Annotated in this window: 98 protein-coding genes and 2 tRNA genes (1 of these 100 cut by a window edge); 51 read left to right on the forward strand and 49 right to left on the reverse strand. The window is 66.8% G+C overall.

Annotation, left to right across the window (positions count from 1 at the left end; all coding sequences use genetic code 11):
* Positions 1-118 precede the first annotated feature (118 nt).
* From AC1RJ5_RS08495 to AC1RJ5_RS08515, 5 genes are all read left to right on the forward strand, one after another.
* Positions 119-3,160 (forward strand): TonB-dependent receptor domain-containing protein, encoded by a 3,042-nt coding sequence (locus AC1RJ5_RS08495; protein ID WP_493112736.1) that lies wholly within the window; start codon positions 119-121, stop codon positions 3,158-3,160.
* A gap of 145 nt (positions 3,161-3,305) precedes the next feature.
* Positions 3,306-5,432, forward strand: coding sequence for a TonB-dependent siderophore receptor (locus AC1RJ5_RS08500; protein WP_342250788.1), 2,127 nt, complete (start codon positions 3,306-3,308; stop codon positions 5,430-5,432).
* A 10-nt stretch (positions 5,433-5,442) separates the two neighbouring features.
* Complete coding sequence (locus AC1RJ5_RS08505; protein WP_342250789.1) at positions 5,443-5,745, forward strand: DUF3649 domain-containing protein; 303 nt, start codon at positions 5,443-5,445, stop codon at positions 5,743-5,745.
* 32 nt (positions 5,746-5,777) lie between these two features.
* Positions 5,778-7,214 carry a PepSY-associated TM helix domain-containing protein gene (locus tag AC1RJ5_RS08510; RefSeq protein WP_493114662.1) on the forward strand — a complete coding sequence of 479 codons (1,437 nt, stop codon included), beginning with the start codon at positions 5,778-5,780 and terminating at the stop codon, positions 7,212-7,214.
* Positions 7,211-7,534, forward strand: coding sequence for a DUF3325 family protein (locus AC1RJ5_RS08515; RefSeq protein ID WP_493112739.1), 324 nt, complete (start codon positions 7,211-7,213; stop codon positions 7,532-7,534). Before AC1RJ5_RS08510 ends, AC1RJ5_RS08515 begins: the two co-directional genes overlap by 4 nt.
* Before the next feature lie 71 nt (positions 7,535-7,605).
* Here the strand turns inward: AC1RJ5_RS08515 and AC1RJ5_RS08520 are convergent.
* Positions 7,606-7,681, reverse strand: a tRNA-Ala gene (locus tag AC1RJ5_RS08520).
* A gap of 202 nt (positions 7,682-7,883) precedes the next feature.
* Between AC1RJ5_RS08520 and AC1RJ5_RS08525 the strand changes: the two genes are divergently transcribed.
* Positions 7,884-8,750 carry a DUF2171 domain-containing protein gene (locus tag AC1RJ5_RS08525; RefSeq protein WP_493112741.1) on the forward strand — a complete coding sequence of 289 codons (867 nt, stop codon included), beginning with the start codon at positions 7,884-7,886 and terminating at the stop codon, positions 8,748-8,750.
* Positions 8,751-8,815: 65 nt separating this feature from the next.
* Here the strand turns inward: AC1RJ5_RS08525 and AC1RJ5_RS08530 are convergent, their stop codons facing one another.
* The 4 genes from AC1RJ5_RS08530 to AC1RJ5_RS08545 all read right to left on the reverse strand — a co-directional run bounded on the left by AC1RJ5_RS08530 (position 8,816) and on the right by AC1RJ5_RS08545 (position 12,111).
* A complete protein-coding gene (locus AC1RJ5_RS08530; protein WP_342250793.1) occupies positions 8,816-9,721 on the reverse strand; it encodes an alpha/beta fold hydrolase in 906 nt (301 codons plus the stop codon).
* 2 nt (positions 9,722-9,723) lie between these two features.
* The gene (locus AC1RJ5_RS08535; protein WP_269574272.1) at positions 9,724-9,927 is read right to left on the reverse strand and encodes a helix-turn-helix transcriptional regulator; all 204 of its coding nucleotides are present in this window, start codon (positions 9,925-9,927) and stop codon (positions 9,724-9,726) included.
* Entirely contained in the window at positions 9,924-10,346 is a 423-nt protein-coding gene (locus AC1RJ5_RS08540; RefSeq protein ID WP_269574271.1) for a hypothetical protein, read from the reverse strand. The genes AC1RJ5_RS08535 and AC1RJ5_RS08540 overlap by 4 nt, the downstream gene beginning before the upstream one ends.
* 367 nt (positions 10,347-10,713) lie before the next feature.
* Positions 10,714-12,111 (reverse strand): glutamate ligase domain-containing protein, encoded by a 1,398-nt coding sequence (locus tag AC1RJ5_RS08545; protein ID WP_342250794.1) that lies wholly within the window; start codon positions 12,109-12,111, stop codon positions 10,714-10,716.
* A gap of 40 nt (positions 12,112-12,151) precedes the next feature.
* Here AC1RJ5_RS08545 and AC1RJ5_RS08550 point away from each other — a divergent pair, with 40 nt between their 5' ends.
* Together AC1RJ5_RS08550 and AC1RJ5_RS08555 are read left to right on the forward strand one after the other, a co-directional pair.
* Positions 12,152-12,985, forward strand: a complete 834-nt coding sequence (locus AC1RJ5_RS08550; RefSeq protein WP_184170348.1) for an LD-carboxypeptidase — start codon at positions 12,152-12,154, stop codon at positions 12,983-12,985.
* Between the two features lie 83 nt (positions 12,986-13,068).
* Positions 13,069-14,082 (forward strand): aldo/keto reductase, encoded by a 1,014-nt coding sequence (locus tag AC1RJ5_RS08555; RefSeq protein ID WP_493112744.1) that lies wholly within the window; start codon positions 13,069-13,071, stop codon positions 14,080-14,082.
* Positions 14,083-14,300: 218 nt separating this feature from the next.
* Here AC1RJ5_RS08555 and AC1RJ5_RS08560 read toward each other — a convergent pair whose 3' ends face one another.
* Together AC1RJ5_RS08560 and AC1RJ5_RS08565 are read right to left on the reverse strand one after the other, a co-directional pair.
* Entirely contained in the window at positions 14,301-15,698 is a 1,398-nt protein-coding gene (locus AC1RJ5_RS08560) for a class I SAM-dependent methyltransferase (protein ID WP_342250796.1), read from the reverse strand.
* Entirely contained in the window at positions 15,688-16,041 is a 354-nt protein-coding gene (locus AC1RJ5_RS08565; protein ID WP_342250797.1) for a VOC family protein, read from the reverse strand. Before AC1RJ5_RS08565 ends, AC1RJ5_RS08560 begins: the two co-directional genes overlap by 11 nt.
* A 283-nt stretch (positions 16,042-16,324) precedes the next feature.
* On the opposite strand from AC1RJ5_RS08565, the gene thrS reads away from it, so the two are divergent.
* The 6 genes from thrS to AC1RJ5_RS08595 all read left to right on the forward strand — a co-directional run bounded on the left by thrS (position 16,325) and on the right by AC1RJ5_RS08595 (position 22,786).
* Complete coding sequence (thrS, locus tag AC1RJ5_RS08570; protein WP_269574266.1) at positions 16,325-18,316, forward strand: threonine--tRNA ligase; 1,992 nt, start codon at positions 16,325-16,327, stop codon at positions 18,314-18,316.
* Positions 18,313-18,639 carry a YnfA family protein gene (locus AC1RJ5_RS08575; RefSeq protein WP_342250799.1) on the forward strand — a complete coding sequence of 109 codons (327 nt, stop codon included), beginning with the start codon at positions 18,313-18,315 and terminating at the stop codon, positions 18,637-18,639. The genes thrS and AC1RJ5_RS08575 overlap by 4 nt, the downstream gene beginning before the upstream one ends.
* Entirely contained in the window at positions 18,639-19,079 is a 441-nt protein-coding gene (locus tag AC1RJ5_RS08580; RefSeq protein ID WP_493112747.1) for an acetyltransferase, read from the forward strand. Before AC1RJ5_RS08575 ends, AC1RJ5_RS08580 begins: the two co-directional genes overlap by 1 nt.
* Positions 19,080-19,228: 149 nt before the next feature.
* A complete protein-coding gene (gene infC / locus AC1RJ5_RS08585; protein ID WP_184170369.1) occupies positions 19,229-19,762 on the forward strand; it encodes a translation initiation factor IF-3 in 534 nt (177 codons plus the stop codon).
* A complete protein-coding gene (locus tag AC1RJ5_RS08590) occupies positions 19,762-20,634 on the forward strand; it encodes a glycoside hydrolase family 16 protein (protein ID WP_493112750.1) in 873 nt (290 codons plus the stop codon). The genes infC and AC1RJ5_RS08590 overlap by 1 nt, the downstream gene beginning before the upstream one ends.
* A 70-nt stretch (positions 20,635-20,704) precedes the next feature.
* On the forward strand, positions 20,705-22,786 hold the full coding sequence (locus tag AC1RJ5_RS08595; protein ID WP_493112752.1) for a sulfatase-like hydrolase/transferase: 2,082 nt from the start codon (positions 20,705-20,707) through the stop codon (positions 22,784-22,786).
* A gap of 219 nt (positions 22,787-23,005) precedes the next feature.
* Here AC1RJ5_RS08595 and AC1RJ5_RS08600 read toward each other — a convergent pair whose 3' ends face one another.
* The 7 genes from AC1RJ5_RS08600 to AC1RJ5_RS08630 all read right to left on the reverse strand — a co-directional run bounded on the left by AC1RJ5_RS08600 (position 23,006) and on the right by AC1RJ5_RS08630 (position 29,862).
* On the reverse strand, positions 23,006-23,389 hold the full coding sequence (locus tag AC1RJ5_RS08600; RefSeq protein WP_184170375.1) for a VOC family protein: 384 nt from the start codon (positions 23,387-23,389) through the stop codon (positions 23,006-23,008).
* 16 nt (positions 23,390-23,405) lie between these two features.
* A complete protein-coding gene (locus AC1RJ5_RS08605; RefSeq protein WP_493112755.1) occupies positions 23,406-26,156 on the reverse strand; it encodes a [protein-PII] uridylyltransferase in 2,751 nt (916 codons plus the stop codon).
* A gap of 49 nt (positions 26,157-26,205) precedes the next feature.
* A complete protein-coding gene (locus AC1RJ5_RS08610; RefSeq protein WP_493112757.1) occupies positions 26,206-26,805 on the reverse strand; it encodes a hypothetical protein in 600 nt (199 codons plus the stop codon).
* Positions 26,806-26,870: 65 nt separating this feature from the next.
* Positions 26,871-27,680, reverse strand: coding sequence for a ferredoxin--NADP reductase (locus AC1RJ5_RS08615; RefSeq protein ID WP_269576577.1), 810 nt, complete (start codon positions 27,678-27,680; stop codon positions 26,871-26,873).
* Between the two features lie 126 nt (positions 27,681-27,806).
* A complete protein-coding gene (locus AC1RJ5_RS08620; RefSeq protein ID WP_493112759.1) occupies positions 27,807-28,133 on the reverse strand; it encodes a hypothetical protein in 327 nt (108 codons plus the stop codon).
* An 83-nt stretch (positions 28,134-28,216) separates the two neighbouring features.
* Positions 28,217-28,654 (reverse strand): DUF1003 domain-containing protein, encoded by a 438-nt coding sequence (locus AC1RJ5_RS08625; RefSeq protein ID WP_184170386.1) that lies wholly within the window; start codon positions 28,652-28,654, stop codon positions 28,217-28,219.
* A 239-nt stretch (positions 28,655-28,893) separates the two neighbouring features.
* Complete coding sequence (locus AC1RJ5_RS08630; RefSeq protein WP_493112761.1) at positions 28,894-29,862, reverse strand: SDR family NAD(P)-dependent oxidoreductase; 969 nt, start codon at positions 29,860-29,862, stop codon at positions 28,894-28,896.
* 140 nt (positions 29,863-30,002) lie between these two features.
* Between AC1RJ5_RS08630 and AC1RJ5_RS08635 the strand changes: the two genes are divergently transcribed.
* Positions 30,003-30,572 (forward strand): TetR/AcrR family transcriptional regulator, encoded by a 570-nt coding sequence (locus AC1RJ5_RS08635; protein WP_269574258.1) that lies wholly within the window; start codon positions 30,003-30,005, stop codon positions 30,570-30,572.
* Positions 30,573-30,745: 173 nt separating this feature from the next.
* Here AC1RJ5_RS08635 and grpE read toward each other — a convergent pair whose 3' ends face one another.
* The 3 genes from grpE to AC1RJ5_RS08650 form a co-directional block, all read right to left on the reverse strand.
* Positions 30,746-31,300, reverse strand: a complete 555-nt coding sequence (gene grpE, locus AC1RJ5_RS08640) for a nucleotide exchange factor GrpE (RefSeq protein ID WP_184170390.1) — start codon at positions 31,298-31,300, stop codon at positions 30,746-30,748.
* A gap of 10 nt (positions 31,301-31,310) precedes the next feature.
* On the reverse strand, positions 31,311-32,354 hold the full coding sequence (gene hrcA / locus AC1RJ5_RS08645) for a heat-inducible transcriptional repressor HrcA (RefSeq protein WP_184170393.1): 1,044 nt from the start codon (positions 32,352-32,354) through the stop codon (positions 31,311-31,313).
* A 148-nt stretch (positions 32,355-32,502) separates the two neighbouring features.
* Positions 32,503-33,012, reverse strand: a complete 510-nt coding sequence (locus AC1RJ5_RS08650; RefSeq protein WP_269574256.1) for a DUF6438 domain-containing protein — start codon at positions 33,010-33,012, stop codon at positions 32,503-32,505.
* Positions 33,013-33,118: 106 nt separating this feature from the next.
* Between AC1RJ5_RS08650 and rph the strand changes: the two genes are divergently transcribed.
* The 3 genes from rph (at position 33,119) to AC1RJ5_RS08665 (ending at position 34,739) form a co-directional block, all read left to right on the forward strand.
* Complete coding sequence (gene rph / locus AC1RJ5_RS08655; protein ID WP_184170397.1) at positions 33,119-33,832, forward strand: ribonuclease PH; 714 nt, start codon at positions 33,119-33,121, stop codon at positions 33,830-33,832.
* Complete coding sequence (rdgB, locus tag AC1RJ5_RS08660) at positions 33,829-34,461, forward strand: RdgB/HAM1 family non-canonical purine NTP pyrophosphatase (RefSeq protein ID WP_269574255.1); 633 nt, start codon at positions 33,829-33,831, stop codon at positions 34,459-34,461. Before rph ends, rdgB begins: the two co-directional genes overlap by 4 nt.
* A 101-nt stretch (positions 34,462-34,562) precedes the next feature.
* Entirely contained in the window at positions 34,563-34,739 is a 177-nt protein-coding gene (locus AC1RJ5_RS08665) for a hypothetical protein (RefSeq protein WP_269574254.1), read from the forward strand.
* Positions 34,740-34,810: 71 nt separating this feature from the next.
* Here AC1RJ5_RS08665 and AC1RJ5_RS08670 read toward each other — a convergent pair.
* A tRNA-Tyr gene (locus AC1RJ5_RS08670) sits at positions 34,811-34,896 on the reverse strand.
* A gap of 113 nt (positions 34,897-35,009) precedes the next feature.
* Between AC1RJ5_RS08670 and AC1RJ5_RS08675 the strand changes: the two genes are divergently transcribed.
* Genes AC1RJ5_RS08675 through AC1RJ5_RS08685 form a run of 3 tightly spaced genes read left to right on the forward strand, consistent with a single transcriptional unit; the run spans position 35,010 to position 38,162 of the window.
* Complete coding sequence (locus AC1RJ5_RS08675; RefSeq protein ID WP_493112766.1) at positions 35,010-36,635, forward strand: M20/M25/M40 family metallo-hydrolase; 1,626 nt, start codon at positions 35,010-35,012, stop codon at positions 36,633-36,635.
* The gene (gene rlmB / locus AC1RJ5_RS08680; RefSeq protein ID WP_493112768.1) at positions 36,635-37,384 is read left to right on the forward strand and encodes a 23S rRNA (guanosine(2251)-2'-O)-methyltransferase RlmB; all 750 of its coding nucleotides are present in this window, start codon (positions 36,635-36,637) and stop codon (positions 37,382-37,384) included. Before AC1RJ5_RS08675 ends, rlmB begins: the two co-directional genes overlap by 1 nt.
* Positions 37,385-37,400: 16 nt before the next feature.
* A complete protein-coding gene (locus AC1RJ5_RS08685; protein WP_493112770.1) occupies positions 37,401-38,162 on the forward strand; it encodes a hypothetical protein in 762 nt (253 codons plus the stop codon).
* A gap of 45 nt (positions 38,163-38,207) precedes the next feature.
* On the opposite strand, the gene AC1RJ5_RS08690 is transcribed toward AC1RJ5_RS08685, so the two are convergent.
* On the reverse strand, positions 38,208-38,525 hold the full coding sequence (locus AC1RJ5_RS08690; RefSeq protein ID WP_184170438.1) for a 2Fe-2S iron-sulfur cluster-binding protein: 318 nt from the start codon (positions 38,523-38,525) through the stop codon (positions 38,208-38,210).
* Positions 38,526-38,588: 63 nt separating this feature from the next.
* On the opposite strand from AC1RJ5_RS08690, the gene AC1RJ5_RS08695 reads away from it, so the two are divergent.
* A complete protein-coding gene (locus tag AC1RJ5_RS08695) occupies positions 38,589-39,212 on the forward strand; it encodes a DNA-3-methyladenine glycosylase family protein (protein ID WP_493112772.1) in 624 nt (207 codons plus the stop codon).
* 118 nt (positions 39,213-39,330) lie between these two features.
* Here AC1RJ5_RS08695 and AC1RJ5_RS08700 read toward each other — a convergent pair whose 3' ends face one another.
* Both AC1RJ5_RS08700 and AC1RJ5_RS08705 read right to left on the reverse strand, forming a co-directional pair.
* The gene (locus AC1RJ5_RS08700; RefSeq protein ID WP_493112774.1) at positions 39,331-40,212 is read right to left on the reverse strand and encodes an ROK family protein; all 882 of its coding nucleotides are present in this window, start codon (positions 40,210-40,212) and stop codon (positions 39,331-39,333) included.
* 124 nt (positions 40,213-40,336) lie between these two features.
* Positions 40,337-43,501 (reverse strand): TonB-dependent receptor, encoded by a 3,165-nt coding sequence (locus tag AC1RJ5_RS08705; protein WP_493112776.1) that lies wholly within the window; start codon positions 43,499-43,501, stop codon positions 40,337-40,339.
* Between the two features lie 312 nt (positions 43,502-43,813).
* On the opposite strand from AC1RJ5_RS08705, the gene AC1RJ5_RS08710 reads away from it, so the two are divergent.
* Positions 43,814-44,845 carry an aldo/keto reductase gene (locus tag AC1RJ5_RS08710; protein WP_493112778.1) on the forward strand — a complete coding sequence of 344 codons (1,032 nt, stop codon included), beginning with the start codon at positions 43,814-43,816 and terminating at the stop codon, positions 44,843-44,845.
* A 3-nt stretch (positions 44,846-44,848) separates the two neighbouring features.
* On the opposite strand, the gene AC1RJ5_RS08715 is transcribed toward AC1RJ5_RS08710, so the two are convergent.
* From AC1RJ5_RS08715 to AC1RJ5_RS08725, 3 genes are read right to left on the reverse strand one after another with little or no spacing between them, the layout of a single operon-like run.
* Entirely contained in the window at positions 44,849-46,084 is a 1,236-nt protein-coding gene (locus AC1RJ5_RS08715; protein ID WP_493112780.1) for a cytochrome P450, read from the reverse strand.
* On the reverse strand, positions 46,081-47,664 hold the full coding sequence (locus tag AC1RJ5_RS08720; RefSeq protein WP_269574233.1) for a Dyp-type peroxidase: 1,584 nt from the start codon (positions 47,662-47,664) through the stop codon (positions 46,081-46,083). Before AC1RJ5_RS08720 ends, AC1RJ5_RS08715 begins: the two co-directional genes overlap by 4 nt.
* The gene (locus AC1RJ5_RS08725; RefSeq protein WP_269574232.1) at positions 47,646-49,259 is read right to left on the reverse strand and encodes a hypothetical protein; all 1,614 of its coding nucleotides are present in this window, start codon (positions 49,257-49,259) and stop codon (positions 47,646-47,648) included. The genes AC1RJ5_RS08720 and AC1RJ5_RS08725 overlap by 19 nt, the downstream gene beginning before the upstream one ends.
* Positions 49,260-49,460: 201 nt before the next feature.
* Between AC1RJ5_RS08725 and AC1RJ5_RS08730 the strand changes: the two genes are divergently transcribed.
* On the forward strand, positions 49,461-51,077 hold the full coding sequence (locus AC1RJ5_RS08730; RefSeq protein WP_269574231.1) for a family 43 glycosylhydrolase: 1,617 nt from the start codon (positions 49,461-49,463) through the stop codon (positions 51,075-51,077).
* A gap of 88 nt (positions 51,078-51,165) precedes the next feature.
* The gene (locus AC1RJ5_RS08735; protein WP_493112783.1) at positions 51,166-51,705 is read left to right on the forward strand and encodes a pseudouridine synthase; all 540 of its coding nucleotides are present in this window, start codon (positions 51,166-51,168) and stop codon (positions 51,703-51,705) included.
* A gap of 16 nt (positions 51,706-51,721) precedes the next feature.
* On the opposite strand, the gene AC1RJ5_RS08740 is transcribed toward AC1RJ5_RS08735, so the two are convergent.
* Positions 51,722-52,378, reverse strand: a complete 657-nt coding sequence (locus AC1RJ5_RS08740) for a trimeric intracellular cation channel family protein (RefSeq protein WP_493112785.1) — start codon at positions 52,376-52,378, stop codon at positions 51,722-51,724.
* A 95-nt stretch (positions 52,379-52,473) separates the two neighbouring features.
* Between AC1RJ5_RS08740 and AC1RJ5_RS08745 the strand changes: the two genes are divergently transcribed.
* The gene (locus AC1RJ5_RS08745; protein ID WP_493112787.1) at positions 52,474-54,000 is read left to right on the forward strand and encodes a tryptophan halogenase family protein; all 1,527 of its coding nucleotides are present in this window, start codon (positions 52,474-52,476) and stop codon (positions 53,998-54,000) included.
* A gap of 215 nt (positions 54,001-54,215) precedes the next feature.
* Here the strand turns inward: AC1RJ5_RS08745 and AC1RJ5_RS08750 are convergent, their stop codons facing one another.
* Both AC1RJ5_RS08750 and AC1RJ5_RS08755 read right to left on the reverse strand, forming a co-directional pair.
* Complete coding sequence (locus tag AC1RJ5_RS08750) at positions 54,216-55,424, reverse strand: alginate export family protein (RefSeq protein WP_493112789.1); 1,209 nt, start codon at positions 55,422-55,424, stop codon at positions 54,216-54,218.
* Between the two features lie 64 nt (positions 55,425-55,488).
* Positions 55,489-56,862 (reverse strand): cation:proton antiporter, encoded by a 1,374-nt coding sequence (locus AC1RJ5_RS08755; RefSeq protein ID WP_493112791.1) that lies wholly within the window; start codon positions 56,860-56,862, stop codon positions 55,489-55,491.
* 206 nt (positions 56,863-57,068) lie between these two features.
* Here AC1RJ5_RS08755 and AC1RJ5_RS08760 point away from each other — a divergent pair, with 206 nt between their 5' ends.
* From AC1RJ5_RS08760 to AC1RJ5_RS08770, 3 genes are all read left to right on the forward strand, one after another.
* The gene (locus AC1RJ5_RS08760) at positions 57,069-57,293 is read left to right on the forward strand and encodes a type II toxin-antitoxin system Phd/YefM family antitoxin (RefSeq protein ID WP_493112793.1); all 225 of its coding nucleotides are present in this window, start codon (positions 57,069-57,071) and stop codon (positions 57,291-57,293) included.
* Positions 57,293-57,790 carry a type II toxin-antitoxin system VapC family toxin gene (locus tag AC1RJ5_RS08765; protein WP_184170481.1) on the forward strand — a complete coding sequence of 166 codons (498 nt, stop codon included), beginning with the start codon at positions 57,293-57,295 and terminating at the stop codon, positions 57,788-57,790. Before AC1RJ5_RS08760 ends, AC1RJ5_RS08765 begins: the two co-directional genes overlap by 1 nt.
* A gap of 70 nt (positions 57,791-57,860) precedes the next feature.
* Positions 57,861-58,379: a GAF domain-containing protein gene (locus AC1RJ5_RS08770; protein ID WP_184170484.1), complete on the forward strand. Its 519-nt coding sequence runs from the start codon at positions 57,861-57,863 to the stop codon at positions 58,377-58,379.
* Positions 58,380-58,389: 10 nt separating this feature from the next.
* Here the strand turns inward: AC1RJ5_RS08770 and AC1RJ5_RS08775 are convergent, their stop codons facing one another.
* Together AC1RJ5_RS08775 and AC1RJ5_RS08780 are read right to left on the reverse strand one after the other, a co-directional pair.
* Positions 58,390-58,779 (reverse strand): response regulator transcription factor, encoded by a 390-nt coding sequence (locus AC1RJ5_RS08775; protein ID WP_184170487.1) that lies wholly within the window; start codon positions 58,777-58,779, stop codon positions 58,390-58,392.
* A 3-nt stretch (positions 58,780-58,782) separates the two neighbouring features.
* A complete protein-coding gene (locus AC1RJ5_RS08780; RefSeq protein ID WP_184170490.1) occupies positions 58,783-59,151 on the reverse strand; it encodes a response regulator in 369 nt (122 codons plus the stop codon).
* Between the two features lie 153 nt (positions 59,152-59,304).
* Here AC1RJ5_RS08780 and AC1RJ5_RS08785 point away from each other — a divergent pair, with 153 nt between their 5' ends.
* Positions 59,305-61,878, forward strand: coding sequence for an ATP-binding protein (locus tag AC1RJ5_RS08785; protein ID WP_493112797.1), 2,574 nt, complete (start codon positions 59,305-59,307; stop codon positions 61,876-61,878).
* Positions 61,879-61,925: 47 nt separating this feature from the next.
* Here the strand turns inward: AC1RJ5_RS08785 and AC1RJ5_RS08790 are convergent, their stop codons facing one another.
* The 3 genes from AC1RJ5_RS08790 to AC1RJ5_RS08800 all read right to left on the reverse strand — a co-directional run bounded on the left by AC1RJ5_RS08790 (position 61,926) and on the right by AC1RJ5_RS08800 (position 65,560).
* Positions 61,926-63,071, reverse strand: a complete 1,146-nt coding sequence (locus AC1RJ5_RS08790) for an acyl-CoA dehydrogenase family protein (protein ID WP_493112799.1) — start codon at positions 63,069-63,071, stop codon at positions 61,926-61,928.
* Positions 63,072-63,254: 183 nt separating this feature from the next.
* Positions 63,255-64,142, reverse strand: coding sequence for a crotonase/enoyl-CoA hydratase family protein (locus AC1RJ5_RS08795; RefSeq protein ID WP_493112800.1), 888 nt, complete (start codon positions 64,140-64,142; stop codon positions 63,255-63,257).
* A complete protein-coding gene (locus tag AC1RJ5_RS08800) occupies positions 64,142-65,560 on the reverse strand; it encodes an aldehyde dehydrogenase family protein (protein ID WP_493112802.1) in 1,419 nt (472 codons plus the stop codon). Before AC1RJ5_RS08800 ends, AC1RJ5_RS08795 begins: the two co-directional genes overlap by 1 nt.
* 145 nt (positions 65,561-65,705) lie before the next feature.
* Here AC1RJ5_RS08800 and AC1RJ5_RS08805 point away from each other — a divergent pair, with 145 nt between their 5' ends.
* The 3 genes from AC1RJ5_RS08805 (at position 65,706) to AC1RJ5_RS08815 (ending at position 68,873) form a co-directional block, all read left to right on the forward strand.
* On the forward strand, positions 65,706-66,881 hold the full coding sequence (locus tag AC1RJ5_RS08805) for an acetyl-CoA C-acetyltransferase (protein ID WP_493112804.1): 1,176 nt from the start codon (positions 65,706-65,708) through the stop codon (positions 66,879-66,881).
* Positions 66,882-66,899: 18 nt separating this feature from the next.
* A complete protein-coding gene (locus tag AC1RJ5_RS08810) occupies positions 66,900-67,682 on the forward strand; it encodes an SDR family NAD(P)-dependent oxidoreductase (RefSeq protein WP_493112806.1) in 783 nt (260 codons plus the stop codon).
* 147 nt (positions 67,683-67,829) lie between these two features.
* Positions 67,830-68,873, forward strand: a complete 1,044-nt coding sequence (locus AC1RJ5_RS08815; protein WP_493112808.1) for a CaiB/BaiF CoA transferase family protein — start codon at positions 67,830-67,832, stop codon at positions 68,871-68,873.
* Here AC1RJ5_RS08815 and AC1RJ5_RS08820 read toward each other — a convergent pair.
* The gene (locus tag AC1RJ5_RS08820; RefSeq protein ID WP_342250660.1) at positions 68,837-69,091 is read right to left on the reverse strand and encodes a hypothetical protein; all 255 of its coding nucleotides are present in this window, start codon (positions 69,089-69,091) and stop codon (positions 68,837-68,839) included. The genes AC1RJ5_RS08815 and AC1RJ5_RS08820 overlap by 37 nt on opposite strands.
* Before the next feature lie 37 nt (positions 69,092-69,128).
* Between AC1RJ5_RS08820 and msrB the strand changes: the two genes are divergently transcribed.
* The 3 genes from msrB to AC1RJ5_RS08835 all read left to right on the forward strand — a co-directional run bounded on the left by msrB (position 69,129) and on the right by AC1RJ5_RS08835 (position 71,239).
* Positions 69,129-69,572, forward strand: coding sequence for a peptide-methionine (R)-S-oxide reductase MsrB (gene msrB / locus AC1RJ5_RS08825; protein WP_269574219.1), 444 nt, complete (start codon positions 69,129-69,131; stop codon positions 69,570-69,572).
* Positions 69,573-69,741: 169 nt separating this feature from the next.
* Positions 69,742-70,635, forward strand: a complete 894-nt coding sequence (locus tag AC1RJ5_RS08830) for a CPBP family intramembrane glutamic endopeptidase (RefSeq protein ID WP_493112810.1) — start codon at positions 69,742-69,744, stop codon at positions 70,633-70,635.
* A gap of 67 nt (positions 70,636-70,702) precedes the next feature.
* Positions 70,703-71,239: a hypothetical protein gene (locus AC1RJ5_RS08835; protein ID WP_342250649.1), complete on the forward strand. Its 537-nt coding sequence runs from the start codon at positions 70,703-70,705 to the stop codon at positions 71,237-71,239.
* A gap of 65 nt (positions 71,240-71,304) precedes the next feature.
* Here AC1RJ5_RS08835 and AC1RJ5_RS08840 read toward each other — a convergent pair whose 3' ends face one another.
* The 4 genes from AC1RJ5_RS08840 to AC1RJ5_RS08855 form a co-directional block, all read right to left on the reverse strand.
* On the reverse strand, positions 71,305-72,447 hold the full coding sequence (locus AC1RJ5_RS08840; RefSeq protein ID WP_342250650.1) for an acyl-CoA dehydrogenase family protein: 1,143 nt from the start codon (positions 72,445-72,447) through the stop codon (positions 71,305-71,307).
* Positions 72,447-74,063 (reverse strand): long-chain-fatty-acid--CoA ligase, encoded by a 1,617-nt coding sequence (locus AC1RJ5_RS08845; RefSeq protein WP_493112813.1) that lies wholly within the window; start codon positions 74,061-74,063, stop codon positions 72,447-72,449. The genes AC1RJ5_RS08840 and AC1RJ5_RS08845 overlap by 1 nt, the downstream gene beginning before the upstream one ends.
* A gap of 86 nt (positions 74,064-74,149) precedes the next feature.
* The gene (locus tag AC1RJ5_RS08850) at positions 74,150-74,800 is read right to left on the reverse strand and encodes a TetR family transcriptional regulator (protein ID WP_184170525.1); all 651 of its coding nucleotides are present in this window, start codon (positions 74,798-74,800) and stop codon (positions 74,150-74,152) included.
* A gap of 49 nt (positions 74,801-74,849) precedes the next feature.
* Entirely contained in the window at positions 74,850-75,581 is a 732-nt protein-coding gene (locus tag AC1RJ5_RS08855; protein ID WP_269574214.1) for a helix-turn-helix transcriptional regulator, read from the reverse strand.
* A gap of 124 nt (positions 75,582-75,705) precedes the next feature.
* On the opposite strand from AC1RJ5_RS08855, the gene AC1RJ5_RS08860 reads away from it, so the two are divergent.
* Genes AC1RJ5_RS08860 through AC1RJ5_RS08870 form a run of 3 tightly spaced genes read left to right on the forward strand, consistent with a single transcriptional unit; the run spans position 75,706 to position 80,764 of the window.
* Positions 75,706-78,180 (forward strand): TonB-dependent receptor, encoded by a 2,475-nt coding sequence (locus AC1RJ5_RS08860; RefSeq protein ID WP_493112816.1) that lies wholly within the window; start codon positions 75,706-75,708, stop codon positions 78,178-78,180.
* Positions 78,181-78,185: 5 nt separating this feature from the next.
* The gene (locus tag AC1RJ5_RS08865) at positions 78,186-79,100 is read left to right on the forward strand and encodes an oxygenase MpaB family protein (protein ID WP_342250653.1); all 915 of its coding nucleotides are present in this window, start codon (positions 78,186-78,188) and stop codon (positions 79,098-79,100) included.
* Positions 79,100-80,764 (forward strand): GMC family oxidoreductase, encoded by a 1,665-nt coding sequence (locus AC1RJ5_RS08870; RefSeq protein ID WP_493112818.1) that lies wholly within the window; start codon positions 79,100-79,102, stop codon positions 80,762-80,764. The genes AC1RJ5_RS08865 and AC1RJ5_RS08870 overlap by 1 nt, the downstream gene beginning before the upstream one ends.
* 55 nt (positions 80,765-80,819) lie before the next feature.
* Here AC1RJ5_RS08870 and AC1RJ5_RS08875 read toward each other — a convergent pair whose 3' ends face one another.
* Genes AC1RJ5_RS08875 through AC1RJ5_RS08885 form a run of 3 tightly spaced genes read right to left on the reverse strand, consistent with a single transcriptional unit; the run spans position 80,820 to position 84,069 of the window.
* Positions 80,820-81,971 (reverse strand): CaiB/BaiF CoA transferase family protein, encoded by a 1,152-nt coding sequence (locus AC1RJ5_RS08875; protein WP_493112820.1) that lies wholly within the window; start codon positions 81,969-81,971, stop codon positions 80,820-80,822.
* Positions 81,968-82,600 (reverse strand): glutathione S-transferase family protein, encoded by a 633-nt coding sequence (locus tag AC1RJ5_RS08880; RefSeq protein WP_493112822.1) that lies wholly within the window; start codon positions 82,598-82,600, stop codon positions 81,968-81,970. The genes AC1RJ5_RS08875 and AC1RJ5_RS08880 overlap by 4 nt, the downstream gene beginning before the upstream one ends.
* Entirely contained in the window at positions 82,600-84,069 is a 1,470-nt protein-coding gene (locus AC1RJ5_RS08885) for an acetyl-CoA acetyltransferase (RefSeq protein WP_493112824.1), read from the reverse strand. Before AC1RJ5_RS08885 ends, AC1RJ5_RS08880 begins: the two co-directional genes overlap by 1 nt.
* 146 nt (positions 84,070-84,215) lie before the next feature.
* Here AC1RJ5_RS08885 and AC1RJ5_RS08890 point away from each other — a divergent pair, with 146 nt between their 5' ends.
* Positions 84,216-85,748: an acyl-CoA synthetase gene (locus tag AC1RJ5_RS08890; RefSeq protein WP_493112826.1), complete on the forward strand. Its 1,533-nt coding sequence runs from the start codon at positions 84,216-84,218 to the stop codon at positions 85,746-85,748.
* A 73-nt stretch (positions 85,749-85,821) separates the two neighbouring features.
* Here AC1RJ5_RS08890 and roxA read toward each other — a convergent pair whose 3' ends face one another.
* Positions 85,822-87,837, reverse strand: coding sequence for a rubber dioxygenase RoxA (roxA, locus tag AC1RJ5_RS08895; RefSeq protein WP_493112827.1), 2,016 nt, complete (start codon positions 87,835-87,837; stop codon positions 85,822-85,824).
* 336 nt (positions 87,838-88,173) lie between these two features.
* Positions 88,174-88,752, reverse strand: a complete 579-nt coding sequence (locus tag AC1RJ5_RS08900; RefSeq protein WP_342249937.1) for a DUF3617 domain-containing protein — start codon at positions 88,750-88,752, stop codon at positions 88,174-88,176.
* Between the two features lie 118 nt (positions 88,753-88,870).
* Between AC1RJ5_RS08900 and AC1RJ5_RS08905 the strand changes: the two genes are divergently transcribed.
* Both AC1RJ5_RS08905 and AC1RJ5_RS08910 read left to right on the forward strand, forming a co-directional pair.
* Positions 88,871-89,614 carry a helix-turn-helix transcriptional regulator gene (locus tag AC1RJ5_RS08905; protein ID WP_342249938.1) on the forward strand — a complete coding sequence of 248 codons (744 nt, stop codon included), beginning with the start codon at positions 88,871-88,873 and terminating at the stop codon, positions 89,612-89,614.
* A 255-nt stretch (positions 89,615-89,869) separates the two neighbouring features.
* Positions 89,870-90,961 carry an acyl-CoA dehydrogenase family protein gene (locus tag AC1RJ5_RS08910; RefSeq protein WP_493112830.1) on the forward strand — a complete coding sequence of 364 codons (1,092 nt, stop codon included), beginning with the start codon at positions 89,870-89,872 and terminating at the stop codon, positions 90,959-90,961.
* A gap of 68 nt (positions 90,962-91,029) precedes the next feature.
* Here AC1RJ5_RS08910 and AC1RJ5_RS08915 read toward each other — a convergent pair whose 3' ends face one another.
* Genes AC1RJ5_RS08915 through AC1RJ5_RS08925 form a run of 3 tightly spaced genes read right to left on the reverse strand, consistent with a single transcriptional unit; the run spans position 91,030 to position 94,009 of the window.
* On the reverse strand, positions 91,030-92,232 hold the full coding sequence (locus AC1RJ5_RS08915; protein ID WP_342249940.1) for an acyl-CoA dehydrogenase family protein: 1,203 nt from the start codon (positions 92,230-92,232) through the stop codon (positions 91,030-91,032).
* A 12-nt stretch (positions 92,233-92,244) separates the two neighbouring features.
* Positions 92,245-93,234, reverse strand: coding sequence for an NAD(P)H-dependent flavin oxidoreductase (locus AC1RJ5_RS08920; protein ID WP_493112833.1), 990 nt, complete (start codon positions 93,232-93,234; stop codon positions 92,245-92,247).
* Positions 93,235-93,247: 13 nt separating this feature from the next.
* Positions 93,248-94,009 (reverse strand): SDR family NAD(P)-dependent oxidoreductase, encoded by a 762-nt coding sequence (locus AC1RJ5_RS08925; protein WP_493112835.1) that lies wholly within the window; start codon positions 94,007-94,009, stop codon positions 93,248-93,250.
* Between the two features lie 82 nt (positions 94,010-94,091).
* Between AC1RJ5_RS08925 and AC1RJ5_RS08930 the strand changes: the two genes are divergently transcribed.
* The 9 genes from AC1RJ5_RS08930 (at position 94,092) to AC1RJ5_RS08970 (ending at position 108,769) form a co-directional block, all read left to right on the forward strand.
* Positions 94,092-96,179: a 3-hydroxyacyl-CoA dehydrogenase NAD-binding domain-containing protein gene (locus tag AC1RJ5_RS08930; protein WP_493112837.1), complete on the forward strand. Its 2,088-nt coding sequence runs from the start codon at positions 94,092-94,094 to the stop codon at positions 96,177-96,179.
* Between the two features lie 150 nt (positions 96,180-96,329).
* Positions 96,330-97,472 carry an acyl-CoA dehydrogenase family protein gene (locus AC1RJ5_RS08935; protein ID WP_269574198.1) on the forward strand — a complete coding sequence of 381 codons (1,143 nt, stop codon included), beginning with the start codon at positions 96,330-96,332 and terminating at the stop codon, positions 97,470-97,472.
* Between the two features lie 106 nt (positions 97,473-97,578).
* Positions 97,579-98,247 carry a nitroreductase gene (locus tag AC1RJ5_RS08940; RefSeq protein WP_493112839.1) on the forward strand — a complete coding sequence of 223 codons (669 nt, stop codon included), beginning with the start codon at positions 97,579-97,581 and terminating at the stop codon, positions 98,245-98,247.
* Positions 98,248-98,626: 379 nt separating this feature from the next.
* On the forward strand, positions 98,627-101,737 hold the full coding sequence (locus AC1RJ5_RS08945) for a TonB-dependent receptor (RefSeq protein WP_493112841.1): 3,111 nt from the start codon (positions 98,627-98,629) through the stop codon (positions 101,735-101,737).
* A gap of 119 nt (positions 101,738-101,856) precedes the next feature.
* Entirely contained in the window at positions 101,857-102,564 is a 708-nt protein-coding gene (locus tag AC1RJ5_RS08950; protein WP_493112843.1) for a SapC family protein, read from the forward strand.
* On the forward strand, positions 102,561-103,598 hold the full coding sequence (locus tag AC1RJ5_RS08955) for a cupin-like domain-containing protein (protein ID WP_493112845.1): 1,038 nt from the start codon (positions 102,561-102,563) through the stop codon (positions 103,596-103,598). The genes AC1RJ5_RS08950 and AC1RJ5_RS08955 overlap by 4 nt, the downstream gene beginning before the upstream one ends.
* Before the next feature lie 9 nt (positions 103,599-103,607).
* The gene (locus AC1RJ5_RS08960) at positions 103,608-105,089 is read left to right on the forward strand and encodes a tryptophan halogenase family protein (RefSeq protein ID WP_493112847.1); all 1,482 of its coding nucleotides are present in this window, start codon (positions 103,608-103,610) and stop codon (positions 105,087-105,089) included.
* Positions 105,090-105,200: 111 nt separating this feature from the next.
* Complete coding sequence (locus tag AC1RJ5_RS08965) at positions 105,201-107,687, forward strand: TonB-dependent receptor plug domain-containing protein (protein WP_493112849.1); 2,487 nt, start codon at positions 105,201-105,203, stop codon at positions 107,685-107,687.
* Positions 107,688-107,692: 5 nt separating this feature from the next.
* Positions 107,693-108,769: a cytochrome-c peroxidase gene (locus AC1RJ5_RS08970; RefSeq protein ID WP_493112851.1), complete on the forward strand. Its 1,077-nt coding sequence runs from the start codon at positions 107,693-107,695 to the stop codon at positions 108,767-108,769.
* A gap of 3 nt (positions 108,770-108,772) precedes the next feature.
* On the opposite strand, the gene AC1RJ5_RS08975 is transcribed toward AC1RJ5_RS08970, so the two are convergent.
* The 4 genes from AC1RJ5_RS08975 to AC1RJ5_RS08990 form a co-directional block, all read right to left on the reverse strand.
* The gene (locus tag AC1RJ5_RS08975; protein WP_493112853.1) at positions 108,773-109,444 is read right to left on the reverse strand and encodes a TonB family protein; all 672 of its coding nucleotides are present in this window, start codon (positions 109,442-109,444) and stop codon (positions 108,773-108,775) included.
* 61 nt (positions 109,445-109,505) lie between these two features.
* Positions 109,506-110,738, reverse strand: coding sequence for a molybdopterin molybdotransferase MoeA (locus tag AC1RJ5_RS08980; protein ID WP_493112855.1), 1,233 nt, complete (start codon positions 110,736-110,738; stop codon positions 109,506-109,508).
* Positions 110,735-111,505: a uroporphyrinogen-III C-methyltransferase gene (cobA, locus tag AC1RJ5_RS08985; RefSeq protein ID WP_493112857.1), complete on the reverse strand. Its 771-nt coding sequence runs from the start codon at positions 111,503-111,505 to the stop codon at positions 110,735-110,737. Before cobA ends, AC1RJ5_RS08980 begins: the two co-directional genes overlap by 4 nt.
* Positions 111,498-113,692: the 3' portion of a molybdopterin-dependent oxidoreductase gene (locus AC1RJ5_RS08990; protein WP_493112859.1), read on the reverse strand. Its footprint extends 394 nt past the window's final position; only the last 2,195 of its 2,589 coding nucleotides appear in the window; its start codon lies beyond the right edge, outside the window; the stop codon is at positions 111,498-111,500. Before AC1RJ5_RS08990 ends, cobA begins: the two co-directional genes overlap by 8 nt.

A 113,692-nucleotide genomic window follows, 5' to 3' on the forward strand; every position in this document is an offset into this window, starting at 1 on the left:
GCGATGCAGCCCGCCGCGCGAGCGAAAGAGGGAGTGGCCCGCCACCGAGTGACCCGAGCACGGGCACCGCCGCGGCCCACCAACAAAAGGGCAAGCAATGATAAACCGAACCAAGACCATGACCCGCTTCCTGCGGGGCTCGACGGCGCTTTGCGGCGCGATGCTGATCGCCATGCCGGCCCATGCGCAGGAAGCCGCCGCGCCGGCAGCGCAGGACAGCACCACGGTACCCGCGGCGCCCGTCGCACAGGAAGAAACCGGCGAAGCGATCGTCGTCACCGGCTCGCTCTTCCGCCGCCCCAATGCCGAAACGCCGTCGCCGGTCACCGTGCTTTCGGCCCAGACGCTGGAGGAGCGCGGTCTGAACACCGTTTCGGAGGCCCTGCAGCGTGTCTCGGCCGGCAACGCCGGCACGATCACCGCGGGCTGGAACAATGGCAACAACTTCGCCTCCGGCGCCACGGCGATCTCGCTGCGCGGCCTGACCGTGCAGGCCACGCTCACCATCTTCGACGGCCTGCGCATGGCTCCCTATCCGCTCGCCGATGACGGCCAGCGCAACTTCGTCGACCTGAACACCATCCCCAACGCGATCGTCGAGCGCATCGAAGTCCTGCGCGACGGTGCATCCTCCACTTATGGTGCCGACGCGGTCGCCGGCGTGATCAACGTGATCACCAAGAAGCAGGTTACCGGCCTTCATCTCAACGCATCCGCCGGCATTTCCCAGCGCGGCGATGCCGGGGAGCGCCGCTTCGATGCGACCTGGGGCTTCGGCGACCTGAACGAACAGGGCTTCAACTTCTACGTCAGTGGAGAATACCAGAAGCAGGATCCGCTCTGGGCGCGCGACCTTGGCTATCCGTTCAACACCGCCGACTGGAGCAAGATCTGCAAGGCGGACGGCATCTGCCTGCAGAACCGAAACCTCAACGGCGTCAGCGCCAATGGCAGGGCGCGGACATTCTTCGAGGCTCCCGGCATCACCTATACCCGCCCGGTCACCACGGCCGGCTCGGATGCCGGCACCGGACGCGTAACCCAGCTCAACCCCGCGCTGGGCTGCGGACGCTTCTCGCCGATCCAGCTGACCGCGGCGCAGATTGCCGCATCGACGCTTGCACCTGCCGATGGCCGTGTCTGTGAAGTCAACAACGTCGCGGCCTACCGGATGCTGCAGCCGGAAATCGAGCGCATCGGCGCATCGGCCCGCTTCACCGCCAATATCGGTGAGCATCATCGGCTCTATGCCCAGGCCAATTTCTACCAGACGAGTAGCTTCGCTTCGGCCGCGCCCTACGCCTTCGTCGGCCAGCCGACCCCGCCGACCGGTGATGCGGGCGTGTATGAGCTTATCGCGCCGGTCTATGTCTGCCCGACGGGCGTGGGCACCCTGAACGGCGTCGGCACGGGCTGCAACGCCACCAACGGGACGCTCAACCCCTACAACCCCTATGCGGCCGCGGGGCAGACCGCCCAGCTGTTCTTCACGCCGGACAGCCCGGTAACCGACGAGCCGAAATCGCGTGCATTGCGCGGCACCATCGGCCTTTCGGGAGACATCGCCGAGGGCTGGAACTATTCGGCCGACTTCACCGCGTCGAACGTCCGGCTGCGCCGCGTGCAGGGCAACTACATGATCCCGCAGCGGCTCATGGATGTCGTCGCACGGGGCACGTTCAACTTCAGCAACCCGAAGGCAACGCCCCAGGACGTCTGGGACTATATCATGCCGAGCCAGACCACGATCTCGGAGTCCAACCTGTGGCAGGCAACCGCCAACGTCACGCACAAGCTCTTCACCCTGCCGGGCGGCGATCTCCAGGTGGCAGGTGGCGTCGCCTATCGCCACGAGTCGATCGACGCGCCCAGCGCCAATCCGCAGAACGATGCCCATCCCTATGATCGCTACTATGGCATCAACGCAGTAGGCACCGCGGGCAATCGCAACGTCTTCTCGGCATTCGGCGAAATCGATGCGCCGATCATCAAGCAGTTCGAGATGAACCTGTCGGGCCGCTACGACTCCTACTCGACCGGCCAGAAGAACTTCTCGCCCAAGGTTGGCGCCAAGTTCACGCCGATCCCGCAGGTGGCGGTGCGCGGCACCTGGTCAAAGGGTTTCCGCATCCCGAGCTTCAACGAAGCGTTCGGCCTGCCGACCACCGGCTATGTAACCATCGGCGGCGAAGGCTTCTGCGACAGTCAGCCCGCGTTCTGCGCGGCGCATGGCAACAACAACTATGCGAATACGTCCTTCTCGATCGGCCTGGTCAACAAGGGCAATCCGAACCTGAAGCCGGAACGGTCCGAAAGCATCACTGCCGGCTTTATCTTCGAGCCGATCCGCAACGTCAGCTTCACCGTCGATTTCTGGCGAATCAAGGTGCGCGACCTGATCGTCGGCGTGACGGACTCCGGGCCGGCCGTGGAGCAATATTATGCGAACAACGGCGTCGTGAACATTCCGGGCTTCGTCGTCCGCCCAGCGCTGCGCGACCAGCAATTCCCGAACGCGCTGCCGCATATCGGCTTCATCGAGACCTCCTACGCCAACGCCAACCAGCAGCTGGTCGAGGGCATCGACCTGGGCGTAAACGCGAACTTCAAGGTCACGGACGGCGTCAAGCTGATCAGTTCGTTCGAAGCCTCGTATCTCAACAAGAACCATCTGACCCCGGTCGATCCGATCACGGGCAAGCCGGGCAAGGCGCAGGAATATGAGGGCACGCTGAGCCCGTGTAACACCACCTCCTGCTCGGGTTCGCCGCGCTGGCGCGCCAGTTGGCAGAACACGCTGGACCTGGGCAGCACCCTCGTGTCGGTGACCGCCTATTACACGTCCGGCTACGACGTCGCCCGCGTCGACTTCGGCGGCAAGCCGGGCGATTGCGCCAGCGCGATCGCCACCGGTTCCAAAGCCTATACCGACGGCTCGCCCTATGCCTGCCGTTCCAAGGCGGTCTGGAACGTCGATATGACGGCATCGCAGAAGATCAGCGACCAGTTCTCGATCTATCTGAACGTGCTCAACCTGCTCAACACGAAGCCGCCGTTCGATCCGACCGCGGCCTATGGCCTCTACGGCTACAATCCGGCCTGGGCCGGGCCGAATGCCCTTGGTCGCTATTTCCGGATCGGCGCCAAGGTCGACTTCTGATTGCCCTCTCGAGGGGTAATCGCTGGGGGAGCGGCATGCCGCTCCCCCTTTTTGCGCGCACCACCCGCGCTTTCGCTAATGCGATTGACTCGCAATATAGCCTTCCCTAACGAGCCCCCGAACGATCCGCTTCTGGGGAACCGGGATGAACAGCCTTTTCCGTGGCGCATTGCTCGCCAGCGCCATGCTCCTGCCTTCGGCCGCCTGGGCCCATGGTCCCGACGGGGAGGACGACCAGGACAAGGCGCGCGACGAGATCGTCGTCACTGGCACGGTCGAGCAGAAGACCCCCTCCGCCACCGGCCTGTCGCTCACGCCGAAGGAAACCCCGCAGTCGATCACGATCATCGATCGCACCCGCATCGACGATTTCGCTCTCAACAACGTCAACGACCTGCTCACCCAGACCGTCGGCATCAATGTCGAGCGGGTCGAGACCGACCGCACCTATTTCAACGCGCGCGGCTTCGACATCACCAATTTCCAGTTCGACGGCATCGGCATGCCTCTGGTCGCCGGCATCCAGTTCGGCGACCTCGACACCGCGCTGTTCGACAGGGTCGAAGCGATCCGCGGCGCCAATGCGATCATGACCGGCATCGGCAATCCGTCGGCCACGATCAACTATGTCCGCAAGCGCCCGCTCGACGAACTCAAGGCCAGTGCCAGCATCCGCTATGGCAGCTGGAACAGCCGGCGCGCCGAGGGCGATGTCTCCGTACCGCTCAACGACGCGATCGGCGTCCGCCTGGTCTATGCGCACCAGGAAGGCGACAGCTACCTGGCCTATAACCGGGTCAACCGCGACGTGTTCGGCGCGACGATCGAAGCGAAGCTCCTCGACGGCCTGACCTTCACCGCCGGTTACAGCCGCCAGGACAATGATGCCTCGGGCGTGATGTGGGGCTCGCTCCCGCTCAGCTATACCGACGGCACCCGCATTCCCTATGCGCGCTCGGCCTCGACCGCAGCCGACTGGACCTATTGGAACACGCTCGACCAGACGGCCTTCGCCGAGCTGGCCTATGACATTGGCGGCGGCTGGTCGGCCAAGACGATCGCCACCTATCGTCGGCTCAGCTACGAAGCGAAGCTGCTCTACGCCTATGGCAATCCAGACAAGGCTACCGGGCTTGGCCTGGGCGGCATGGCCGGCATCTACCCGTCGGTCTACGACCAGTATCTCGGCGATTTCTACGTCTCGGGCCCGGTCAAGCTGTTCGGCCGCGAGCATCAGCTGGCGTTCGGCGTGTCGAGCGGCCGCACCGATGTGCACGAATGGGAGAATTTCTCGCTCGACGCGATCGACTATCCGCCGGTGCTCAGCCTCGGCCGTGTCGACATCGCCGAACCGAGTTATCCCGGCGAATATCTCGCCGCCGATTATTCGGACCGGCTGAAGCGCGCCTATGGCGCCGCGCATCTCAACCTTTCCGACCGGCTCAAGGCCGTGGTCGGCGTCAGCGCGATGTGGCTGGAATCGCTCGGCGATTCCTACGGCACCGATCAGTCGCGCAAGAACAGCAAGGTCAGCCCCTATGTCGGCGCGCTGTTCGATCTGACCCCGAACGTCTCGCTCTATGCGAGCTATACCGACATCTTCAATCCGCAGAGCGAGATCCTGATCAGCGGTCAGCGGCTCGATCCGGCGGCAGGCAGCAGCCTTGAAGGCGGCATCAAGAGCGAATGGTTCGGCGGCAAGCTCTACGCCACCGCCTCGCTGTTCCGCGCGAAGCAGAAGGGACTGGCAGCCTTTGCCGGCACCTGCGCCGCCACCGATCCCTGCCGGGCGGGCGACAGCTATTATACCGGTGTCGACACCACCTCGAAGGGCTTCGAGATCGAGTTCGCCGGCAAGGTGACCGACAACTGGTCGATCAGCGGCGGCTATACCGGCCTCAAGATCGAGGACGAGGCGGGCAACCCGGCGCGGACCTTCCTGCCGCGCAGGACGCTCAAGCTCGCCACCACCTATACGGTGCCCCAGCTCAACGACCTCAAGCTCGGCGCGCAGTTCCGCTGGCAGGGCGACATCACCTATGCCGATAGCGGCGTGCAGGCTTACGGCATCGTCACCGGCGACGTGATCCTGCGCCAGCCCAGCTATGCGGTGGTCGACCTGATGGCCAGCGTTCGCCTGGTCGACACGGTCCGCGCCAGCGTGAACGTGCGCAATGTCGGCAACGAGAAATATCTCGGCAGCCTGATGTGGGGCCAAGCCTATTATGCGGCACCGCGCAACGTCAGCGTCGCGCTCAGCTTCAACTATTGAGACCGGGCGCGTGGCAGGGGCAGCACAACAAAGACAGGGCTGGCGCTATCGCGCCAATGTCGCCGCGCGCGTGGTGGCAGGGACGATCGGCGCCTATGCCGTCGCCGCGCTCGCTGCCGCTGCGCTCGCACGCGTGCTGCCGATGCCCAGGGTCGAGGCGATCATCCCCGCCACCCTGCTCGCCCTGCTGATCGGGCCGGCTGTGACTATCTGGGCGTTTCTGGCTCGCGGTCCCTGGCGCGCCTGGGCCGGCATCGTGCTGGTCGGCGTGATCCTTGCCGCGATCGCCTGGGCAACGGGAGCCCCGGCGTGAGCGCGGCGGTTCGCGAGGGCGTTCGTCAGGTCATGGCCTGGCTGCACGGCTGGGTCGGGCTCCTGCTCGGCTGGGTGTTGTTCGTCATGTGCCTCGCCGGCACGCTCAGCCTGTTCAAGCCCGAGATCGGCCAGTGGATGCGCCCCGAGACCAACGCCAAGGCCGACCCGGCCGATGCGATCCAGGCCGCCGCGACCTGGCTCACCGCGAACGCGAAGGATTCCAACGCCTGGTTCTTCACCGTGCCCAGCGACCGGATGAACACGGTGGAGGCGACCTATGATACCGGCGGCAAATATCTCTATCGCGCGCTCGATCCGGTGACCGGCGCGCCCGCTCCGCGCGAGACGCTGGGCGGCGAATTCTTCTACCGCCTGCATTTCGAGCTGGAGCTGCCCTATCCCTGGGGACGGTTGCTCGCATCGATCGCGGCCTTGGTGATGCTGGTCGCGCTGATCACCGGGATCATCGCGCACCGGCGCATCTTCAAGGACTATTTCACCTTCCGCCCGGCCAAGGGCCAGCGCTCCTGGCTCGACGGGCACAACGCGCTGGGCGTGCTCGCCACGCCCTTCCACCTGATGATCACCTTCACCGGGATCGTGACCCTGGCCTCGCTCAACATGCCCTGGGCGATCACCGCCACCTATGGCAACGACCTGGAGGCCGTGTACCACGACCTCTCGCCGGGCATCGCCGAGCGCGCGCGCGCCAATGTGCCCGCGCCGCTCGCCCCGATCGCACCGATGCTGCGCGAGGCCCAGCGCCAGCTCGGCGGCACGATCGGCCGTGTCTATGTACTCAATCCGGGCGACAAGAGCGCAGTGGTCAGTGTGTTCCGCTCGGATGCCGACCAGCTCGGCTTCAACATGGCCGAGATGAGCTTCGACGGCGTAACCGGCCAGCCGCTCCGCAAGTGGCGCGAGAACCGGGCAGCGGTCCAAACTTACAATGTCGTCTACGGCCTGCACATGGCCCGCTTCGCGCCGATCTTCACCCGCTGGCTCTATTTCCTCGGCGGCGCGATGCTCACCCTCGCAATCGCCACCGGCATGGTGCTGTGGATCGTCAAGCGCCGCGAGCGTGCGCCGCTCTCGATCGGCAATCGCATCGTCGAGCGCCTCAACGCCGGGGTTCTGGCCGGCGTACCACTGGGCTGCGCCGCCTATCTCCTCGCCAACCGCCTGTTGCCGCTCGACATCGAAGGCCGGGCGGAGCTCGAGGTCTCGATCGCGCTCTACACCGCCGCCGCCGCGCTGGTGGTCGGCGCCGCACTCAAGCCGCGCTGGTCCTGGCCGCTGCTCACCGGCGTCACCGCACTGGCCTGCATGCTCGCCGCAGTCCTCGGCCTTTCGGTCAGCGTCGTATCGGCCGTACTGCTGGCAACGGCAGTCGCACTCGCCTGGCTGGCCGTGCAGCAAGGCCGCGGTCCCAAGCAACGCCCGCAACGGCGGAGGCGCGCCGCATGATCCTCGCCATCACCGGCCTGCTCTATCTCGGCATGTTCGCGCTCGCCGCCGGCATGTCGCGCCACGCCGATCCGCTGCTCGGCCTGCAGGCGAAGCTGACCGCGCTGCGGCACCCGGCTCGCTATGGCTGGGGGCTGGTCGCATTGTCGCTGCTGCTTGCGATCTTCGCACATGATGGCGGCCAGGCGCTGGTGCTCTGGTTCGGGGTGATCCCGCTGGCCAGCGCGGTCATCCTGCTCGGCCTCACCTATCGCCCGGCGGCTGCGCGCGCCGTGGTGCCGGTGGCGGCCGTGATGGTGCTGCTCGCGCCCTTCTTCTGATTCGGAGAAATCCGCGACACGATAGTGCTCGGCGGTTGGCTCTGGCTATGCTGTTGGGAAATATGGGCGGCTGGTGGAGCTGAGGGGAATCGAACCCCTGACCTCTGCAGTGCGATTGCAGCGCTCTCCCATCTGAGCTACAGCCCCGCCGCCTGTCTCCGGGGAACCCGGAGAGGCGCTGCATTAGCGGCGCTTTTTCCCCAATGCAACCGGCTTGCAACGCGCGCGGCAAAACGCTTCGCCAGTGCGGCGAACAGCACTGAATAAGCTGGCTTTTTCCGGAACCATCATACCCGCTCGTCCGCTGAATCCGCATCAACTCAGCCCAACCTGCAGTGGAGAGGTTTCAATGAACGACCGTTACGGCGATCCCCGGTATTTCGGCCCCGAGGACCAGTATCAGGTGAGCGGCGCCCGACGCGCCGGAGGTGAGCATTATTCGAGCGCCCGCGAATATGCGGCGGCTGGCGCGTTCGGCAAGGGACGCGGCTATCGCGGCAACCACGGCTATGGCGGCGGCTATGGCAACGACTGGGATCGCGGCGGCCGTGACTATCGCACCGATCGTGGCAACTGGGATACGCCGCGCGGCTACGGCGAAGATCGCGAGTACCGCGCGGGCTATGATCCAGATCGCGGCTTTTTCGACCGCGCCGGTGACGAGGTCCGTTCCTGGTTCGGCGATCGCGAGGCGGAGCGTCGCCGCGAAGCCGATATGCGCTACGACGCTCGCCAGGGGCGCGCCGAGCGCTGGGCGCAGGGGCCTGACGACCATTATTCGGGCTGGCGCCGCCAGCGCATCGCCGAGCTCGACAATGACTATGACGAATATCGCCGCGAGAATGCCCAGCGCTTCGAAAACGAATTCAACAGCTGGCGGACCGACCGCCAGGGTCAGCGCGATGGCCTGCGCCGGGTAAGCGAGCATATGGAAATCGTCGGGTCGGATGGCGCGCATGTCGGCACGGTCGACAAGATCCGCGGCGACCGCATCGTCCTGACCAGGAACGACAGCGATGCCGGCGGCCATCACCACTCGATCCCGTCGCGCTGGATCCAGTCGGTCGATGACAAGGTAACGCTGCGCAAGACCGCAGACGAGGCGCATGCGGCGTGGAAGGACGAGGAACGCTCCGGCGCGCTGTTCGGCGGGCGCGACGATCAGGACTGGAATCGCGACCGGAACCTGAACCGGAGCTTCCCCGGGACCTATTGATCCCCAGATAACAGATGTGAGCAGAACTGGGCCCGGGCATGCTTCCCGGGCCCTTCTTTATCGGCTCAGCCCGCCAGCCACGCAGTCAGCGCCGCGCGGAACGCATCGGGCTGGTCGAGCATGACGAAGTGCCCGCTGTCGCCAACCCCGGTGAGCGCGAGCTTCGCCGTGCCGGCATATTCGCGCTTGTAGAAATCGAGCGTCACCGTCTCGCCGCCACGTTCCGGCGACCAGGGAACGATCACCGTGACCGGCGTGACGATGTCCTTGAGCTGCGGGCGCAGGTCGACCTGCATATCCTCGAACAGCGCCTGGCCCGAGACGCGCATGTCCGCCTTTGCCATCCAGGCGGCGACCTGCGCCTGCGAGGCCGGCTTGAGCGCGTTCTGGCGCGCGATCGCCTGCCCCACCGCCTCGGGCAGCGGCTTGCCGTAGAGCCCCGCCATCTGGGCGCGCATCGCCTCGGCCTGGGGCTTCACTGTCGCCACCGTCGAGCCCGGCACAAAGGCCGAACCGACAAAGGGCAGCGCATCGACGATCAGCGCTCTGCCGACATCGCCAGGATGCGCCTGGGCGAGCATCAGCGCGAGCAGCCCGCCCATCGAATGGCCGACCACCGCGGCACCGGCGATCCTCTGCTCCGTGACCAGCCTGTGCAGATCGGCGACCATCCCCGGCAGGATGGCCTGCCCCAGATTGGCCCCCGGCGCATCGCCGCCAAAGCCGTTGACCTGGACGAGATAGACGGTGTGGGTCTTCGCCAGCTCGGGCGCCACGCCGTCCCATACCGCACGCGGGCTGGAGAGGCCGGGGATCAGGATCACCGGGCTACCCTTGCCGATCACCTGCACCGAAATGTGATCCATCTGGATCAGGCTGGCCGGGGCGGCCACGGCATGCGCAGCGGGGGCGTGCAGGATCATCGGGATGCTGGCGGTTGCGAGCAGGGCGAAGGCAATGCGACGGATCATGGTCAGTCCTTGCGGTTGGGATTGGTGAAGATCTCTTCGATGGTCAGGCCGAACAGGTCGGCGATCTTGAAGGCGAGCGGGAGCGAGGGGTCGTAGCGGCCGGTCTCGATCGCATTGACACTCTGGCGGGAGACCTCGAGCCGCTCGGCCAGGTCCTGTTGGCTCCACGCCCGCTCGGCGCGCAGCACGCGGAGGCGATTGATCATTCGCCGCCTCCCGCCAACCGGTCGCGCCAGGTCATCACGCACTGCGCGATCCCCCAGGAACCGCACCAGAGCGGGAAGCCCCAGATCGCGATATCCGGATCGGGCTGAACCGCGCCGCCATTGGTGAGGAAGCCATATATGGTGACCGCGGCCAGCAGCACGCCGGTGCCGAACAACATGCAGGCGGCGATGCGCTGGCGCTGGAACTCGTCGGTTTCCTCGAGAAGATAGAGCCCCATCACGACGATCACGCCGATGACGGGGAGCGCCGGCAGAACCGAGAGGGTGACCAGCGCCACGCCGGTCGGATGCAATTCCTTGAGCGCCCAGACGCAGGCGAACAGCACGACGACATAGGCGATCATCGTCGGAACGAACCGCTTCAGATAGCGGCGGCCGGCAACCGTACTTGTCTTCATGTCAAGCGTCCTTTCGAATCAGTCAAGGACGCTTTACTCAACAAATGACAGATATGTCAATGGGACTCTCCATATCGGAAAGCATCGACGACTAACTGCTAATGCTGCTTTCCAACGGGAGGGTCGGGATCAACGCTCCAGCCCCGCATGTCGCGGATCATCGGCTTGCCGCAGCCCTCGCACCAGGATCGAAAGGTCGAGCCGTCATTCCATGCGCGCCCACGGCTGCGATGGTGTTTGCCGAACACGCAAAAGACTGGCTGCAGCAACCGCATATGCCGCCTCCCCGGAATCTGAGGGGAAGGTGACATTGCAGCGCACACAAAGTCTACAACTTTCTGAATATACGAAGAATTATTGCCTATTTTTAATGTGTGAGCCGCCCGAGCATTTCGGCTGCCAGCTGGCTGAGCGTGTCGTCGCGCGCGCCCATCACCACGATCCGGTCCCCCGGTCGTGCGATCGCCACCAGATGCGCCGCTGCCGCCGCCCGGTCAGGAATGTGCACCGCGTTGCGCCCCGTAGCCGCGACATCGGCGATGATGTCCGCGCTGGTCACTTCGCGATTGGTCGTGCCGCCCTGATAGACCGGGTCGGGCATTACCAGCACGTCCTCGGCGCCCAGCTTCTCGGCGAACATCGCCACCAACTCGCGCCGCATTACCCGGAGCGGGCCATAGCCATGCGGCTGGAACAGCAGCAGCAACCGCCCTTCAAAGGTGTGGAGCGTGTCCAGCGTCGCGGCGATCTTGTCCGGATTGTGCCCGAAATCGTCGATCACCGCGATCTCGTTCGCCTCGCCGACCAGTTCGAAGCGGCGCTTGAGCCCCTGGAATCCCTGGATCGCCTGCGCCGCATCCTCAAGCGCGATCCCCGCCGCCAGCGCCGCGCTGATCGCCGCCAGCGCATTCGAGACATTGTGCTTGCCCGGCACTTGCAGCGTCACCGGGATCGAGGGCTCGCCCTCGCGCGCCAGCTCGAACGCGATGCCATAGCGCTGCTCGCGCAGGTTGATCGCCGTCAGGTCCGCAGCCGAGCCGATCGCGAAGGTCACCAGCCGGTCACGCGGCATCGTCGCCGCCAGCAGCGCGCCCTCGCCATTGTCGAGATTGATCACTGCCTTGCCCGATCGGGCGATGAACGCCCCGAACAGCTCGATCAGCTTCTCCATCGGGAGGTGATCGAGGCTGACATTGTTGAGTACCGCGACATGCGGGCGATAGAGCGCGATCGATCCGTCGCTCTCGTCGACTTCGCTAACATAGGCGGCGCCGCTGCCGACCAGCGCGCTGGCAAAGGGCGCATCGGGAGTGACGAAATTCTTCATCACCGCACCGTTCATCACCGTGGGATCGCGGCCCAGCGCATGGAGGATCCAGCCGATCATGCCGGTGACGGTCGACTTGCCGCTGGTGCCTGCCACGCCGATCGACGCCGGCGAGCCGTTGAACAGCGCGGCGTTGAGCTCGGCCCGCGTCATCCGCGGATTGCCCAGCTCGGCGGCGCGGCGGGCATCGGGCACGGTCTCCTCGATCGCGGCGGAGGCGACGACGATCTGCTCGCTTGAGCTGATCCCGCTCCCGTCCTGCGGGAACAGGCCGATTCCGCTGGCCTTCAGGAAATCGAACTTGGCCGGCAGCCGCCCCGAATCGAGGCTGCGGTCCGATCCTGCCACGCTGGCGCCCTGCCCGGCCAGGATCATCGCCAGCGGCATCATCCCCGATCCACCGATGCCGACGAAGAAGTAAGGTTTGCGATGCTCCATGGCCTCGCGCTATCGGCAATTCGAAGCAAAGGGGCAAGGCATGCGCATCGGAGTCGTCGCACCAGCAAGGACAGTCAGCCGGGAATCCTCGGCCAGGCTATCCGCGTTCATGGCGCTGACCTACCCCGAGCACGAGATCGTGTTCCATCCGCAATGCTATCTCGAATGGGGCCATTTCGCCGGCACCGACGAACAGCGCGCCGCCGCCTTCCTCGAATATGCCAATGATCCGGCGTTCGACGCGATCTGGTTCGCGCGCGGCGGCTATGGCTCCAATCGCATCCTCGACATGGTGATGCCAAAGCTCGGTTCGGCCGCGCGGCACAAGACCTATATCGGCTTCTCGGACATGGGCTTCATGCTCGGCGCGCTCTATGCCGCGCGGGTCGGCCGCGTCGCGCACGGATCGATGTCCTCGGGCCTCGGCCAGCATGATGAGGGCGTTTCCGAAGGCTGGGTGCTCGGCTGGCTGATCGACGGCGACAAGCGCGGCCTGGAGCCGGCGCTGGCCGATGGCCGCCCCGCCGCCGCGTTCAACCTGTCGATCCTCAATGCGCTGATCGGCACCAAATACCTGCCCGACCTGACCGACCATGTCCTCTACATCGAGGAAGTGGACGAGCCGCTCTACCGGATCGACCGGATGATGTTCCAGATGGCGCACGCTACCCAGCTCAAGGGCATTGCCGGCGTGCGGCTGGGCGCGGTCTCAGCCGTCAAGGACAATGGCGAGGCCGCAGGCAACTACAGCTTCGGCGAGACGATCGACCAGATGATCCTGCGCTGGTGCCATGACATGGGCGTGCCCTATCTCGGCCGCGCCGAGATCGGCCATGTCCGCCTGAACCGGGTGGTGCCCTTCGGGCTGCTCTAACCCTACCCGTACGGGTCTTTCGCGCGCAGGCGCTGCTACCTATCTGCCGGGCTCGACAAGGCTTCGGAAAAGGGCAGCGTGACATGGCGATCAAGGACATCCTACCCGGCAAGCTCGGCTTCGGCGCCGCGCCGCTCGGCAACATGTTCCGCGACATCCCCGAGGAGGAAGCGCTCGCCACCGTCGATGCCGCCTGGAACCAGGGCATCCGCTATTACGATACCGCCCCGCTCTACGGCGCCGGCCTGGCCGAGATCCGCATGGGCGAAGTGCTGGGCAGCCGCCCGCGCGACGAATATGTGATCAGCACCAAGGTCGGCCGCGTCATCCTCGACGAGCTAGAGGATGTCAGCGCACGCGACCAGGGCGAGAAGGCCGGCGTCTTCGCCCATGGCCACGCCAACAAGGTAGTGAACGACTATTCGGCCGACGCGACGATGCGCTCGATCGAGGACAGCCTGAAGCGGCTCAAGACCGATCGCATCGAGATCGTCTTCGTCCATGACCTCGCCCAGGATTTCTACCGCGACGAATGGGTCGACCGCTTCGCCGAGGCGCGCAAGGGCGCTTTCCGCACGCTCGACCGCTTGCGCGACGAAGGTGTGATCAAGGCCTGGGGCCTGGGCGTGAACAAGGTCGAGGCCTGCGAGCTGCTGCTCGACCTGGAGGAACCGCGCCCGGACGGTTTCCTGCTCGCCGGCCGCTATACGCTGCTCGACCACGAGCGCGCCCTGCAGCGGCTGATGCCCAAGGTCGCCGAACGCGGCCTCGGCATCGTCGTCGGCGGGCCTTACAGCTCGGGCGTGCTCGTCGGCGGTGCGCATTTCGAATATGCCCCGGCGCCCCAGGCGATGCTAGACAAGGTCGCCCGGATCAGGGCGATCGCCGACCGCCATGGCGTGAGCATGAAGGCGGCGGGCCTGCAATTCTCGTTGGCCAATCCAGCAGTCGCTGCAGTGATCCCCGGCGCGAGCAAGCCGAGCCGCCTCGCCGAGGACCATGCCGCGCTCAACGAAGCGATTCCCGCCGATTTCTGGCGCGAACTGCGCGAGGCAGGGCTGGTTTCGCCGGATGCCCCGTTGCCGATCGACGGGTGAGGTGGGAGGCCGGGCAATCCATACCTGCCATCCCGGACTCCAACTCGTCATCCCCGCGAAGGCGGGGATCCAGGGTAGTTTGCGATGCCGAAGCAATCGAGGCCATCCACTGCCGGAAACCTCTGGCAGGGCCGCGAACCTTTCACCCTTGGCTCTGGATCCCCGCCTTCGCGGGGATGGCGGAGAATAGAGTTTTGCGGAAAACCTTTGGCGGTTCGCTATCCGGCCACCCGCTTCGCCCACAAATGAAACATCCCCGCGAACAGATGCGGCGCAGTTGCCTCCACCTGGTCCCATAGGGCGAGGCTGCGCCGGTCGCCGCCGGTCCCGAAGAGCCGCGTGAACAGGCCCTGCGCATCGGGCGGGGCATCGAGCATCAGCAGCTCCAGCCCGGCGGCGGTGAGCATCTCGCCAATCGCGGGCAGCCGGTACCAATGCTCGCGGACATGGAAGCACAGGTCGCGGCACCCGCTCAGCGTGTAGAAGTCGTCGCTTTCCCGCAGCCGGGAAAGCGGCTTTTCCGGCGGCAGCGCCAGCACATGCGCACGGAACGCGCGGATGCCCTCTGCACTCGCATCCCAGCCATGCTCGGCGATCACCCGCTGCGCCTCGGCAACCCAGCCCCGCGCACGCTCGCTGTAGAGCGCAAGCCGCACCACCCCACCCGGTTCCAATACGCCGGTCAGCGCGGCCAGCCCGTCCTCGGGCCGCTCCATATGGTGTAGCACGCCGGTACAGTTCACCAGCCCGAAGCGCTGGCCCAGTTCGGCAATATCGAGGATGTCGCCCTGCACGAAGCGTACCGCCTGCACCCCCAGCCTGCTGGCCATGCGCTGGCCATAGGCGAGGCTGGCGCCGCTCAGGTCCAGCGCGGTGATCGTCAGAGACGGGTCCATCCGCGCCAGGTCGATCGGCTCGAACCCGGTGCCGCAGCCGGCGACCAGCACCGCGAGCGGCTCGGCCTGCGGGGCGCCCAACGCGGCGAGGTGCGCGGCTACCGACACGCGCTGCCGGCCCGCAGGCGCGCGCCAGCGCGGATAGGGATTGGCCTCGTACTGCGCACGCACCCTATCCGATACGGCGTCCCCCGATGGGCCGAGCGACGGCATCGCCTCAGTCAGCGCCTGCTCCTCGGCCAGCGCGGCGACTGCCTCGGGAGGAACGCCCAGCCCCTCTCCGCCCCACACATACTCACCGGCAAAGGCCTGCACCGCCAGCGCCGCCCGCAGCCCTTCCGGCAGCGTCTCTCCCGCCAACCAGGCCAGCCGCGCCTCCATCGCCGGATCGACGTTGATGCAGCGCGTGAGGAACGCGATCCACAGCGCGTCCTCCGCCACTATCGGCTCGGGATATTTCACCAGCAGCATGCGTGCCGTCGTCCGCGCCAATGCCTGCGGATCGACCGTGCGCGCATGCAGACAGGTCACCAGGTCCGCCTCCAGCTGGGTCGGCCAGCCGGTCAGCGACAGGTGCGACAGCAGCTCCGCATAGGCCGGCGCCGTCGCCTCGAAATCGAGCGTCAGCGCATGGCTCAGCATCGGCAGCGCCTGGTTGAACGCGCCCTGGTTGGCGGCATCGGCCGCCATGCGCAGCAATTGCCCGGCTTCAGGATGCAATGCGGCCGATCCTCACCAGCGTGCCGTCCGGATCGCTCACCGCGAACTCGTAGCAACCCCAGGGCTTCAGGCTCGGCCCCTCCTTCTCGATGATGTGCTCGCGCACCCGGTCCGCCATCGCGTCGACGTCATCGGTGTAGAGATAGATGCCAAAGGGATTGTGCCCCGGCACCAGCCAGCCGAGCACCGCCTTGTTGAGGTGCAGGTGCCACCCCTTGCCGTCGTCCAGAATCTTGTAGTCACCATAATCGCTGGCCAAGCGGAACCCCAGCCGCTCGTAAAAGGCGAGGCTGGCATCCAGGTCATTGCAGGGCAGGATCGTGGTCGCGCGCTGACTGTCCATCTCGACTCTCTTTCGTTCGTGTCCGGCCCTACGCCATCTCGAAACCGGCTTCCAATGTAGGATTTCGTCTGCCACGCCGTTCGGCATGGCCAGGGCGCGATTTTTTCGGACGCACCGGAAAGCATCGTTCCCGTCCAGCGGACAAAGTGAAATGATTTGCCCCGACTCCCTTCACTTTGGGGCTTCGCACAAGCAATTTCACGAGTGCTTGCCTATATCGCACCCGCGAAGGCATAAGCCGCGCTCCAATCACCCCTTCACGAAAGTCAAACCCGTGTCCGAGATGTTCCGCATTACGCTGCCCGACGGTTCCGTCCGCGAGGTAGCCCCGGGGACTACCCCGGCGGACATCGCCGCGGCGATCGGTCCGGGTCTGGCCAAGGCGGCGCTCGCCGCGCGCGTCGATGGCGAGCTGCGCGACATCGGCCGTCCGTTCGAGGGCGACGCCCAGCTCGCTTTGGTCACCGCGAAGGACGAGAAGGACGCGCTCGAGCTCGCCCGCCACGACTTCGCACATATCCTGGCGGAAGCGGTGCAGAACCTCTTCCCGGGCACGCAGATCACCTTCGGCCCTGCGACCGACGACGGCTTCTATTACGACTTCGCCCCCAAGGACCGTCCCTTTACCGAAGAGGACCTGCCGGCGATCGAAGCCGAGATGCGCAAGATCATCGGCAAGAACGAGCCGCTGATCCGCGAGGTCTGGTCGCGCCAGCAGCTGATCGATCGCTGGACCAGGCAGGGCGAGACCTTCAAGGCCGAATGGGCGCAGGAACTGCCCGAGGGCGAAGAGCTGACCGTCTACCGCGCCGGCAAGGGCGAGGACGCCTGGCTCGACATGTGCCGCGGCCCGCACCTCGCCTCCACCGGCAAGGTCGATCCCAACGCCTTCAAGCTGACGCGCGTTTCGGGCGCCTATTGGCGCGGCGACCAGAAGAACGCGATGCTCTCGCGCATCTATGGCACGGGCTGGCTCAACAAGAAGCAGCTCGACGAGCACATGATGCGCCTCGAGGAGGCCGCCAAGCGCGACCACCGCAAGCTCGGCCAGGAGATGGACCTGTTCCACCTCCAGCAGGAAGCGCATGGCTCGGTGTTCTGGCACCCGAACGGCTATGTCATCTACCGCGCGCTCGAGGATTATATGCGCCGTGCGGTCAACGCCGCGGGCAGCCGCGAGGTGAAGACCCCGCAGGTGATGGACGCGCGCCAGTGGGAGCAGTCCGGCCACTGGGGCAAGTATCGCGAGAACATGTTCGTCATCCCCGACGAGACCCCGAACATCGAGGACGAAGGCCCGATGGTGTCGGAAGACGTGCAGTGGATGGCGCTCAAGCCGATGAACTGCCCGGCGCACATCTTGATCTTCAAGCAGGGCATCAAGTCGTATCGCGACCTGCCGCTGCGGCTCGTCGAGAATGGCTGCTGCCACCGCAACGAGCCGCACGGCGCGCTGCACGGGCTGATGCGCGTCCGCCAGTTCACCCAGGACGACGGCCATATCTTCTGCCGTGAGGACCAGATCGTCGACGAGGTGCAGGATTTCTGCCAGCTCGCCGACCGCGTCTACAAGGACTTCGGCTTCACCTATTCGATCAAGCTGGCACTGCGCCCCGAGAATCGCTTTGGCACCGAGGAGATGTGGGACCAGGCCGAGGCCGAGCTGCGCGACGCCGTGGTCCGCGCCGGAATGGCGACCGAGGAATATGGCTGGGAAGAGCTGCCCGGCGAAGGTGCCTTCTATGCGCCGAAGCTGGAGTGGCACCTGACCGACGCGATCGGCCGCACCTGGCAGGTCGGCACGATCCAGTCGGACCGCGTGCTGCCCGAGCGTCTCGACGCGTCCTACGTCGCCGAGGATGGCGAGCGTCACCGCCCGGTGATGCTCCACCGCGCGATCTTCGGGTCCTATGAGCGCTTCATCGGCATCCTGATCGAGCATTTCGCCGGCAAGCTGCCGACCTGGCTCGCGCCGACCCAGGCGGTGGTCGCGACGATCGTCTCCGATGCGGACGATTATGCGAAGGAAGTCGCCAGGAAGCTCCAGGCCGTCGGCATCCGCGTCGAGACCGATCTTCGCAACGAGAAGATCAACTACAAGGTCCGCGAGCATTCGGTGGCCAAGGTTCCCAACCTGCTCGTCGTCGGCAAGCGCGAGGCCGAAGAAGGCACCGTGGCGTTGCGCGTACTGGGCAGCCAGGGCCAGCAGATGCTGAGCCTCGACGAAGCGGTGGCCAGGCTGGTGGCCGAGGCGACTCCGCCCGACCTGGCATGAACCCGGCAACGCTCGCGATCTATGCCGGCGCCGCGCTGGCCGAGATCGCGGGCTGCTTCGCCTTCTGGGCGGTGCTGCGGCTGGACAAATCGGCGTGGTGGTTGATCCCCGGCGGCGTATCGCTCGCCCTGTTCGCCTGGCTGCTGACGTTGAGCAGCGCCGATGCGGCCGGGCGGGCCTATGCCGCCTATGGCGGGATCTACATCCTCGCCTCGCTCGGCTGGATGGTGCTGGTCGAACGCGTGATGCCCACGCGCTGGGACATGGCCGGCGCCGCGCTGGCAGTGGCAGGTTGCCTGGTGATCCTGTGGGGACGCCGCTGATGCCCCGCATTCGTCTTGGCACCAAAGCCGATGTACCCCGTGCACTGGCTATCTGGCGCGCGGCGGTGGATGCCACCCATGGCTTCCTCTCTGCCGAACACCGCGCCGAGATCGACACCATGGTCGCGGAGCAGTTCCTGCCCCAGGCACCGCTTTGGCTGGTCGAGGACAATGCCGGGGTGGTTCAGGGCTTCCTCGCCATGGACGGGGCCATGATCGACGCATTGTTCGTCGATCCGGCCGCGCATGGCCGCGGCCTTGGCAGTGCCCTGGTAGCACACGCCCTGTCCCTGTCTCAGGACCTACTGGTCGATGCCAACGAACAGGCGGACAATGCCCTGCCCTTCTATATCGCACGCGGCTTCGAGGTCATCGGTCGCTCGGAAAGCGATCCGGCAGGGCGGCCTTATCCCATCCTCCACTTGCGTTATGTCGGCTAAAACCCGATATCAGCGTTACGTCCACGCCACAGTGCGCGGAATTTCGGCGGAAACGCGGTCGCCGGGCTACCGATTTGCCCCTTACTGCGTTATTGAGCCGCCCAAACCCTGAGTCTGCAACAACAGGAGCAAGTCGTATACGTCCGCCCATGAATCGCCGCTCGATGGTGGCACCGCCGATGAACGGTCCGCGGTTTAACGAATTCATTCAGTCGCCCAAGGTCCGCGTGATCGACCATGAGGGCGAAAATCTCGGCGTGATGTACACGCGCGAGGCGATGGAACAGGCGCAGGAGCTTGGGCTCGACCTTGTCGAAGTGTCGCCCAACGCTGATCCGCCCGTTGCCAAGTTCCTCGACGTCGGCAAGTTCAAGTACGAGGCGCAGAAGAAGGCCAACCTCGCCCGCAAGAGCCAGAAGACGCAGGAGATCAAAGAGATCAAGATGCGTCCGAACATCGACGATCACGATTACGACGTGAAGATGAAGGCCATCCACAAGTTCATCGGCGAAGGCGACAAGGTGAAGGTCACCCTGCGCTTCCGCGGTCGTGAGCTCAGCCATGGCCAGCTCGGCATGATCCTGCTCAAGCGTGTGCAGGAAGACTGCGCCGAGGACGCGAAGGTCGAGTCCTATCCGCGCATGGAAGGTCGCCAGATGCTGATGGTGCTGGCACCCAAGTGATGCACAAGGCGCGAGGGCTGCTGATCGCGGCCCTCGCCGCCCTTCCCCTGCCGGCAGCGGCACAGACCGCCGCCTCTTCCACCACTTCCGAAGCCAGCGAGCCGATGGCGTTGCCCACCGGCTATCGCCAGGTATGGGCCGACGAGTTCGACCGGCACGGCGCCCCGGACCCGGCGAAGTGGCGCTACGACACCAGCCGCAACAAGGCGGGCTGGTACAACAACGAACTCCAATATTACGCCGCCGACCGGCCGGAAAATGTCCGGGTCGAGAAGGGCCATCTCGTCATAGAGGCGCGCAAGGAACGGCTGGCCGACAAGCCCGATTTCGGCGGCCAGGACTATGCCTCGGGCAAGCTCGTCACCGCCGGTATCGCCGACTGGACCTATGGTTTTGTCGAGGTCCGGGCCAGGCTCGCCTGCGGGCGCGGCGTCTGGCCGGCGATCTGGATGCTCGGCACCGACGGCAAGGCTGGCTGGCCGGCGCTCGGCGAGATCGACATCATGGAGCATGTCGGCTGGGACGAGGGCCGGGTCCATGGCACGATCCACACCAAGGCCTATAACCACGCCATCCACACCCAGCGCGGCGCCAATACGCTGCTTGCGGATGCGTGCACCGCCTTCCACACCTACCAGCTCGACTGGACCAGGGATCGCATCCTGATCGGAGTCGATGGGCGCGCCTTCATGCGCTTCGACAATGACCATAAGGGCGATCCCGCGACCTGGCCGTTCGACAAACCGCAGTACCTGATCCTCAACGTCGCCGTAGGCGGCTGGGGCGGGCAGAAGGGCATCGATGACGATGCCTTCCCGTCGCGGATGGACGTCGACTATGTCCGGGTCTGGCAAGCGCCGACACCTCGATAACGGTGCCATCCCTCGTTGAAGGCTGCACGGCCGTGAAGCATCCTCCCGCCCAGCTTGGGGAGAGGGAATCATGGCGACCAGCACTGCCGGGGACGCCACCGCGCGTCCGAACATCCTGCTCATTACCTGTGACCAGTATCGCTTCCCCCGCTTCGCCTATGGCGCCGAGGGCGGGTTCGACGCCGAGCTGAAGGAGATATTGGGCTTCCAGGGCGAGATCGGCACCCATAACCGCTACGCCGAATATTTCCCCGGGCTGCTGCGACTGCGCGAAAACGCCGTGGTGCTGCGCAACCACACGATCGCCGCCTCGGCCTGCACGCCCAGCCGCGCGGTGATCTACACCGGCCAATACGGCACCCGCACCGGCGTCACCCAGACCGACGGGCTGTTCAAGAACGGCGACTCGCCCAACTTCCCCTGGCTCGATGCCGACGGCATCCCGACACTGGGCAGCTGGATGCGCGAGGCCGGCTACTCCACCCATTATTTCGGCAAGTGGCACGTCTCCAACCCGCCCGAGCACAGCCTGAAACGCTATGGCTTCGACGATTGGGAAGAGAGCTATCCCGAGCCGCACGGCGCCCAGCCCAACAATCTGGGCATCTACCGGGACACCGGCTTCACCGACAGCGCCTGCAGCTTCCTCCGCCGCCAGGGGCTGGCGCTCAACTATAACCGCGTCTCGGCCGAAATGGCGGCGCAGGACCCGGCCTCGACCGGCCCGGACGTGAGCAGCATCCCGCCCTGGTTCGCGGTGGTCTCCTTCACCAATCCACACGACATCGCCACCTATCCCGGTGTGATCGCTCAGGCGCTGCCGGACCATCAGAACAAGAGCGGCACCCAATCGATCTTCGGGCCGCTGACCATCCCCGGCAAGCACCAGAAGACCCCCGCCCCGATCGCCGGGTCGATGCGCATTCCGCTCAATCCGCTCGACTTCCCGCAGGATTGCTCGCGCGCATCCCCAACCCAGAACGAGGATCTCTCGACCAAGCCGAGCGCGCAGCACGAGGCGGCCTACAAGGTCGGGCTCGCGCTGGCGGCCAAGGGCGGGTTCAACATCGTCAATGGGCTGGTCGCCGCCGGCGAGAACTGGCTCGACCAGCACGACCTCGACCCCTCGCTCGATCCCGAAAAGGCCGCCGCGCGGCGCAAGCGGCTCGCGCTGCAACAGTCGCTGAAGAGCTGCATTCCCTTCCAGCTCGCGACCGAGGAGCAGGGCGGCGCCGACGCGAACTGCGTCCAGTTCCTGCAATTCTACGCCTGGCTGCATTCGGTGGTCGACCAGCACATCGACGCCGTGCTCGATGCGCTCGAGCAATCGGGCCAGGCCGACAACACCATCGTCGTCTTCCTGACCGATCACGGCGAATATGCCGCGGCGCACGGCATGATGATCGAGAAATGGTACACCGCCTATCAGGAGGCGCTGCACGTGCCGGTGGTCGTGCAATTCCCCAAGGGCGGGCGCGACCTGGGCCACGACGTCGTGGCGCCGGAGCCCGCGCAATATGACGGACTTACCAGCCATATCGACATCCTGCCGACCATCCTCGGCCTTGCCGGGGTGGGTGCGGACGAGCGGCATGCGATCAGCCAGAAGCTGGCGCTGAGCCGCCCGGTGCCGCCGCTGCCCGGTGTCGATCTGTCGGCGATCATCGCCGGCGCCGTCACCAAGGGCGAAATCGCAGTGACGCCGATCGTCGAGCCGGACGGACAGGAGCGCGAAGGCGTGCTGTTCATCACCGATGACGACATCACCGCGCCGCTGCCGCTTTCCCGCACCGCGCAGGAGCGGCACAGCTATGAGGAGTTCGACGTCTATCTCGACGTGGTCGATAGCGTGATCCATGGCAGCGACGGCAAGGGGCCGGTCTCGCTCCGGCGCGGGCCGGTGAAGCAGCCCAACCACGTTCGCGCGGTGCGCACCCACGACTTCAAGCTGGTCCGCTATTTCGACCCTTCCGGCCACGAGCCGCAGGAATGGGAGATGTACGACCTGCGCAGCGACCCGATCGAGGCGAACAACCTGGTGCAGGTAGCGGTGACCCCGCCGACGATCCGCGAGGGGCTGCCGGCCGCACTGCAGCAGGAGGCCGACAAGCTCGCCCAATTGCTGCGGCGGCTGGAATTGCGCGACCTGTAGCGCTTTGCACCAAAACGAAAGTACACGAAGTACAGGCCAAGAGCCGGTTCCCAGCGCCCTGCCACGCAAGTTCCTTGCGCGCGCGAGATCCTATTTTTCCAACAACTTGAATAGCGGCCCGGGCTGGCCGGGCCCGCGCGAGCCCGGCAGGCGAAATCCTGCATTGCAAGCCCCGCCATCGCCTGAGCCCGGCCTTGGCCGGGATGATGGCCCGGGCGCTTATTGCGCCGGCGGCTCCCAAAGCTCGATCGGATTGCCCTCGGGATCGTGGATGCGGGCGAAACGCCCGGTCTCGGGCGTGTCCCATTCGTCCTTGGTGACGATCTCGATGCCGCGGGCATTGAGCTGCTCGAGCAGGCTGTCGAGATCGCGCACCCGGAAGTTCAGCATATAGCTCTTGTCCGGCGCGAAATAATCGGTCGTCGCCTTGAACGGCTCGAACACGACTCCGCCCGGCTCGGGATGCCAGAACCACGGGCTGGACTGGCCGCTCTCGTCCTTGCCGAAGCCGCCGCCGACACCCAGCACCTCGCCATACCAGGCCTTGAGGCCCTCGGGGTCCTGCGCACGGAAGAAGAAGCCTCCAAACCCGACAACCGGCATTCCCGATCCCCTTTCCTCAGGCGGCTTCTGCCACCGTACCATCACCCGTCGCAGCTTCGAGCAGGCGGCGCTCGATGGTCTTCAACCGGCCGCTGCTCTCGATCTTATCGCCGATCAGATCGGTCAGATAGAAGGTATCGACCGCGCGCTCACCATAGGTGGCGACATGCGCCGAATGGATCGTCACCTTCGACTGGAACAACGCATAGGCGAGGTGGCAGAGCAAAGCCGGCCGATCGCGCGCGTTGATCTCGATCACGGTGAAGCGGTTCGACGCGTTGTTGTCGATCAGCACATTCGCTTCGATCGCAAAGGCTTCCGCGCGGGGCCGGACCAGCGGCTTGGCCTTCAGGCGATCCTGCAGCTTGGCGCGATTGGCCAGCGCATCGGCGATCGTCGTCTTGATCCGGTTGAGCCGCGCTTCCTCGTCGAACGGGCGGCCGAGCGGATCCTGGATCAGGAAATTGTCGAGCGCCATGCCGTCGCGCGTGGTGTGAATGCGCGCGTCGATGATGTTGCCGCCGGCGACATGGATCGCGCCGGCGATGCGATAGAACAGGCCCGGATGGTCCGCGGCATAGACCGTGACCAGAGTCGCGCCGCGCTCGGGATAGACCTGCGCCTCCACCGAGAGCTGCGCCTGCCCAGCGGCATCGACCTGCCGCGCGTTGCGCTCGAGCACGTCGGACGGCTCGGCGATCCAGTAGCTCTCGGTCATCCGCTTCTTGAAGGCGTCCATGCGGGCACCTTCCCAGCCGAGCGCCTGGGTAAGCTCTTCCTGCTTGGCGGCGATGCGCTCGTTGCGGCCCTTCTGCTTGTGGCCGAGGCGGAGCACTTCCTCGGCGGCATCGAACAGATCGGCGAGCAGCTGGCGCTTCCACCCATTCCACACGCCCGGCCCCACCGCGCGGATATCGACGATGGTGAGGAGGAGGAGCATGCGCAGTCGCTCGGCGCTCTGCACATGGCCGGCGAAATCGAGGATCGTCTTGAAGTCGCTCAGGTCGCGCTTGAACGCGGTCGCCGACATCAGCAGGTGCCAGCGTACCAGCCAGGCAACGGTCTCGGTCTCGGCCTTGCTCATGCCCAGGCGCGGACAGAAGCGCTCGGCGACTTCGGCACCCAGGATCGAGTGATCGCCGCCACGCCCCTTGGCGATGTCGTGGAGCAGCACCGCGACATAGAGCGCGCGCCGCTGGGCGATCTGCTTGAAGATGCTGGTGCCGAGCGGATGATCGTCGCGCAGCTCGCCCTTCTCGATCTGGGCAAGCAGGCCGATTGCCCGGATCGAGTGCTCATCGACCGTATAATGGTGGTACATGTCGAACTGCATCTGCGCGACGACCCGGCCGAAGTCCGGAACGAAGCGGCCGAACACGCCGGCCTCGTTCATCCAGCGCAGCACCGTTTCCGGATCGCGCGGCGAAGTCAGCACATCGAGGAACAGCGCATTGGCCCGGGGATCGTCGCGGACATCGTCAACCAGCTTGGCGTCCCGTGCGGCCACGCGCATCGCCAGCGGATGCACTTCGAGCTTGTGCAGGTCGGCGAGCTGGAACAGCTCGATCAGCCGCACCGGATCCTCGCGGAAATAATCGTCGCGCGGGATCGCCAGCCGGCCGCGGTCGAGCGTGAAGCCCTTGAGCTTGCGCGGCCGCCGCCAGAGCTGGGGGAAGCCGAAGCGCGAGCCCCGCGCGGCGAACTTCTCGTCGAGATGCGCGAGGAACACGCCGGTGAGGTCACCCACCGCCTTCGCCTGGAGGAAGTAGAAGCGCATGAAGCGCTCGACCTTCGACATGCCCGGGCGATCGGAATAGCGCATCCGCTCGGCGATCTCGCGCTGGACGTCGAACGTGAGCCGGTCCTCGGCGCGGCCGGTGATCAGGTGGAGATGGCAGCGCACCGCCCAGAGGAAATTCTCGGCGCGGCGGAACTGGCGATATTCGAGCTTGGTCAGCAGCCCCTTCTCGACCAGCTCGCCGGTCTCGCGGACATTGTACGCGTACTTGCCGATCCAGAAGAGCGTGTGCAGGTCGCGCAACCCGCCCTTGCCTTCCTTCACATTGGGCTCGACGACATAGCGGCTGTCGCCCATCCGCTTGTGCCGCGCCTCGCGCTCGGCCAGCTTCTCGGCGATGAAGGTGCGGGCGGTATCGGCCTGGACCTCGCTTTTGAAGCGCGCCGCGGCTTCGTCATAGAGGCTGGTATCGCCCCACACATAGCGCGCTTCGAGCAGCGCGGTGCGCACGGTCACATCGGCCTTGGCCTGGCGTACCATGTCGTCGAGCGAGCGCGACGAATGGCCGACCTTCAGCTGCATGTCCCACAGCGAATAGAGCATCGATTCGATCACCTGCTCGCACCAGCCGGTGACCTTCCACGGGGTGATGAAGCCGATATCGATATCGGAATGCGGCGCCATCTCGCCCCGGCCATAGCCACCGACCGCGATCAGCACCATGCGTTCGGCGGCGCTGGGATTCGGATTGGGGTGGAGGCGCTCGACCGTAAAGTCCCAAAGCAGGCGCAAAAGCTGGTCGATCAGGAACGCGCCCGAAGCGGCGATTTCGTGTCCGCGCGAAGGATGTTCGGCCAGGCGCCGGGCGATCTCGGCGCGGCCCGCATCGAGCGCGGCCTTGAGTTCCTTCGTGCCCGCGGCACGCAGCTTGGCGCCGTCCTTGGCCTGCAGCGCGTGCAGCCGCTCGGCGACGCCGCGCCGGTCGATCAGCGCGCGGCGGTTCGGGACGTTGTCGAAGCGGTTGGACATGTGGGGGAGATAGGGCGAAAGCCTCGCCCCGTCACCTCCCCCAAGGCGATCAGCCGGCGATCGAGCCGGTGATCCTGCCGTTTTCGTCGGCCGTATCGCCCGGCTTCATGCCGGCGGGGCAATCGCCGATGCGCCTGGAGACGATCGCCGCGTTGGACGGCAACGGGTCCGCCGGCGTGGTGCCTCCGTTCGCGATAGTGAGCGCAGTCGTCAGCGCGCCGTCCTTGAAGGTGATGTTACCGCCCACCTCCGTTGCCTTGGGCTTGCTGCACTGGAGGCGGAAGATCACGCCAAACATCGTTTTCTCCGACTGCTCCAGCAGCTTGCAGTCCGACAGGAACGGGCGAACCTCGGTAAGAGGGATCACACGGGCACGAACCGAATCAGCGATGCAAATGCGCTCAACCGGCATCGGCTTGCCCGAAAGCGCGGTAACCTTGCGCTCCCACAAGCCGGCGGGAAGTTCGAAAAGGCCGGTGGCCGGCACCGGCACCACCTCGCCATCGGCGCCCGCTTCGGCACCCGCGGTATCCCCCGCCTCGCGCTCCGACGATCCGCAGGCCGAAAGCGCCAGGGCCGCGACAACGGCGATCACACGAAACTTCACGGGCAATTCCTCCAACGAACAGATGACGCGTTTATGCGCCATCCGCCGTGGAGGTGTCGTCCGAACCGGTCGCGAGCCAGTCTGTCCCGGTCGCAAAGGACCGTTCGTCAGCCGACGAAGGCGCGCTCCAGCACGAAGCTGCCCGGGTTGGCGTTCGAGCCTTCCTCGAAACCATGCCCTTCGAGCATCTGGGCGAAGTCCTTGATCATCGCGTTCGAGCCGCAGAGCATGACGCGATCGGTCTCCGGGTTGAGCTCGGGATGGCCCTGGACCGGTGCCTTGAACAGCCAGCCATTCTCGATCAGCTGGCCGATACGGCCGCTGGTGCGGAACGGCTCGCGCGTCACGGTGGGGATATAGTGGAACTGGAGCAGCGCCTGGTCCGCAACCAGCGGATCATTCGCCAGCTGCGCGGTCAGCTCGTCATGATAGGCGAGGTCGCTGACACGGCGCGTCGAGTGGACGATCACCAGCTGCTCGAACCGCTCATAGGTGTCCGGATCGCGCGCGACGCTGAGGAACGGCGCCAGGCCGGTGCCGGTCGACAGCATGAAGAGGCGCTTGCCGGGCAGCAGCGCGTCGGCGACGAGCGTGCCGGTGGGCTTCTTGCCGAGATAGATCTGGTCGCCCGGCTGGATCAGCTGAAGGCGCGAGGTTAGCGGGCCGTTCTCGACCTTGATCGAAAGGAACTCGAGCTCATCCGACCAGGTCGGGCTGGCGATCGAATAGGCGCGCATCAGCGGCTTGCCCTCGCCTTCCAGGCCGATCATCACGAACTCGCCGGCGCGGAAGCGGAAGCTGGCCGGACGCTCGATCGCGAAGCTGAACAGATGCTCGTTCCAATGTTTCACCCAGCGCACCGCAGCCGTCTGGAAGGCGGGATGCTCGGGCAGGACGATGGGCGGGCGGGCATGCATATTCACGAGGTCGGCTCTTTCCAAATTCACGGTGCGCTGCAACGTAATTTTACTTCAACGCGCGAAAGCAACAGCGATACGCGCCACCGCCACGGAGAGCGGAAGGCGCGCTTCGGGTTTCACGATCTACTCGATGACCGCGTCGACGCGCGGCTGCGCGCCGGCGCGTGCTAGCGCATGCAGCGAAAGGAGCAAGGCCTCGTCATCGCCTATTTCCGCCGAGAAGGGCGGTTTGAAGCGAAGTTGGGACAGGTTTTCGCGCTCGATGAGCAGCATCGCCATGTTCAGATCGGGCAGCATCTCGACCAGTCCGCGCCCGCGCAGCACCGGGCCGAGCACGCTGCACGGGCAGCGCCCGGCGCGAATCGTCGCCACCCATTGCCGCATCGCGTGGAGCAACAGCTGATCGACGGGCGCAAGCTCGGCGGCGGAGCGATCCAGGAACTGGTACAAAGGCGATCCCCTTCCCCGGAGCGGAATCTCCGGGGTGGAATCGCCTTACCCTTTATTGCGAATGACTAGCAATAGCGTAGTTTTCAATCGACCCGCGAAAGCCGTGCTATCTCGGCGGTGAGCAGGTCGATCTTGTGGTGCAGGCTGTCGATCTGCGCCTCGGCGCGCAGATTGGTCTCGTAGTCGAGCCGCGCCTCGAACCGGTCCTTCGCCGCCTGGCGGTTCTGGCTCATCATGATGATCGGGGCCTGCAGCGCGGCGAGCATCGACAGCATCAGGTTGAGGAAGATGAAGGGGAACGGATCAAAGGCGTGCGCGGCGAGCACGACGGTGTTCAGCAGCGCCCAGGCGCCGAGGAACAGGCCGAAGCCGATGATGAATCCCCAGGAGCCGCCGACCGCGGCGACCCGATCGGCGAGCTTCTCGCCAAAGGTCAGCCGCTCGTCGAACAGCGCGTTGGGGTCGCGACCCACGCTGCCGAAGAAGCGAAGATCCGCGAGGAAACGGATGGCTGCGTTCATAATATACCTCACTGCCGACCGGCCGCCCGGGGCGGCTGCGCAGGAGGTGAGCGGATCAGCTCAGCGCGGCGGCCCTGGACGGCACGGTCGATCGACTATGGTCGTTGCTGGACATGACCCCATTCTCGGAGCTGGCGGTTAAGGGTGCACGGTTGTGCATCCACGGGCGAGATGGTCGCCTCGCCCGCGGATTTCAAATGAAAAAGCCGTCATGTTCGCAATAACGGCTCCGGCGAGGCTCAGAAACGCTCGCCGACCATCTCCTCGCTCTTCGCCCAGAGCGCCTTGGCATTCTCCGGATCGAGCGCATAGGAGCGTACGCCTTCGCTGACCGGATTGATGATGCCGTCGGTCACCTGCGAGACATGGCAGTTCTCGCAGTAGCGCGCGCCGACTTCCCCGGCAGGCGCGACGAAGCCGGCCCAGACGCTGGTGCCAGCCCCCTGCGGGATCGTCTTCCACTGGAAGGGCGGCTGGCCCTGCTCGGCCAATTCGGCATTGATCCGGGCAAGCACCTGCTCGAGCGTCTCCTGGCCGATATGGCGGCCGAGCTCAGTCTGGATGCCGCCGGGGTGCAGCGCGGTGGCACGGACGCCGCGATCCTTGTGGCGTCGGTCGAACTCGACGGCGAACAGGATGTTCGCGGTCTTCGAGCGGCCATAGGCGACCATCGGCTCATAGGGCGTGTATTCGAAGTTCGGATTTTCGAGATCGACATCCGAATAGCGATGGCCCGAGGACGCAAGGTTCACCAGCCGGCCGCCATCCTTGATCAGCGCGGCGATGCGATTGACGAAGACAAAATGGCCGAGATGGTTGGTGCCGAACTGGGTTTCGAAGCCGTCGGCGGTGTAGCCGAGCGGGGTGGCCATGACGCCGGCATTGGCGATCACCACATCGAAGCTTCGGCCATCGGCGACAAGCCTGTCCGCCGCAGCACGCACGCTGGCGAGCGAGGCGAGATCGAGCTCGACCAGCTCGATACCGCCCCCGTTCGCCGCCTGGTCGCGGACGACCTGGGTAGCGCGCTCGGCCTTGGCGAGATCGCGCGCGGTGCCGATCACCTGCGCGCCATGCGCCGCCAGCACCCGCGCCGTCTCGACCCCGAGGCCGGCCGAGACGCCAGTGACAAGCACGCGCTTGCCGCTGAGATCGACGCCGGCGAGCACTTCGTCGGTGGTGGAAGCTGCATTGAAAACCTGGGTCATTGCCTGTCTCCGTCACGCGGACGCACGGCTCCATCGGCCACGAGCCCCTTGCCCGGCGACCTGGGAAATATTAAGTGGAGGGCGTCTCCGGAAATAAATACGGAGGCATCCTCCGCTTTTCAAGGGACGATCCCATAATCGTGGCCGAAACCGGCGATTCCTCCTCCCGCAAGCCGCGCGCCGATGCCGAGCGCAACCGGCTGCGGCTGCTCGACACGGCCAAGGCGGTGTTCGGCGAGAAGGGCCCGAGTGCGAGCCTGGAGGAAATCGCGCGCGAGGCCGGCGTGGGCATCGGTACGCTCTATCGGCATTTCCCGACGCGCGACGCGCTGATCGAGGCGGTCTATCGCAACGAGACCATGCAGCTGGCGGATGCGGCGGCGAAGCTGAGCGAGGCGCATCCACCGGTCGAGGCGCTGCGCCAATGGCTGCTGCTGTTCGTCGATTATCTCGGCACCAAATATGGCATGGCGGCAGTGTTCGGATCGGTCACGGGCGGCACCGCCGCGCTCTATGCCGCCTGCAACAGCGGCACGCCCGAAGCGATCGCGCTGCTTACCGACCGCGCCGTGGCGAGCGGCGAGATCAAGCTCGACATGGATCCGATCGACCTGCTGCGCGCGATCGCCGGCGTGGCGAGCGCGGGGCCGGGCTGGCAGGATACGGCGCGGCGGCTGATCGATATCCTGATCGCGGGGATGCGGGTGTAATTCCCTCTCTTCCCCGGGGCGAACATCCTGCTCCCCGGCGAAAGCCGGGGCCCAGGGTAACAAAGCGATCCGGCAGAGAAACCCTGGGCCCCGGCTTTCGCCGGGGAACTGTTCCGGCAAGAAAAAGGCCGGAGCATTGCCCCGGCCTCTTCGTCTCGCGATGTCCGCCGGGATCAGTCCGGCTTCTTCGCCACGCCGACCAGCGCGGGGCGCAGCAGGCGATCGCGGATCATGTAGCCTGACTGGATTTCCTGCACGATCGTGCCCGGCTCCGCATCGGCGCTGGGCATTTCCATCATCGCCTGGTGGCGGTTGGGATCGAGCGCTTCGCCGAGCGCGACGATCCTGGTGATGCCGTGGCGGCCGAACACCGATTCCAGCTCGCGGCCGGTCGCCTCAAGGCCGGTGACCAGGCCCTTGAGCTTCTCGTCTTCCTTGAGCTCGGCCGGAATCGCGGCCAGCGCGCGGGTGAGATTGTCGGCCACCGACAGCACGTCGCGCGCGAAACCGGTCGCGGCATAGGCCTTGGCGTCCTGCGCTTCCTTCTCTGCGCGGCGGCGGACGTTCTGCGTCTCCGCCTGGGCATACATCACTGCCGACTTCGCCTCGGCGAGCTGCGCCTCGAGCTCGGCCAGGCGATCGTGCTCGGCCACTTCGGGCGCACCCTCCGCGGTTTCCGCGCGCAGCGTTTCTTCCTGGGTGTCCGTCACCTTGTTCTCTTCCGTCATATTTCCCTGTTCAGGCCAGTAATCGGGCCATTGTGGCCGCCGTGAAATCCACCATGGGGACGACGCGCGCATAGTTCAACCGCGTAGGCCCGATCACGCCGACCACGCCGACCACCCGCCCGTCAAGCGAACGGACGGGCTTGGCGATCACCGACGAACCGGACAACGCAAACAGCTTGTTCTCGGATCCGATGAAGATGCGCGTGGCTTCGCCCTCGCGTGCCGAATCGAGCAGGCGCGCAATCTCCTCCTGCCCTTCGAGCTGGTCGAGCAACTGGCTGACCTTGTCGAGATCCTCCGCCGCGGCAGTGTCGATCAGCCGGGCCTGGCCGCGCACGATCAGCACGGGGCGGCGACCGCCGTCCTCGCTCCACACGGCAAGGCCGCGCTCAACCAGCGCGGCAGCGGCGCTGTCAAGCGCGGCGCGCTGCGCCCCCAGCTCGCGCTCGACCCGGGCTCGCGCCTGACTGAGGGTGAGCCCGGCGAAGGTGGCCGAGAGATAATTGGCGGCACGCTGGAGCGCCGAAGGGTCCATGCCCCCGGGCAGCTCGACCACGCGATTCTCGACCGAACCGTCCTCGCCGACCAGCACGGCGAGCGCACGGTCGTGACTCAGGGGCACGAAGCCGAAGGAGCGCAGCAATGGCTCGACCTTGGGCACCAGCACCAGCCCGGCGCAGGACGAGAGGCCCGAGAGCGCGGCGGTGGTTGCGGCCAGCGCCTCCTCCACCGGACCGCGCTCGGCCGCGTTGCGCTCGATCGCGGCACGCTCCTCGGCGCTGGGTTCGGCCGCCTGCATCATGCCATCGACGAACAGGCGCAGGCCCGTCTCGGTAGGCATCCGGCCGGCGCTGGTATGGGGAGCAGCGAGCAGGCCGAGCTCCTCCAGGTCCTGCATCACGTTGCGGATCGAGGCGGGCGAGAGATTGAGACCGGAGATCTGCGCGATCGTCCGTGAGCCGACGGGAGCGCCGGTGTCGAGATACGACTCGACCACCATGCGAAACACGTCGCGGGCGCGGTCGGTCAGTTCGCGGATCGGCGGGGTGGTCATGGAGCTTATGTAGCGTGCACATTCCACACGCCAACCTCTGCGGTTGCGCAAACTGTTCCCCGGCGAAAGCCGGGGCCCAGGGCCACAAGCGAGTCGGCAGAGAAACCCTGGGCCCCGGCTTTCGCCGGGGTGCAAGTGGGCCTGAAAATCAGGGCCGCTCGCCGATCAGGTCGTGGATCGGCAGCCCCTCGACTGCGTCGCCGAGTGCCTGGCCAAGCGGGCGGTTCTTTTCCGAGCGGCAGCCATAATAGAAATAGAGCCCCTGGCTGTCGCCGATCGCGCGGGTCCAGGTGACGTTGACGCTGGAGGCGTCGGTGACTGCCGGCTCGCAATTCTTCTGGCCGGGGGCATAGCGGACCTCGCCGCTTTCCGGGCGGTAGGGCGCCAGCGCCGCGGCGAAGGCATCATATTGCGCGCGGGTCAGCTTGAACGGCTTCTCGCCGGTCGCCGCGGTAAAGCGCTTGCCCTCGAACACGCCGGTGCCGTCGGGCCGCACGGTGACGGCATAGACCGGGCAGCGGCCATAGCAGGGACCGGTCTCGTAGCGGATCGAATCGCCTTCGATCGGGATCGGCTTGCCCGGGCCGGGACCACCACTCGGCTTCACGCAGCCCGACAATGCCAGCGCCCCAAGTCCGATGATTGCAAGCCTACGCATACCCTGTTCTCCCTGCGGCCACTCTACACGGATCGCCCGCCGACACTGGCGCGTTCCAACCGTTACGTCTACGTGGCGCGTCAAACCTTGCAGGAGACTGAAGCAGATGCGCCCTTCCGGCCGCGCCCCCGACGAGATGCGGGCAATCACCATCGAACCGCATTTCACCCGCCACGCCGAGGGTTCGGTGCTGATCAGCTTCGGCGACACCCGCGTGCTGGTGACCGCGAGCGTCGAAGAGCGGCTGCCGCCCTGGCTCAAGGGCAAGGGCGAGGGCTGGGTCACGGCCGAGTACGGCATGCTCCCGCGCGCGACGCACACCCGCGGCCAGCGCGAAGCGGCCAAGGGCAAGCAGTCCGGCCGCACCCAGGAGATCCAGCGCCTGATCGGCCGCAGCCTGCGGGCCGTCACCGACCTCAAGAAGCTCGGCGAGCGCCAGATCACGCTCGATTGCGACGTGATCCAGGCCGACGGCGGCACCCGCACGGCGGCGATCTCGGGCGCGTTCGTCGCGCTGCGCATCGCGGTGAACAAGCTGATGGCCCAGGGGCTGATCAAGGAAGACCCGATCACGGCGCAGGTCGCCGCGGTTTCCTGCGGCATCCATCAGGGCACGCCGGTGCTCGACCTCGACTATGTCGAGGACAGCGCCGCCGATGCCGATGCGAACTTCGTCCTGCTGTCGAACGGCAACATCGCCGAGGCGCAGGCGACCGCCGAGGGCGCGACCTATGACGAGGAAGGGCTGCTCCGCCTGCTCCGCCTCGCGCGGATCGGCTGCAACCAGATCTTTGAAGCACAGGTGAAGGCAATCGGATGAGCGGCGAAGGCGACACTCCCCAGGCGATCCGCAAACTCAAACCCGGCAAGCTGGTGATCGCCAGCCACAATGCCGGCAAGGTGCGTGAGATTCGCGAGCTTCTCGGTCCGTTCGGGATCGAGCCGGTCTCCGCGGCCGAGCTCGACCTGCCCGAGCCCGAGGAGACGGGGACCACCTTCGTCGCCAATGCCGAGCTGAAGGCGCTGCAGGCTGCGGATCTCTCGGGGCTCCCTGCCCTGGCCGATGATTCGGGCCTGTGCGTCGAGGCGCTGAACAATGATCCCGGCATCTTCTCGGCGCGCTGGGCGGGCCCGAGCAAGGATTTCGGCGTCGCGATGCAGCTGGTCGAGGACAAGCTGGCGGCGCTGCCACCCGAAACCGGGCGCGACGCGCATTTCATCTGCGCGCTCGCGCTCGCCTGGCCCGATGGCCATGTCGAGTGGTTCGAGGGCCGCGTCGACGGCACCCTGGTATGGCCGCCGCGCGGCACCCAGGGCTTCGGCTATGACCCGGTCTTCCTGCCGACGGGGCATGAAGAGACGTTCGGCGAGATGGAGCCGGCCGCCAAGCATGCGATGAGCCACCGCGCCGATGCCTTCCGCCAGCTGGTCGCGGCGGTGCTTGATTAAGGAATCGTGATTCGCGCCGCGTTAAGGATTTATTTCGCGAGTCATCCCGTTCGCACCTGCGTTATGACCTCTCGTTATCAGGGAAAAGCGAGGGGTCGCAGATGGGTTCGTACCGCCAATGGGCGACGATGATGCAGCATGTGCACAAGACACATGCCGAGGGTGTCACCGAGGAAGAAACCGAAGAATTCCTGCTCGCGCAGGAAAAGACGGCGCGCGCCAGGCGCGAATCCGCCGAGCGCAAGCATGCCCAGGAGCAGGGCGCCGCGCAGGCCTGAACCCGGCCGCGCTCATGCCGGGCATTTCATCGGCGATGTCCTGAACCGCGGGCCGTGCCCCGCGGGGAAAGTGGTGGACAGGGCTGGATTCGAACCAGCGTACGCTTGCACGGGCAGATTTACAGTCTGCTGCCTTTAACCACTCGGCCACCTGTCCATGGCGCCGTTCGGCGAGAGGGGGCCCATTGCCGAAGCGACGCGCGCCTGTCAACGCCTTGCGCGCAGACTTTGTGCAGCATAGCGTCCGCCGCTTCCAAACAGGGGTCCATAATGCGCCGACTTTCCTTCGCCATCGCCACGCTGCTCGCCGCCACCGCCATGGCGCCGCTCGCCATCGCCAAGGGACCGGACGGCCCGAGCGCGCCGGTCGACAAGATCGTCGATCAGGGCACCAACCACAGCGAAGTGATGCGCATCGCGCAGTACCTCACCGACGTGATCGGCGCGCGACTCACCAATTCGCCGCCGATGCGCCAGGCCGAGGACTGGACCCAGGCCAAGTTCCGCGAATGGGGTCTGACCAATGTCCACAAGGAAGGCTTTGAGTTCGGCCGCGGCTGGTCGGCGAAGAATGCCAGTGTGAAGATGGTTGCGCCGCGTCCGCTGACTTTGGTCGCCGCGCCGCTTGCCTGGACGCCGGGAACCAACGGAACCGTCACCGGCCAGGTCGTGCTGGCGCCGATGGCGGACGAAGCGTCGCTCGACCAGTATAAGGGCAAGCTCAAGGGCAAGATCGCCCTGCTCACCGAGCCGACCGACATCACCGATTCGACCGACCTCGACTTCCGCCGCTGGAGCGACGCCGATCTCGACCGCTACGACAGTTTCCAGCTGCAGAACGGCGCCGCCACCGCGAATCGCCGCCCGAGCAGCCAGAGCCGCCTCGCTTTCGCCGCCAAGCGCGACGCCTTCCTGAAGGCCGAGGGCGCGGTCGGCTATGCGACCATGTCGTCGCGCAACGGCAAGCTGGTGCACGGCCAGAACAGCCAGTTCCAGGTCGGCGCCACCCCGCCGCTGCCGGGCTTCGAGATCGCCGCCGAGGATTATCGCCGCCTCGCCCGCCTCGCCAAGATGGGCATGGCGCCGAGCCTCGAGCTCAACAGCGACGTCACTTTCGATGACAGCGACACCAAGGCATACAACATCCTGGCCGACATCCCCGGCACCGACGCCAAGGCAGGCTATGTGATGGCCGGCGCGCACATGGACAGCTGGGCGATGGGTGACGGCGCCGCCGACAACGCCGCCGGCGTCTCGATGGTGATGGAGGCCGCGCGCATCATCAAGGCATCGGGCATCAAGACCAAGCGCGCGATCCGTTTCGCGCTCTGGTCGGGCGAGGAGCAGGGTCTGCTCGGCTCGATGGCTTATGTCGAGAACCATGTCGCCAGCCGCCCGGTCGATCCGGCGCTGAGCGGCTATGCCCGCTACATGGGCTGGAGCAAGGGCTTCCCGATCCAGCCGGGCCCGGACCACGCCAAGCTCGCCGCCTATTTCAACCTCGACAACGGCTCGGGCAAGATCCGCGGCATCTTCACCCAGGGCAATACCGCGGTGGTGCCGATCTTCCGCGAATGGCTGGCGCCGTTCAATTCGTTCGGCGCGACCAAGGTGGCCACCGCCCGCACCGGCAGCACCGATCACGTGTTCTTCGACGCGGTGGGCATCCCGGCCTTCCAGTTCATCCAGGATCCGCTGGATTACGGCTCGAACGTGCACCACACCGATGTCGACACCTTCGACCATCTGAAGGCGGACGACATGCGCCAGGGCGCGATCATCCTGGCAGCCTTCCTGATCAACGCCGCCAACGCGCCCGAGCCGCTGCCGCGCCTGCCGCTGGCGACCGAGCCGAACGCTTCGGACGGCTTCTACGCGGCACCGGGAGCACATTGATGGCCAAGCGTGGACACCGGCCGAGCCAGGCCTCCGCGAGCCGCCCGCGTTTCTACGGGCGGCACGCGGTGCTGGCGGCGCTCGACAATCCCGAGCGCAACGTCCGCAAGATCTGGGGCACGCACGACGCGCTGGCCGGGCTCGACATCCCGTCGACGATCCCGATCACCTTCGCCAATGCCGCCGATCTCGGCCGGCTGGTGCCCGGCGACGCCCCGCACCAGGGGCTGGTCGCCGAAGTCGATCCGCTCGAGGAGATCTGGCTGGGCGACCTGCTGGCGCAGGGCGAAGGCGACAACCGGCCGCTGCTGGTGCTCGACCAGGTGACCGACCCGCACAATGTCGGCGCGATCCTGCGTTCGGCGGCGGCGTTCGACGCGCTGGGCATCGTGACGCAGGACCGGCACGCTCCCGGCGAAACCGGCACGCTGGCCCGCGCCGCCGCCGGCACGCTGGAGCAGGTGCCGTGGTGCCGGGTGGTCAACCTGGCCCGCGCGCTGGAGGAGATCGCCGAGGCGGGCTTCTGGCGCATCGGCCTGACCGGCCATGCCAAGGGCACGCTGGCCGAGGTTATGGGTGGCCAGAGCAAGATCGCGCTGGTGCTGGGCGCCGAGGGCGAAGGCATGCGCCAGAACACCGAGGCGCATTGCGACGAGCTTGCGAAGCTGCCGATCTCGGATAAGGTCGAAAGCCTCAACGTATCCAATGCCGCGGCGATCGCGCTCTATGCGGTGAGCGCCCGCGGCTGATTGCCAAGGGGGACTCATGTTGCATCGTCTGAAGGCCGTCGCGTTCGCGCTGATGGCGCCGCTGGTGCTCGCCAGCTGCCTGTTCGTGCCCGGCAAGTTCGATTCGGCGCTGACCATCCATGCCGACCGGACCTTCACCTTCACCTACAAGGGCGAGGTGATGGCGGTCGATCTGCAGAGCTTCATGGGCAAGGCGATGCAGATGGGCATGGAAGAGGCCGCCAAGGAGAAGTCGGGCAAGAAGGCCAAGGCGCCGGAGAAGGAGCCGGACTTCACGCTGACGCCCGAGGAGAAGGCCAAGCAGGACGAGACCTTCCGCAAGCTCGCGATCGAGGTTGCCAAGGAGGCGGGCTATCGCAGTGTCGAGTATCGCGGCAACGGGATGTTCTGGGTGGATTACCAGATCTCCGGCGTGCTCGATCACGGCTTCCTGTTCCCGTACAATCTGGACAACCAGATGATCATGCCGTGGATCGCGGTGGAGCTGCGCGGCAAGGACCTGATCCGCGTGAAGGCGCCGGGCTATGTGCGGATGAGCGGCAGCGGCATGGGCAATATGGGCGACATGAGCGCGCTGGCGATGATGCCGGGCGGAATGGGCGAGGCGTTCACGCGCCTGCAGGGCACCTTCACCCTGACCACCGACGCCGAGCTGGTGAGCCAGAACAATGAGCAAGGCGCGGTGACCACCGGCAAGGACAAGGTGATCACCTGGAAGACCGACACCACCACCACCGATGCGCCGATGGCGTCGATCCGGGTGCGGGCGGTACAGTAAGCTGACTATCCCCTCTCCCGCTGTTGCGGGAGAGGGATATTTCGATCAGTCCTCTTCGGCGATCCGCACGCGCAGGCCGTCGAGCTCGTCGGTGAAAGGCAGCTGGCAAGACAGGCGCGACGTCGCGTCGCGGTCGCCGGCGCTGTCGAGCAGGTCGTCCTCGTCCATGCTCATCTTCGGCAGTTTGGCCGCAAATTCCGGATCGACATGGACGTGGCAGGTCGCGCAGGAGCAGCAGCCGCCGCACAGCGCGAGCAGCTCGTCAAAGCCGCTCTCGCGGATCACTTCCATCACGCTCAGGCCCGCCTCGCCCATGACCTCACGCTCTTCACCACTCCTGGTCACGACGATAAGCTTGGGCATGGTCTTCTCCTGGTCCTGCTTCGTCCATGCCGCCGAACGCGGCGCTTCGCAAGGCGGGCACGCATGGGGTTGAGCGCCGAGCAGCTCAAGGCGTCGCTGGACGCCCTGGCGAGCCGCGAGCCGCTGATCGCCGTCGCGATCGGGCGCGTAGGCTATCCTCCGCCCCGCATCCGCGACCGAGGCTATGAGACGCTGCTGCGCACGATCGTCGGCCAGCAGGTGAGCGTCGCCGCGGCGCAGTCGATCTGGAACAAGATGGCCGCGCAGCTGGGCACGCTGAGCGATCCGGAAACCGTTGCCCGGGTCAGCGACGACGATCTGCGCGCGGCCGGGCTATCGCGGCAAAAGGCCGCCTATGCCCGCAGCCTTGCCGAGGAAGTGACCAGCGGGCGGCTCGACTTCGCGCATCTGGCAGAGGGCGATGAGGAAGCGATCGCCCAGCTTGTCCGGATCAAGGGCATCGGGCGCTGGTCCGCCGAGGTCTATCTGCTGTTCGCGGAGGGCCGACCCGACATCTGGCCAGCGGGCGACCTGGCGGTGCAGATCGAAGTCGGGCGGATCATGGGCCATGCCGAGCGGCCGAGCGAGAAGCTTACCCGGGAGATCGCCGAAGCCTGGCGCCCGCATCGCGGCGCGGCGGCGGTGTTCGCGTGGCACCATTATAATTCCGAGATGGAAGTGATCTGAGGAGCTAGCCCCTCCCTGGAAGTGAGGGGTTGGGGTGGGTCCTATCCGCAAGCTTCAATCTCGGTGAGACACCCGCCCCACCCCAAACCCCTCCCCTGAAGGCGAGGGGCTTTTTAACCTACGCCGCCAGCCCCACCGCTATCGCACCGAGCGGCCCCGCCATGGTGCCCAGCCCCGGTGCGCCGAGCCGGGCCTCGATCCCCTCGGCCCATTCCGCCAGCGCGCCATAGCCGCCAAGGCTCTCGACCAGCCGGGTGCGCAGCTTGGGGAACAGATAGTCGCGCGCCGCCACCACGCCCCCGCCGATCGCGATACGCTCCGGCGCCGCGGTGACCACGAGATTGTGGAGCATGCCCGCCAGGTCATGGACGAACAGGTCCCATTCGGGGCCGTCATCGGGCAGCTGGTCGCCCGGCACGCCGAAGCGCTCGGCAAGCGCCGGACCGGAGATCAGGCCCTCGAGGCAATCGCCGTGGAAGCGGCACCAGCCGGCATAGCTGTCGCCCGGCGCGCGCGGCAGGCGCATATGGCCGGCCTCGCCATGCGCCCAGCCCATCACCGGCACGCCGCCCGTGACAAGGCCGACGCCGACGCCGGTGCCGATCGTGATATACGCATGCGCCGACATGCCCTGCGCCCCGCCCCAGCGCCCTTCGGCGAGTGCCGCGCCGCCGACATCGGTCTGGAAGCCGATCGGCTTGCCGTAGCGCGCCTCGAGCCGGCGGATCAGGTCGGTGCCGGTCCAGCCGGGCTTGGTCGTCGCGGTGATCGAGCCGTAGTCGGCGCGGGCGCGATCGAGGCCCACCGGACCGAAGCTCGCCACGCCGATCGCATCGAAGCTCCAGCGATCGAGCGCGGCTTCGAGTGCCGCCAGCGTCGCCGCCGGATCGGTGGTGGGCACGGTTACCCGATCACGCACATCGTTGGGCCCGGTGGCGAGCAGCGCCACACACTTGGTGCCGCCGAGTTCGATGCCGGCGATCAGCTTTTCCTGCGTCATGGCGCCCAGTTAACCCGCTTCGCCCGGACAAAAAAGAGGCCGCCCGAAGGCGGCCGCAGAGGAGAAGTCCGGGGCAGTGGCGGCCGGTTGAAAGGCCCGGCCGCCACGCCCCTTTTGCGACCCGTCAGAACCGTCCGCGCAGGCCGATCATGACCTGACGGCCCGGATCGTAGAGCGTGAAGGCGGCCTGATCGAACTGGAAGTAGCTCCGCTGCTTTTCCTTGGTGAGGTTGATGACGTCGAGCGTGAGCTCGGGCGCCCATTTCAGGTCGAACACCTTGGCGAAGTCGACGCTCGCCGACATGTCGAACTGCTGATAGTCGTTCGAATAGAGCCGGGCGAGCGCGATGCCGTTCTGGTTCGCATCCGACGAGACCGAGCCGCGCTGGAAGGTGGTCGACAGACGAATGTTGATACCACCCTGCTCGTAATAGCCGGTGATGTTGTAGGTTACGGGCGACACGCCCACCGCGACCGCCGGGGCGGCGCCAGAACCGGTCTGGTCGATCAGCGTCAGGTTCGCGTTGAAGCCAAAGCCGTTGAGGCCGATCTTGCCGAGCAGGAAGTCGAGCGGCTGCACCCAGTTCACTTCGAGGCCGTTTACCTTGAGCGTGCCGGTGGCGTTGACCTGCTGGTTGAGCACCACGGTGGCGGCGGTGGGGCCGCCGCGCGAGTTGATCGCCGCCTGCTGGGTGGGCGTCAGCGTGTCATAGGTGACGCCGTACGCGGCCAGCGCGGCGAAGGGCACCGTCACCGTACCGGTAGTGGTGAAGCCGGTCACCGCCTTGCGGAAGGCAGTGAAGCCGACATAGCCTTCCTTGCCGGTATAATATTCGAAGCCCAGGTCGATATTGGTCGACAGATAGGGCTCGAGCGACGGGTTGCCGACCGAACCGACATCGGCCGACGGCGTCGAGAAGTTGAGGCCCGGCAGCATCGTGTTCGGATTGGGCCGGGTCATTGTCCGCGAGACGGCGGCACGGACCACCGCGGCATCGCCGATATGGAAGGCACCGCTCGCCGAGGGCAGCCAGTTGTCATACTTAGCGTCGGTGTAGACGAAGTTGGTGATGTTCGGGAAACAGCTGCCGTCGCGCGGATTGCCGGTGCCCGGGCAGGCCGCGGGCAGCGGGCCGGCGCCGTCCGGATCCTGCGAGTTGCGCGGATCCGAGATCGAGACGCGGCCGCCGATCCGCTGGTCGGTGCGGACATAGCGGACGCCGGCATTGTAGTTGAGGTGGTTGTTGTCGCCGATCTGCAGGTCGCCATTCACTTCGGCATAGGCGCCGAGCACCTTCTCGCGGACATAGCCGCCGCTGGCGCCGGTGTTGGACGAGCCGGCCTCGGGCGCGGCATTGTGGAAGGCGTCATAGTTGGACGCTGCCTTGAACGCGTTCCAGTCGACCGTGACGAAGCCGGCCGAGGTCGGGCGCAGCAGACTGGCGAGCTGGGCGTTGGAGATCAGCGAGCCGGCATAGGTGACGGGGCCGGTCGAGCCGCTCGAATAGCCGGTGCCATAGGCCGGATAGCTCGGATAGCCCGCCGGCGCTGCGCCGGGCTGGACCAGGCCGTTGCACGGCGGCTGGGTGTTGGGCGAGGGCACGAACACGCTCGGGCGATTGCCGCACACCGCGTTCTGCCAGGCCTGGCTGTTGTCATAGGCGCTGATCCGGCGCGACGTGTCGTCATAGGCGGCGCCGACCTTGAGGTTGAACGCATTGTCGCCCCAGACGAGGTTGCCGCGGATGCCCTTGGTCTCGGTCTGGCGCTTCTCGTCCTGGATGTTCACGCGGCCACCGGGCCAGGCGAAGTTGGCAGGGTTGTTGAGGTCGATATTGGTGGTGATCGACGGGATCTCTCCGCCGGTATTGTCATAGTTCACCGTCACGCCCGAGTTCGGCGTGGTGAGCACGACGACGCTCGGCGATTCGCGGTGGAAGCTCGACCAGGTGTAGTTGCCCTGCAGGTCGAACTTCAGCTTGTCGGCGATTTCCCATTCCAGGCCCGGGTTCACGCCCCAGAACTTGGTCTTCTCGAGGAACGGGCGATATTCGAGGAACCACTGGGCATTGGCATAGGTGCCCTTGGTCACCACGCAGCCGGCGGTGCAGTCGCTGCGGTCATATTGCGTGTTGAGCGGGATCGCGGCGCCGTTGCGGCCGACCCAGTTCATGTCGACGCGCTCGAGCTGGTTGTCCTTCCAGCCGAACATGCCGTCGACATAGGCGTGGAAGGTGTCGCCCTTGTATTCGAGGCTGGCGATCGCGTTGATGCGGTCCTTGGTGCCTTCCTCGAACATCGGGCGGCCGAGGCGCGGGATGATGCCGTTGTCGATCTGCGAGATCGTAGCCCCCGGATTGCGGGAGAGCAGGAAGGCCTGGTCGATCGTCGTGCCGGTGACGAGGCCGTTGCCGGCATTGGCGGGCACGGTGGCCGGGATCGTCCAGTTGCCGCCGCCGGTGGGGTTGCAGCCGCCGGTCGCGCCGCACTGGGCCGCCGACAGGTTGGGGTTGGTCCAGCCGATCGTCTCGAAGCCGGTGGTGCGCACCTTGTTGTGCACGCCGGCCACGCCGAGCAGCACGCCGAAATCGCCCATCGTGGTGCTGGCGAGCAGCGAGCCGCGATAGCCCCAGTCCTTGGCATTGGTGTTCTTGGTCAGTTGCGCGCCATAGGTGAGGTGCGTGCCCGAGCGGTCGAACGGCCGGGCACTGCGCATGTTGACCGTGCCGGCGGCGCCGCCCTCGACCTGGTCGGCGATGCCGCTCTTGTTGACCGTCAGCGAGGTGAACAGCTCGGTCGGGAACATGTCGAGATCGACTTCGCGGTTGGTGTTCTGCGAGTCGGTGCGGCCAGTCGAGGCGACCGCCACCGGCGCGCCGTTCAGGAGCACGCGGGTGAAGTTGGTGCCGAGGCCGCGGATCGTGACGTTGAGGCCTTCGCCGGTCACTTCGCGGGCGATGGTGACGCCGGGGATGCGGTTGAAGCTCTCGGCGATGTTGGTGTCGGGGAACTTGCCGATGTCCTCGGCGAAGATCGAGTCGGTGAAGCCGACCGAGTTCTTCTTCGCATTGGTCGAGCTGGCGAGCGACGCGCGATAGCCGGTGACGACGATCGACTGCTCTTCCTGAGGGACGCTCGCGTCCTGCGCCGCGGGCGCATCGGCGCTCGGGGTGGCGGGCGGGGTCTGGGCGGTCTGGGCCAGCGCGGGCCAGGCGGTGCCGGCGAGCAGCACGGCGCCGATCATGCCGAGACGGCGCGCAGTGAAACGAGACGCAACTCGAGCGTGCATATTCCCCTCCTGTATGGCCTCTTCCCGGGCCGTTGAGCGTATCGCGTGGTTGCGATGTTAGCGGTCACATTTGGCTATGCCTCGACGGATGCGCTGTCAACTCATACATTTGGACCATTTAAGTTTAACGCGGGAACAACCACTTACCGCAGTACGGTGCGTGGATTGATGCAGCGCACCATATTGTATGAGTTTATTGACACCGTTGCCAATGGCCGACTCAGGCGGATTTTTCGCGCTACGGCATTGCGGTGGAGGGCTGCGCACCACATCTGCCGGGCTCCCTCCCCTCGCTCCCGATGAGGTATCCCCATGCGCTACAACCAGCTCGGCCGTTCGGGCCTGATCGTCTCGGAACTTTGCCTCGGCACCATGACCTTTGGCGGCGAGGGCGGGATGTGGGGGCGGATCGGGCAGCTGCAGCAGGAAGAGGCGGACGCGCTGGTCAAGGCGGCGCTGGATGCGGGCATCAACTTCTTCGATACCGCGAATGTTTACGCCGAGGGCCGGTCGGAGCGGATCCTGGGCCAGGCGCTGAAGAACCTCGGCGTGGCGCGGGACGAGGTGGTGGTGGCCACCAAGGTGCTGGGACGGATGCATGACGGGCCGAACGGCGCGGGCGCATCGCGCGGGCATATCCTGGCGCAGGTGGAGAAGAGCCTGGAGCGGCTCGGCACCGGCCATATCGACCTGTACCAGATCCACGGCTTCGACACGGCCACGCCGATCGAGGAGACGCTCTACGCGCTCGACAGCCTCGTGAAGCGGGGTGTCGTGCGCTATGTCGGCCTGTCCAACTGGGCGGCGTGGCAGGTGATGAAGGCGGTCGGCATCGCGGCGGCCAGGGACTATGCCTCGATCGCTTCGCTCCAGGCCTATTACACCATCGCCGGGCGCGATCTGGAGCGCGAGGTCATCCCGATGCTCCAGTCGGAAGGCGTCGGCCTGATGGTGTGGAGCCCGCTCGCCGGCGGCTTCCTGTCGGGCAAGTACACCCGCGCGGGTGAGGGCGAAGGACGCCGGGCGGGGTTCGACTTCCCGCCGGTGGACAAGGAGCGCGGCTATGACGTGGTCGACGTGCTGCGCGAACTGGCCGGGGCCAAGGGCCGCTCGGTGGCGCAGCTGGCGCTGGCCTGGCTGCTCTACCAGAAGGCGGTTTCGAGCGTGATCATCGGCGCCAAGCGGCCCGACCAGCTGGCCGACAATCTGGGCGCCGTCGACGTCGCGTTCAGCCCCGAGGAGCTGGAACGGCTCGACGCGGTGAGCAAGCTGCCGGCCGAGTATCCGGGCTGGATGCTCGAGCGCCAGGGCGGGTATCGCGGCGGGCCCAGCGAGCGGCGCTGAGCTTTAGTCGAACACCACTGTCAGCGACTCCGCAAAGGGTCCATTCTTGACCAGCCGCCCGGCACCACCGGGCGCGCGGCGAAGATTTGCACGCTTTAACAATGGCTTGAGCATGAAATGTAGCGTCGCGCGGTTGATGTGGCGGCCGAAGCACTGGTGCAAATCATATCCGAAATGGATGTAATTGCTGGCCGGGCGATGCGGATCGAAGCGGGCGGGATCGGTGACCCGGCGCGGATCCATCATCGCCGAAGCGAAGGCGGCGAGCACCGTGTCGCCGGCCTGGACCGGGGTTTCGTGCGACGTGCCGCGGGCGATCACGCCATCGACCAGCACGTTGCGCGGCAGGCCCGGTGCGAGCGGATCGAAGCGCATCGCTTCCTGGACATAGCCCCAGAGCAGGTCGTCGTCCCCTGCCCGCGCCGCCGCCTGGGCACCGGCCAGCGCCGCGGGACGGCGGAGCAGCTGCTCCATCGCCTGAGGCACGACCATCGGCGGCTGGGGCGGCCCGCCGACGATAAAGCCCATCAGATTGGTGCGGATCTCGACATCGGAGAAACCGGGCACGCCCTTCTTCTGCAGGGCAAGGCAACGGGTCAGCACGTCATCGCGGCCGGGCGTGGCCTTCCGCGCGGCGATCTCGGCATCGATATGCGCGCGGAGCGCCGGTGCGATCTGGTCGACATCGGCGCGCAGTGCCGGATCGCCCTTGGGATCGGCGAACTGGAACTCGAACAGGCGCGTGCCCCAGACGCGCAGATCGCCGCCCTTGGGCTCGGGCACGCCGAAATAATCGGCCAGCACCGAGAAGGTGACGCGGCGCACCAGCGTGTCGACCACTTCGATCCGGCCGGGCGCGGCCGCGACGATCGCTTCGGCCATCGCCTCGGCCCTGCGGCCCAGCTCGGGCAGGTCCTTCGGCAGCACGACCATGCGCATCGCATCGGTGTCGCGGTGATAAAGCGGGGTGTCGGCCATGCCTAGGAAGAAGGGCTCGCCGCCCATGATGACATCGAGCTTGGGCTTGTAGGGCGCGCCGAACACCGGATCGGTGGCGAACACTTCCTTGACGTCGTCATAGCGCGAGGTGAGCGTCATCCCGCCGAACTTCACCACCGGCTTCCAGCGCCGGAAAAAGGCGAAGGCATAGGGCATGGCGGCGAACACCCGCCCCTCGATCCAGCGCGCCAGCCCCTTCTTGCCGGGGCGCAGCACGTCGCGCGAGGTGAGCGCGTTCACAGCGAACCCAGATAGTTGAGCGCCGGGATGCTCGGCAGGAAGAAATACTCCCCGCCCGCCATCTGCACGAAGGTCTCGACATCGATGATCCGGCGCAGCGGATCCTCCGGGATCGTCATCGTGCCCTTGGGGCCGATCAGCGGATCGGTCTCGTCATAGAGCGTCGCGAAGTTCGGGTTGAGGATCCAGGTCTGCTGGACGAACTCGAACTGGCGGGTGATGTCGGTGTTCAGGCAGACGAAGAGCAGCCCGCGATCGACCTCGTCCGGCGTCGGCGGCACGCTGATCGTCTTGCCGTACTTCCGGCCGCGACGCAGGATGCGGTGGTTGTTCGCCGCATCGAGCAGGGTCTGCTTGTCTGCCGGCGTCGGTGCGAGGCCATCGCGCGGATTGGCGCGGCGGACATGGCTGCCAAGCGGGCAGCCCATGCCGTGGCGATCATTGTCCCAGAAGCCGAAATCATTGTTCTCGACCGGGATCGTGCCGAGCGGACAGAGCAGGTTGCCGTGCGTGTCGCGCCCGACCACACGCTCGGCCATCCAGGTGGTGGTGACGTGCGCCGATCCTTCCGGATCGCGTTCGCGGATATGGGCGGCGGCGGCGCGCATCGACTGCCAGAAGGCATAGACGTCCTGCTTCAGCTCGCGGACGACCATATAGCTGCCGTTGAGCCCGAGATCCTTGAAGCCGACGCCCTTGGGATGATCGGGCAGACCATCGGTGTTGCCGGCACTCGCCGCGACCACCGGGCCCTGCGCGATCTCGTTATGACCATTCATATGGCCCATCAGGATCTCGCCGAGCGGCACCCCGTTCCAATAGTCCTTGGGCACGTCGCTGCCGTCCTTGTAGACGACAGTGCCGGTCTCGAACGGGATCGGCTGCGAGATGCCGTCGGCAAAGCCGAAATGCTCGCGGGCGATGCCCTGCTTGTCGAGCCGCAGGTCGAGCGGCAGGTGATGCGAGACGGTCACCTCGAACGGCGCGAGCGCGGCGCTCACTTCCTCGCACCAGGCCTCGGCCGCCTCGTCATGCTCGCAATAGAGCAGGACGATCGCATGGACCGTCACCGGCGTTTTGATCCGCTGCTCGCGGATTTCCTGGCGATCGTCGAAGGCACGCGCCTCGTCATCCACCGCGGCATCGTCGAGCGGGGTGTTGCCGCTCCACTTCGGGCCGCCCGGGATCACCGTGCCCTGCCATTCCTCGCCGCGCCGATCGCCGAGACGGCGCAGGCGGTCTTCCTGGAACATGCCTTCCTGGAAAGGCCGATCGAACGAGGCGAGCGCGTTCGCGTTGAGCCCCATCTTCTGGAGGCCGGACCAGGTGAAGCCCATCGCCACGGCGCGCGGATCGCGGCCATCGGCGTCGGTCACCTGCGCGACCTTGCGCAGCGCCTCCACCCAGGCGCCGCCGCCCTTCTTCTTCACGCCCTTCCAGCCGAGCTCGAGGAACAGCGCGCGGCCGGTGGGCAGCGACGCGAAGCCGCTGACCACCAGGCCCTGGGCCTGGCCGCTGGCCGGGGCCGAGAGATGCCAGTTCGGAGTGCCGCCACCCTCGCTCACAGGTCGTTGATCCACGCCGCGGCCTCCTTCTCGCTGAGCTGCTTCTTCCGGAGACCCAGGGCGATGCGATAGTTGCGCTCGACCTGCTCCGCGGTGAGATCCTTGTACGCCGAGTACCAGAAGCGGCTGACCGTCATCGAATGGCGCGCCCATTCCTTGAACTGGCGGCCATGGCTGGCGCCGTCCTTCACCAGGAAGCGTGTCGGCGGGAAGCCCACCCCGCTGCTCCAGGCGAGGGTGAGGCCCGCATGCGCCTTCTCGATGAAGTCATCGAGATAGCTTTCCCAGGTCTGGTCGAAGTTCGAGAAGAACATCAGCCGGCTGTCATTGTTGACCCGCGCCCAATGGGCGAAATGGATCGTGCGCATCGAGCCGAGATAGCCCTCGCGCGCTGCCTTTTGCGCGCGCAGCAGCAGGTGCAGGCCGTGATGGCCGACGCGGATCAGGATCGCGCGCAGCACGCCCGGCTTGATGAGGACGACCGAGCCCATGTGGTTCTGCGGGATCCAGTCCTCGCGCCGGGCCATTTCGCGCAGCATCTTGGGATCGACCGGCGGCGCATCCTGCGAGGCGTCGCGCCGCTCGAGCCAGCGCAGCCAGACCAGGATGCCGGCGACCGTCACCGCGATGCTGGCGCCGCTCCAGCCTGCCCAGATCGCCATGTCCCACCAGGCCGGCCAGAACGGCTTGTGGCCGATCCACGACCAGATCGGCGCGGTGATGAAGGCGGCAATCGCGACATAGACCGCCACGGCGATCACCACGGGGACCAGAAGATGCCTGAGGAAGAAGGTGAGGAAACTGAACCGCGTCGGCGTCGCCGTGCCGGGGAGCGGCTTGCCCATCTTGTAGAGTATGCCGGTGAACAGCGCGAACAGCGCCACGCAGAGCCCGGCATAATATTGCCAGGCGAGCTGGCTCTTGAGGATCAGGCCGGGGATCGACAGCGCGAACACCACCAGCAGCACGAACCAGGCGAGCCGGGCGTAATCGCCAACGCTCTGGAGGAACGGGATACGGGCGGGCGCCTTCTCGGCCAGCCAGCCGAACTGGGGCAGCAGGGCCGCGCGCAGCTTGGCGTGGATCTCCACCGGCGTGAGCTTGCGATAGGGGCTGGGGCCGCCGTCATTGGCGTTGGCCAGCTCCTTGCGGGTGCCGAGGAACAGCTCGCCCTCGGCCAGGATGCGGTCGCGCGTCATGCCGCGATTGCCGTGGTGATAGACCGTCGGCGTGAGCGTGCGCGCTTCGAGATAGGGAGCGATCGGGGCGCGGCTGTCCGGCGCGGTCACGGCGTCGAACAGGTCGCCGGTGTGATCGAGCGGGCGCTTGCAGCACCGCAGGAAGCTGCGGAGATCGGGGCCGATCGCGGTTTCGAGCTGCCCCCAGAACGGGCCGGGCGCGCCGTCGAAATTCGCCTCGATCACGAAGAGCGGATCATAGTCGAAGCCCGGGAAGACGCTGAGCGACATGAAGTGCACCGCCGGCACCGTCGTCAGGAAGTCCGCGAACGGCCCGGTGCCGCCCGACGGGTTCGGGCTGCGCCGGTCCCGCAAGGCGTCGAGCAGGCCCGACAGATGGTCGAAGCTCTCGGGCTTGACCTCGAGTGCCACCGATAATGTGGTTTGCCGCATCCCCCGTCCCCTCAAACGTGAACGGAAACTGGCACGGCATTTCCTACATCGATAGCAAATATTCGACATGCACCCGAAGTGGACGCATCAGTCTCCAAAGTTCGCAATGTTAACGCGAACAAAGTCCCTTTCGCTTGAATGACACCGGTGGCATACAATCCTAAAAACGGAGAGGAATGCATGGGTATCAGCAGGCGTGACGCGTTCGGGGCGGTGCTGGCAGGTGGCGCGGCGGTGGCCGGAGGCGCCGGGGCGCTGCTCCGGCCGGACGAGGCCCATGCGACACAAACAGACGCTTTGGTCCCCGGATATAAGCGCGGCTTCGACAACCAGCGCATCGCCGACCTGGGCGACGGGCGCTTCCTGAACCCGCTGCTCGCCGGCGACCATCCCGATCCCGCCATCCTCAAGGACGGCGCGGATTACTACATGACCTTCTCCAGCTTCGATTCCTATCCGGGCATCACGATCTGGCACAGCCGCGACCTGGTGAACTGGCAGCCGCGCAAGGCGGCGCTGACCAGGAATATCGGCTCGGTCTGGGCAGTTAGCCTGGAGAAGCACAATGGGCGCTACTTCATCTACATCCCGGTCAAGGCGAGCCCGAACTCGATCTTCGTGATCTGGGCGGACCATATCGATGGCCCGTGGAGCGACCCCATCGACCTGGGGCTGCACGCCCATATCGATCCCTGCCACGCGGTGGGTGAAGACGGTTCCAGATGGCTGTTCCTTTCGGGCGGAGACCGGGTGCGGCTTTCCGAGGATGGTCTGTCCACTGTCGGCCAGGTCGAGCATGTCTACGACCCCTGGCACTATCCCGAGGAATGGGACGTGGAGAGCTTCTCCCCCGAGGGGCCGAAGATCCATCACCACAAGGGCTGGTTCTACATGATCACCGCGGTGGGCGGCACGGCAGGTCCGCCGACCGGCCATATGGTGATCGCGGCGCGCTCGCGCTCGATCCACGGGCCCTGGGAGCAATGCCCTGCAAACCCGTTGGTGCGCACTGTCAACAACGACGAGGCCTGGTGGTCGCGCGGGCATGCCTCGCTCGTGGAGGCACCCGACGGGAGCTGGTGGTCGGTCTATCACGGCTTCGAGAACGGATACTGGACGCTGGGGCGCCAGGCCTTGCTCGACCCCATAGAATGGACGGCGGACGGCTGGTTCCGGATGACCGGCGGGGATCTTTCCAAGCCGATCCGCAAGCCGAAGGGCGGCGCGCGGGTGCCGCATGGCCAGGCGCTATCGGACGACTTCACCGGGCCGCTGGCGCTGGGGCGGAAGTGGAATTTCTTCAAACCCTCCCAGACGGAATCGGACAGAGTGCACGCCGAAGCTGGCACGCTGACCCTGAAGGCCACGGGCAAGGCGCCGGTGGACTCGTCGCCGCTGCTGCTGATCGCCGGCGACACCGGCTATGAGTTCGAATGCGAGATCGAGATCGCGCCGGGTGGCACCGCCGGGCTGGTGCTGTTCTATGACGAGAAGCTCTATTGCGGGCTGGGCTTCGACGAGAAGAAGTTCGTCACCCACCAGTACGGCATGGAGCGCGGGCGGCCTGCCAATCCCTATGGCCGCAAGCTCCGCATGCGGGTGCGCAACGACAGGCATATCGTGGCGTTCCATTTGTCGGGCGATGGCGGGAAGACGTGGAAGCGGTTCGACCGGGGCATGGAAGTCTCGGGCTATCACCACAATGTGCGCGGCGGCTTCCTGATGCTGCGGCCGGGGCTGTACTCGGCGGGCGCGGGCGAGGCGAAGTTCCGGGACTTCAGGTTCCGGGCGCTCTGACTTGGCGATCATGGCGGTTCCGCGCTAGGCGGGCCGCCATGATCGACGCCGGCATGTTCTTGCCCCCCTCTTCCGCAGCAGGCCCGGCGTGACGCTCGTCCGGCTGAACAAGCCCTATGGCGTGCTGAGCCAGTTCACCGATCGCGGCACCGAGACGGCGCGCGCCACCCTGTCCGACCTGATCGACATGCCGGGCGTCTATCCGGCCGGCAGGCTCGACCGGGACAGCGAGGGGCTGCTGCTGCTGACCGACGACGGCAGGCTGCAGGCGCGGATCGCCGACCCGAAGTTCAAGCTGCCCAAGACCTATCTGGTCCAGGTCGAGGGCGAGCCGAGCGAGGAAGCGCTGCATCGGCTGCGCACCGGCGTGGTGCTGAAGGACGGCCCGACGCTGCCGGCGCTGGCCGAGCGGATCGAGGCGCCCGACCTGTGGCCGCGCGATCCGCCGATCCGCTACCGCGCGAACATCCCCGATTGCTGGATCAAGCTGACCATCCGCGAGGGGCGCAACCGCCAGGTGCGCCGGATGACCGCGGCCGTCGACCACCCGACCCTGCGGCTGGTGCGGTGGAGCATCGGCGACTGGTCGCTCGCGGACCTGCCGAGCGGCGCTTGGCGCGTGGTATGATGCTTGGCGGGAGCGCCTAATGGAGGTGCGGCAGCCGCCACGCGCCGACGAGCGCCGCGGCGCGTAGCGTGAAGATCGCCAGCGCGCCGGCCGCGCCCGCCACGTCCTGGCGCACCTGGAAACGGCGGACCAGCACGACGATCAGCGCCGCGCCGGCGATGGCGGCGGTGGCGTAGAAATCCTCGTGCAGGACCTTGGGCACCCGGGCCAGCAGCACGTCCCGCAGCATGCCCCCGCCGCAGCCGTTGACGGTGGCGATGATCACGACCGAGGCGCTGTTGAGCTTGTAGTCGAGGCATTTGCGCGTACCGGCGACCGCGGCAAGCGCAAGGCCGCCGCCCTCGAACACATCGACCTGCAGCGGCGGCGTGAAATTCCCGACCGGGCCCAGAACAAGCGACGCGATGAGGACGACCATGGTTGCGGCCAGCGCCAGTGCCGCATAACGCCAGTCGCGGAACGGCGCGGGCGGATGCTCGCCGAGCAGCAGGTCGCGGATCACCGCGCCGCCGACCGAGCCGACAAAGGACAGTACCAGGATGCCGAACAGGTCGAAGTCCGCCTGGACGGCCGTGAGCGCGCACTCCACCGCCAGCACGAAGGTGGCGGCAAGATCCACGGCGTCCAGCATCCTGTCGCGGATACGGTTCGTGGCGGTGTCGTCGAGCTTCATCTTGGCAGGCTCCGTCCGATCGCCGGCAAGTTAGGCCGGGTTTCGCATCGCAACCAGTGGCTTCCTCGACCCACGCAGGCTAAGCTCGCCGCTGCATGGGCAAGAGGCGTATCCTTATCGTTGGCGGGGGCACCGCGGGGTGGCTCACGGCCGCCTATCTCGCGCGATTCCTCGATGTGGCGGACAGCGCGCGGATCGAGATCACACTGCTCGAATCGCCCGAACTCGGCATCATCGGCGTAGGCGAAGGCACCTTCCCGACGATCCGATCGACGCTGAAGTTCCTCGGCATCGACGAGACCCAGTTCATCCGCGCGACCAGTGCGACGTTCAAGCAGGGCATCCGCTTCAACGACTGGCTCCACGCACCTTTGCCCGACGGCACGCGGCACCATTATCTCCACCCGTTCGAACCGCCCTTCTACACCGAGGGGACCAGCCTGGTGCCCTATTGGCTGCTCCAGGACGCCGGGACGCGGCCGCCCTTCGCCGAGGCGGTGACGATCCAGAACCGCGTCGCGGAGAGCCAGCGGGCACCCAAGAAGCGCGGTGAAGGCGAGTTCTCCGGGCCGCTCAACTATGCCTATCATTTCGACGCGGCGCGGCTGGCGAAGATCCTGCAGGAGCGCGCGGTCGAGCTGGGGGTAAGGCACGTCTCCGGGCTGCTGACCGGCGTCGAGCTGGACGCGAAGGGCGCGATCGCCCGGGTGCAGACCCGCGAGCTGGGCGCGCTGGAGGCAGACCTCTATATCGACTGCTCGGGCTTCCGGGCGGAACTGATCGGCAAGGCGCTGGGGGCGGAGTTCAAGTCGGCCCGGCAGGTGCTGTTCACCGACCGGGCGATCGCCTGCAAGATTCCATACGCCGACCCCGACGCGCCGATCGAGAGCTTCACCATCGCGGCGGCGCATGCGGCCGGCTGGACCTGGGACATCGGGCTGGAGGGGGCGCGGGGCATCGGCACCGTCTATTCCTCGGCGCACATGTCCGACGACGAAGCAGCGCAGGTGCTGCACGACTATGTGGGGCATGACGCCTACAAGGCCCGCATCATCCCGTTCGAGCCCGGCTATCGCGAGGCGCAATGGGTGAAGAACTGCGTGGCGGTGGGCCTGTCGGGCGGGTTCCTCGAGCCGCTGGAATCGACCGGCGTGGTGCTGATCGAGGCCGCCGTCGGCATGATCGCCGAGCTGTTCCCGCATAACGGGCCGATCGATGCCCCGGCCAGGCGCTTCAACGAGCTGATCGTCGCGCGCTACGAGCGGATCATCAACTTCCTCAAGCTCCATTACTGCCTGAGCCGGCGCGACGAGCCCTTCTGGCGCGACAATGCCGATCCGGCCTCGATCCCCGAGGCATTGCAGGAACTGCTGCGGCAATGGCGCCACCGGCCGCCGGGACGCTTCGACTTCCTGCTCGACCTGGAGAGCTTCGCCTTCTTCAACTACCAGTACATCCTCTACGGGATGGACTATCGCACCGACCTGTCGGACGGGCGCGGCGATTTCCCGAACGTGGCGGCGGCGGAGAAGCTGTTCGCGCGGATCCGGACGTTCAGCGAGCGGGCGACCGAGGATCTGCCGACGCACCGCGCGCTGATCGACGCGATTAACGCGAAGTAGCCGTCATCCCGGCGAAAACCGGGATCTCGGGCGGCAAGCGCCCCTCCCTATTTCAACCGTCATTCCCGCGAAGGCGGGAATCCATTCACTACTGACAGCGGTAATGGATCCCCGCCTGCGCGGGGATGACAGTCATGTTGTTGGCGAAGTACTCTTACCGCCTGAAATCCCGGCTTTCGCCGGGATGACGGGTATGGGGCCGGCCGCCGCCCCGGTCAGAGTATCCAGTCCAGCTGGACGAAGAGCTTGTTGGTATCCGTGGCGAACTGCTTCGCCTTGTAGCGGCCATAGCGGGCGGAGAGTGCGTAGCGCCCGCGCTTCACGCCGGCGATGAAGTCGAACTCGTCGCCATATTGCAGGTCGAGCCGGTCGCTGTGGAAACGGTGATAGATCGCGCCGACATTGATCGCGTCGAGCGGGCCGACCTTCTTCCAGGCATAGCCGACATTGCCATAGAGATCGCGCAGGCCGTTGGGCGGGTTGGTGCCGAACTTGCCGGCCCAGCCGTTGAACTTGAACAGCGGCGCGAGCGGGGTCTGGACGCTGGTGAGCGCCACGCCCTTGTCGGCGCCGAGCACTTCATAGCCGGCGGTCAGGCTGAGACCCCTGGCGGTGAGCTTGGCCTCGCCCATCCAGTAATCGGCGGCGTAGCGATTGGGGTTGCGGTGGTAATTGCTCTGCCGCGCCCAGCTGGCGGCATAGCCGACCGACACATCCTTGCCGAGCGGCCGACTGCCGCTGAAGCGCACGCCATAGGTCTGGGTCGACAGGCGGAAGCCCTGCACCGCAGCCTCGTCCTGATCGACCAGATAGGCGAAGCCGCTGAGCGTACCCATCTTGGTACCATAGTTGACCAGGGCGAAGACGTTGTCGCCGCCGATCGCCTGAGGCCGGGAGCCGCGGCCCTGGCGGCCGTCCGTGGTCCGGACGCTCCAGCTATACGCCACGTCGGTGCTCAGCCCGAGCGGCTTGCCATATTGGAAGCGGACCGCGTCATAGGTCCGCTCGCTCTGCCGCCACGGCGCGTTGCCGACAAAGCGATCATCGGCGAAGTTGAGGCGCTGGCGCCCGGCGGTCACGGCCAGCCCGTCCTTGCCGGCATAGCGGAGCTGGGCGCGATTGAGCTCGAGATTCTCGGCGTCAGGGATCAGCGGATAGCGGGTCTTGCCGTTGAACCCGTCATTATAGCTGTTGGTCAGCGCGACCACCGCATCCACATCGACCAGCGCCGTCCAGTTCCGCCAGCTCGCCGTCACGCCCGGGCGGACGCGAAGCGTCACCGCATCGGCGTCTTCGGGCATGCCGTCCTGCTCGAAATGCTCCCAGCGCAGCCGGATATCCAGGTTGGGCGTGAACTTCACTTCCTGCGCCCGCGCCGTGCCGGCGACGAGCAATCCCATAGCGCAAACCAGCGCTTTCTTCATTCTGCTTTCCTCGAAAAGAACCCGCCCCTCCTTTATAGAACGGGGCGGGCGGAGGAGGACCTCTTCAGGCAGCGGCGAGCTGCGGCTCAGGCTCGCCGCGGGCGCCGAGCTCACCGGTCTCGCGGGCCTTTCGGCCATAGACCAGCTCGAACAGCGGGGTGGCCATCACGGTGGTGACGATCGCCATCAGCACCAGCATCGAGAAGAGCGTCGGGCCGATGATGCCCTTCTGCAGGCCGATATTGATGATGATCAGCTCCATCAGGCCGCGCGAGTTCATCAGCGCGCCGATGCCGAGCGCGGTGCGATTGTCCTCGCCGGCGAGGCGGGCCGCGGCCCAGCAGGCGCCGAACTTGGCGAGGATCGACACCGCGAGCACGCCCAGCGCGATCAGCAGCAGCTCGACCGAGTTGACCATGTCCATCCGGGTGTTGAGGCCCGAATAGGTGAAGAACATCGGCAGCAGCAGGACGACCGCGATCGGCTCGACCTTGCGCTGCAGCTCGCGGACGAACAGGCCGCGCGGCATGCAGACGCCCATCAGGAAGCCGCCGAAGATCGCGTGGATGCCGATCGCATCCATGACGAAGGCGGAGAGGCAGAAGAGCATCATCGTGACCGCGAGCATGCCCGTGGTCATCTCGCCCTTTTCCTCGACGATGCGGCCGAGCGGAGCGAGCAGCTTGCGACCCCAGATCAGCATGAAGCCGGCGTAGAGGATCGCGCCGCCGATCGCGAGCACCGCCACGCCTGGGCCGGCGCCGAAGGTCGCCAGCACCAGCGCCAGCACGCACCAGGAGGCGGCATCGTCGAACGCGCCGGCCGTCAGCGAAAGCGTGCCGAGCGACGAGTTGGCCAGGCCGTTCTCGTTGATGATGCGGGCGAGCATCGGGAAGGCGGTGAGCGCGATGCAGGCGCCCATGAACAGCGTGGCGTTCGACTGGCTGATGCCCGGCGTGAACAGGCCCGGCACGGTGAGCAGGAACGGCGTGATCAGCGCGGCGAGCAGGAACGGCGCGGCGATGCCGGCGGCCGAGACGCCCGCGGCGCTCTTCGCCTTGGACTTGAAATGATCGAGCCGCAGGGTGAGGCCGACCATGAACATGTAGAGGCCGACGCCGAGCTGCGCGCCGGTGTAGAGCACGTTGCGCGTCTCCTTGGGGAAGATCGCGAGCTGGAGATCGGGGAAGAACAGGCCGAACAGCGACGGGCCGAGCACCACGCCGGCGATCATCTCGCCGACGACCTGGGGCTGTTTGAGGAACTTCTGGCCGAGCCAGCCGACGACGCGGCAGGCGAGGATGATGATCGCGAGCTGCAGGAAGAAATGGATGCTGTAGTCGCCGGGCGCATAGCTCTTCGCGACGTTCACCGCGGGGCCGTGCGGACTGAGCACATCGGTCAACGCATGCCAGGCACTATTCAACAGATCGAGCATTCTACCTTCCCCCACTCATCCTCTCGCGTGGCACTTGTGCGCCTGTCGCTTGGCAGGAAGGAGCGCGCGGCAATGGCTGCACGCAACTGCAAAGTTCGCCACCCCCCTGATTTTTCCGGCGGCCGGGATGTTTCTGTTGCATGTCGTCCACACAGTAGTAACGTACCTACATGACAACGCGGACAATATAGGTACATAGGCACCAAATGAAGGTCATCACCAGCCGCGAATTCAACCAGGACGTGAGCGCCGCCAAGCGACTCGCGCGCGGCGAGCCGGTGTTCGTCACCGATCGCGGGCGGCCGACCCATGTACTGATGAGCATCGACCAGTTCCGTGCATTGAGCGGGCAGCGCGAGAGCATCGTCGACCTGCTCGCCCTGCCCGCCGGCGGCCTCGATGCCGAGCTGGCGCCGCCGGGGCGCTGGTGATGTTCCTGCTCGACACGCCCATCGTCTATGAACTGCGCAAGGCGCGCGCCGGCACCGCCGAGGCGGGGCTGACCGCCTGGGCTTCGGGGGTCGCGCGCGAGCGGTTGTTCCTCTCCGCGATCAGCCTGGTCGAGCTGGAGACCAGCGCCGCCGAGACCGCGCGGCGCGACAAGACGGCCGGCGCGATGCTGCGCGGCTGGATCGACGAGCAGCTGCTCCCGGCGTTCGAGGGGCATGTGCTGCCGCTCGACGCGGCGGTGGCGCGGCGGCGCGGGCAGCTTGCCCTAGGCGACACCCGCGATGCGCTGTTCGCCGCGACGGCGCTGGAGCATGGACTGACCCTGGTGACCCGCAACACCGCGGCCTTCAAGGGCATGCGCGTGAAGCTGTTCGACCCGCGCGGCTATACGCCCGATGCGGCCGAGGAGGAGGGCGATTGGCGCGACGCCGCACGAACTGGTCCGCTTTGGCTCAAGAACTTGTTCGTCCGTGCGTGATGTGCGTTACGAAGAGGCCCGTATTGCCGCCTTCACTTGTGGTTAGACAATTTACGGCAACAGTCGCCCAATGGTACCTAAACTCAAGCCGATCTTTCATGCCCTCGCCCCCTTGCTGCGCGGCGAGAAGCAGCGCCAGGCGTCGGTCGACAAGCTCGGTCTGACCGGCAAGTCGGCGTCGCCGGAGCTGAAGGCGATCGTCGAGGAAGTCGCCCAGCTGTTCGGATCGAACATGGGCATCGCGACGCTGATCGACCGGCAGACCCAGCATATCCTGGCCTGCCATGGCGGCGAGCTGAGCTCGACGCCGCGCGACATCTCGTTCTGCGGCCACACCATCGCCAATCCGCACGACGTGATGTGCGTGTTCGACGCCGCGCATGATCCGCGCTTCGCGGGCAATCCGCTGGTGCTCGGCTCGCCGCATATCCGCTTCTATGTCGGCGTGCCGCTGCTCACCCCCGAGGGTGAGGCACTGGGCGCCTTGTGCGCGATCGACCAGCATCCGCGCGCCAAGCTGCTGCCCGAGCAGAGCAAGCGCCTGCGTGAGCTGGGTGAACGCGCGGCGGAACTGCTGGCCGCGGCCTGACGGCCGCCTTTCAGGAAACCCGATTGGCGAAGCTGTTGTTGCGCAGCACGTCGGCGACGCGCTGGACCAGCTCCTCGGGTTCGAACGGCTTGACCAGATAGTCATTGGCCCCCGCCCCCATCGCCGCGTCGATCTCCGCCTCGCTGCCCTTGGCGGACAGCATCAGGATCGGCGTGAGATAGAGCGCCGGCAGCCGGCGCAGCGCCTTGAGGATATCGGTGCCCTGCATGCCCGGCAGCGATTGATCGAGGATCACCAGGTCGGGCTTCTTGAACGCGATGGTGTCGAACGCCAGCGTGCCGTGGTTGATCACCCCGACGATATGGCCGGCCGCGCTCAGCACCTGCTGCACCACGGCACCGACCAGTTCGTCATCCTCGACATAGATGATGCGCGCCATGGCTCAGGCCTTGGCCAGCATTTCCTCGACCCGGAAGACCAGCTCGTCCGGATCGAAGGGCTTCTTCAGATACTCGTTCGCGCCGGCGAACCGCGCGAGCTCCTCGTCGCGGTCGCTGCGGCGGCCGGTGAGCATCATCACGGGCAGATCGGCGAAATCGGGCATCTTGCGCAACTCCTGCACCAGGAGAACGCCCGAGATCTCCGGCATGTTGCAATCGAGGATGACCAGATCGGGCCGGCGCGCCTTGATGACGCGCAGCGCCTCGGCCCCGTCCTTGACCAGCCCGGCGCCATGCCCGGCCGCGATCAGCGCATCGCGGGCGATCTCGCCCACGATCTCGTCGTCGTCCGCTATGATGATCCGTGCCATCTGACTCTCGTTCGATCCTAATCTATTTTATAACGCACGGAGACCGCATGGTTTCGCTTCCGTGCTAAAATTCTGTGGCCATTCTGTCTTTCCGGCGTTTTGCAGCAAGGGGCCGAACACCCCGTTAACCCTTTTTATTTAGGGGCCGAGTCCATGGCAGAGATACTGACGCGCCGGTCGCAATGGATCCTTGTCGCAGCCCTGGTGCTGCTGGCCTGCTCGGCCGCATCGGGCATCTGGCTGGTCAGCCAGAAGCAGAATGCCGACAAATGGGTGCGCCACACCTTCCAGGTTTCCGACCGGCTATCGCATGTCCGCATCCTGACGCTGCGCGCCGAGGTCTATCGCCGCGGCTATCTGCTCACCGGGGATCCCGAGGCACGCAAGAATATCGACGGCGTCCGCAAGGAGCTGCCCGGCGAATTGTCGGGCCTGGAGGACATGACCGACGACAATCCGCGCCAGCGCGAGCGCGTCGCCTATCTCGCCGCGCTGATCCGCCAGCGCATGGTCGAGACCGAACAGACGCTGGCGATGCGCGGCGCCAATCGCGCCGCCGAGGCGACCGCGATCCTGGCGAGCGACGCCAATCGCCACGAGACCGCCCGAATGCTGGCGCTGATCGGCGATATCCGCGGCGAGGAGGAGAAGCTGCTCCAGACGCGGCTGGCGCGCGCCAGCGGCTATGAAGGGCCGATCCAGCTCGCCGGCCTGGCCAGCGGCATGCTGGTGCTGCTGCTCGCCTATCTGATCGCGCGCGAGCGGCGCGAGCGGATGACGATCCTGCGCGACGCCAACCGCCGGCTGCACGAAGACATCTCGCGACGCGAAGTGGTTGAGGCCGAGCTGGCTCTGCTCGCGATGAACGCCACCGACGCGGTGCTGCGCTTCGACCTGAACGGCGTGTGCATCTATGCCTCGCCCTCCACCGAGCCGGTGCTCGGGGTCGAGCCGGCGCATGTCCTGGGCCGCTCGATCGGCTTCGGCGTGTCCAGCGAGCATCGCGCCGAGATGTTCGAGTTCCAGCACCTGCTGACCACCGGCGAAGTGGAGCGCGGGGTGATCACCTATCGCACCCATCTGCTCGACCCCAATGCGTCGGAACAATGGATCGAGGCGCATTGTGGGCTGGTCCGCGATCCCGCCACCGGCGCGCCTTCGGAGATCATCGCGTCGTTGCGCGACGTCACCCGGCGCAAGCAGCTCGAGCACGAACTGGAGGCGGCGCGCGAGCGGGCGGAGCTGGCGGTGCAGGCCAAGTCGAGCTTCCTGGCGAACATGAGCCACGAGATCCGCACCCCGATGAACGGCGTGCTGGGCTTTGCCGACCTGCTGCTCGCCAGCGAACTGCCGCCCGAGCAGCACCGCCACGCCCAGCTGATCGTCGATTCGAGCCGGGCGATGATGCGGCTGCTCAACGACATTCTGGACCTGTCCAAGATCGAGGCCGGGCAGATGCAGGTGAATGCCGAGCGCGTCGATCTGCGCCACGCGCTGCGGGGCTGCCTCAAGCTGATCGAACCGGCCGCCGCGACCAAGGGACTGGCGCTCGACTTCATCGTCAACCCGACGCTGCCGCGCTTCGTGATGGTCGACGGGCTGCGGCTGCGCCAGATCGCGCTCAACCTGCTGGGCAACGCCGTGAAGTTCACCGGCGAAGGCAGGATCACGCTGAGCGCGCGGCAGGCCGCGAGCGACGGCGGCACGCCGCGCATCGACATTGCCGTGACCGATACCGGCATCGGCATCCCGCCCGATCGCCATGCCGCGATCTTCGAACAGTTCGTCCAGGCCGAGCAATCGACCGCGCGCCGCTATGGCGGCACGGGGCTGGGGCTGGCGATCAGCAGCCGGCTGGCGTCGCTGATGGGCGGCGAGCTGGGCCTGCGCAGCGCCGAGGGCCAGGGCAGCGTGTTCACCCTGTGCCTGCCGCTTGTCGCCGCGGAGGCGGTGGATGCGGACGGCGCGGGGCCGCGCAGCCCCGAGCGCGCCACCCGCGCGCTGCAGGTGCTGGTGGCCGAGGATCACGACGTCAACCAGCTGCTGATGCAGGAAATGCTCGGTCGACTCGGCCACCGGGTGACGATCGTCGGCGACGGCGCACATGCGCTGGAGGCGGCGACTGCGGCGGACCTGCAAGGCACGCCCTTCGACCTGGTGCTGATGGACATGCAGATGCCGGTGCTCGACGGCATCTCCGCCGCCCGTGCGATCCGCGGCGCAGGCATCTCGGCACAGAAGCTGCCGATCCTGGCGCTGACCGCCAATGCCTATGCCGACGACGTTACAGCCTGTCTGGAGGCGGGGATGCAGGCGCATCTCGCCAAGCCGATCCAGCTGGCCGAATTGGCCGCGGCGATCGATCGCTGGGCGGTGCCAGCTGCTGCCGCGCCGGAGCCGATCGCACCGGCGATGGAGCCGATTCCCGCACCGCCTCCGGAGGATAAGGCACCAGCGATGAAGCTGTCGCCCGCGCTCTGGGCAAAGTTCGCCGAGCGCAAGGCCGAACTGCTGGTGGCGACCGAAGCGTTCGTGGGTGGCGAACAGGGCGATACGGATACCGAGGCGCTGGGCGAGCTGCTCCACAAGTTCGCCGGTTCGGCAGGGCTGTTCGGCCAGGCGGAACTGGGGAGCAAGGCTTCGGCGCTGGAGGATGCGCTGGAGGTAGCCGCGGCCGGCGAGCGGAAGGCGCTGGTCGAGGGGTTTTTGGCGGAGTTGCGGGGCTAGGCCATATCGAGATTCAGCCCCTCAGCCGCCTCCAAATGTCGATCATCCTACCCCGCCAGCGTCTCGCGCTTGATGCGCTTGGCGAGGCTCCATTTGTGGACTTCGGTGGGGCCGTCATAGATGCGGAAGGCGCGGATTTCGCGGAAGACCTGCTCGACGATCGTGTCACCCGAGACGCCGGTGCCGCCCATCACCTGGACGCAGCGATCGGCCACGCCGAACAGCAGGTCCGACACCGCGACCTTGGCCATCGAGCTCTCCGCAATGCCAGCAACGCCGCTGTCGAGCACCCCGGCGCACCAGTCGATCATCAGCCAGGCCTGTTGCAGCGCGATCCGGTTGTCGGCGAGCATGAAGCCGACGCCTTCGTGATCGATCAGCGGCTTGCCGAAGGCGTGGCGCTTCACGGCGTATTGGCAGGCGATCTCGTGCGCGCGAGTGGCGGCGCCGAGCCAGCGCATGCAATGGGTGAGCCGCGCGGGCGCGAGGCGGATCTGGGCATAGTCGAAGCCCTTGTGGGGTTCGCCGAGGATCTGATCGGCGGGGACGCGCAGCCCGTCGATCGCCACGATCGAATGGCCGCCGGGCATCGAGCTGTCGATCGTGTCGAGCACCCGCTCGATACGCACCGCCGGATCGGGCAGGTCGATCAGGAACAGCGTCGCCCCCTCCCCGGTCTTCGCCATGACGATCCCGACCTTGGCGCCCTGCACCCCGGTGATGAACGCCTTGCGGCCGTCGATCACCCAGTGGTTGCCGTCCTGGCGGGCAACAGTCTGCATCATCGAGGGATCGGAGCCGGCGCCGCCATCGGTGGCGGGCTCGGTCATGAAGAAGGCCGAGCGGGCGGTGCCGGCGACCAGCGGATCGAGGAAACGTTGCTTCTGCTCGGGCGTGGCGACGCGGCCGAGCAGGAACATGTTGCCCTCGTCGGGCGCGGCGACGTTGAGCGCTACCGGGCCGAGCGGCGAGAGGCCGGCGGCGCGCAGGACATGCGCGGTCTCGCGGTGGGTGAGATGGGTGCCGTTCGCAATATGCGGGGTGAGCAGGCCGGCGGCGCGAGCCCGGTCGCGGAGTTCGGTGACCAGGGCTTCGGACGGGCCGTGCGGGGTGCAGCGTGGGTCGCGCTCATAGGGGGCGATGGTTTCGCGGACAAAGGCTTCGACCCGGGCGGCGAGTTCGGTGGGATTCATCGCTGCTTCTCTCATCCTGTCATCGTCATCCCCGCGCAGGCGGGAATCCAGAGCCACGAGCAAAGGCGTAGCCGATAGGGCCAGCTTCCACGCCGGCCCATGCCCAATTGCACGGGCTGCCTTCCGTTACCCTGGATCCCCGCCTGCGCGGGGATGACGGATTCGGGTTTGTCGGTGCCGGGCTCAGAAATAGCCCGGCTCTTCCCACCAGGGGAAATAATCGGGCATGCCGCTCGATACGTGGTCCGGGAACGTCGCCGCACGCTTCTCGAGGAACGCCATCACGCCTTCGCGGGCATCCCCGCTTCGGCCACGGGCCAGTACCCCGCGGCTGTCGATGCGGTGCGCCTCCATCGGATGCGCCATGCCGAGCCCGCGCCACAGCATCTGGCGGGTGAGCGCGACCGAGACCGGGGCGGCATTGTCGATGATCTCGCGCGCCAGCGCGCGGGCGGCGGGAAGCAGGTCGTCCGGCGCATGCACCGAGCGGACCAACCGCCCGGCCAGCGCTTCCTCCGCCCCCAGCAACCGCCCGCTCATGCACCATTCGAGCGCGCGATCGATCCCCACGATGCGCGGCAGGAACCACATCGACGCGCCTTCGGGGACGATCCCCCGTCGCGCGAACACGAAGCCGAAGCGCGCGGTGTCGCTGGCGAGACGGATGTCCATCGGCAGCAGCATCGTAGCGCCAATACCGACCGCCGGGCCGTTGACCGCGGCGATCACCGGCTTGAGGCTCTCGAAGATGCGCAGCGTAAGCCGGCCGCCATAGTCGCGGGCATGCGGGCTGGCATAGTCGATCGAGCCGTCGGCGCGGATCGGGGAGTCGGGGCCGCCGGCGGCGTCGAACACCTTGGCGCCCATTTCCAGATCGGCGCCGGCGCAAAAGGCTCTCCCCTCGCCGGTAACGATCACCACGCCGACTTCGTCATCCGCATCGGCGCGGTCGAACGCGTCGATCATCTCCTCCATCATCCGGATCGAATAGGCGTTGAGCTTGTCGGGCCGGTTGAGCGTAAGCGTTGCGATGCCCTCGGCGACTTCATAGCGGATCTGCGCATACTCCATCACTTGCGCACCGAGATCGTCTGGGCGTTGGTATATTCGAGCAGCCCTTCGGTGCCGTTCTCCACACCGATCCCCGATTGCTTGTGCCCGCCGAACGGCGCCCAGGGGGTGACGTGCTGCGCCTCGTTGATCCAGACGGTGCCGGTATCGAGCCGCTCGGCGATGGCGAGCGCGGCATCGGTGTCGGCCGACCAGACCGAGCCGGCCAGACCATAATCGCTGTTGTTGGCACGGGCGATCACGTCCTCGACATCGTCGAAGCGGATCAGCGGCAGGACCGGGCCGAAAGCTTCCTCGGCGACGACGCGGCTGTCTTCGGGCGGGTTGTCGACCAGGGTAACGGGAATGAAATAGCCCTTCCCTTCCGGCACTTCGCCGCCAGCGAGGAAGGTCAGGCCCTCAGCCTGCGCATCGGCGATCAGCGCCTTCACCCGCTCATATTGGGCGCGGTTCTGGACCGGGCCGAGATCGGTGCCCTGTTCGAGGCCGTTGCCGGTCCTCACCCGGTTGGCGATCGCGGTCAGCTCGGCGGCGAGCGCGTCATAGGCGCTGTCGTGGATATAGAGCCGCTTGGTCGCGATGCAGACCTGGCCGTTATTGCCGAAGGCCGACCAGAAGAGTGGCTCGGCGACCTTGGCGACATCGACATCGCCGAGCACGATCGCCGCGTCGTTGCCGCCCAGCTCGAGCGTGACGCGCTTGAGATTGGCGGCGGCGCTGGCCATCACCCGCTTGCCGGTGGCGGTGGAGCCGGTGAAGCTGATCTTGTCGATGCCGGGATGCGCGGTCATCCAGGGCCCAAGCTGATCGCCGCCGCTGACCACGTTGAACACGCCGGCCGGCAGATGCGGGCGCATCAGCTCGCCGAGCTTGAGCATGGTCAGCGGGGTGAAGGGCGAAGGCTTGATGACCAGCGTATTGCCGGTGAGCAGCGCGCCGGCGATCTTCCACACGCCGAGCAGCATCGGGAAATTCCACGGCACGATCCCGCCGACCACCCCGATCGGCACGCGGCGGGTCTCGGAGCGACGATCGGGCGTGTCCTCGTTTACCAGCACCGGGATTTCCTGCTTGGCGACGCTGGCGGCCCAGAAGGCAGCGCCCATCAGTTCCTCGGTCGCCTTGCCGACCGGACGGCCCTGTTCCTGGGTGAACAGCCGGGCAAATTGATCGAGATTCGTGGAAATCACTTCGGCGATCTTGGCGACCGCGGCACGACGCTGCTCGATCGGAGTCGCGCGCCAGCCGGGAAAGGCGGCGCGGGCAGCGGCGATGGCGGCGTCGAGCTCGGCCGCGCTGCAATCCGGAGCTTCCGCTACGGTTTCCTCGGTTGCGGGATTGAGCACCGGGATCGTCGCGGCGCCGGGCACGGGCTGGCCGCCGATCGTCATGGTGAAATCGCGGTCGAACGCGGTCATTTCCCTCTCCTCCAGACTCTGTTTGGCGCGAGCATAGAACAGCATATTCCGCCCTGCCACTATTTACTTAGTCAGGTGATTAAGTCCGTTGATCGCATTAGCCGAGGCTGGTACCGCTGATTCGAAAATGGACAGGAGCAGGATGATGGCAGCACCTACCGCCTATATTGTCGAAGCCGTTCGCACGGCGGGAGGGCGGCGCGGCGGCCGGCTTGCCGGATGGCACCCGGCCGACATGGCGGGCGAAGTTCTCAACGCCGTCGCCGATCGCAGCGGGATCGATCCGGCGGCGATCGAGGACGTGATCATGGGCTGCGTCAGCCAGGGCGGCGAGCAGGGCTTTCAGGTCGGCCGCAATGCCGTGCTCGCCTCGCGCCTGCCGGAGAGCGTGCCGGCGGTGACGATCGACCGCCAGTGCGGCAGCTCGCAACAGGCGATCCAGTTCGCGGCGCAGGCGGTGCTATCGGGCACGCAGGACGTGGTGATCGCGGCCGGCGTGGAGAGCATGACCCGCGTGCCGATGGGATCGACCGGCATGTTGTTCGCCCAGGCCGGGCTTGGCGGCCCCAAGTCGCCACGCCAGGAAGCGCGCTATCCGGGCGTGCAGTTCAGCCAGTTCATGGGCGCCGAGATGATGGCACGGAAGCACGGCTTCACCCGCGAGTTGCTCGACGCCTATGCGCTGGAGAGCCATCGCCGCGCGGCGGCGGCAACCGAGCGCGGCGACTTCGATGCCGAGATCGTGCCGCTCGAAGTCGAGACGCCCGAGGGGGCGGCGCTCCATACCCGCGACGAGGGCATCCGCTATGACGCGACCGCCGAGAGCATCGGCTCGGTCAAGCTGCTCGCCGAAGGCGGGATGATCAGCGCGGCCAATGCCAGCCAGATCTGCGACGGCGCCAGCGCGGTGCTGATCGTGTCCGAAGCGGCGCTCAAGGCGCATGGTCTGACGCCGCTGGCACGCATCCACAACCTCACCGTCACCGGCGGCGATCCCGTCATCATGCTCGAGGAACCGCTGTTCGCGGCCGACCGGGCACTCAAGCGCGCCGGAATGTCGATCGACGAGATCGACCTGTACGAAGTCAATGAGGCGTTCGCACCGGTGCCGCTCGCCTGGCTCAAGCATGTCGGCGGCGATCCGGCGAAGCTCAACGTCAATGGCGGCGCGATTGCGCTGGGGCATCCGCTCGGCGCCTCGGGCACCAAGCTGATGGCGACTTTGGTGCACGCGCTCCACAAGCGGGGCTTGCGCTACGGTCTGCAGACGATGTGCGAGGGCGGCGGCCTGGCGAACGTCACGATCGTCGAGCGGCTTTGAGATCATAGGAGGGGATGGATGAAGCTGGATAACACTATTGCCGCGGTGGTGACCGGCGGCGCTTCGGGGCTGGGAGCGGCAACCGCGCGGGCACTGGCCGCCAAGGGCGTGAAGGTCGCGATCTTCGACCTGCAGAAGGAAAAGGGCGAGGCCGTCGCCGCCGAGATCGGCGGGGTGTTCTGCGAAGTGAACGTGACGTCGGACGAGAGCGTCGATGCCGGCTTCGCCAAGGCACGCGCTGCGCATGGGCAGGAACGCGTGCTGGTCAATTGCGCGGGCACCGGCAACGCGGTGAAGACCGCGAGCCGCGCCAAGGAAGACGGATCGATCCGCCACTTCCCGCTCGAGGCGTTCAACTGGGTGATCCAGATCAACCTGGTCGGCACCTTCCGCTGCATCGCCAAGTCGGCAGCGGGGATGCTGGCGCTCGATCCGCAGGAAGACGGCGAGCGCGGCGCGATCGTCAACACCGCCAGCGTCGCCGCCGAGGACGGGCAGATCGGCCAGGCCGCCTATTCGGCGTCGAAGGGCGGCGTGGTCGGCATGACCCTGCCGATCGCGCGCGACCTGATGGGCGAAGGCATCCGGGTGAACACGATCCTGCCGGGCATCTTCGACACACCTTTGCTCGCCGCCGCGCCGCAGCCAGTGAAGGATGCGCTGGCGGCCTCGGTGCCCTTCCCCAAGCGGCTCGGGCGGCCGGACGAATATGCGAACCTTGCGCTGTGCATGATCGAGACGGGCTATTTCAACGGCGAGGATGTGCGGCTGGACGGCGGCATCCGTATGGCGCCGCGGTAACGCGCCTTCTTACCCCTCCCTGGAAGGGAGGGGCCAGGGGTGGGTCGCGGCCTGGCGATACTGTGACCCAAGGGACAACCGCGCCGCATCGCGTGCATCCACCCACCCCCACCCCTCCCTTCCAGGGAGGGGAGTTGAAAGGTCGCCATGCAGCCGTTGAAAGGCATCCGGATCGTCGAGATGGGCGGGATCGGCCCGGCGCCGTTCTGTGGGATGATGCTCGCCGATCACGGGGCGGAGGTGCTGTACGTCCACCGCCCCGGCCAGCCACCCAACCCGCGCGACCCGCTGCTGCGGGGGCGTACGGCGGTGGAAGTGGACCTCAAGTCGCCCGAGGGAATCGCGCAGGTCCGCGAACTGGCGGCAGGAGCCGACGGGCTGATCGAGGGATTCAGACCGGGGGTGATGGAGCGGCTGGGATTGGGCCCGGCCGAACTGCACGCCGCCAACCCCCGGCTTGTCTATGGCCGGATGACCGGCTGGGGACAGACCGGCCCGCTGGCCCAGGCGGCCGGGCACGACATCAATTATATCGCGCTGGCCGGCGCGCTCCACGCCTTTGGCCGGGCGGGCGAGAAGCCGACCCCGCCGGTGAACGCGGTGGGCGATTTCGGCGGCGGCGGCATGCTGCTTGCCTTTGCGATGAGCGCGGGGCTGCTCCAGGCGCGGATCAGCGGCCAGGGCAGCGTGATCGACTGCGCGATGACCGAGGGCGCGGCGCTGCTGATGAGCATGGTGTGGGGCTTCCGCTCCACCCTGGGCTGGCGCGACGGGCGCGGGGTCAACATCCTCGATACCGGAGCGCATTTCTACGACACCTATGAGACGGCGGACGGCAAGCATGTCGCGATCGGGGCGATCGAGCCGCAATTCTATACCCAGCTACGCGCGGTGACGGGGCTGGATGCCGACCCCGATTTCGATGCCCAGATGAACCCCGCCGCCTGGCCGGCGCTCAAGGACAAGCTGGCGGTGCTGTTCCGGACCAAGACGCGCGACGAATGGTGCGCGCTGATGGAGGGGACCGACATCTGCTTCGCGCCGGTGCTGTCGATGGCAGAGGCGCCGGCACATCCGCACAATGTCGCGCGCGGCGCGTTCATCGAGCGGGAGGGCGTGGTGCAGCCGGCGCCAGCGCCACGCTTTTCAGCGCCTCAGCTCTCGACCAGCTCGACCACCTCGAAATCATAGCCTTCCCAGCCGCGCTGCTTCGCGGCATCGGCCAGCGCGGCTTTCTTGCCCGTCGCTTCCTTGAGCGACTTGGCGTGCCCCCAGAACACTTCGGTCTTGCCGCCGCCGAGATGCGCGACGATGCGCCAGTAATGGGTGAAGGACGCGTTGGTCGGCCCGATCGTCTTGACATAGCCATCGGCCATGGTCGCGGTGAGGATGCGCTTTTTCTTCGCCATGCGGATACCCACATAGCGCAGCGAAACGGAGATTTGCATGACCGACTATCGCAAGACCGATGAAGCCATCGCCGCGCTGACCCCGGAGCAGTTCCGCGTGACCCAGCAGAACGGCACCGAGCGCCCGGGCACCGGCCCGCTGCTCAACAACAAGGAAGCCGGCATCTATGTCGACATCGTCTCGGGCGAACCGCTGTTCGCGTCGTCCGACAAGTATGAATCCGGCTGCGGCTGGCCGAGCTTCACCAGGCCGATCGCCAATGTCACCGAGCTGCGCGACACGAGCCACGGCATGATCCGCACCGAGGTCCGCTCGGCGCATGGCGACAGCCATCTCGGCCATGTGTTCGAGGACGGCCCGCTCGATCGCGGCGGGCTGCGCTATTGCATCAATTCAGCCTCGCTACGCTTCGTCCCCAGGGCGGAGATGGAATCCCTCGGCTACGGCGCCTACCTCGACCAGGTCGAGGACGTCGCCTGAGCTGAGTTGGCACTGAACCCCAATTGCGATTGGGGATCGGCGCCAAGCCGTGGCGTAATTCACCACAGACTGCGCGATCCGCCGGTGCCTCCCCCAGCGCCGGCGGGTCGTTTCGCATGTGGCAAGGCCCTTGCGAACGTCCTGGCGTCGCATTTCAGGGGGATTCGAGTTGACCATCCATTCCGCCATTCCGATCGCACTTGGCGAACGCCGTATCCTGCAACCAGGGCGATTGCGCTGGCTGCGGGCAATCGCCTGGATGCTGGGCATGGCCGTGCTGATCGGGCTCTCGCTGCGCGTCGCGATGGTGCCGGTGCAGCAATTGCTGCCCAAGGGCGACCCGATGCTGGGTCTTGTCGCCAGCGGCGTGGCCTGCCTGTTGGCGCTGGGTATCTACACGCTGCTCGTACGGCTGGGCGAGGATCGCTGGCCGGGCGAGCTGGCGCTGAAGCCGGCGGCGGGGCAGCTCGCGATCGGCCTTGGGCTTGGTTCGGCGATGTTCGTGGCGGTGATGACGATCCTGATCGGCGCCGGCCTCTACAGCTTCGAGTGGCACGGCGTCGCGCCGGCATGGCGCGGGGCCGGGCTGGCGCTGCAATCGGCGGTGGTCGAGGAACTGCTGGTGCGCGGCGTGATCCTGCGCCTGTTGTGGCGCACGTTCGGGCCGGTGGTCGCCTTTGCCGCCTCGGCAGCGCTGTTCGGGCTGGGCCATGCGTTCAATCCCGGCGCGACCGTGATGAGTGTGGTGTGCATCGCGCTCGAGGCCGGGATCATGTTGGGCGCGCTGTACGCGCTGACCGGGCGGCTATGGATGTCGATCGGCGTGCATGGCGCGTGGAACTTCACCCAGGGCTATGTCTTCGGCGCAGCCGTGTCGGGCGGGAATTTCGGACCTTCACTGGCGCGCAGCATTGCACATACCGATGCCAACGTCTGGTTGAGCGGCGGCGGGTTTGGGCCCGAGGCTTCGCTGCCGGCACTGCTGGTGTGCACGGCGGTGGGACTGGTGGCGCTGTGGCCGGCGAAGCGGGCCGGGCGGTTTGGGCACAACACTGCCGCCTGACTTCCACCTTCGTCATTCCCGTACTACGTTAAGCGCTACATCGATTGTAGATTGAGGCCGAGACCCGGTGGCAGACACCATTGCCTGGCTAGAAGTCCATGAGAGCCTGTCTGGCTGGGCACAATTTCTTGGAGCAATGCTGGCACTGGTCGTGACTTACATAACTGCCTTCGCGCCTCATTGGCAAAGACGTCGCCAATTGAAGAATGCGGCGGCCCGCCTCCTATTGAATGGCTTCGAGGTTCTTGAAAGCTATCATCGAACGTCGGCGCACTTCTTGCCGACGGCCGTCTCGATACGTGCAGCAGGACTCAGCATGGTAACCGTCGCTAACGAAATTGATCGGTTTCCAATCTTTGAACTCTCGGATCAGGGGCCCAGATCGACGGCCCGTCACCTCGTTGCGGTCGGCGGCCAGCTCAAACTGATAAACTTGGTACTCGAGCCCATTGCAACAGACCTCGACGATCGCGACGGCACCTCAGAGGATCAAGAGATTATTCGCGAGCTCGTTGGCGGCCGGTTAGAACTCGTTGCAGCGATTATTTCAGGCAAGGATCTCAAACGGCCAGAATGGCCGAACTCGGCCTCAAACACACAGTAAGCTCTGCTCTTCGCGTAACGTTTATAGGAAGCTCAGGCAAACTACGGCTTAGCAAACGCCTTTGGCTACAACCCCCGCCCGATTACTTCCTTCATGATCTCGTTGGTCCCGCCGAAGATCCGCGAGACGCGGGCGTCGCGCCAGAGGCGGGCGATCGGGTATTCGTTCATATAACCGGCGCCGCCGTGGAGCTGCAGCGCGGCGTCGATGATCTGCCACTGGGTATCGGTGTGCCACAGCTTGGCGGCCGAGGCTTCCTCGGGGGTCAGCTCGTGGCGGAGATGGCGGGCGAGCGCCCAGTCGATATGGGCCCAGCCGATCTGCAGCTTCGCCGCGAGGTCGGCGAGGGTGAAGCGGGTGTTCTGGAAATCGAACACCGTCTTCCCGAACGCCTTGCGCTCCTTCACGAAACCGAGCGCCTCGTCGAAGGCGCGCTGGGCGCTGGCCTGGGCGCCGATCGCGATGGTCAGCCGCTCCTGCGGCAGATTGCGCATCAGATAGGCGAAGCCGCGGCCTTCCTGGCCGAGCATGTTGGTCGCCGGCACGCGGACATCCTCGAAGAACAGCTCGCTGGTGTCGGCGCCGTGCAGGCCGATCTTGTCGAGGTTGCGCCCGCGCGCGAAGCCCGCGCGATCGGCCTCGACCAGGAACAGGCTGGTGCCTTTGGCGCCAAGCTCCACGTTCGTCTTGGCAACGACGATCACGACATCGGCGGTCTGGCCGTTGGAGATATAGGTCTTGGTGCCGTTGATGACATAGTGATTGCCGTCGAGCCGCGCGGTGGTGCGGATCGCCTGCAGGTCCGATCCCGCGCCCGGCTCGGTCATCGCGATCGCCGCGACCTTCTCGCCCGAAACCATGCCGGGCAGCCATTCGCGCTTCTGCTCTTCCGAGCCATAGGCGATGAAATAATCGGCCAGCACGTCAGACTGGAGGGTGATGCCCGAGGGAACGCGCGCATAGGCATGCTCCTCCGTGACGATCGCGTTATAGGCGAAGTCGAGGCCCGGGCCGCCATATTCCTCGGGCACGGTCGGGCAGAGCAGGCCGGCGCTGCCCGCCTTGGTCCAGAAATCGCGATCGACGATGCCGGCCTCTTCCCAGCGATCGAGATGCGGGACACCCTCGGCAGCGAGGAAGCGGCGGACGCTTTCGCGAAACAGGGCCTGGCTTTCGTCCTGGCCGGTGCGGCGAGCGGTATCGAGCATCAGTTCACTCCCCTTTCGCGGCCGGCCCAGTATGGATCGCGCAGCGCCCGGCGCATGACCTTGCCCGAGGGCGTGCGCGGCAGGGCGGCGACGAAATCGACCGACTTGGGCACCTTGAACCCGCCGATCCGCTCACGGGCGTAGGCGAGGATAGAGGCATCATCGGGCTCGGCGCCGGGCTTTAGCACGACCACTGCCTTCACTTCCTCGCCCCATTTGTCGTGCGGGACGCCGATCACCGCGACTTCCTGGACGGCCGGATGGCCGAAGATCGCGCTCTCCACTTCGGCGGGATAGATGTTCTCGGCGCCCGAGCAGATCATGTCCTTGAAGCGGTCACAGATGTAGAGATAGCCGTCTTCGTCGAGATAGCCGGCGTCGCCGGTGCGCAACCAGCCCTGGCCATCGACCGTGTCCGCAGTGGTCTCGGGCAGGTTCCAATAGCCGACCATGTTGGCGACCGAGCGGGTCTCGACTTCGCCGACCTCGCGGACGGGGAGCGCGGTGCGCTGGGTCGGGTGGACGACCCGGATCTCGACGCCGGGCATCGGCAGGCCGGCGCTGCGCATCCGCTCGTTGCCGGCGGGATCATGGTCCTCGGGCGGAAGATAGACGATCGTCCCGCAGGTTTCGGTCATGCCATATTGCTGGGCGAAGCCGCAGCCGAACACTTCGGTCGCCTCGCGCAGCAGGTCGAGCGCGATCGGCGAGGCGCCGTAGAGAATGTAGCGCAGCCGGCTGAAATCCGCCTCGCGTACACCGGGCAGCATCAGCAGCATCTGGAGCGCGGTGGGCACGACGAACATCTTGGTGACGCCGCCCTGCGCAATCGCCTCCAGCACCGCGGCGGGGACGAACTCGCGGTGGACGATCGAAGTGGCGCCGTTGAAATAGCCGACGATCGCCCAGCCGACACCGCCGATATGGCCGAGCGGAAGGGCAACGAGATTGACGTCGCCTTCGAGCCACTCGTTCCACGGCATCGCCTGCGCCATGGAGTCGGTGCGGCCGCGCAGCAGGTTGCGGTGGCTGAGCATCACGCCCTTGGGCTCGCCGGTGGTCCCCGAAGTATAGAGCTGGAGCGCGACGTCATCGGCATCGACATCGTCGGGGATGGCCTGCTCGGGTGCGGCATCGCGCCAGGCGGCGAAGCTGCGGAAACCCTCGACCCCGTCCTCCATCGCGATCGTCTCGCGGATCGTGTCATTGGCGGCGCATTCAGCGGCGCGACCGATCTGGTCGGGGCCGGCGAAGAGCAGGCTGACCTGGGCATTGGCGAGGATCGTGCAGATTTCGGCGGTGGCGAGCCGCCACTGGATCGGCACCACCACCACACCGACGCGGGCGGCGCCGAACAGCAGCTCGAAGAACTCGTCGCTGCCCTTGCCGAGATAGGCGATGCGATCCCCTACCCGGCAGCCGGCGGCGCGCAACGCGCGGGCAACCCGGTCGCTGCGACGATCGAGCGTAGACCAGTCGGTATCGCGCCCTTCGAAGCAGGTGGCGATGGCATGTGGGCGATGCTTCGCATGATAGGCGGGGATGTCGCCCAGCCGGGGCATCGCCTCGAAATCGATCCAGCCCGACAAGGCTTCTGCAACCAGTGTATCGCCCATATGCCGCTCCTCTCCGAGCCGGTTCGAACCGCGGGGCGTTTTTGCCCTCGAGCATTGTTTAATCGCTTGATTAAGCGATTCGCAAGTCAGGCGTCGGTTTCGGGCTTCACCAGCACGCTGCGCATCAGCAGATCGGTGACGTGCACGGCATAGGCCTTGCGCAGATCGTCATCGATATCCTCCACCCCAAAGGCGTAGCGGAGCGAGTGGCGGCCGATGAAGAGATGGTCGCACATGCCGATAAGCGAGAAATAGAACAGCATCGGATCGATCTTGCGGAAGATGCCCTCGGCCTCGCCCTGCTCGAGGATCGCCTTTTGCGCGGCGGCGAGCGGCCGGCTGAACCGCTCGGAGATGAAACGCGCGGTCTCGCTGTCGGTCTCTACCGCAAGCGCGGCGACCAGGCGGTTCATATAGGGATAGCGATAATAGACCTTGATGATGCCGTGGACGTGGTGGCGCAGCTTCTGGCCGGCATCCATGTCGGCCTTCACCAGCCGCTCGAGATCGTCAAACGTGCCGCCGGCATCGCGCTCGAGCAGCGCCATGAACATGCCGAGCTTGCTGCCGAAATGATAGCGGATCAGCGCGGCATTGAGCCCCGATTTCTCCGCGATATCGGCGAAGGTGATATCGACCGTGTTGCGCTCGATCATCAACGCGCTGGTCGCGTTGAGCAGTTGATCCGCCGAACTTGCCTCCAGTCGCACGACCGGAGCCTTTGCCTTGCTTGCCATTTCCGTACCTTAACCGGCGCGACACCGCCGCGCCAACCTCCCGTTATTGTCAGTTGGGCCGCGCGAAGCCCAGGGCGACCGCGCGTTGCACCGTGCGCAATCGACCATTCTCGCCCAGCCGGCTGCTGGCGCGGCGCATGTGAAAGCGGATCGTCGGCACCGACAGGCCAAGGATCGTCCCGATCTCGCCGTCCGTCTTGCCCGCCGCGGCGAGCTTGAGGCACTGGACCTCGCGCCGGGTGAGCTTGTGCTGGACGATATCGGTCGAGGCGTCGGGCCCGGCATTGCAGGTGGCGATGAAGCGCAGCGCCAGCGGATGGAGCACCGAAGCCTCGCGCTCGAACAGCGCGTCGATGTCGAGACCGGGCGTGGTCGTCGCCCAGACCACCGCGCCGATCACGCCGGCGGGGAGGTGGACGGGCGCGACGATCGCGCTTTCCACCCGGTAGCTGCGCTGCATCGCCTCGCGCTCGATCTGCGGTTCGATCCGCAGCGGCCGCCAGCTGCGGATCCGGCCCTGGTCGTAATAGAAGGGCTCGGCGAGATGGCGCGCGACCGAGACGATCGCGTTGCGCAGCGCGAAATCGCCCTGGGCCCAATAGGCACCCGCATCATGGGTGAATTCGAACAGCGCGCTGACCGGCGTGCCGTCGGCCAGCTGCACCGGCCGGGCGCTGCTGATGTCGGCGCAGGCGGCGATCAGCGGCAGGCCCATGCGGCGGCCATGCTCGACGATCCGGCCGGCCAGTTCCCAGGGCATATTCTGCGCGTCAGAGGCCATGTTCTTCCCTATCACATACGATAGCTGCACAGCGCTTTCCCTAAAGCTAATTATTCAAACAAACAACAGCCGGAAATCGACCCCGAAAATCGAGGCGGATCGGCGATATGGAGGGGAAGAGGATATGGCGATCAAGGCAGGCTTGCTGATGGGATCCGCGCTCGGGCTGCTGCTCGCCGCACCCGCGCTGGCGCAGGAAGCTCCGGCACCCAAGGCGGAGGGCCCGCAAACCAGCAATGACGAGATCGTCGTCACCGCCCAGCGCCGCTCGGAATCGATCAACAAGGTGCCGCTGGCGGTGCAGGCGCTCTCCGCCGACACGCTGAAGGACCTGCAGATCACCGATGTCGAGTCGCTCGCCAGCTCGGTGCCCGGCCTCCAGGTTTCGCCGGCCTATTCGGGCGTGCCGATCTTCACGCTGCGCGGCATCGGCTTCAACACCACCAACATCACCGCCACCTCGACCGTGGGCATCTATCAGGACGAGCTGGCCTATCCCTATCCGTCGATGGCCGGCGGGCCGATCTACGACCTGGAGCGCGTCGAAGTGCTCAAGGGGCCGCAGGGCACGCTCTATGGCCGCAACACCACTGCCGGCCTGATCGACTTCATCACCGCCAAGCCGGGCAAGGATTTCGCCGCGGGCGGCACGATCGAGGCAGGCAACTACGAGACCTACAATGTCGAGGCCTATCTGAACCTGCCGCTCGGCGACAATGCCGCGCTGCGCGTATCGGGCCGCGACGAGAACAGCGACGAGGGCTGGCAGATCGACCAGAGCCGCGGCGAGAAGCTGGGCAAGGTCAAGCGCTGGGGCGCCCGCGCCTCGCTGAGCTTCCAGCCGTCGAGCAAGTTCGAAGGGCTCATCACCGTCTCGGGCTGGCGCGACCGTTCGGATACCCAGGCCGGCCAGGCGATCAGCCTGAACCTGACCAACCGGCTCTCCGCCGCCTCCCCCGCCGTGGGGCCGGGCGACTTCAACTCGGCGGCTTTGCTCGCCTATCTGCAGAACAACCAGCCGACCCGGGCGAGCGATGCCGGCTGGCAGCCCGCCGGTGCACGCGCGGCGACGGTGGGCCTCGCCACCGGCATGGGACCGCCCCGCGCCAAGTCCGACTTCGTCTCGGCCCAGATGCGGCTGACCTGGTCGCCCAACGACCAGCTCTCGGTGATCTCGCTGACCGGATACAACGACTTCACCCGCAAGGACGTGGTCGATTTCAGCGGCGCGCCGTGGGAAATCGTCTCGACGCAATATGATGCGCGGATCAAGTCGTTTTCGCAGGAGCTGCGCTTCGAGGGCAATGGCCCGGGCTTCCGCTGGACGGTGGGCGGCTATTACGCGCATGACGACCTGCGCGAGAACAGCCGCTTCCTGATCGGCGAGAACAGCTCGGTCGTTTACCTGCGTCTGGCCGCGCAGGGCATCCTAGCCAATCCGGTGACCAATGCGATCTTCAATCCCGGCGGCTATACGCCTGCACAGGTGGCGGTCGGCTTCCGCGAAGGCGCGGGCCGGGCGAGCGGCTATAACGAGACATATAGCGGCTTCGCGACGGCCGAATTCGACCTGGGCAGCGGTTTCAAGATCAATGCCGGCGCGCGGCTTGGCATCGACCATGGCGAGCTGGACGGCTGCTCGGTCGATTACAATGGCAATTACCTGCCGATCGTGAACACCGCCGGTCGTGCCGTGATCTTCCAGAGCTATGGCCTGCTCGCGCCGATGGTGCAGAAGGACGGCTGCACCACCTATGATCCCGCGACCAACACCGACAAGCTGGTCCATTCGGTGCTCGACGAGAGCAATTTCTCGGGCCGCTTCTCGCTCAACTACCAGGCGGCGCCGGGCACCCTGCTCTACGCTTCGGTGGCGCGCGGCGTGAAATCGGGTGTGGTGCCGATCGTGCCGGCCAATCGCGCGGTGCAGTTCACTCCCGCCCGTCAGGAAAAGCTGACCGCCTATGAAGCCGGCATCAAGACCGCGGTGGGCGGGCGGCTGGCGCAGGTGAATGTCAGCGGCTTCTATTACGACTATACCGACAAGCAGTTCAGCTCGTACGTGGCCGACCCGACCTTCGGCGCGCTGCAGCGGCTGGTGAATATCCCGAGCTCGCATGCCTGGGGCATCGACGGCGAGATCACGCTGCGGCCCTCGCCGGCCTTCACCTTCGCGTGGAACGCGACATACCTGAAGACCAAGATCGCCGACTATACCGGCGCCAACGCGGCAGGCATCCCGACCAACTACGACGGATCGGAATTCTCGTTCGCGCCGGAATTCTCGACCAGCGGCACCGCGACGCTCAACCTGCCGATCTCGTCGAGCCTGAACTTCCAGGCGACCGCCAACGCCACCTATCAGAGCGAGACCCACAGCGACTTCGGCGAGGACCCGCTGTTCCGGATCAAGGGCTATGCACTGGTCAATGGCAGCATCGGCATCGCCAGCGCCGACGGGAAATGGGGCCTTACGATCTGGGCCCGCAACCTGACCAACGAATATTACTGGACCTCGGTAGTGGACAACCAGAACCTCAACGTCCGCTATGCCGGCCGTCCGCGCACGTTCGGCGCCTCGCTGACCGCCGGTTTCTGATCCCGATGCGTGAGCAGGCCATCCCGCTTCCCCCCGGCCCCGCGCCCACCGCGGCGCCGGGGGGCAAGCGGATCCTGCCACGCATCGACTATTCCAATCCGCCAGGCGCGCCGGCGCTCTATCCGCCGGACTCGGTCGCCTGGGCAGTGTTCAAGAACCCCGTCGCTTTGTTCGTCGGCGGGATCGCGGCGGTGTTGCTCGAACTGGGCGAACCGCGGGTGCGTTCGGGCGTGTGGGAACATTCGATCTTCCCGACCGATCCGCTGACCCGGCTGCAGCGCACCGGCTATGTCACCCATGTCAGTGTCTATGCCCCCGCCAATGTCGCCACCAAGGTGATCACCGGGGTGACACGCATGCACGAACGCGTGCGTGGACAGACGCCGCGCGGTGAGACCTATCACGCCAATGATCCCGAGCTGCTCAACTGGGTGCAATGCACGGTAGGCTTCGGCTTCATGGAAGCCTATTCGGCCTATTGCCGGACGCTGACCCGCGAGGAGAAGGATCGGTCGTATGTCGAGGCCAAGCCCTCGGCCGACCTGTTCCTCGCGCATGGCGCGCCGCTGTCGGTTGCCGAGCAGCAGGCACAATTCGAAGCGATGCGGCGACGGCTGGAGCCGCACGCCATCATCGGCGATTTCCTAGACATCATGCTCGCTACCCGGGGCGTGCCGCTGCCGCTCCGTCCCTTCCAGGGAATGATGGTGCGCGCGGCGATCGCGTTGCTGCCGGACTGGGCACGCAAGACGCTGGAACTGGACGGCGAGGAATGGCGGCTGCGCGGCTGGGAACGCCGCACCGTCCGCACGCTCGGCGCGCTGTTCGAGCGGGTGCCGATCCCCGGCACCCCGCCGGTCGAGGCCTGCAAGCGGCTCGGCCTGCCCGCCAACTATCTCTATCGTCGCCGGAAAGCCTGATGCCCGAACGCTTCGAAGCCGATTACGTGATCGTGGGTGCCGGTTCGGCCGGCTGTGTGCTCGCCGACCGGTTGAGCGCCGATGGCCGGAACCGCGTGCTGCTGCTCGAGGCGGGTGGCGACGACCGGCCTTTGCGGGAACGCGGACAGTTCCTGTCGAACCTGATGATCCACGTCCCCGTGGGCTATGCGCAGACGCTGAAGGATCCCAAGGTCAACTGGCTCTACCGCACCGAGCCCGATGAAGGCACCGAGGGTCGCTGCCACATCTGGCCGCGCGGCAAGGTGCTGGGCGGCTCCTCCTCGATCAACGGGCTGCTGTATGTCCGTGGCCAGCGCGCCGATTATGACGGCTGGCGGCAGATGGGCTGCGAAGGCTGGAGCTGGGACGACATCGCCCCCTATTTCCGCCGCTCCGAGGACCAGCAGCATGGCGCCTGCGAAACGCATGGCGCCGGCGGACCGCTGAGCGTCACCGACCCCGCCGGATCGCATCCGGTGTCCGAAGCGGTGGTGCAGGCGTGCGAGGCACTTGGCTTGCCCCAGCGCGACATCAACGGGCCGGAGCAGGAAGGCGTCGCCTGGTACCAACTGACCGTGCGCAACGGGCGGCGCTGCTCGGCGGCCGTGGCCTATCTCCATCCAGCGATGCAGCGGCCGAACCTGCGTGTCGTCACCCATGCCCAGGCGACGCGCGTGGTGATCGAGACCGGCCGGGCCACCGGCGTCGAGTTCGTGCGCGGCGGCAAGCGGCTGGTCGCGCAGGCTGTGTGCGAAGTGATCCTGGCGGGCGGCGTGATCAACTCGCCGCAGCTGCTCCAGCTCTCGGGCATCGGGCCGGGCGAATTGCTGCGCGAACAGGGTATCGCGGTGGTGCGTGACCTGCCCGGTGTGGGCGAGAACCTCCAGGACCATCTGCTGATCTCGGCAAACTACCGGCTCAAGCCTGGCACCGTCTCGGTCAACGAACTCAGCCGGGGGCTGCGGCTTCTCGGCGAAGTCGCGCGCTATGCGGTGGCACGCAAGGGGCTGCTTACCCTTTCAGCCGCGCATATCGCCGCCTTTTGCCGCTCACGGCCCGATCTCGCCTCGCCGGACATCCAGTTCCACATCCTGCCCGCGACGGTGGACGGCGATGCGCTCGCCCGGCTGCAGAAGATGCAGCTGGAGAAGCTGCCGGGAATCAGCATCGCCGCCTGCCAGCTCCGCCCGGAGTCGCGCGGGACCGTGCGCATCCGCTCGGCCGACCCGCTGGCGCCGCCGCGGATCACACCCAATTACCTCAGCGATCCGCTCGACCAGGAAGTGATTGTCGCCGGCCTGCGCTGGGGGCGGCGGATCGCGGCGCAGAAGCCGCTGGCGGACTTCATCGACCACGAGCTTCAGCCGGGTGCCGAACTGCAGAGCGATGCCGATCTGCTGGCGCATGCGCGACGGGCGGGGACGACGCTCTACCACCCGGTCGGCACCTGCATGATGGGGCATGGCCCGCGCGCGGTGGTCGATCCCGAGTTGCGGGTGCACGGGATAAGTGGGCTGCGCGTGGTCGATGCCAGCATCATGCCCCGGATCGTCTCGGGGAATACCAATGCACCGACGATCGCAATCGCGGAGAAGGCCAGCGACATGATCCTGGCGACGGCTAAGGCGCGGGTGGCGGCTTAAAGCCTCGAGGCCCGCTCTCCACCAGCCGTCATCCCGGCGAAAGCCGGGATGACGATTATTGTGGCCCCAGCTCCGCCCGGATCGCTTCCCCATCGGCATCGATCCTCGGCGGCACCGCACCGTCCGGCACCGCCCGCACGCCGAAGCGGATCGGGAGCGGCATCTCGACATAGTCCCCCTCCTCCGGGTGCGTTCGCGCGCGGAAGAAGCCGGTCGCCGCCAAATGCGGGTCTTCGCGGATCGCATCGAGATCGCGGACCGGCATGCAGGGCACGCCGCCGGCATTGAGGATTCTCACCCATTCCGCGCTGGTCCTCGCCGGGGTGAAGCGGGCGATCTCGCCATAGAGCGCGCTGATATTGCGCAACCGGTCCATCGGCGTGGCAAAGCGGGGATCGTCGAACACTTCCGTCGCACCGAGCAACTCGAACAATTTCGCGATCGTCGCCGGCGTATAGGGCACGATGCTGACATGGCCGTCCGCGGTAGGGAAAGGCTGGCGGTTAGGATCGATCTGGCGCGGATAGCCGGCGGGCTCGAGCGGCGGATCGAAGGCAGCGCCGAACAGATGCTCCTGCAGCATGAAATGCGCGAAGCTCTCGAACAGCGGCACCTCGACGAATTGCCCCTCCCCGCTGCGCAGCCGATGGACCAGCGCACCGAGCACCGCCTGGGCGCCGTAGAGCCCGGCAACCTTGTCGGCGATCAGCGACGGCAGGTACCGCGGGGCCGGATTGCCGTCGGCACGGGGCAGCAGGGTGGCGGTACCGGTCGCGGCCTGGATTACGTCGTCATAGGCCTGCAAGCCGGCATAGGGGCCGCCCGAACCGAAGCCCTGGCAATGGACATAGACAATGTCCCCGCGCAGGCTGCGCACCGCTTCATAGCCGAAGCCGAGCCGCTCCATCGCCTCACCGCGGACGTTGTGGATGAACACATCGGCGGTGGCGAGCAGGCGGCGCATGGTTTCAGCGTCCTCGGACACCTTCAGGTCGAGCGCGATCGCCCGCTTGCCGCGGTTGAGCGTGCAATGCACCGGACCCATCTGCCGCGCAGCAGCACGGGATCGGCCGAACTGCCGGGTCTGGTCGCCGCCCGGCGCCTCGACCTTGATGACCTCCGCGCCCATGTCGGCGAGCATCTGGGTGGCATAGGGGCCGAACACGATCGTCGTCATGTCGACGACGCGGATACCCTCCAGCATCATGCCGCCCGCTCCTGCACCTGCGCCGCCTTGGCGCGGACAAAGGCCGGGCGGGCACGCAGTCGCTCCCAATAGGCGGCGACACGCAGCAGACCGCCGTCGCCGATGCGGAGGAACTCGGCGAGCATCAGCGCATAGCCGACCGAGATGTCCGCGGCGGTGAAGCTACCGCCCGCGACATGATCGGCTTCGGCCAGCATCGCTTCGAGGCCACGCAGGCGAGCGAGATACCATTGCCGGTAGTCGTCCGCGACCTGCGGCACCCGCCGCGCCTCGTCCTCCAGCATCGCGTAGCGCAGCACCAGGGTCTGCGGGAAAGTGAGCGTGGCCTCGCCGAACGAAAGCGCGTCGAGATAGGCCGCATAGCCAAGCTCGCCGGGGGCGATAGCGAAACGGCCGTCGCCCCGCGTAGTCGCAAGATAGTGGCAGATCGCGGCGGACTCGGTCATCCGTGCCTCGCCTTCCAGGAAGAGCGGGATGGTGCCGAGCGGGTTGAGCTCGAGATAGCCGGGCGCCCGGTCCCGCGGCGGGAAGGGCAGCAATTCCAGCCGATATTCGGCTTCCAGTTCCTCGAGCATCCAGAGCACGCGGAACGAGCGGGCGTCGCGGCAATGATACAGGGTTGGGGTCATCATTGCGGGCTCCACTGGCCTTGGTCGTTGATCGTGCCGATCAGGCCGACCGGGAAGCGTGCTTCGCCGGTTATCAGCGCGAGCGTCTCGCTATCCTCGGCCGGCACCGTGGCTAGGGTGCGAGCGCCTTCGAGCGTGCGCAGCACGACCACGCCGCGATCGACCGATCCGTCGCGCTGGTACAGGATCGTCGCGCTTTCGAGCGTCGCCGGGCCGGGTTCGGGCTCAACCAGTTCAGGCACCGGCCCGTGGCGGGCATCCGCTGCGGCCTGCACCGAATAGCCGGGAGCGATCGGCGCGCCGGGCTCGCGCGACAGGACAAGCGCATGATGCTTGGTGACGAACTCGCCCTGGCCGTAGAGCAGCCCGGTGCCGCCACCGCGCAGCACGCGCACCATCGCGCAGGCGGCGTGCAGCATATAGTTGCTGAGCGGACCACCGAAGAAGGTCAGGCCGCCGGTGACGCTCGGTTCGACATCGGGGCCGAGGCCCAGGCTGCGGCGCGCCATCTTGGGGACGCAGGGGAAGCAGCTGTACAGCTCGAGCGCGTCGAAGCCGCCGGGCGCCAGTGCCGATGCTGCCGCGAGCACTGCGTCCTGCGCGGGGCTGGCGGCGAACCCATCCCGGGCGAGGAAGTCGCGCGGCTCGCTGGCCGCCGCGCCGCCGAGGATGTGGATCATGCGCTCGTCGGGGATACCGGCCGCGCGGGCGACCTCAAGGCTGGTGACGATCACCGCTGCACCCTGGTTCACCGCCGGGTTGGCAACCATCAGCTTGGTATAGGGCCAGGCAATCAGCCGGTTGGCCTCGGAAGGTGTGACGATCTCGTGCGCGGTCGCGGCCTTGCGCATCCAGGCGCGGGGGTTCTCGGCGGCGACCTTGGCGTATCGCGCCCAGAGCGTGCCCGACTCCGCCCGCGCTTCTTCCGGCGACTGGCCCCAGGCGGCGGCGCTGGCCATCTCGAACAACGGATAGACCTGGGTAGGGGTCGACAGGCCGTGGCGCAGCGCGAGCGGGTGGACGATGTCGGCCCCGCGCAGCGGCGAGGGTGCGTCCCTGGCGAAGGGCGTCCAGGGTGGCGGCTCGCCTTCGCGCTTCGCCCGCGCCGCACTGTGCTGCGCCTCCGCGCCGACGACCAGCGCGACCCTGCTCTCGCCCCGGGCGATCCGCAGCGCCGCTTCGTGAAGCAGGCGGACCGGGGATTCCCCACCGACCTCGTGAAAGGCCTGTGTATGCGGCGCGATGTCGAGTTCGGCGCAGAGCGACGCGGCGACATCCGCATAGCGCCAGCTGACGATGCTCACCACGTCAAGTGCGTCGACCCGGCCGAGCAGCCCGCCACCGGCATCCGCGTCGGCAGAACGCGCGGCCTCGGCCATCAGCGCCAGCGGCTCCCTGGCCGACGAAATCGCGAAGGGGCGGTCGATCGACTCCCCGATGCCCACCATGACGGGCGTGTCTGGCGCCATTTTCCTCTCCCTGGTCGCCCGTCCGGTATCGCCGCCTGCCCCGGCATGCGGAACTATCACTAGCGATAGCAGCGCATTTCCGCGGTTCGGCTATGCTGCGCCTCGGAGAGCGGAAACCGCTCCCGATGGAGAGGAGAGAGGGCCGAATGCATCCCTGCGTCCACGCCGAAACCGCGCCGGAGAAGCCCGCGCTGATCCTGGCCGAGACGGGCCAGGCCCTGACGTACGGCGAGCTCGAAGCCCGCTCGAACCAGGCGGCCCAGCTGTTCCGCGCGCTCGGCTTTCAACCGGGGGGCGCGGTCGCGGTGCTGCTGGAGAACCATCTCCGCTTCCTAGAGATCGCTTGGGGGGCGCAACGGGCCGGACTTTATTTCGTGGCTGTATCCTCGCGGCTGACGGCGAGCGAAGCCGCATTCATTGTGCAGGACAGCGGCGCGCGGGCGCTGATCTCTTCCCGGGCACTGGCATCGGTTGCGAGTGCGGTAGCGGCGGAAGTGGCGCTGGACGACGTCGCGCTGTTCATGCTCGACGGCGCCGTGCCGCCCTTCCGCGCCTGGGAAGCCGAGGCCGGCGCAATGCCGGCCACGCGCATCGCCGACGAGCGCGCCGGCACCGACATGCTCTATTCCTCGGGCACCACCGGGCGACCCAAGGGCATCCGCCCGCAGCTGCCCGAGACCGACATCACCATGCCCAACGCCATGGTCGGCATCGCCCGGCATGCGGCGGTGGACGGCGATACCGTCTATCTCTCCCCGGCTCCGCTCTATCATGCCGCGCCCTTGCGCTGGTGCATGGCGGTGCATCGGCTGGGGGGTACCGTGGTCGTCATGCAGAAGTTCGATCCCGAGCAGGCGCTCGCGCTGATCGAGCGGCACCGGGTGACGCATGCGCAATGGGTGCCGACGCACTTCATCCGCATGCTCAAGCTGCCCGACGAAGCCCGCAGCCGGCACGACCTGACCAGCCTGCGCATGGCGATCCATGCCGCCGCGCCCTGCCCGGTGCCGGTGAAGCAGGCGATGATCGACTGGTGGGGGCCGGTGCTGCTCGAATATTATGCCGGGACCGAAGGCAATGGCCTGACGATGATCGGCGCGAAGGACTGGCTGGCCCATCCAGGATCGGTCGGCCGCGCGGTGCTTGGCACGATCCGGATCTGCGACGAGGACGGCGAGCCGCTGCCGACTGGCGAAACCGGGCTGGTCCATTTCGAAGGCGGGCCCGGGTTCCATTATCACAACGATCCCGAGAAGACCGAAGCTGCCGCCAACCGCCATGGCTGGACCACGCTGGGGGATGTCGGCCATGTCGATGCGGAGGGGTTTCTCTACCTTACCGACCGCAAGAGCTTCATGATCATTTCCGGCGGAGTGAACATCTATCCGCAGGAGATCGAGAACCTGCTGGTGCTCCATCCCAAGGTGGCCGATGTGGCGGTAATCGGCGCTCCCCACCCCGATATGGGCGAACAGGTTATCGCGGTGGTCGAGCCAGGGGAGGGATTCGAACCCTCCTCCGCGCTTGCCGAGGAACTGACCGAATGGCTCGCCCCGCAGCTCTCCCGCGTGAAGCAGCCGCGGCGGATCGATTTCGTCGACCAACTGCCGCGCCACCCCACGGGCAAGCTCTACAAAAGGCTGCTGCGCGACCGCTACTGGGCGCAAGTCGAGGCCTGACAGATTCAAGGAGCGGCCGGCCTGGAAACCGGCCGCCCAAGCCAGCCAGACGAAACCCTACATTGCAAGGCGCTCACAGCGTCTTGAGATACTCCAGCAGCGCCAGCCGCTCGGCATCGGTGAGCGACTGGGTGAAGGCGTGGCCGCCATTGCCGTCGCCATAAAGGTTGCTGTTGAAGCTCATCCGCGAGCGGATCTGCTCGTCGGTGATCGGCGGCGGCGTCTGGTAGGCCAGGTTGAGATAGCCCGCCGCCGAATTGGCGAAGGCCGAATAGAAGCGATCCGGCGTCGCCTGGCCGTTGCACGGCTGATAGGGCGGGACCGAAGGCGAGCTGCTGCAATTCAGCGTCTCGTACTTCCAGCCGAGCTTGGCGAAGTCGTAGGACGCATAGCTATAATCATAGCCCTGGTTCTTGCCGCCGATGCCCGCCGGCGAATAGGGCCGCTTCCACACCGCCGGACGATCCGAAGGCTTCAATATGCCCCAGATATCGGGGACGCTGCCATTGTGCAGGAACGGCCCGCCCGCCCAGGCGCCATAGAGCGGCGGCGAGACATAGCCCTTGGGCTCGACCCATTCGTTCGGCCCGAGCGGCGAATAGATCGGCCCGCCATTGTCGTAGACCGCGCGATAGACCCGGCGGATCGAGCTGGCGATCAGCGACTCCACCGGATAGCCGTACCAGCTCGGGCTGAGCGAGTTGTACGCCCACCAGCTGCTGTTCCAGGCGCGGCGCTGGCGCGGATCGGCGAACAGGTTGAACCGGCGCGGATCGGTCTGGATCGTCTCGATCGGCGTGACATTGCCCGGCAGGCCCTTGAGCCGCGGATCGGGCAGATAGGCGGTGTCGTTGGCATAGCGCGGCGAATAGACGCCGTGGCAGCTCGCGCAGGAGCCGTTACCCGGCTGGCGCGGAATCTCGACATTGGCGCCGTTCGCCCAGAGATCGCGCTGGTGGAAGATCACCGCGCCCTGCTCGGCCAGCGGCCGATCGATCGCACCGGGATATTTGGGCGCCGAGAGCGAGAGCAGGAAGTTGTTGATGTCCTCGAAATCGCTGTCCAGCGCGCGCCGGGCAGTGGCATCGCGGGTGAGCGTGGCGACGCCGAACGCCATTTCCGAATGGACGTTGTCCGAGGTGAGCGAGCCGTCCCAGAATTGCCGCGTCTTGAAGGCGCGGTTGAACCAGGCCGGCGCCTTGGTCATGCCGCCGGCGGGCGTGTCGGGCGTATATTCGAGCAGGCTCGGGGCGAGCTGCAGCGTGTCCATGTCGAACAGGGCGGGCAGCAGGGTGATCAGGCCGATCGCGTCGCTGGAGCCGCGGCCGTCGCTCCACGGGATCGGCAGCGCCAGACCGAGCCAGGTGACCGGACTGGTGCGGAACAGGTCCGAGGCGAGCAGGCCGGCGTCATTGGCGCTGTTGGCCAGGCCCCAGGTGAAGCCGGACTCGCTCGCATTGCCCAGCCGCGAGTCATGGCAGGCCGAGCAGGACGCGGTGATCGTGCCGGTCCATTTGCCGTCATCGCCCTTGCCCTGAATCAGGCCAAGCGGAAGCTGGCCCGAGCCGCCATTGGTGGTGTTCGGATTCTCGCCCGGCAGCGGATAGGGATTGCGGAAGGGCGCGGGATAGAAGCCGTAGCGCTTCTCGACCTGCTCGTTGAAATCGGCGGGCTTGGAGGAGAGCCCCCAGACCGCCCAGAGCTTGTCGTAATCCTGGGCACGCGAGAAGGGCAGGAAATATTGCCGCGTCTCGAGGTTCTGCTTGCCGCGCGCGACGCTGGCGCGCCAGGCGCCGCAGGTGCTGGGCCGCGCCGGCAGCCGGTTGACATAGGGGGCCGGAGGATTGTGCAGGTTGGTGAAGAAGGAATTGAAGCGGACCGCGCCGTTCGGGTTCGAATTGACGCTGGGCACGATCAGCGTGCGCGGATCGACCGGCAGCGGCGTCGCGTCCGACTTGCCGGCACACCCGGCCGCCAGCGGCGAGCGGATCGCGGCTTCGTCGAGCAGCGGCTGGGTCTGTGCCAGCGCGGCGGGGGCAAGCGTGAGGGGTATCGCAGCGCTTGCGAGCAGGGCAGTCCAGTTGGCCATCGCACCTCTCCCATTGTCGCCGGTCACCCCTGCGGACGAGCCACATGTGCCGGCATTTGATCGGAAAATGCTGCGGGGGTGGGCAGGCGGCAAGCTGGCGAACGTGGCAGGTTTGGGGGGACACCCGCTCCTCCGACCGTCATCCCGCCTTGATCGTCATCCCCGCCTTCGCGGGGATGACGGGGGATGGGGTTGGGTTCGCCTTCACTCCTCCGGGGGAGGACTGGTTCCGTTCCCCGGCGAACGCCGGGGCCGAGGGTCACAAGCGGGACGGCAGAGAAACCCTGAGCCCCGGCGTGCGCCGGGGAGCAGTTTAGTGGAACTGGGCGGGCGTCCCTATAGCCGCGTCAGCGGCCTGCCTTCCGTGCCCAGGCACTGCCCCGAGCGCTTCGCGTCCATCGTCATCGTCACCGATACCTTGCCCGCAGCGCCCGGCTGCTGGGCGCTCTGGCTGTCGGTGGTGACGACCAGCTTGTACTTGTCGCGGGCATAGCTGCCCGACATCGCCATCGAGCGGGTGCCCATCTGGTCCGAGCAGCGCAGCATGCCGTCGATCCGGCCCTTGCCCATCGCGAAGCGTTCATAGCGGCAGGCCTGGTTCTCCTCGCCGACATAGAAGGCGCCCTTCTTCACGTCGTCGGCCGTCAGGCAGCTCGCGGCGACCTGGGGCTGGCGCATCTGCGCCTTGAGCTTGTCGACGAAACCCGCCGGCATGCCGGGGGCATCGACCTGGTTGAGGGTGATTTTCGTCTCCCAGCGGCCTGGCTGGGCGAAGTCGCTGCCGCCCGCGACCTTGCGGATCTGCGCGGCGACGACCGAGCCCGATTCATTGCGCAGATCGACGCTCGAACCCCAATCGCAGCCGGCCACAAGCAACAGGAAGGGTATCGCCGATCCCACCTGAAATCGCGTCATCCAACTCTCCCATTTCGCTCCGTTTTCTGGCTTCCGGAGGCTGCTTGTTTGATGCAGACCATCGCCTGCCGGCAGAACAGATCAAGCTGGTACCCGTCACAGGGTTCGGGAGAGAGGCATGGCGATCGAACGCGACCAGGCGTGGGCCGAAACCACGCTGCTGATCGAGGAAGTGCGCGAAGCGGGGCTGGCGATCGGCCTGCCGTTCGTCGCGGCACAGGGCGACATCGCCGATCCCGAGCCGATGCGCGACGCCGACGGGCGGCCCTATGCCGAGACGCATTTCCAGTGGCTCGATCCCTCGGACCAATATTGGCACAATCGCCGGCTCGCGCTGCACGCGCCCTTCCTGCAGGTGGCGCGGGTGATGGCCGAGCCCTGCTTCTATGCCGAGGGAAAGCTCGGCACCTGGCGGACCAGCGCGCTGCTCGATTCGATCGATTGCCGGCAGGTGACCGCGACCACGGGCATCGCGGCGGCGATCATCGCGCCGGTGCACCTGCCGCGCGCGATCGTCGGCGCGGTGGTGTGGGCCGGGCGCGAGGGCGACGCGATCGAGCAGAAATTCGCGAAACATGCGGTGCGGCTGCAGGGGCTGGCGCTCAAGCTGGTGGCGAGCCATGCCGAAGCCTCGTCGCGGCTGCGCGCGGCATCGGGGCCGATGGTGCTGACCCGGCGCGAGGTCCAGTGCCTGCGCTGGGCAGCGGCAGGCAAGACCGATGGCGAGATCGGCATCATCCTGTCGCTGTCGACCTCGACGGTGCGGTTCCACCTGCGCAATGCGGGGGGCAAGCTGGGCAGCACCGGACGGGCGCAGGCGATCCAGATCGCGGCGGGGCTGGGATTTGTGAGCGCGCGGTAGGTTTTTTCCCTTTCATTACTCCCCTCCCTGAAAGGGAGGGGTCGGGGGTGGGTTGCGACCCCGGCGAAGGCCGGGGGAGCTCAGCCAGCCGGTGGGAAAAAAAGAAAAGACCGGGCATCGAGCCCGCTCTTTTCTAACCCACCCCTAGCCCCTCCCTTGCAGGGAGGGGAATATTGCATGCTCCCCCGCCCTAGCACTTCTCGCAGTTGCCGCATCCGCCTGCTTCGCCAAGGCTTTACCGGTGGAGGACCGGTAGTGAATTTCGAGCTTTCCGAAGAACAGGCGATGCTGCGCGACATGCTGCGGCGCTATCTGCGCGAGCAATATGACTTCGAGACGCGGCGGGCGCGGGTGAGCGTGGGGCGTGGGCAGGATGCGGCGCTGTGGCGAGCGCTGGCGGAACTGGGCATCCTCGGCGTGCTGCTGCCCGAGGCGGCCGGCGGCATGGGCGGCGGGCCGATCGAGGCGATGCTGGTTTCCGAGCTGCTCGGCGAGGCACTGGTCGCGGAGCCGTTCCTGGAGACAGTGGTGATCGGCGCGGCGCTGCTGGCGGGCGGCGGGACGCGGGCCGAGGACTTGCTGGCGGAGATCGCCGGTGGTGCGGTGCGGATCGCGTCGTCGCTGGAGCCCGCGATGCTCGCGGCCGAGCCGGCACCGGGCGGCTGGCATCTGCGCGGTCGACTGTCCGTGGTGGTCGGTGCGCCGGGCGCGAGCCACCTGGTCGTGGCGGCGCGGACCGACGGAGACGGGCCTTCGCTGTTCCTGGTCGAGGCCGGAACGCCGGGGGTGACGGTCCAGTCCTATCAGCTGATCGACGACCGGCCGGCCGGGGATGTCGCGATCGACGCGCATCTTCCTGCGGATGCGCTGCTTGGCGCGCCAGGTGCGGCGGGTCCGGCGATCGAGGCGGTGCTCGATGCGGCGCGGGCTGCCTTGTGCGCGGAGGCGGTGGGCGTGCTGCGGCGCATGCTCGACGACACGGTGGAGTTCGCCAGGCAGCGGCGGCAGTTCGGCCAGCCTTTGGCGAGCTTCCAGGCGCTGCAGCACCGGATGGTCGACATGTTCCTGGCACTGGAACAGGCCGTGTCGGCGAGCCATCTCGCGACGCTCAACCTGGGCGCGCCGCCCGAGGCACGGGCGCGCGCGGTTGCGGCAGCCAAGGCGACGATCGGCAAGGCGGCGCGCTTCATCGGCGAGAATGCGGTGCAGCTCCACGGCGCGATGGGCATGACCGACGAGCTGGCGGTCGGCCATTATTTCAAGCGGGCGACGGTGATCGCGCAGAGCTTCGGCAGCACCGATGCGCAGGTGGCGCGCTATGCGGCGCTGATGCGGGCGGCCGCGTAAGTCGTAGCAATATTCTGTTCCCCGGCGAAGGCCGGGGAACAGCTATGGCAAGCAGCTCGCCCTGGACATCACAACCCCAGCACCGCCTTGGCCAGGATGTTGCGCTGGATCTCGTTCGAACCTGCATAGATCGAACCCGCGCGCTCGTTGAGGTAGCGCAGCGGAGCGAGCGCCTGCCAGGGGGCGCCGGTGGCGTAGCCGTCGGCCGGCGGGGTGTAGGCGGGGATCGCGCCGCCGGGCATCACGACATGCGGCTGATAGGCGAGGCCCTGGGCGCCCGCCGCCTCGAGGTGGAGCGCGGCCAGGTCCTGCGCCAGCTCGGTGCCGAGGATCTTCATCATCGAGGCGAGCGCGCCGACGCTGGCGCCTTCGCTGGCCGAGAGCAGGCGCAGCTCCATCATCTCGAGCACATCAATGCGGATGCGCAGCTCGGCGAGGCGGGTGGCGAGGACGGGGGCGTTCAGGCGGTCGCCCGCCGCGGCCTCGATCTCGCTGACGCGGACCTGCAGCGCCGGGGCGTAGGAGCCGCCGCGCTCGAATTCGAGCAGATATTTGGCGACCGACCAGCCGGCATCGACTTCGCCGAGCACATTGGCGCGCGGGGCGCGGACAGCGTCGAAGAACACCTGGTTCTGCACATGCTCGCCCGAGGTCATCAGGATCGGGCGGACCTCGATGCCGGGCAGGTCCATCGGGACGAGCAGGAAGGTGATGCCCTGTTGCGGGCGACCCTGTTTCGACGTGCGGACGAGGCAGAAGATCCAGTTCGCCTCGGTGGCGTGGGTGGTCCAGATCTTCGAGCCGTCGAGGATGAAGTCGTCGCCGTCCGGCTCGGCGCGCATCTGGAGCGAGGCGAGGTCGGAGCCGGCGCCGGGCTCGGAATAGCCCTGGCAGAAGAACACCTCGCCGGTGAGGATGCGGGGGAGGAACCAGGCCTTCTGCTCGGGGGTGCCGAAACGGATGATGACATGGGCGACCATGTGGATGCCCATCGGCGAGAGCGAAGGGGCGCCGGCCGCGATGCGCTCGCGGTTGAAGATATAGTGCTGGGCGACGCTCCAGTCGCAACCGCCATGCTCGACCGGCCAGTGCGGCGCGGCCCAGCCGCGGGCGTGGAGGATGCGCTGCCAGGCCATGCTGGCTTCGTGATCGGGGTAGACGCTGGTCGCGAGCGTGCCGGCGCGGCGGATCTCGGGGGTGAGCTTGTCGGCGAGGAAGGCGCGCACTTCGTCGCGGAAGGCGAGCTCGGCCTGGGTCCAGTCCATGTCCATGCGGGGGCTCCTTCAGGCGGGAACGGGTTCGGGGGCGAGCATCGCGGCGAGGCGGCGGGCGATGATCGCCTCGGCCTCCTCGACGATGCGCTCGACCAGTTCGCGGACGGTGGGGACGTCGTGGATCAGGCCCTGGACCATGCCGGCGGTCCAGATGCCGTGGTCGATGTCGCCGGACACCAGCCCCTCGCGGCCGCGGGCGCCCTTCACCAGGGCGGCGACATCCTCGAACGGGCGGCCCTCGCGCTCGATCGCGACGACCTGCTCGGCGATGCGGTTGCGGGCGACGCGGGCGCTGTTGCGGTAGGAGCGGAAGATCAGCTCGGTCGCGCGTTCGTCATTGGCGACCATCGCCGCCTTGAAATTGTCGTGGATCGGTGCCTCGCGGGTGGCGCAGAAGCGGGTGCCCATGTTGATGCCGTCGGCGCCGAGCGCCAGCGCCGCCGCCAGTCCGCGACCGTCGCCGAAGCCGCCGCTGGCGAGGATCGGGACCTTCACCCTGTCGGCGGCGGCCGGGATCAGGATCAGGCCGGGGATGTCGTCCTCGCCCGGATGGCCGGCGCATTCGAAGCCGTCGATCGAGATCGCATCGACCCCCATCCGCTCGGCGGAGAGCGCGTGACGGACGGCGGTGCATTTGTGGATGACCTTGATGCCGGCGGCCTTGAAATCGTCGACATGCTCCTGCGGCTTGTAGCCGGCGGTCTCGACGATCCCGATGCCGCTCTCGATGATCGCGCGACGATATTCGGCATAGGGCGGCGGGTTGATCGAGGGGAGGATCGTCAGATTCACCCCGAAGACCTTGTCGGTGCGTTCGCGGACGCGGGCGATCTCCTTGACCAGCGCCTCGGGGGTCGGCTGGGTGAGCGCGGTGAGGAAGCCGAGCGCACCGGCTTCGGCGACCGGAGCGACGAGATCGGCGGTGCCGACCCACATCATCCCGCCCTGCACGATCGGATGCTCGACGCCGAAAGCCTTGGTGAAACGGGTGCGGATCATGCGTTATTCTCCCTTAGAGCGACTGGCCGTCATCGACGGTGACCACCGATCCGGTGACGAAGCGGCTCGTCGGGCCGCAGAGATACGCGACGGCGCCATCGAGCGCGTCGCCGTCCATCAAGCGGCGGCGGGGCCATTTGGCGATCTGCTTGTGGCCGGCTTCGGTGCCGAACCAGTCGGCGTTGAGATCGGTCTCGATATAGCCGGGGCACAGGATGTTGAGGTTGACGCCCTTGTTCGCCCAGTCGCGCGCCAGCACCCGGCCGAGCTGGAGCACCGCGGCCTTGGAGGCGCTGTACGCCGCGAGCCCGGGCGAAACCGATTGCGCGGTGATTGAGGAGACGATGAGCACACGCCCGTCCGCCCTGGCCGCGATCATCCGCCGGGCGCCTTCGCGGACGGTGAGGAACACGCCGCGGACATTGACCGCCAGCACCTGATCGAACGCTGCGACATCGAGATCGAGCGCGGGGCCCTCCATGTTCATGCCGGCATTGGCGATGACCGTATCGACCGTGCCGAACGCAGCCTCGGCAGCGTCATAGGCGGCCACGACCGAGGCTTCGTCGGTGACATCCATCGCCACGCCGATCGCTTCCCCGCCGTCCCCGACGATCGAGTCGCGCAGTTCGGCGAGCAGCGATTCGCGGCGGGCCGCGAGCACCAGCCGAGCACCACGCGATGCCAGGAGGCGGGCGAACCGCGCGCCCAGCCCGGAGGACGCGCCCGTCACCAGCGCCACGCGCCCCGCAAGATCGCGTTCCCCGTTGCCCACGCCCATCCACTCCGCTAGTTGTTTCTCGATTTAATTAGCCGAATAAATGCGAAAGAAACAAAGCGCGAGAGGAAATTTAGTCATGCAGATAAATTCGGTCGCCCAGCTCGATGTGGCGGGCGGTATCGCGACGCTCACGCTCGATTCCCCGCCCGTGAACGCGCTGTCCGCTGCGGTGCGCGACGGACTCGACCAGGGCTTCCGTGCCGCGATCGAGAATGAAGCGGTGCAGGGCATCGTGCTGATTTGCGCCGGGCGCACCTTCATCGCGGGTGCCGATATCAGCGAATTCGACAAGGCGCCGACAGGCGCACCGCTGCACGACGTGCTCGCACTGATCGAGGGATCGCCCAAGCCGGTGGTCGCGGCGATCCACGGCACCGCGCTGGGCGGCGGGCTGGAGACGGCCCTGGTGTGCGACTACCGGGTCGCCACCCCTTCCGCGAAGCTCGGTCTGCCCGAAGTCGCGCTCGGCCTGCTGCCCGGCGCCGGCGGCACCCAGCGGCTGCCACGCGTGGTGGGCGCCGAGGCGGCGCTGGAGATGATGGCGATCGGCAAGCCGGTACGCGCAACGGATGCGCTGGCGATGGCGCTGGTCGATGCGATCACCGGCGAGGAGACGCTGCACGCCGATGCGGTGGCGTTCCTCACGGCTCGGCTCGACACCCCGCGCACTCGCATCCGCGACCGTACCGACAGGATCGCCGGGCAGGATCCCGCGCTGTTCGATGCCTTCCGCGCGAAGCATGCCCGCGCCTTCAAGGGCTTCAAGGCACCGGAGAACATCATCAAGGCGGTTGAGGCGGCGGTCGCCCTGCCCTTCGATGCGGGCATGAAGCGCGAGGCGGAATTGTTCTGGGAGCTGTTCCGCAGCCGCGAATCCGCCGCGCAGCGATACTTCTTCTTCGCCGAGCGCCAGACCGCCAAGGTGCCCGACCTGGCCGCAGACCTGCCCGAGATCCCGGTCAAGCGCGCCGGCGTGATCGGCGCGGGCACGATGGGCGGCGGCATCGCGATGAACTTCCTCAATGTCGGGCTGCCGGTGACGATCGTCGAGCAGGCGCAGGACGCGCTCGATCGCGGCGTGGCGACGATCCGGCGCAACTATCAGGTCACGGTCGACAAGGGACGGATGACCGCCGAGCAGCTCGAGCAGCGCATGGCCCTGCTCACCCCCAGCCTGGAGTTCGAAGCGCTGGGCGAAGTCGACCTGGTGATCGAGGCGGTGTTCGAGAAGCTGTCGCTCAAGCAGGAGATCTTCGCGCGGCTCGACAAGGTGGCGAAGCCGGGCGCGATCCTGGCAACCAACACCTCCTTCCTCGATGTCGATGCGATCGCCGCCGCGACCGGGCGGCCCGAAAGCGTGGTCGGCATGCACTTCTTCTCGCCGGCGAACGTGATGAAGCTACTGGAGGTGGTGCGCGGTGCCGAGACCGATCCGCAGGTGGTCGCCGCCGCGATGGCGATCGGCCGCAGGATCGGCAAGGTCGCGGTGTTGAGCCGGGTGTGCGACGGCTTCATCGCCAACCGGATGATGGCGCCGCGCATGGCCGCCGCCCAGGCGCTGATCCTCGAAGGACCTGCCCCCTGGGAGATCGATCGGGTGATGCTCGACTATGGCTTCCCGATGGGGCCGTTCGCGATGCTCGACCTGGTCGGGCTCGACGTGATCGGCTGGGATGCGGCGACGAGCAGCTCTTCGAGCGTCGTGGAAGTGCTGTGCGAGATGGGCCGCTGGGGGCAGAAGAAAGGCGGCGGCTATTATGATTACGACGAGAAGCGCCGCGCCGCGCCCTCGCCGATCGCCGAGCAGGTGATCCGCGACTTCGCGGCGAAGACCGGCGTGGCGCAGCGCCGGTTCAGCGACGAGGAGATCGTCGCGCGGCTGCTCTATCCGGTGGTCAATGAAGGCGCGAGGATCCTGGAGGAAGGCGTGGCAATCCGCGCCTCCGACGTCGATGTCGCTTTGGTCTACGGCTATGGCTGGCCGGTGTTCACCGGCGGGCCGCTGTTCTGGGCGGACGGCGTGGGGCTGGCCAAGATCGCCGATGCGCTGGAGGAAATGGGGCATACCCCCTCCCCGCTGCTGCGCGCGCTTGCGGAGCAGGGCAAGCCGATCCACCAATATCGCAGCGTGGCGCCGGTGGGGCGTGTGGCTGAGGTGGCTTAGGGTAATTTCGTCGTCATCCCCGCGAAGGCGGGGATGACGGAATGTTCGGGGATGACCGCAGTCATTCAATGGCCGAGGGAACCCGTAGCGCTTGCGAGAGGGGCTGACTGAAGGTTGAACAGCCTGACAAAAACATAAGGGAGACGGGATGTGCTGAACACCAACGGGCGCACCGCCTATGACGAGCAACAGGCGCTGTTTCGCGATCAGGTGCGCAGGTTCTTCGACGCCAAGCTGACGCCGAACCTGGAGCGCTGGGAGGAGGAGGGCATCGTCGATCGCCAGTTCTGGCGCGATTGCGGCGAGGCCGGGCTGCTCTGCCCGACCATGCCCGTGGAATATGGCGGGCTGGGCCTCGACTTCGGCTATAACGCCGTGATCGGCGAGGAACTGGCCTGGTCGGGCTCGTCGGCGGGCATCACGCTGCAATCGGATATCGTTGCCGACTATATTCTCCATTACGGATCGGAGGAGCAGAAGCAGCAATGGCTGCCGGGGATGATCTCGGGCGAGGTCGTCACCGCGATCGCGATGACCGAGCCGGGCGCGGGATCGGACCTGCAAGGCGTTAAGACCACTGCGCGCAAGGACGGCAACCATTATGTCGTCAACGGCTCCAAGACCTATATCACCAATGGCCAGAACGCCGACCTGATCATCGTCGTCGCCAAGACCGATCCCGAGGCGGGAGCGAAGGGCATTTCGCTGATCCTGGTCGAGGCCAGCCGCGAGGGGTTTGCGCGCGGGCGCAACCTCGACAAGATCGGCCAGCATTCGGCCGACACGTCCGAGCTGTTCTTCAACGATGTCCGGGTGCCGATCACCAATTGCCTGGGCGAGGAAGGGCGCGGCTTCGCGTACCTTATGAACCAGCTGCCCCAGGAGCGGCTGTCGATCGCGGTGGGCGCACAGGCGGCGGCGCAGCGCGCGTTCGACGAGGCGCTGGCCTTCGTCAAGGATCGCAAGGCGTTCGGCAGGACCGTGTTCGATTTCCAGAACACGCGCTTCGTGCTGGCCGACCTGGCGAGCAAGCTGCAGGTCGGCTGGGCGCATCTCGACTGGGCGATCCGGCGGCACGTCGCCGGCGAGCTGACCGCGGTGGAGGCTTCCGCGGCGAAGCTGTGGCACACCGATCTGCAGGGCGAGGTGTGCGACGCGGCGCTGCAGCTGCATGGCGGTGCCGGCTATATGAACGAGTATCCGATCGCGCGGCTCTGGCGCGATGCCCGGGTGTCGCGGATCTATGGCGGGACGAACGAGATCATGAAGGAAGTGATCGGGCGGTCGCTTTGATCGTCGTCACCCTGGGCCTGAGCCGGAGTCCCGCTATCCTTGTGGTTGCGGGAAGAAGCGGGACCCCGGCTCAAGGCCGGGGTGACGGAGGTTCGAAAGGGCAACCATGAACGTCAGCGAAGCCGTCGCTACCCGCCGTTCGGTGCGGGCGTTTCTCGACAAGCCGGTCGATCTCGACCTGCTGCGCGATCTGATCGAACGCGCCGGGCGGGCGCCTTCGGGTGGCAATCTCCAGCCCTGGCATGTCCATGTCGTATCGGGTGGCGCGATGGACCGGCTCAAGGCGATCATGCGCGCACGGCTGGCCGAGGCGCCGTTCGGCGATCCGCCCGACTATGCCGTCTACCCCTCCCCGCTCGGCGAACCCTATCGCAGCCGCCGCTTCCAGGTGGGCGAGGCGATGTATGCGGGCCTGGGCATTCCGCGCGAGGACAAGCCGGCGCGGCTGCGCTGGTTCGCCGGCAACTGGCAGTTCTTCGGCGCGCCGGTGGGGTTGTTCTGCACCCTCCGCCGCGATCACGGGCCGCCGCAATGGTCCGATTGCGGGATGTTCCTGCAGACGCTGATGCTGCTCCTGCGCGAAGCCGGGCTCGACAGCTGCGCGCAGGAGGCCTGGTCGGCGCATCATGCGACGGTGCGCGATTTCCTGGGCCTGCCCGAAGAGCAGATGTTGTTCACCGGCATGGCGATCGGCTTTCGCGATCCGGATTCGCCGCTCAACCAGTTTCCGGTCGAACGCGCGCCGCTCGATGAATGGGCGCGCTTTCACGATTGAGGCGCGGCTGCTGATTGGGCAGTTCCCCGGCGAAGGCCGGGGAACAGAGAGAGGAATGCCGACTCGGAATCGACCGACGGCACCGATCCGGATCGAAAAACCCGCCATCGCCTGCAATTCCACACCCCTTCCGGGGCGATGCTGCACCGCATCCTGTCGCAGCCGGGCAACAGTTTGCATCAATCCGAATTTGGAACCGCTTCCAATCGACATGGTCCAATTGACAGACGGAAAACCGATGATAGCGATAACATCAGGGAGGCACTTCGCTCGCCCGAAATAAATAAAAAGTCGCGCCCGGAAAGTGGCGCTTAGAGGAGGGGTTATGACTAGCTTCAAGCGCACACCTATACTTGCGCGTTCTGCATCCATCTTCGCCATGGCCGCCGGCCTTGCCATGCCCAGCTTCGCCCATGCGCAGGCCGACAACGCTGTCAGCGCGGCGCAGACCGCGGACACCGGCGGCCAGGACGCCCAGGATGACGGCGCTATCGTCGTCACCGGCATCCGCGCCAGCCTCGAGCGCTCGATCCAGATCAAGCGTGAGGCGCCGGGCATCGTCGACGCGATCTCGGCCGAGGACATCGGCAAGTTCCCCGACACCAACCTGGCGGAATCGCTGCAGCGCATCCCGGGTGTGTCGATCAACCGCACCAACGGCGAAGGCTCGCAGGTCACCGTCCGCGGCTTCGGCCCGACCTACAACATGGTGACGCTGAACGGCCGCCAGCTGGCGACGGCGGCGGTCTCGGTGGTCGGCGGCGACCAGAATGCCGACGGCGCGCAGGGCACCTCGCGCTCGTTCGACTTCTCGAACCTGGCGACCGAAGGCGTGCGCACGCTGGAGGTCTACAAGACCGGCCGCGCGGCGGTTCCCTCGGGCGGTATCGGCGCGACGATCAACGTCGTCTCGCGCAAGCCGCTCGACGACAACAAGAGCGGCCTCAACGGCAGCATCGGTGCCAAGGCGGTCTATGACACCAGCGTCAACGACTGCATCGACTGCGGCTCGAAGGTCACTCCGGAATTCTCGGGCGTGGTCAGCTGGAGCGATCCGGACCAGCGCTTCGGCGTGATGCTGTTCGGCAGCTACCAGAAGCGCAACTACACTTCGATCGCGGCGACCTCGAACGACTGGAACATCGTTCCGTACAGCACCTTCCTGACCGGCGGCTTCGCCCGCTCGGGCGGCGCCTGCCCGGCCGGCACTACGACGCCGACGCCGACCTGCACCGTGGTCAACAACGCGCCGACCAACCCCAACCAGCTGGTCGCGATCCCGAACGACAGCCGCTACCACTATGCCGAGGGCACGCGCGAGCGCATCAACGGCCAGGCGGTCGTCCAGTTCAGGCCGACCGACGCGCTGACGATCACCGCCGACGCGCTCTATGCGCAGAACAAGCAGAAGGAGACGCGTTCGGACCTCTCCAACTGGTTCAGCCGCCCGTTCGACGTGGTGACCTTCGACGGCAACACCACCGTCGCCACCGCGCAGTATCTGCACGAGACGATCAACGGCCAGAAGGACGAGGGCTTCGAGGCCCAGTCGCGCGCGCAGAAGGGCAAGCTGGAGGATTACGGCCTCAACCTCGAATGGCAGTTCGCCAGCAATTTCGGGCTGAAGCTGGACGGCCATATCTCGACCTCGTCGAGCACGCCGGACAATCCCAACGGCGTCAGCTCGACGCTGGTCGGCATGGGCGCCAACGTCGTCGCGTCGCACTCGGTCGACTATTCGAGCGGCATTCCGCGCCAGGACATCACCTTCGGTGCCGCGGGCCCGCTCGACGTGAATGACGTCGGCTCGCAGGTCGGCCGCACCTATCGCTCGACGCAGCAGCAGAAGGTGAAGGAACTGCGCGCCGACTTCGGCTGGGACCTGGGCGAGGAGAGCCGCTTCGACTTCGGCGGCAACTATCGCACCACCGACATGCACCAGACCTTCCGCGCCACGCAGCAGACGCTGGGCGACTGGGGCATCAACAACCCGGGCGACGTGCAGGCGCGCGCGCCGGGCGCGCTCCAGGCTTTCTGCCTCGAGTGCAAGTTCCACAAGTTCAACCCCGGCGGCGATCCGGAATCGCAGGTGGCCTTCCGCGGCGTGGCCTCGGACATCTACTCGATCCTGTCGCCCTATTATGCGAGCCAGGGCAAGGCAGTGGGCGTCACCAGCAGCCAGGACAACCGGGTCAAGGAAGAGATCTGGGCGGCCTATGGCCAGCTGACCTGGAAGGGTGAGCTGGGCGGTGCGCCGGCACGCCTCGTCGCGGGCGTCCGCTACGAGCACACCAAGTCGACCACGACGTCGTTGGAAGCCATCCCGTCGGGCATCGCCTGGGTGTCGGACAACGACTTCACCGTGTCGATCTCGAACCAGACCCAGTTCGTCACCGATGGCGGCAGCTACAGCAACCTGCTGCCGCAGGTCGACTTCCAGGTCGAGTTCGCCAAGAACCTGATCGGCCGCCTGTCGTACAGCAAGACGATCGCCCGGCCGAACTACAACAACCTCTACACGGCGACCACGGTGGGCGGCCCGCCGCGCCCGATCAACAATGGCGGCATCGCCACCGCCTCGGTCGGCAACGCCCGGCTGCGTCCGCTGGAATCGGATAACTTCGACGCGTCGCTGGAATGGTATTTCAAGCCGGACAGCTACATCTCGGTCGCGTTCTTCGACAAGCGCGTGCGCAACTTCATCGGCAACGGCCAGTTCACCTCCTCGCTGTTCGGGCTTCGCGACCCGAGCTCGGGCGCGGCGGGCAGCCGTTCGGGCTCGGCCAAGGCCGCGCTTGGCGGTCTCGGCGCCGATGTCAGCGACGTGAACCTGTTCGTCATGTCGGCGCTGATCCAGGCAACGGGATCGGTGGCGGCCGCGACCGCGCAGTTCAACGCCAACTACAACCCGGCAACGCGCTCGCTCGACGACAATTTCGTCAAGACGATCAACAACACCTATGACCTGAACGGCATCGCCAGCGATCCGCTCTACCAGTTCCAGGTGACGCAGCCGATCAACAACAAGGACGCCGAGATCTACGGCGTCGAGCTCGCCGGCCAGTATTTCCTCGGCTCGACGGGCTTCGGCATCGCGGCAGCCTATACGCTGGTGCGCGGCGACGTGGGCTTCAACATCGGGGCCGATCCCTCGCAGGATCAGTTCGCGCTGCTTGGCCTGTCGGATACGTTCAGCGGCACGCTGATCTATGAAAAGCACGGCCTCTCGGCCCGCGTGGCCTATAACTGGCGCGACAAGTTCCTCTCGGGGATCAACCGCCAGGGCTCGCGCAACCCCGAGTTCACCGCGCCGTTCGGCCAGCTCGATGCCACGATCAGCTACGAGTTCACGCCGAACATCGCGCTGACGCTCGAGGGCATCAACCTGACCGAGACCTCGGTGCGGACCTATGCCCGCAACGAGAAGCAGCTCTGGTTCGCGCAGGAACTCGACCGGCGCTTCCTGCTCGGCGCCCGCTTCAAGTTCTGATCGGACACGACGTTAAGAGGGGGAACTGGGGCTGCCGCCATGTGCGGCGGCCCCTTTCTCTCTGATTGAGACCGGCCGCGCTTTGCGCCATGCTGGCCGCCAACAAGCTGGATTTCCCGATGTCCCGACCGGTCGCGCTCGACAATGTCGCCCATGCCGATCTCCGCGTCGCGCTCCGCCACGGCGCCGCTTATGGCGAGGCGGTCAACCGGGCGCTCGTCTTCCCCACCGAATTCGGCGAAGCGCAGCGTGACTTCCCGATCCTGTTCCAGCGCGATCCCGCCGAAGGGCTGCAGGCCGTCGCCCTGCTCGGGCTCGACCGCGACGAAAATCTGTTCCTCGACGGCGAGCGCTGGACCAGCCGCCATATCCCGCTGATCCTGCAGCGTGGCCCGTTCCTGATCGGGCTCAACGCCGATGGCGGCGCGCCGGTGATCCAGATCGACCTGGACGATCCGCGCGTGAATGCCGCGGACGGCGAGCCGCTGTTCCTGCCCCAGGGCGGGCAGAGCCGGATGCTCGACCATCTCGGCCGGGTGCTCGGCGCGATCCATGTCGGCATGGCCGATGCCGGGCCGATGTACGCCGCCTTCGACGCGCTGGGACTGATCCAGCCGGTCGCGCTCGAGCTGATGCTCGACGAGGAACGGCGCTATGTGATCTCGGACCATGAAGTCCTTTCGGCCGAGAAGCTCGCCGCGCTGGGCCCCGATGCGCTCGACCAGCTCAACCGCGCCGGGCATCTCGGTGCGGCTTTCCTGCTCGCTGCCTCGCTCGGCAACATTTCGAGCCTGATCGAGCGCAAGAACGCACTGGTCGGGGCGTGAACGTCCTCGCCGCCAGCGCGCCGAGGGTCCGCGAGCGGACCGGCGTCGCGCTGGACGCCATTCCCTATGCCGAACTGCTGGCGGCGCAGGCGCCGACCATCCTGCGCGGCGTCGCGAGGGACTGGCCCCTGGTCGCCGCCGCACGCAAGTCCGACGAAGCCGCGATCGCCTATGTCGAGCGCTTCGATTCCGGCCAGCCGGTGGTGGGCTTCACGGGCGCGCCCGAGATCGGCGGACGCTTCCATTACAATGCCGGGCTGACCGGCTTCAATTTCGAGGGCGCCCGGGTCGGCATGGCCGATTTCCTGGAGCGGATCCGCGCGCAGCTGGACGCGCCCTCCCCCGCCAGCTTCTATATCGGCTCGACCGACCTCGACCGGTACCTGCCCGGATTCCGCACCGAGAACGACCTGCCGCTGGACGATCCGATGTTCGCGCATGGCGTGCTCGCGAGCATCTGGATCGGCACGCGGACCACCGCCCACGCGCATCACGACATGTCGCACAACATGGCGATCTGCGCCGCCGGCAAGCGCCGCTTCACCCTGTTCCCGCCCGAGCAGATCGCCAATCTCTATCCCGGCCCGCTGGAGCCGACGCCCGGCGGGCAGGTGATCTCGATGGTCGACTTCGCCGATCCGGACTTCGCCGCGCATCCGCGCTTCCGCGACGCGATGGCCAGTGCGCAGGTGGCCGAGCTGGAGCCGGGCGACCTGCTCTTCTACCCGGCGCTATGGTGGCATCATGTCGAGGCGCTCGGGCGCTTCAACATCCTGGTCAATTACTGGTGGAACGAGGCGCCCGCCTTTCTCGACACCCCGCAGACCAGCTTGCTCCACGCCATGCTGAGCCTGCGCGACCGTTCGGAGAGCGAGAAGGCGGCGTGGAAGGCGATGTTCGACTATTATGTCTTCGGGCCCGCTGGCCAGGCCGCGGCGCATCTGCCGGCGCATGCGCAGGGCCCGCTCGCGCCGGTCGATGCGACATCGGCGCGGCGGCTGCGCGCCCAATTGATCAACAAGCTCAATCGCTAGGGGGACGAGATGGACCAAGCACCGGTGCGGCGCGTCGTTATCGCGGGTGGCGGCACCGCAGGCTGGATTGCCGCGGCGGCGCTCGCCAAGCTGCTCGGGCCGCTGCTCGGGATCACGCTGGTGGAAAGCGACGAGATCGGCACGATCGGCGTCGGCGAAAGCACCATCCCGACCGCCCGCACCTTCCACGACCTGCTCGGCATCGACGAGAAGGCGTTCCTGCGCGATACGCTCTCCACCTTCAAGCTGGGCATATTGTTCGAGGACTGGGCGCGCGAAGGCGATCGCTACATCCACAGCTTCGGCCAGCTCGGCAAATCGAACTGGATGGGCGACTTCCACCATTTCTGGCTGCATGCGCGCGAGGAAGGCTGGGGTGGCGAGCTGGGCGATTATTGCTTCGAGCTGCAGGCGGCCAAGGCCGAGCGCTTCGCCATCCCCGACCAGGGGCATATCAACTATGCCTATCACCTCGATGCCGGGCTCTATGCGCGCTTCCTGCGCAAGTTCGCCGAGCCGCTGGGGGTGGAGCGGATCGAGGGCAAGATCGAGACGGTCGAGCAGCATCCCGAAACCGGCTTCGTCACCGCGCTCAAGCTTGCCTCCGGCGATCGGATCGAAGGCGACCTGTTCGTCGACTGCACCGGCTTTCGCGGGCTGCTGATCGAGCAGGCGCTGCATGCCGGCTATGAGGACTGGGGCCATTGGCTGCCCACCGACAGCGCGCTCGCGGTGCAGACCGCCTCGGTCGGCCCGGCGGTTCCCTATACCCGCGCGACCGCGCACCAGGCGGGATGGCAATGGCGCATCCCGTTGCAGCACCGGGTGGGCAATGGGCTGGTCTATGCGAAGGACTTTCTCGACGACGAGACCGCCCGCGCGCTGCTCGATGCGCGGATCGAAGGCGAGAAGCTGATCGAGCCGCGGCTGATCCGCTTCAAGGCCGGGCGCCGGCGCAAGGTGTGGGACAAGAATGTCGTGGCGCTCGGCCTGGCCAGCGGCTTTGTCGAGCCGCTGGAATCGACCAGCATCCACCTGATCATGATCGCGATCACCCGGCTGGTACAGCTCTTCCCGTTCGGCGGGGTGAGCGAAGGCGTCGCGGAGCGGTTCAACGCATTGAGCCGCACCGAGATCGAGCGGATCCGCGACTTCATCATCCTCCATTACCGGCTGAACGAGCGCGCGGATGGCGGCTTCTGGGAACATTGCCGGACGATGGACATCCCGGACTCGCTCGAGGAGCGGATCGCGGCGTTCCGCGACGGGGCGATCGCCTGGCAGGCATCGGACGACCTGTTCCGTGTCGACAGCTGGGTGCAGGTGATGCTGGGCCAGCGGCTCGAGCCGCGAAGCCATCACCATATGGGCCGGATGATCGTGGAGGGCGAGCTGCAGGGGGCGCTCGGCAAGCTCAAGGCCGACATCACGCAGACGGTGGCGCAGATGCCGGCGCACCAGGCATTCCTCGAAAGGTTCGTTGCGGCATGAGCTGACGGGCGCATCGGCTGGCGACGCCTTCCGCTCAACTTATATTGCGAATCGTTTGCATTAGCAATTTCAGCTGCTATTGCGCGGCCCCTAAAACCAAAAGGGGTCCGCATGCATCTTCGTCTCTCCGCCTCCCTCGCCGCCATCACCTTCGGCCTGCTCTCGGCCGGCACTGCTCAGGCACAGCAGGCGGAGGCGCTGCCGGAAACCGTGGCGGAGGGCGAGAAGGCCGCACCGAGCTATGAGCTGCAACCGGGCAACGACACCGGCACCACGATCATCCGCGAGCAGGAGATCAAGGCGCGCGCGCCGGGCTCGGGCGATGTGAACCAGCTGCTCAAGGCGCTGCCGACGGTGCAGTTCGACCGCGCCGAGGGCCGGGCATCGCGCGAGGATCTGCAGGACCTGCGCCCCGCCGACATCTCGATCTCCGGCGGGCGGATCTACGACAATCTCATCACCATCGACGGCATCGATGCCAATAGCCGGCTCGACATCACCCAGGACAACCCGCAGCACTTCGCCGAGCCCGCAGGCAATTCGGCGCAAAATCTGTGGCTCGATTCCAACCTGGTCGGCGAGATCGTAGTGCGCGATTCCAACGTCTCGGCCGAATTCGGCCGCTTCACGGGCGGCGCGCTGGATATCCGCACCCGCGATCCCCGGCACAAGTTCGGCGGCTCGGCCACGGTCAGCTTCACCTCCGACGAGCTGGTCGACTATCGCATCTCCGACGCCTCGCGCGCGGCGCTGAACGGCGCCGCGCTGCCCGACCGGCCGAGCTTCCGCAAATGGCGGTTCGGCGCCAGTATCGACGTACCGGTCTCGGAGGATGTCGCCTTCCTGATCGCGGCCAATCGCTCGCGCGCAGACGTGACCTATTATCGCGCCGCCGCCTATGGCGGCTCGTCCTACGGACAGAGCAGCGTGAGCGACAACATCATGCTGCGCGGCGTGGCCGACCTGTCACCCAGCCTGAAGCTGACGGCGCAGTTCACCTATTCGCCCTATGAGAGCGAATCCTCGGCGGACAACGGCATCGACAATCTCGTCACTTCGAAGGGCGGTGGCCTTGCCGGGCAATTCCAGCTCGAGAACAGCGGAAGCACGCGCTGGACGCTGAAGGCGCGGTTCAGCCACAATGATTCCGGGCGCACCGCCTCGGCGAACAATTATTCGATCCCCTCGACCAGTACCAACGGCGCGGTGTGCAGCAGCGCCAACTGCACGATCGGCGGCTTCGGCAATGTTGACCAGTGGCAGGATAATTTCGGGCTCAGCTTCACCGCGGCGCGCGACATCGGCCCGGGCGAGCTGCGCGGCGGCGTGGACTATCAGCGGATCACCGCGATGCGCAGCCGGCCCGAGACCAACTATGCCTATTCGCGCGCGACCAGCGGCACCAACATCGTCTGCGCCAGCGGCGAGAGCCTGCTCTGCGCGACGGGGCAATATGCGCTGGGCCAGTATAGCGAATATCGCGCCTATCGCGCCGAGGTCGAGCTCGACAGCATCGCTGGCTGGGCGGAATATTCGGTGAAGGCAGGGCCGGTCGATCTGCGCGGCGGCGTGCGCTACGACTATGAGAGTTTCCTCGGGAACCACAATTTCGCGCCGCGCCTGTCGGCTACTGTCGACCTGTGGAAGGGCTGGTCGCTTACCGGCGGCGCCAATCGCTATTATGGCCGCTCGATGCTCGCCTATGCGCTGCGCGAGCAATATCCCGACAACTTCATCTATCGCCGCAACGGGGTCAGCTCGGGCGGGCGGCTGACCTATTCGGACAGCGGCTGGACGCTCTACAGCACCACCCATTCGACGAGCTACGCGAATGCCGACCTCAAGACACCCTATTCGGACGAGCTGACCGGGGCGGTGACCGGCAAGGTGCTGGGCGGCACGGTGCGCCTCAAGGGGGTGTTCCGCTGGGCGAAGGACGAGTTCTCGCGCTCGGTGGCGACGCGGGTGACCGGCACGCTCGAGACCGGGGCAACGACGACCTATACGCTCTACACGCCGAACAATGACGGCCGCAGCCGCTACCGGGGCGGCTCGCTCGAATGGACCCGTGCCTTCGGCAACCACAGCATCGCGGCGAACGTGAACTATTCCAAGGCCTATACCAGCAACACCGACTATCTGCTGACGAGCGACAATGTCGAGGATGCGGACGTGATGTACGTCTATAATGGCCAGCTGGTCTCGGCGCTGTCGATCCTCGACCAGAACCAGCGGCTGGAATTCGCCTCGCCGTTCATCGCCAACATGACCTGGACCGGGCGCTGGCTCGACGACCGGCTGACCACCAACGTCAATGCGCGCTTCCGCAACGGGTTCGACCGGATCGAGGATTCGGGGGTGAACCAGACGATCAACGGGGTCAGCTATGACGTGGTGGCGCTCAGGCACTACCGCGCCAGCCTCGACATGAACCTCAACGCGCAACTCGAGGTGATCCGCAGCAGGCTCGGCACGCTGACGCTCGATGCGCGCATTTCGAACCTGCTCAACCGCGTTCCGATGCAGGACTACGCCCTGACTTCGAATCCCTACCAAACCGGCCGCTCGGCCTGGTTCGGCCTGTCGTACAAGTTCTGACGCGCATGGAACGGGTTTCCCGTTTTGCCCTGCTGGGATCGACGCTGCTGTTCCTGACGGCAGCGGCGTTCCGGCAGGACGCGGAGCCGCTCGACCTGCGCCGGGCCTATGCCGGGCCGGTCTCGACCTGGCCCGGCGCAGAAGTGGATCCGGGGGTGGAGTTCGTCGAGTTCGGCCCCCTGCCCCCGGCCCAGCGACCCGCCGGCATCGACGCCGAGCGGGTCGCGCTGGGCGCGCGGCTGTTCGACGAACCGCGGCTCTCTGCATCGGGCCAGTTCGCCTGCGCCTCCTGCCATGCCCGCGAGCTGGGGTTCGGCGACGGGCTGAAGACGTCGTTCGGGCATGATCGCCAGCGCGGCCAGCGCAACGCGATGAGCCTGTTCACCGCGGGTTTCATGAATAGCCTGTTCTGGGACGGACGCAGCCCGACGCTGGAGCATCAGGCGCTGCAGCCGATCCCCAACCTGGTCGAGATGGCGGCCAAGCCGGGACGGGTCGAGCACTGGATCAACGGCGAGAAGGACTATCGCGACGCCTTCCGGCAGGCGTTCGGGGTCAAGCGTATCCGGATGGACGATATTGCCCGGGCGATCGCGAGCTTCGAGCGCACCTTGCGGCCGCCGACCAGCCCGTGGGACCGGGTGTTCACCCGCGGCACCGCGTCGATGACCGACCAGCAACTGCTCGGCCTGCACCTGTTCCGGACCAAGGCGCGCTGCGCGAACTGCCATAACGGACCGCTGCTGACCGACCAGAAGTTCCACAATCTCGGCATCAGCTTCTACGGACGCCGGCTGGAGGATGTCGGCCGCTACGGCGTGACGCACGACGCGATCGATGTCGGCCGGTTCCGCACGCCCTCGCTCCGCGCGCTGCGGCGGACCGGGCCCTATATGCACAACGGCATCTTCCCCACCCTGGCCGGGGTGGTGAACCTCTATGCCGCGGGCGGCGGGGTCGATCGCAAGGTGCAGAGCGCGACCACCAAGGCGCCGCCACCCCAGCCCGACCCGCAGCTGAAGAAAGTGGCGCTCACCGCCGAGGAACGCGCCGCACTCGTGGCGTTTCTCGAGATGCTGTGAGCCTCAGCGCGAACGATAGGTCATCGGGATGCGGAAGACGCGCGGCTCCCCTCGCGGTGGCGGGGGGAGAAGCGTGGCCTGCACCTGCGCCAGCGCCAGGCGATCGAGCGCCGCATTCTCGGAGGATATCGCGACAACCGCATAGACCCGGCCGCGGGACGAGACCTTCAGTTCCACCACCACCGTACCGGTAAGCCCCGCGCGTGCCAGCTCGGCCGGATAGCTCTGCCGCGCCCGGATCTCGCGGAATACGGCGCGGCCATATTGGTCGGCCTCCTCGCGGCGTTCGGTCGGCTTGGCTGCACGACTACTCTCCGCGCCGGTGGATGCCGGGCGCGCCGCGTTCTCGGCTGCGGCAGGCGCTGCCTGGATAGGCCCTGCGACGGCGAGCGTCACCGGCGGCCCCAATGCGACTTCCACCGGCCGCACCGGCTTCGGAGCAACCACCGGCACGGGAGAAGGTGCGGAAATCGCCGGCTGCACGACAGATCGGATTGCAGATTCGGAATCAGGCTCGGGTTCGGGTGCGATGCTTTCGGCGGAAACGTCGAAGATCCGCATCGCGCGGGTGCTGGCGGTCTGCGGCATCGGCGCGGCGAACAGCGCGAGAACCGCCCCGAGCGGCGCGGCCGTCAGCAGCAGGGTCAGGGTGACGGCGCCGGACCGCTCCGACAATGAGCGTTTGGGTGAATACACGCGCGCGCATTATCGCGAACGCATCGCAATAACAACAAAATCAGAATCGGAGAAAGGGTACTGTGCTGCCGACCGCCAACGCCGGATCCCCCGGCAAGCGGCGGACCAGCATGTCGGCCCGCGCGAGCATGGACTGGGCCGAGGCAGATTGGGCCGCGATCACCTGCACGCCCGCATCGGCCCGCTCGGCGCACAGAAAGGCTTCGCGGTCGCCATTGGCTTCCATATCCTCCGTCAACGGCAGACTTTCCCAGCGAAGCGCCGCCTGCACGCCACGACCGCCCAGTCCGGCGAGCAGCGGTGCAAGGAACAGGCGTGCGACCGTCATCGCCGCGGTCGGGTTTCCCGGCAGGCCTAGCACCAGCCTGGTGCCGATCCGCCCGAGCCAGACGGGCTTGCCCGGCTTGATCGCGACATCGGCAAACAGCAGCTCCAGGCCCAGCGGCAGGAGCGCCGACCTGGCGAAGTCTCGATCCCCACGCGAGGCCCCGCCGCACAGGACAAGGACATCGGCATCCGCCAGCGCAGCTTCGGCCGCGGCGGCGAGCAGCGCTGCGTCGTCACGCACCTGCACGGCGCCGAGCGGCCTGGCGCCCCATTGGCGCGCCATCAGCAGCACGGCTTCGGAAAGACTGTCGGGGATGCCACCGCTCGCCTGCGCCTCGCCGGCGGGCACCAGTTCATCGCCGGTCGCGATCACACGGACGCGCGGCGCGCGCCAGACGGTCAGTTCCGCTGCATCGGCTGCGGCAGCAACCACAAGCGCGCGGGGATCGAGGAGCTTGCCGGCCGGCAGCACGACGGCTCCGGCCATCGTGTCCGATCCGCGCAAACGGACATGGGGCTTGGCGGGAACCGCGCCGTCGAGCGTGGCGATCGAAGCTTCGGCGCTGACGAGTTCGCGCATCAACACTCGGTCGGCGCCGGCGGGCATCAGCGCGCCGGTCATGATCCGCACCGCCTCGCCGGGCGCGATCGCTCCATGAAAAGGCGCGCCCGGATAGGCAGCGCCGATCACGGCAAATCGCCGCCGGCCGACGGCGAGATCAGCCTCGCGCACCGCAAAGCCGTCCATCGCAGAAAGATCCCGCGCCGGAATGTCCATGGCTGCACGGACCTGTTCGGCGAGCACGCGCCTGCCCGCCCTGGCGAGCGACACGCGTTCCGTGCCCAGCGGCCGGGCAACCGCGGCGAGGATCGCCTGAGCGGCATCGAACCGCAGCGCGGCGCCACAAGGCACACGCTCATCGACCGGAACCCGGACATGCTTCACTGCGCTCGCTCCGCCAGCATCGCAGCCGACTGACCGCCGGTGCTCGCCACCGCCGCGCCTACCAGAAGCAGGGTCGGCTTGTCCTCCGCGATTGCCGCGGCAGCGATCGGCAGCAGGTCGAGCCGGGTGTGGAGCAGCCGTTCGCCCGGCAGGCTGATGTCGCAGGCGATCAGCACCGGCGTCGCCCGGTCCAGTCCCGCCGCGACCAGCTGGCGGCTGATCTCACCCGCGGCACCGCGCCCCATATAGAAGGCCGTCGTTGCGGCGGGATCGGCGAGCGCCGCCCAGTCGAGCGCCAGCTTCTCGCCGGCCCGGACATGCGCGGTGACGAACTGGACGCGGCGCGCCAGGCCACGCAGCGACAGCGAGATGCCGGCCGAGGCCGCCGCCGCGCTCGCCGCAGTGATGCCGGGACAGATTCGTGCGCGAACGCCGACAGCGGCCAGCGCCGTGATCTCCTCGGTCGAGCGGCCGAAGACCGAGGGATCGCCGCCCTTCAAACGCACCACCTTCTCGCCGTCCAGCGCGGCCTCGACGAGCAGCGCATCGATCGTGCCCTGATCCTTCGAATGCCGGCCCGATCGCTTGCCGACGGGCACGCGGCGCACATGTTCGGGGATCAGCGCCAGCACGCCGGGGCCGACCAGCGCGTCATAGAAGACCACGCTCGCGCCGCGCAGCAGCCGCTCCGCCTTGCGGGTGAGCAGATCGGGATCGCCCGGTCCGGCACCGACAAGCCAGACTTCGCCCGGAAGAAACTCATCCATTGGCGGCACTCCTGTTTTCGTCGAGGATCCGGCGGATCGCGGGCCGGCACGAACCGCAATTGGTGCCCGCCGACAGTGCCGCGCCCACCGCCTCGACCGTAGTGAGCTGCTGGCTGCCGATCGCCGCGACGATTGTCTTGAGGCCGACATCGAAGCACAGGCAGATGATCGGCCCGCGATCCTCGCGCGCGCCCGGCGGCGCGCCGGCGAGCAAGGCTGCGGTGGCAGCCTGGCCAAGCTGTTCGACCAGCCACTCACGCTTGGGCAGCATGCCGCGCTCGGTGCGGAACAGCGCGGCGACCAGCCGGCCGTCGCGCATCACCGCCACGCGGTGCGATCCCCGCGCGCGGTCGAAACTCTCGATCCGCTCACCGCGCGGCAGCTTCGCTTCGATCGCCTGCGCATCGCCGTCGCCAGCCAGCTCGTATAGCGTGCCGCCGGGCACCGAGACGCGGGTGACCCAGAGGCAATCCGGGCGGTCCATTGCTTCGGTAGTAATCAGGAAGCCGCGCCAGGCGGGAGCGACCGCCTCGATCTTCGCGGGCGTCGACTTGAACCCCGGCTGGCCCGAATGCGGATCGACCAGCGGACGCGGGAGCAGGCCGGTGCGGCCTCCGGTGGATTGCCGATCGGTCCAGTGGATCGGCGTGAAGATCTCGCCCCGGCGCTGGCCGGTGCTGAACTGGACACGGAACAGGCTCGCGCCCTGCGGCGTCGAGACGCGGGCGAGACCGCCATCCTCCAGGCCCTGGGCAGCGGCATCCCCGGGATGAACCTCGACCAGGGGCTCTTCGCGGTGGCGCGAAAGCTTGGGGCTGAGGCCCGTGCGCGTCATCGTGTGCCACTGATCGCGGTAGCGCCCGGTGTTGAGCGTCAGCGGCCAGTTGGCGAGCGGCGCAGACAGCGGCATCTGGGCGACCGGCACCAGCCGCGCGCGGCCATCGGGGGTCGGGAAGCGTCCATCGGCAAAGGCGTCTCCGCCCCAGCGGAACGGGGCCATCGCCTCATAGTCGGCATTGCCGATCGCGACCTTGTCCCCCAGGTCGAACAGCCGGGCGCCGTCATTCTGATAGGCGGAAAGGCGCGCATGCTCGCGGAAGATGTCGGCAGGCCGGGCATAGGCGAAGTCGCCCGGCCAGCCCATGCGGCGGCCGATTTCCTTGATGATCCACCAGTCGGGCCGTGCCTCGCCGGGTGCCTCGAACAGGGCGCGCTGGCGGCTGACCCGGCGCTCGGAGTTGGTGACCGTACCGTCCTTTTCTCCCCAGCCGGTGGCGGGCAGGCGGACATGGGCGAAGGGGGTGCAATCGGTCTCGGCGATCACATCGGAGATGACGACGAAGGGGCAGCGGGCCAGTGCTTCGCGCACCGCCCCGGCATCGGGCATCGAGACCGCCGGGTTGGTCGCCATGATCCACAGTGCCTTGATCCGCCCCTCACCCATCGCGCGGAACAGGTCGACCGCCTTGAGGCCGGGCTTGGGCGCGATCGTGGGCGAGGCCCAGAAGCGCTGGACGCGGGCGCGGTTCTCGGGCGCGAAATCCATGTGCGAGGCAAGGCTTGAGGCCAGCCCGCCGACTTCGCGCCCGCCCATCGCATTGGGCTGGCCGGTGATCGAGAAGGGCGCCGCGCCCGGCTTGCCGATCCGGCCGGTGGCGAGGTGCAGGTTGAGGATCGCGTTGACCTGGTCAGTGCCGCGGATCGACTGGTTGATGCCCTGGCTGAACAAAGTGATCGTGCGCGGATGCGCGGCGAACAGCTCATAGAAGCGCCTGAGGTCGGCGGCCGGCACTTCGCATGTCCGTGCCACCGACCACAGGTCGCTTCCCTCTCCAACCTGGTCCCAGAAATTCTCGGGCACGCTGACGCTCGCGGTGAGATAGGCCTCATCGACCAGACCGGCTTCGCGGCAATGGGCGAGCAGCCCGTTCATCAGCGCGACGTCGCTGCCCGGACGGATGGCGAGGTGCAGGTCGGCTCCCTCGCAGGTCTCGGTGCGGCGCGGATCGATCACGACCAGCTTGGCCCCGGCATCGCAGCGTGCGCGGATCCGCTGATAGACGATCGGGTGGCACCAGGCGGTGTTCGAGCCGACCAATATGATCAGGTCGGCGGCGTCGAGATCGTCATAGCTGGCCGGCACGACATCCTCGCCGAACGCCCGGACATGGCCGGCGACAGCACTCG

It is taken from the genome of Sphingomonas sp. GW822-FHT03G08 (assembly GCF_058801135.1).

Coding starts and splice junctions, on each gene's coding strand:
- AC1RJ5_RS08495 (WP_493112736.1), top strand. CDS start 119: ATGACCCGCTTCCTGCGGGGCTCGACGGCGCTTTGCGGCGCGATGCTG.
- AC1RJ5_RS08500 (WP_342250788.1), top strand. CDS start 3,306: ATGAACAGCCTTTTCCGTGGCGCATTGCTCGCCAGCGCCATGCTCCTG.
- AC1RJ5_RS08510 (WP_493114662.1), top strand. CDS start 5,778: ATGGCCTGGCTGCACGGCTGGGTCGGGCTCCTGCTCGGCTGGGTGTTG.
- AC1RJ5_RS08515 (WP_493112739.1), top strand. CDS start 7,211: ATGATCCTCGCCATCACCGGCCTGCTCTATCTCGGCATGTTCGCGCTC.
- AC1RJ5_RS08525 (WP_493112741.1), top strand. CDS start 7,884: ATGAACGACCGTTACGGCGATCCCCGGTATTTCGGCCCCGAGGACCAG.
- AC1RJ5_RS08530 (WP_342250793.1), bottom strand. CDS start 9,721: ATGATCCGTCGCATTGCCTTCGCCCTGCTCGCAACCGCCAGCATCCCG.
- AC1RJ5_RS08535 (WP_269574272.1), bottom strand. CDS start 9,927: ATGATCAATCGCCTCCGCGTGCTGCGCGCCGAGCGGGCGTGGAGCCAA.
- AC1RJ5_RS08540 (WP_269574271.1), bottom strand. CDS start 10,346: ATGAAGACAAGTACGGTTGCCGGCCGCCGCTATCTGAAGCGGTTCGTT.
- AC1RJ5_RS08545 (WP_342250794.1), bottom strand. CDS start 12,111: ATGGAGCATCGCAAACCTTACTTCTTCGTCGGCATCGGTGGATCGGGG.
- AC1RJ5_RS08550 (WP_184170348.1), top strand. CDS start 12,152: ATGCGCATCGGAGTCGTCGCACCAGCAAGGACAGTCAGCCGGGAATCC.
- AC1RJ5_RS08555 (WP_493112744.1), top strand. CDS start 13,069: ATGGCGATCAAGGACATCCTACCCGGCAAGCTCGGCTTCGGCGCCGCG.
- AC1RJ5_RS08565 (WP_342250797.1), bottom strand. CDS start 16,041: ATGGACAGTCAGCGCGCGACCACGATCCTGCCCTGCAATGACCTGGAT.
- thrS (WP_269574266.1), top strand. CDS start 16,325: ATGTTCCGCATTACGCTGCCCGACGGTTCCGTCCGCGAGGTAGCCCCG.
- AC1RJ5_RS08575 (WP_342250799.1), top strand. CDS start 18,313: ATGAACCCGGCAACGCTCGCGATCTATGCCGGCGCCGCGCTGGCCGAG.
- AC1RJ5_RS08580 (WP_493112747.1), top strand. CDS start 18,639: ATGCCCCGCATTCGTCTTGGCACCAAAGCCGATGTACCCCGTGCACTG.
- infC (WP_184170369.1), top strand. CDS start 19,229: ATGAATCGCCGCTCGATGGTGGCACCGCCGATGAACGGTCCGCGGTTT.
- AC1RJ5_RS08590 (WP_493112750.1), top strand. CDS start 19,762: ATGCACAAGGCGCGAGGGCTGCTGATCGCGGCCCTCGCCGCCCTTCCC.
- AC1RJ5_RS08595 (WP_493112752.1), top strand. CDS start 20,705: ATGGCGACCAGCACTGCCGGGGACGCCACCGCGCGTCCGAACATCCTG.
- AC1RJ5_RS08600 (WP_184170375.1), bottom strand. CDS start 23,389: ATGCCGGTTGTCGGGTTTGGAGGCTTCTTCTTCCGTGCGCAGGACCCC.
- AC1RJ5_RS08605 (WP_493112755.1), bottom strand. CDS start 26,156: ATGTCCAACCGCTTCGACAACGTCCCGAACCGCCGCGCGCTGATCGAC.
- AC1RJ5_RS08610 (WP_493112757.1), bottom strand. CDS start 26,805: ATGGCGCATAAACGCGTCATCTGTTCGTTGGAGGAATTGCCCGTGAAG.
- AC1RJ5_RS08615 (WP_269576577.1), bottom strand. CDS start 27,680: ATGCATGCCCGCCCGCCCATCGTCCTGCCCGAGCATCCCGCCTTCCAG.
- AC1RJ5_RS08625 (WP_184170386.1), bottom strand. CDS start 28,654: ATGAACGCAGCCATCCGTTTCCTCGCGGATCTTCGCTTCTTCGGCAGC.
- AC1RJ5_RS08630 (WP_493112761.1), bottom strand. CDS start 29,862: ATGACCCAGGTTTTCAATGCAGCTTCCACCACCGACGAAGTGCTCGCC.
- grpE (WP_184170390.1), bottom strand. CDS start 31,300: ATGACGGAAGAGAACAAGGTGACGGACACCCAGGAAGAAACGCTGCGC.
- hrcA (WP_184170393.1), bottom strand. CDS start 32,354: ATGACCACCCCGCCGATCCGCGAACTGACCGACCGCGCCCGCGACGTG.
- AC1RJ5_RS08650 (WP_269574256.1), bottom strand. CDS start 33,012: ATGCGTAGGCTTGCAATCATCGGACTTGGGGCGCTGGCATTGTCGGGC.
- rph (WP_184170397.1), top strand. CDS start 33,119: ATGCGCCCTTCCGGCCGCGCCCCCGACGAGATGCGGGCAATCACCATC.
- rdgB (WP_269574255.1), top strand. CDS start 33,829: ATGAGCGGCGAAGGCGACACTCCCCAGGCGATCCGCAAACTCAAACCC.
- AC1RJ5_RS08665 (WP_269574254.1), top strand. CDS start 34,563: ATGGGTTCGTACCGCCAATGGGCGACGATGATGCAGCATGTGCACAAG.
- AC1RJ5_RS08675 (WP_493112766.1), top strand. CDS start 35,010: ATGCGCCGACTTTCCTTCGCCATCGCCACGCTGCTCGCCGCCACCGCC.
- rlmB (WP_493112768.1), top strand. CDS start 36,635: ATGGCCAAGCGTGGACACCGGCCGAGCCAGGCCTCCGCGAGCCGCCCG.
- AC1RJ5_RS08685 (WP_493112770.1), top strand. CDS start 37,401: ATGTTGCATCGTCTGAAGGCCGTCGCGTTCGCGCTGATGGCGCCGCTG.
- AC1RJ5_RS08690 (WP_184170438.1), bottom strand. CDS start 38,525: ATGCCCAAGCTTATCGTCGTGACCAGGAGTGGTGAAGAGCGTGAGGTC.
- AC1RJ5_RS08695 (WP_493112772.1), top strand. CDS start 38,589: ATGGGGTTGAGCGCCGAGCAGCTCAAGGCGTCGCTGGACGCCCTGGCG.
- AC1RJ5_RS08700 (WP_493112774.1), bottom strand. CDS start 40,212: ATGACGCAGGAAAAGCTGATCGCCGGCATCGAACTCGGCGGCACCAAG.
- AC1RJ5_RS08705 (WP_493112776.1), bottom strand. CDS start 43,501: ATGCACGCTCGAGTTGCGTCTCGTTTCACTGCGCGCCGTCTCGGCATG.
- AC1RJ5_RS08710 (WP_493112778.1), top strand. CDS start 43,814: ATGCGCTACAACCAGCTCGGCCGTTCGGGCCTGATCGTCTCGGAACTT.
- AC1RJ5_RS08730 (WP_269574231.1), top strand. CDS start 49,461: ATGGGTATCAGCAGGCGTGACGCGTTCGGGGCGGTGCTGGCAGGTGGC.
- AC1RJ5_RS08740 (WP_493112785.1), bottom strand. CDS start 52,378: ATGAAGCTCGACGACACCGCCACGAACCGTATCCGCGACAGGATGCTG.
- AC1RJ5_RS08745 (WP_493112787.1), top strand. CDS start 52,474: ATGGGCAAGAGGCGTATCCTTATCGTTGGCGGGGGCACCGCGGGGTGG.
- AC1RJ5_RS08750 (WP_493112789.1), bottom strand. CDS start 55,424: ATGAAGAAAGCGCTGGTTTGCGCTATGGGATTGCTCGTCGCCGGCACG.
- AC1RJ5_RS08755 (WP_493112791.1), bottom strand. CDS start 56,862: ATGCTCGATCTGTTGAATAGTGCCTGGCATGCGTTGACCGATGTGCTC.
- AC1RJ5_RS08760 (WP_493112793.1), top strand. CDS start 57,069: ATGAAGGTCATCACCAGCCGCGAATTCAACCAGGACGTGAGCGCCGCC.
- AC1RJ5_RS08765 (WP_184170481.1), top strand. CDS start 57,293: ATGTTCCTGCTCGACACGCCCATCGTCTATGAACTGCGCAAGGCGCGC.
- AC1RJ5_RS08770 (WP_184170484.1), top strand. CDS start 57,861: ATGGTACCTAAACTCAAGCCGATCTTTCATGCCCTCGCCCCCTTGCTG.
- AC1RJ5_RS08775 (WP_184170487.1), bottom strand. CDS start 58,779: ATGGCGCGCATCATCTATGTCGAGGATGACGAACTGGTCGGTGCCGTG.
- AC1RJ5_RS08780 (WP_184170490.1), bottom strand. CDS start 59,151: ATGGCACGGATCATCATAGCGGACGACGACGAGATCGTGGGCGAGATC.
- AC1RJ5_RS08785 (WP_493112797.1), top strand. CDS start 59,305: ATGGCAGAGATACTGACGCGCCGGTCGCAATGGATCCTTGTCGCAGCC.
- AC1RJ5_RS08790 (WP_493112799.1), bottom strand. CDS start 63,071: ATGAATCCCACCGAACTCGCCGCCCGGGTCGAAGCCTTTGTCCGCGAA.
- AC1RJ5_RS08795 (WP_493112800.1), bottom strand. CDS start 64,142: ATGGAGTATGCGCAGATCCGCTATGAAGTCGCCGAGGGCATCGCAACG.
- AC1RJ5_RS08800 (WP_493112802.1), bottom strand. CDS start 65,560: ATGACCGCGTTCGACCGCGATTTCACCATGACGATCGGCGGCCAGCCC.
- AC1RJ5_RS08805 (WP_493112804.1), top strand. CDS start 65,706: ATGGCAGCACCTACCGCCTATATTGTCGAAGCCGTTCGCACGGCGGGA.
- AC1RJ5_RS08810 (WP_493112806.1), top strand. CDS start 66,900: ATGAAGCTGGATAACACTATTGCCGCGGTGGTGACCGGCGGCGCTTCG.
- AC1RJ5_RS08815 (WP_493112808.1), top strand. CDS start 67,830: ATGCAGCCGTTGAAAGGCATCCGGATCGTCGAGATGGGCGGGATCGGC.
- AC1RJ5_RS08820 (WP_342250660.1), bottom strand. CDS start 69,091: ATGGCGAAGAAAAAGCGCATCCTCACCGCGACCATGGCCGATGGCTAT.
- msrB (WP_269574219.1), top strand. CDS start 69,129: ATGACCGACTATCGCAAGACCGATGAAGCCATCGCCGCGCTGACCCCG.
- AC1RJ5_RS08840 (WP_342250650.1), bottom strand. CDS start 72,447: ATGCTCGATACCGCTCGCCGCACCGGCCAGGACGAAAGCCAGGCCCTG.
- AC1RJ5_RS08845 (WP_493112813.1), bottom strand. CDS start 74,063: ATGGGCGATACACTGGTTGCAGAAGCCTTGTCGGGCTGGATCGATTTC.
- AC1RJ5_RS08850 (WP_184170525.1), bottom strand. CDS start 74,800: ATGGCAAGCAAGGCAAAGGCTCCGGTCGTGCGACTGGAGGCAAGTTCG.
- AC1RJ5_RS08855 (WP_269574214.1), bottom strand. CDS start 75,581: ATGGCCTCTGACGCGCAGAATATGCCCTGGGAACTGGCCGGCCGGATC.
- AC1RJ5_RS08860 (WP_493112816.1), top strand. CDS start 75,706: ATGGCGATCAAGGCAGGCTTGCTGATGGGATCCGCGCTCGGGCTGCTG.
- AC1RJ5_RS08865 (WP_342250653.1), top strand. CDS start 78,186: ATGCGTGAGCAGGCCATCCCGCTTCCCCCCGGCCCCGCGCCCACCGCG.
- AC1RJ5_RS08870 (WP_493112818.1), top strand. CDS start 79,100: ATGCCCGAACGCTTCGAAGCCGATTACGTGATCGTGGGTGCCGGTTCG.
- AC1RJ5_RS08875 (WP_493112820.1), bottom strand. CDS start 81,971: ATGATGCTGGAGGGTATCCGCGTCGTCGACATGACGACGATCGTGTTC.
- AC1RJ5_RS08880 (WP_493112822.1), bottom strand. CDS start 82,600: ATGACCCCAACCCTGTATCATTGCCGCGACGCCCGCTCGTTCCGCGTG.
- AC1RJ5_RS08885 (WP_493112824.1), bottom strand. CDS start 84,069: ATGGCGCCAGACACGCCCGTCATGGTGGGCATCGGGGAGTCGATCGAC.
- AC1RJ5_RS08890 (WP_493112826.1), top strand. CDS start 84,216: ATGCATCCCTGCGTCCACGCCGAAACCGCGCCGGAGAAGCCCGCGCTG.
- roxA (WP_493112827.1), bottom strand. CDS start 87,837: ATGGCCAACTGGACTGCCCTGCTCGCAAGCGCTGCGATACCCCTCACG.
- AC1RJ5_RS08900 (WP_342249937.1), bottom strand. CDS start 88,752: ATGACGCGATTTCAGGTGGGATCGGCGATACCCTTCCTGTTGCTTGTG.
- AC1RJ5_RS08905 (WP_342249938.1), top strand. CDS start 88,871: ATGGCGATCGAACGCGACCAGGCGTGGGCCGAAACCACGCTGCTGATC.
- AC1RJ5_RS08915 (WP_342249940.1), bottom strand. CDS start 92,232: ATGGACATGGACTGGACCCAGGCCGAGCTCGCCTTCCGCGACGAAGTG.
- AC1RJ5_RS08920 (WP_493112833.1), bottom strand. CDS start 93,234: ATGATCCGCACCCGTTTCACCAAGGCTTTCGGCGTCGAGCATCCGATC.
- AC1RJ5_RS08930 (WP_493112837.1), top strand. CDS start 94,092: ATGCAGATAAATTCGGTCGCCCAGCTCGATGTGGCGGGCGGTATCGCG.
- AC1RJ5_RS08940 (WP_493112839.1), top strand. CDS start 97,579: ATGAACGTCAGCGAAGCCGTCGCTACCCGCCGTTCGGTGCGGGCGTTT.
- AC1RJ5_RS08945 (WP_493112841.1), top strand. CDS start 98,627: ATGGCCGCCGGCCTTGCCATGCCCAGCTTCGCCCATGCGCAGGCCGAC.
- AC1RJ5_RS08950 (WP_493112843.1), top strand. CDS start 101,857: ATGTCCCGACCGGTCGCGCTCGACAATGTCGCCCATGCCGATCTCCGC.
- AC1RJ5_RS08960 (WP_493112847.1), top strand. CDS start 103,608: ATGGACCAAGCACCGGTGCGGCGCGTCGTTATCGCGGGTGGCGGCACC.
- AC1RJ5_RS08965 (WP_493112849.1), top strand. CDS start 105,201: ATGCATCTTCGTCTCTCCGCCTCCCTCGCCGCCATCACCTTCGGCCTG.
- AC1RJ5_RS08970 (WP_493112851.1), top strand. CDS start 107,693: ATGGAACGGGTTTCCCGTTTTGCCCTGCTGGGATCGACGCTGCTGTTC.
- cobA (WP_493112857.1), bottom strand. CDS start 111,505: ATGGATGAGTTTCTTCCGGGCGAAGTCTGGCTTGTCGGTGCCGGACCG.